This is a genomic window from Micromonospora sp. NPDC005710 (genome assembly GCF_040630995.1).
Lineage (GTDB): Bacteria > Actinomycetota > Actinomycetes > Mycobacteriales > Micromonosporaceae > Micromonospora.
In genome coordinates, this window is the sequence record NZ_JBEXYP010000023.1 from 1 (window position 1) to 102,829 (window position 102,829).

95 protein-coding genes, 3 tRNA genes and 1 pseudogene are annotated in these 102,829 nt (G+C 71.4%); 48 read left to right on the forward strand and 51 right to left on the reverse strand.

Annotated elements, in window-relative coordinates; translation table 11 throughout:
• The 7 genes from crtI to ABZ406_RS25520 form a co-directional block, all read left to right on the forward strand.
• Window positions 1-1,132 (forward strand): phytoene desaturase family protein (gene crtI, locus ABZ406_RS25490; RefSeq protein WP_357766425.1); only part of this gene is annotated, 1,132 nt, incomplete at its 5' end.
• Window positions 1,129-1,749 (forward strand): isopentenyl-diphosphate Delta-isomerase, encoded by a 621-nt coding sequence (gene idi, locus ABZ406_RS25495; RefSeq protein WP_357766428.1) that lies wholly within the window; start codon window positions 1,129-1,131, stop codon window positions 1,747-1,749. The genes crtI and idi, both read left to right, overlap by 4 nt.
• Entirely contained in the window at window positions 1,739-2,689 is a 951-nt protein-coding gene (locus tag ABZ406_RS25500) for a MerR family transcriptional regulator (RefSeq protein ID WP_357766663.1), read from the forward strand. The genes idi and ABZ406_RS25500 overlap by 11 nt, the downstream gene beginning before the upstream one ends.
• Before the next feature lie 75 nt (window positions 2,690-2,764).
• Window positions 2,765-3,544: a polysaccharide deacetylase family protein gene (locus tag ABZ406_RS25505; protein WP_357766431.1), complete on the forward strand. Its 780-nt coding sequence runs from the start codon at window positions 2,765-2,767 to the stop codon at window positions 3,542-3,544.
• Between the two features lie 154 nt (window positions 3,545-3,698).
• Window positions 3,699-3,771: transfer RNA gene (locus ABZ406_RS25510), tRNA-Glu, on the forward strand.
• A gap of 31 nt (window positions 3,772-3,802) precedes the next feature.
• Window positions 3,803-3,876: transfer RNA gene (locus ABZ406_RS25515), tRNA-Asp, on the forward strand.
• Between the two features lie 99 nt (window positions 3,877-3,975).
• A tRNA-Phe gene (locus ABZ406_RS25520) sits at window positions 3,976-4,049 on the forward strand.
• 391 nt (window positions 4,050-4,440) lie between these two features.
• Here ABZ406_RS25520 and ABZ406_RS25525 read toward each other — a convergent pair.
• Entirely contained in the window at window positions 4,441-5,736 is a 1,296-nt protein-coding gene (locus ABZ406_RS25525; protein WP_357766434.1) for a hypothetical protein, read from the reverse strand.
• A gap of 164 nt (window positions 5,737-5,900) precedes the next feature.
• Here ABZ406_RS25525 and ABZ406_RS25530 point away from each other — a divergent pair, with 164 nt between their 5' ends.
• Window positions 5,901-6,428 carry an SRPBCC family protein gene (locus tag ABZ406_RS25530; protein ID WP_357766437.1) on the forward strand — a complete coding sequence of 176 codons (528 nt, stop codon included), beginning with the start codon at window positions 5,901-5,903 and terminating at the stop codon, window positions 6,426-6,428.
• Window positions 6,429-6,492: 64 nt separating this feature from the next.
• Here the strand turns inward: ABZ406_RS25530 and ABZ406_RS25535 are convergent, their stop codons facing one another.
• Window positions 6,493-7,197 carry a DUF2786 domain-containing protein gene (locus ABZ406_RS25535; protein WP_357766440.1) on the reverse strand — a complete coding sequence of 235 codons (705 nt, stop codon included), beginning with the start codon at window positions 7,195-7,197 and terminating at the stop codon, window positions 6,493-6,495.
• A 130-nt stretch (window positions 7,198-7,327) separates the two neighbouring features.
• Between ABZ406_RS25535 and ABZ406_RS25540 the strand changes: the two genes are divergently transcribed.
• Window positions 7,328-7,768 carry a hypothetical protein gene (locus tag ABZ406_RS25540; RefSeq protein ID WP_357766443.1) on the forward strand — a complete coding sequence of 147 codons (441 nt, stop codon included), beginning with the start codon at window positions 7,328-7,330 and terminating at the stop codon, window positions 7,766-7,768.
• A gap of 55 nt (window positions 7,769-7,823) precedes the next feature.
• Here the strand turns inward: ABZ406_RS25540 and ABZ406_RS25545 are convergent, their stop codons facing one another.
• Window positions 7,824-8,213, reverse strand: coding sequence for a hypothetical protein (locus ABZ406_RS25545; RefSeq protein WP_210784162.1), 390 nt, complete (start codon window positions 8,211-8,213; stop codon window positions 7,824-7,826).
• A gap of 155 nt (window positions 8,214-8,368) precedes the next feature.
• Between ABZ406_RS25545 and ABZ406_RS25550 the strand changes: the two genes are divergently transcribed.
• The gene (locus ABZ406_RS25550) at window positions 8,369-9,712 is read left to right on the forward strand and encodes an ABC transporter substrate-binding protein (protein WP_357766447.1); all 1,344 of its coding nucleotides are present in this window, start codon (window positions 8,369-8,371) and stop codon (window positions 9,710-9,712) included.
• A 68-nt stretch (window positions 9,713-9,780) separates the two neighbouring features.
• Here ABZ406_RS25550 and ABZ406_RS25555 read toward each other — a convergent pair whose 3' ends face one another.
• Window positions 9,781-10,524, reverse strand: coding sequence for an enoyl-CoA hydratase/isomerase family protein (locus ABZ406_RS25555; protein ID WP_357766451.1), 744 nt, complete (start codon window positions 10,522-10,524; stop codon window positions 9,781-9,783).
• Window positions 10,521-11,378: a 3-hydroxyacyl-CoA dehydrogenase family protein gene (locus tag ABZ406_RS25560; RefSeq protein ID WP_357766454.1), complete on the reverse strand. Its 858-nt coding sequence runs from the start codon at window positions 11,376-11,378 to the stop codon at window positions 10,521-10,523. The genes ABZ406_RS25555 and ABZ406_RS25560 overlap by 4 nt, the downstream gene beginning before the upstream one ends.
• Before the next feature lie 177 nt (window positions 11,379-11,555).
• Here ABZ406_RS25560 and ABZ406_RS25565 point away from each other — a divergent pair, with 177 nt between their 5' ends.
• Complete coding sequence (locus ABZ406_RS25565) at window positions 11,556-11,843, forward strand: hypothetical protein (protein WP_357766457.1); 288 nt, start codon at window positions 11,556-11,558, stop codon at window positions 11,841-11,843.
• 52 nt (window positions 11,844-11,895) lie between these two features.
• Here the strand turns inward: ABZ406_RS25565 and ABZ406_RS25570 are convergent, their stop codons facing one another.
• Window positions 11,896-12,675: a methyltransferase domain-containing protein gene (locus ABZ406_RS25570; RefSeq protein WP_357766462.1), complete on the reverse strand. Its 780-nt coding sequence runs from the start codon at window positions 12,673-12,675 to the stop codon at window positions 11,896-11,898.
• A 53-nt stretch (window positions 12,676-12,728) separates the two neighbouring features.
• Here ABZ406_RS25570 and ABZ406_RS25575 point away from each other — a divergent pair, with 53 nt between their 5' ends.
• Entirely contained in the window at window positions 12,729-13,118 is a 390-nt protein-coding gene (locus ABZ406_RS25575) for a PPOX class F420-dependent oxidoreductase (RefSeq protein ID WP_357766465.1), read from the forward strand.
• An 86-nt stretch (window positions 13,119-13,204) separates the two neighbouring features.
• Here ABZ406_RS25575 and ABZ406_RS25580 read toward each other — a convergent pair whose 3' ends face one another.
• Together ABZ406_RS25580 and ABZ406_RS25585 are read right to left on the reverse strand one after the other, a co-directional pair.
• Complete coding sequence (locus ABZ406_RS25580; protein WP_007073996.1) at window positions 13,205-13,414, reverse strand: BldC family transcriptional regulator; 210 nt, start codon at window positions 13,412-13,414, stop codon at window positions 13,205-13,207.
• A 250-nt stretch (window positions 13,415-13,664) separates the two neighbouring features.
• Window positions 13,665-14,504 carry a hypothetical protein gene (locus tag ABZ406_RS25585; protein WP_357766665.1) on the reverse strand — a complete coding sequence of 280 codons (840 nt, stop codon included), beginning with the start codon at window positions 14,502-14,504 and terminating at the stop codon, window positions 13,665-13,667.
• Between the two features lie 193 nt (window positions 14,505-14,697).
• On the opposite strand from ABZ406_RS25585, the gene ABZ406_RS25590 reads away from it, so the two are divergent.
• Together ABZ406_RS25590 and ABZ406_RS25595 are read left to right on the forward strand one after the other, a co-directional pair.
• Window positions 14,698-15,780, forward strand: coding sequence for a Glu/Leu/Phe/Val dehydrogenase dimerization domain-containing protein (locus tag ABZ406_RS25590; RefSeq protein ID WP_357766468.1), 1,083 nt, complete (start codon window positions 14,698-14,700; stop codon window positions 15,778-15,780).
• A gap of 300 nt (window positions 15,781-16,080) precedes the next feature.
• Entirely contained in the window at window positions 16,081-16,296 is a 216-nt protein-coding gene (locus ABZ406_RS25595) for a DUF3073 domain-containing protein (protein ID WP_357766471.1), read from the forward strand.
• Between the two features lie 136 nt (window positions 16,297-16,432).
• Here ABZ406_RS25595 and amcA read toward each other — a convergent pair whose 3' ends face one another.
• From amcA to ABZ406_RS25620, 5 genes are all read right to left on the reverse strand, one after another.
• On the reverse strand, window positions 16,433-16,660 hold the full coding sequence (gene amcA / locus ABZ406_RS25600; RefSeq protein ID WP_124821604.1) for a multiple cyclophane-containing RiPP AmcA: 228 nt from the start codon (window positions 16,658-16,660) through the stop codon (window positions 16,433-16,435).
• Window positions 16,629-17,732, reverse strand: coding sequence for a cyclophane-forming radical SAM peptide maturase AmcB (amcB, locus tag ABZ406_RS25605; RefSeq protein WP_357766668.1), 1,104 nt, complete (start codon window positions 17,730-17,732; stop codon window positions 16,629-16,631). Before amcB ends, amcA begins: the two co-directional genes overlap by 32 nt.
• A gap of 127 nt (window positions 17,733-17,859) precedes the next feature.
• A complete protein-coding gene (gene purM, locus ABZ406_RS25610; protein WP_357766475.1) occupies window positions 17,860-19,014 on the reverse strand; it encodes a phosphoribosylformylglycinamidine cyclo-ligase in 1,155 nt (384 codons plus the stop codon).
• Between the two features lie 57 nt (window positions 19,015-19,071).
• Complete coding sequence (purF, locus tag ABZ406_RS25615; protein ID WP_357766477.1) at window positions 19,072-20,610, reverse strand: amidophosphoribosyltransferase; 1,539 nt, start codon at window positions 20,608-20,610, stop codon at window positions 19,072-19,074.
• 168 nt (window positions 20,611-20,778) lie between these two features.
• The gene (locus ABZ406_RS25620) at window positions 20,779-21,132 is read right to left on the reverse strand and encodes a sterol carrier family protein (protein ID WP_357766480.1); all 354 of its coding nucleotides are present in this window, start codon (window positions 21,130-21,132) and stop codon (window positions 20,779-20,781) included.
• 102 nt (window positions 21,133-21,234) lie between these two features.
• Between ABZ406_RS25620 and ABZ406_RS25625 the strand changes: the two are divergent.
• Window positions 21,235-23,387 (forward strand): annotated as a pseudogene (locus tag ABZ406_RS25625) (hypothetical protein).
• A 205-nt stretch (window positions 23,388-23,592) separates the two neighbouring features.
• Here ABZ406_RS25625 and ABZ406_RS25630 read toward each other — a convergent pair.
• Genes ABZ406_RS25630 through purS form a run of 4 tightly spaced genes read right to left on the reverse strand, consistent with a single transcriptional unit; the run spans window position 23,593 to window position 28,012 of the window.
• Complete coding sequence (locus ABZ406_RS25630; RefSeq protein ID WP_357766483.1) at window positions 23,593-24,348, reverse strand: 2-phosphosulfolactate phosphatase; 756 nt, start codon at window positions 24,346-24,348, stop codon at window positions 23,593-23,595.
• Between the two features lie 4 nt (window positions 24,349-24,352).
• Complete coding sequence (gene purL, locus ABZ406_RS25635) at window positions 24,353-27,022, reverse strand: phosphoribosylformylglycinamidine synthase subunit PurL (protein ID WP_357766485.1); 2,670 nt, start codon at window positions 27,020-27,022, stop codon at window positions 24,353-24,355.
• Window positions 27,023-27,068: 46 nt separating this feature from the next.
• A complete protein-coding gene (gene purQ, locus ABZ406_RS25640) occupies window positions 27,069-27,752 on the reverse strand; it encodes a phosphoribosylformylglycinamidine synthase subunit PurQ (protein ID WP_357766488.1) in 684 nt (227 codons plus the stop codon).
• A complete protein-coding gene (gene purS / locus ABZ406_RS25645; protein WP_350854676.1) occupies window positions 27,749-28,012 on the reverse strand; it encodes a phosphoribosylformylglycinamidine synthase subunit PurS in 264 nt (87 codons plus the stop codon). The genes purQ and purS overlap by 4 nt, the downstream gene beginning before the upstream one ends.
• A 355-nt stretch (window positions 28,013-28,367) precedes the next feature.
• On the opposite strand from purS, the gene ABZ406_RS25650 reads away from it, so the two are divergent.
• Both ABZ406_RS25650 and ABZ406_RS25655 read left to right on the forward strand, forming a co-directional pair.
• On the forward strand, window positions 28,368-29,051 hold the full coding sequence (locus tag ABZ406_RS25650) for a trypsin-like serine protease (protein WP_357766491.1): 684 nt from the start codon (window positions 28,368-28,370) through the stop codon (window positions 29,049-29,051).
• Between the two features lie 24 nt (window positions 29,052-29,075).
• The gene (locus tag ABZ406_RS25655; protein ID WP_357766493.1) at window positions 29,076-29,639 is read left to right on the forward strand and encodes a YbjQ family protein; all 564 of its coding nucleotides are present in this window, start codon (window positions 29,076-29,078) and stop codon (window positions 29,637-29,639) included.
• Window positions 29,640-29,791: 152 nt separating this feature from the next.
• On the opposite strand, the gene purB is transcribed toward ABZ406_RS25655, so the two are convergent.
• From purB to ABZ406_RS25675, 4 genes are all read right to left on the reverse strand, one after another.
• Entirely contained in the window at window positions 29,792-31,216 is a 1,425-nt protein-coding gene (gene purB / locus ABZ406_RS25660; RefSeq protein ID WP_357766496.1) for an adenylosuccinate lyase, read from the reverse strand.
• Window positions 31,217-31,324: 108 nt separating this feature from the next.
• Window positions 31,325-33,712 carry a hypothetical protein gene (locus tag ABZ406_RS25665; protein ID WP_357766499.1) on the reverse strand — a complete coding sequence of 796 codons (2,388 nt, stop codon included), beginning with the start codon at window positions 33,710-33,712 and terminating at the stop codon, window positions 31,325-31,327.
• Window positions 33,705-34,715 (reverse strand): glycosyltransferase family 2 protein, encoded by a 1,011-nt coding sequence (locus ABZ406_RS25670; protein WP_357766502.1) that lies wholly within the window; start codon window positions 34,713-34,715, stop codon window positions 33,705-33,707. Before ABZ406_RS25670 ends, ABZ406_RS25665 begins: the two co-directional genes overlap by 8 nt.
• Window positions 34,716-35,131: 416 nt before the next feature.
• Window positions 35,132-36,424 carry an acetyl-CoA C-acetyltransferase gene (locus ABZ406_RS25675; protein WP_357766505.1) on the reverse strand — a complete coding sequence of 431 codons (1,293 nt, stop codon included), beginning with the start codon at window positions 36,422-36,424 and terminating at the stop codon, window positions 35,132-35,134.
• A gap of 53 nt (window positions 36,425-36,477) precedes the next feature.
• On the opposite strand from ABZ406_RS25675, the gene ABZ406_RS25680 reads away from it, so the two are divergent.
• From ABZ406_RS25680 to ABZ406_RS25710, 7 genes are all read left to right on the forward strand, one after another.
• Window positions 36,478-37,869, forward strand: coding sequence for a 3-oxoacyl-ACP reductase (locus ABZ406_RS25680; RefSeq protein ID WP_357766508.1), 1,392 nt, complete (start codon window positions 36,478-36,480; stop codon window positions 37,867-37,869).
• The gene (locus ABZ406_RS25685; protein WP_357766511.1) at window positions 37,869-38,735 is read left to right on the forward strand and encodes a MaoC/PaaZ C-terminal domain-containing protein; all 867 of its coding nucleotides are present in this window, start codon (window positions 37,869-37,871) and stop codon (window positions 38,733-38,735) included. The genes ABZ406_RS25680 and ABZ406_RS25685 overlap by 1 nt, the downstream gene beginning before the upstream one ends.
• Window positions 38,736-38,814: 79 nt before the next feature.
• A complete protein-coding gene (locus tag ABZ406_RS25690; protein ID WP_357766514.1) occupies window positions 38,815-39,567 on the forward strand; it encodes an NUDIX domain-containing protein in 753 nt (250 codons plus the stop codon).
• Window positions 39,564-40,532 carry a serine/threonine protein kinase gene (locus ABZ406_RS25695; RefSeq protein WP_357766517.1) on the forward strand — a complete coding sequence of 323 codons (969 nt, stop codon included), beginning with the start codon at window positions 39,564-39,566 and terminating at the stop codon, window positions 40,530-40,532. The genes ABZ406_RS25690 and ABZ406_RS25695 overlap by 4 nt, the downstream gene beginning before the upstream one ends.
• 9 nt (window positions 40,533-40,541) lie before the next feature.
• Window positions 40,542-41,501 carry a hypothetical protein gene (locus ABZ406_RS25700; protein ID WP_357766519.1) on the forward strand — a complete coding sequence of 320 codons (960 nt, stop codon included), beginning with the start codon at window positions 40,542-40,544 and terminating at the stop codon, window positions 41,499-41,501.
• Window positions 41,498-42,760: an adenylosuccinate synthetase gene (locus tag ABZ406_RS25705; RefSeq protein ID WP_357766521.1), complete on the forward strand. Its 1,263-nt coding sequence runs from the start codon at window positions 41,498-41,500 to the stop codon at window positions 42,758-42,760. Before ABZ406_RS25700 ends, ABZ406_RS25705 begins: the two co-directional genes overlap by 4 nt.
• A gap of 62 nt (window positions 42,761-42,822) precedes the next feature.
• Window positions 42,823-43,440 (forward strand): DedA family protein, encoded by a 618-nt coding sequence (locus tag ABZ406_RS25710; RefSeq protein ID WP_357766524.1) that lies wholly within the window; start codon window positions 42,823-42,825, stop codon window positions 43,438-43,440.
• Window positions 43,441-43,452: 12 nt separating this feature from the next.
• On the opposite strand, the gene ABZ406_RS25715 is transcribed toward ABZ406_RS25710, so the two are convergent.
• A complete protein-coding gene (locus tag ABZ406_RS25715) occupies window positions 43,453-44,094 on the reverse strand; it encodes a response regulator transcription factor (RefSeq protein ID WP_357766527.1) in 642 nt (213 codons plus the stop codon).
• Entirely contained in the window at window positions 44,091-45,242 is a 1,152-nt protein-coding gene (locus tag ABZ406_RS25720) for a histidine kinase (protein ID WP_357766530.1), read from the reverse strand. The genes ABZ406_RS25715 and ABZ406_RS25720 overlap by 4 nt, the downstream gene beginning before the upstream one ends.
• Window positions 45,243-45,410: 168 nt before the next feature.
• On the opposite strand from ABZ406_RS25720, the gene ABZ406_RS25725 reads away from it, so the two are divergent.
• Window positions 45,411-46,079: a DedA family protein gene (locus ABZ406_RS25725; protein ID WP_357766670.1), complete on the forward strand. Its 669-nt coding sequence runs from the start codon at window positions 45,411-45,413 to the stop codon at window positions 46,077-46,079.
• On the opposite strand, the gene ABZ406_RS25730 is transcribed toward ABZ406_RS25725, so the two are convergent.
• The gene (locus tag ABZ406_RS25730; RefSeq protein WP_357766532.1) at window positions 46,054-46,692 is read right to left on the reverse strand and encodes a TetR/AcrR family transcriptional regulator; all 639 of its coding nucleotides are present in this window, start codon (window positions 46,690-46,692) and stop codon (window positions 46,054-46,056) included. The two genes, ABZ406_RS25725 and ABZ406_RS25730, sit on opposite strands and share 26 nt — an antisense overlap.
• A 67-nt stretch (window positions 46,693-46,759) precedes the next feature.
• Here ABZ406_RS25730 and ABZ406_RS25735 point away from each other — a divergent pair, with 67 nt between their 5' ends.
• The 3 genes from ABZ406_RS25735 to ABZ406_RS25745 all read left to right on the forward strand — a co-directional run bounded on the left by ABZ406_RS25735 (window position 46,760) and on the right by ABZ406_RS25745 (window position 50,185).
• Entirely contained in the window at window positions 46,760-47,212 is a 453-nt protein-coding gene (locus tag ABZ406_RS25735) for an SCP2 sterol-binding domain-containing protein (protein WP_357766535.1), read from the forward strand.
• A gap of 1 nt (window position 47,213) precedes the next feature.
• Complete coding sequence (locus ABZ406_RS25740; protein WP_357766539.1) at window positions 47,214-48,428, forward strand: acyl-CoA dehydrogenase family protein; 1,215 nt, start codon at window positions 47,214-47,216, stop codon at window positions 48,426-48,428.
• Window positions 48,429-48,622: 194 nt separating this feature from the next.
• A complete protein-coding gene (locus ABZ406_RS25745; protein WP_357766542.1) occupies window positions 48,623-50,185 on the forward strand; it encodes an AMP-binding protein in 1,563 nt (520 codons plus the stop codon).
• A gap of 39 nt (window positions 50,186-50,224) precedes the next feature.
• On the opposite strand, the gene purD is transcribed toward ABZ406_RS25745, so the two are convergent.
• The 3 genes from purD to ABZ406_RS25760 form a co-directional block, all read right to left on the reverse strand.
• Window positions 50,225-51,475, reverse strand: coding sequence for a phosphoribosylamine--glycine ligase (purD, locus tag ABZ406_RS25750; RefSeq protein ID WP_357766545.1), 1,251 nt, complete (start codon window positions 51,473-51,475; stop codon window positions 50,225-50,227).
• A gap of 90 nt (window positions 51,476-51,565) precedes the next feature.
• Window positions 51,566-52,495, reverse strand: a complete 930-nt coding sequence (locus tag ABZ406_RS25755) for a type IV toxin-antitoxin system AbiEi family antitoxin domain-containing protein (protein ID WP_357766548.1) — start codon at window positions 52,493-52,495, stop codon at window positions 51,566-51,568.
• 165 nt (window positions 52,496-52,660) lie between these two features.
• Window positions 52,661-53,950 carry an adenylosuccinate synthase gene (locus ABZ406_RS25760; protein WP_357766552.1) on the reverse strand — a complete coding sequence of 430 codons (1,290 nt, stop codon included), beginning with the start codon at window positions 53,948-53,950 and terminating at the stop codon, window positions 52,661-52,663.
• Window positions 53,951-54,074: 124 nt separating this feature from the next.
• Here ABZ406_RS25760 and ABZ406_RS25765 point away from each other — a divergent pair, with 124 nt between their 5' ends.
• Entirely contained in the window at window positions 54,075-55,148 is a 1,074-nt protein-coding gene (locus ABZ406_RS25765; protein ID WP_357766555.1) for a hypothetical protein, read from the forward strand.
• 655 nt (window positions 55,149-55,803) lie between these two features.
• Entirely contained in the window at window positions 55,804-57,564 is a 1,761-nt protein-coding gene (locus ABZ406_RS25770) for a chromosome partitioning protein (RefSeq protein ID WP_357766673.1), read from the forward strand.
• Between the two features lie 46 nt (window positions 57,565-57,610).
• Here the strand turns inward: ABZ406_RS25770 and ABZ406_RS25775 are convergent, their stop codons facing one another.
• Window positions 57,611-58,039: a DUF3151 domain-containing protein gene (locus ABZ406_RS25775; protein ID WP_357766558.1), complete on the reverse strand. Its 429-nt coding sequence runs from the start codon at window positions 58,037-58,039 to the stop codon at window positions 57,611-57,613.
• 248 nt (window positions 58,040-58,287) lie between these two features.
• Between ABZ406_RS25775 and ABZ406_RS25780 the strand changes: the two genes are divergently transcribed.
• Window positions 58,288-59,481 (forward strand): hypothetical protein, encoded by a 1,194-nt coding sequence (locus ABZ406_RS25780; protein ID WP_357766676.1) that lies wholly within the window; start codon window positions 58,288-58,290, stop codon window positions 59,479-59,481.
• A gap of 51 nt (window positions 59,482-59,532) precedes the next feature.
• Here the strand turns inward: ABZ406_RS25780 and fbaA are convergent, their stop codons facing one another.
• Window positions 59,533-60,558, reverse strand: coding sequence for a class II fructose-bisphosphate aldolase (fbaA, locus tag ABZ406_RS25785; protein WP_357766561.1), 1,026 nt, complete (start codon window positions 60,556-60,558; stop codon window positions 59,533-59,535).
• 135 nt (window positions 60,559-60,693) lie between these two features.
• The gene (locus ABZ406_RS25790) at window positions 60,694-61,077 is read right to left on the reverse strand and encodes a phage holin family protein (RefSeq protein ID WP_030491363.1); all 384 of its coding nucleotides are present in this window, start codon (window positions 61,075-61,077) and stop codon (window positions 60,694-60,696) included.
• Between the two features lie 123 nt (window positions 61,078-61,200).
• Here ABZ406_RS25790 and ABZ406_RS25795 point away from each other — a divergent pair, with 123 nt between their 5' ends.
• From ABZ406_RS25795 to ABZ406_RS25810, 4 genes are all read left to right on the forward strand, one after another.
• Complete coding sequence (locus tag ABZ406_RS25795) at window positions 61,201-61,413, forward strand: hypothetical protein (protein WP_357766565.1); 213 nt, start codon at window positions 61,201-61,203, stop codon at window positions 61,411-61,413.
• 146 nt (window positions 61,414-61,559) lie between these two features.
• On the forward strand, window positions 61,560-63,119 hold the full coding sequence (locus tag ABZ406_RS25800) for an LPXTG cell wall anchor domain-containing protein (protein ID WP_357766568.1): 1,560 nt from the start codon (window positions 61,560-61,562) through the stop codon (window positions 63,117-63,119).
• 279 nt (window positions 63,120-63,398) lie between these two features.
• On the forward strand, window positions 63,399-64,946 hold the full coding sequence (locus tag ABZ406_RS25805) for an LPXTG cell wall anchor domain-containing protein (RefSeq protein WP_357766571.1): 1,548 nt from the start codon (window positions 63,399-63,401) through the stop codon (window positions 64,944-64,946).
• A gap of 129 nt (window positions 64,947-65,075) precedes the next feature.
• The gene (locus tag ABZ406_RS25810; protein WP_357766574.1) at window positions 65,076-65,897 is read left to right on the forward strand and encodes a DedA family protein; all 822 of its coding nucleotides are present in this window, start codon (window positions 65,076-65,078) and stop codon (window positions 65,895-65,897) included.
• A 165-nt stretch (window positions 65,898-66,062) separates the two neighbouring features.
• Here the strand turns inward: ABZ406_RS25810 and ABZ406_RS25815 are convergent, their stop codons facing one another.
• The 10 genes from ABZ406_RS25815 to ABZ406_RS25860 all read right to left on the reverse strand — a co-directional run bounded on the left by ABZ406_RS25815 (window position 66,063) and on the right by ABZ406_RS25860 (window position 75,020).
• Entirely contained in the window at window positions 66,063-66,440 is a 378-nt protein-coding gene (locus ABZ406_RS25815; RefSeq protein WP_030332125.1) for a metalloregulator ArsR/SmtB family transcription factor, read from the reverse strand.
• Window positions 66,441-66,497: 57 nt separating this feature from the next.
• Entirely contained in the window at window positions 66,498-67,037 is a 540-nt protein-coding gene (pyrE, locus tag ABZ406_RS25820; protein WP_357766576.1) for an orotate phosphoribosyltransferase, read from the reverse strand.
• Window positions 67,038-67,206: 169 nt separating this feature from the next.
• Window positions 67,207-68,016 carry an SDR family oxidoreductase gene (locus ABZ406_RS25825; protein WP_357766580.1) on the reverse strand — a complete coding sequence of 270 codons (810 nt, stop codon included), beginning with the start codon at window positions 68,014-68,016 and terminating at the stop codon, window positions 67,207-67,209.
• 10 nt (window positions 68,017-68,026) lie between these two features.
• Entirely contained in the window at window positions 68,027-68,701 is a 675-nt protein-coding gene (locus ABZ406_RS25830) for a hypothetical protein (protein ID WP_357766583.1), read from the reverse strand.
• A gap of 73 nt (window positions 68,702-68,774) precedes the next feature.
• Window positions 68,775-69,533 carry a hypothetical protein gene (locus tag ABZ406_RS25835; RefSeq protein WP_357766586.1) on the reverse strand — a complete coding sequence of 253 codons (759 nt, stop codon included), beginning with the start codon at window positions 69,531-69,533 and terminating at the stop codon, window positions 68,775-68,777.
• A 98-nt stretch (window positions 69,534-69,631) separates the two neighbouring features.
• Window positions 69,632-70,192 (reverse strand): DUF4178 domain-containing protein, encoded by a 561-nt coding sequence (locus tag ABZ406_RS25840; protein ID WP_357766678.1) that lies wholly within the window; start codon window positions 70,190-70,192, stop codon window positions 69,632-69,634.
• Window positions 70,193-70,289: 97 nt separating this feature from the next.
• Entirely contained in the window at window positions 70,290-71,144 is an 855-nt protein-coding gene (locus ABZ406_RS25845) for a hypothetical protein (RefSeq protein WP_357766589.1), read from the reverse strand.
• A 69-nt stretch (window positions 71,145-71,213) separates the two neighbouring features.
• Window positions 71,214-71,585 carry a hypothetical protein gene (locus ABZ406_RS25850; RefSeq protein WP_357766592.1) on the reverse strand — a complete coding sequence of 124 codons (372 nt, stop codon included), beginning with the start codon at window positions 71,583-71,585 and terminating at the stop codon, window positions 71,214-71,216.
• 116 nt (window positions 71,586-71,701) lie between these two features.
• A complete protein-coding gene (gene clpB, locus ABZ406_RS25855) occupies window positions 71,702-74,293 on the reverse strand; it encodes an ATP-dependent chaperone ClpB (protein WP_357766596.1) in 2,592 nt (863 codons plus the stop codon).
• An 85-nt stretch (window positions 74,294-74,378) separates the two neighbouring features.
• Window positions 74,379-75,020, reverse strand: coding sequence for a helix-turn-helix domain-containing protein (locus ABZ406_RS25860; RefSeq protein ID WP_357766599.1), 642 nt, complete (start codon window positions 75,018-75,020; stop codon window positions 74,379-74,381).
• A gap of 151 nt (window positions 75,021-75,171) precedes the next feature.
• Between ABZ406_RS25860 and ABZ406_RS25865 the strand changes: the two genes are divergently transcribed.
• Together ABZ406_RS25865 and ABZ406_RS25870 are read left to right on the forward strand one after the other, a co-directional pair.
• Complete coding sequence (locus tag ABZ406_RS25865) at window positions 75,172-75,672, forward strand: TrkA C-terminal domain-containing protein (protein ID WP_030332098.1); 501 nt, start codon at window positions 75,172-75,174, stop codon at window positions 75,670-75,672.
• 5 nt (window positions 75,673-75,677) lie between these two features.
• Window positions 75,678-76,892: a cation:proton antiporter gene (locus ABZ406_RS25870; RefSeq protein ID WP_357766602.1), complete on the forward strand. Its 1,215-nt coding sequence runs from the start codon at window positions 75,678-75,680 to the stop codon at window positions 76,890-76,892.
• An 11-nt stretch (window positions 76,893-76,903) separates the two neighbouring features.
• Here the strand turns inward: ABZ406_RS25870 and ABZ406_RS25875 are convergent, their stop codons facing one another.
• Window positions 76,904-77,368 carry a GNAT family N-acetyltransferase gene (locus ABZ406_RS25875; protein ID WP_357766605.1) on the reverse strand — a complete coding sequence of 155 codons (465 nt, stop codon included), beginning with the start codon at window positions 77,366-77,368 and terminating at the stop codon, window positions 76,904-76,906.
• A 171-nt stretch (window positions 77,369-77,539) separates the two neighbouring features.
• On the opposite strand from ABZ406_RS25875, the gene ABZ406_RS25880 reads away from it, so the two are divergent.
• Complete coding sequence (locus ABZ406_RS25880) at window positions 77,540-77,971, forward strand: hypothetical protein (RefSeq protein ID WP_357766608.1); 432 nt, start codon at window positions 77,540-77,542, stop codon at window positions 77,969-77,971.
• Window positions 77,972-78,231: 260 nt separating this feature from the next.
• On the opposite strand, the gene ABZ406_RS25885 is transcribed toward ABZ406_RS25880, so the two are convergent.
• From ABZ406_RS25885 to dnaK, 5 genes are all read right to left on the reverse strand, one after another.
• Window positions 78,232-78,426, reverse strand: coding sequence for a hypothetical protein (locus ABZ406_RS25885; protein WP_357766611.1), 195 nt, complete (start codon window positions 78,424-78,426; stop codon window positions 78,232-78,234).
• Window positions 78,427-78,562: 136 nt separating this feature from the next.
• On the reverse strand, window positions 78,563-79,003 hold the full coding sequence (locus ABZ406_RS25890; RefSeq protein ID WP_030332087.1) for a helix-turn-helix transcriptional regulator: 441 nt from the start codon (window positions 79,001-79,003) through the stop codon (window positions 78,563-78,565).
• A gap of 30 nt (window positions 79,004-79,033) precedes the next feature.
• On the reverse strand, window positions 79,034-80,215 hold the full coding sequence (dnaJ, locus tag ABZ406_RS25895; RefSeq protein WP_357766614.1) for a molecular chaperone DnaJ: 1,182 nt from the start codon (window positions 80,213-80,215) through the stop codon (window positions 79,034-79,036).
• A gap of 85 nt (window positions 80,216-80,300) precedes the next feature.
• Window positions 80,301-81,059 carry a nucleotide exchange factor GrpE gene (gene grpE / locus ABZ406_RS25900; protein WP_357766617.1) on the reverse strand — a complete coding sequence of 253 codons (759 nt, stop codon included), beginning with the start codon at window positions 81,057-81,059 and terminating at the stop codon, window positions 80,301-80,303.
• A gap of 48 nt (window positions 81,060-81,107) precedes the next feature.
• On the reverse strand, window positions 81,108-82,982 hold the full coding sequence (gene dnaK / locus ABZ406_RS25905) for a molecular chaperone DnaK (protein ID WP_357766620.1): 1,875 nt from the start codon (window positions 82,980-82,982) through the stop codon (window positions 81,108-81,110).
• 220 nt (window positions 82,983-83,202) lie between these two features.
• Between dnaK and ABZ406_RS25910 the strand changes: the two genes are divergently transcribed.
• From ABZ406_RS25910 to ABZ406_RS25920, 3 genes are read left to right on the forward strand one after another with little or no spacing between them, the layout of a single operon-like run.
• Entirely contained in the window at window positions 83,203-85,023 is a 1,821-nt protein-coding gene (locus ABZ406_RS25910) for an ABC transporter (protein WP_357766623.1), read from the forward strand.
• Window positions 85,020-86,705, forward strand: a complete 1,686-nt coding sequence (locus tag ABZ406_RS25915) for a GTPase (RefSeq protein WP_357766626.1) — start codon at window positions 85,020-85,022, stop codon at window positions 86,703-86,705. The genes ABZ406_RS25910 and ABZ406_RS25915 overlap by 4 nt, the downstream gene beginning before the upstream one ends.
• 57 nt (window positions 86,706-86,762) lie before the next feature.
• Entirely contained in the window at window positions 86,763-87,986 is a 1,224-nt protein-coding gene (locus ABZ406_RS25920) for a hypothetical protein (protein WP_357766628.1), read from the forward strand.
• Window positions 87,987-88,097: 111 nt separating this feature from the next.
• Here ABZ406_RS25920 and ABZ406_RS25925 read toward each other — a convergent pair whose 3' ends face one another.
• Together ABZ406_RS25925 and ABZ406_RS25930 are read right to left on the reverse strand one after the other, a co-directional pair.
• Window positions 88,098-88,721, reverse strand: a complete 624-nt coding sequence (locus tag ABZ406_RS25925; protein ID WP_357766631.1) for a phosphatase PAP2 family protein — start codon at window positions 88,719-88,721, stop codon at window positions 88,098-88,100.
• Window positions 88,722-88,786: 65 nt separating this feature from the next.
• Complete coding sequence (locus ABZ406_RS25930; protein WP_357766634.1) at window positions 88,787-89,683, reverse strand: hypothetical protein; 897 nt, start codon at window positions 89,681-89,683, stop codon at window positions 88,787-88,789.
• A gap of 527 nt (window positions 89,684-90,210) precedes the next feature.
• Here ABZ406_RS25930 and pdhA point away from each other — a divergent pair.
• The 6 genes from pdhA (at window position 90,211) to ABZ406_RS25960 (ending at window position 99,278) form a co-directional block, all read left to right on the forward strand.
• On the forward strand, window positions 90,211-91,386 hold the full coding sequence (gene pdhA / locus ABZ406_RS25935; RefSeq protein ID WP_357766637.1) for a pyruvate dehydrogenase (acetyl-transferring) E1 component subunit alpha: 1,176 nt from the start codon (window positions 90,211-90,213) through the stop codon (window positions 91,384-91,386).
• A complete protein-coding gene (locus tag ABZ406_RS25940) occupies window positions 91,386-92,375 on the forward strand; it encodes an alpha-ketoacid dehydrogenase subunit beta (RefSeq protein WP_357766640.1) in 990 nt (329 codons plus the stop codon). Before pdhA ends, ABZ406_RS25940 begins: the two co-directional genes overlap by 1 nt.
• Window positions 92,372-93,823 (forward strand): dihydrolipoamide acetyltransferase family protein, encoded by a 1,452-nt coding sequence (locus tag ABZ406_RS25945; protein ID WP_357766642.1) that lies wholly within the window; start codon window positions 92,372-92,374, stop codon window positions 93,821-93,823. Before ABZ406_RS25940 ends, ABZ406_RS25945 begins: the two co-directional genes overlap by 4 nt.
• A 218-nt stretch (window positions 93,824-94,041) precedes the next feature.
• Window positions 94,042-94,179 carry a hypothetical protein gene (locus tag ABZ406_RS25950; protein ID WP_167493808.1) on the forward strand — a complete coding sequence of 46 codons (138 nt, stop codon included), beginning with the start codon at window positions 94,042-94,044 and terminating at the stop codon, window positions 94,177-94,179.
• A 343-nt stretch (window positions 94,180-94,522) separates the two neighbouring features.
• Entirely contained in the window at window positions 94,523-97,204 is a 2,682-nt protein-coding gene (locus ABZ406_RS25955; RefSeq protein WP_357766645.1) for a hypothetical protein, read from the forward strand.
• Window positions 97,205-97,439: 235 nt separating this feature from the next.
• Complete coding sequence (locus ABZ406_RS25960; RefSeq protein WP_357766648.1) at window positions 97,440-99,278, forward strand: NHL domain-containing thioredoxin family protein; 1,839 nt, start codon at window positions 97,440-97,442, stop codon at window positions 99,276-99,278.
• 34 nt (window positions 99,279-99,312) lie between these two features.
• Here ABZ406_RS25960 and ABZ406_RS25965 read toward each other — a convergent pair whose 3' ends face one another.
• The 3 genes from ABZ406_RS25965 to ABZ406_RS25975 are packed head-to-tail and all read right to left on the reverse strand — an operon-like array spanning window position 99,313 to window position 101,682.
• Window positions 99,313-100,062 (reverse strand): 5-oxoprolinase subunit PxpA, encoded by a 750-nt coding sequence (locus tag ABZ406_RS25965; protein ID WP_357766650.1) that lies wholly within the window; start codon window positions 100,060-100,062, stop codon window positions 99,313-99,315.
• The gene (locus ABZ406_RS25970; RefSeq protein WP_357766653.1) at window positions 100,046-100,909 is read right to left on the reverse strand and encodes a biotin-dependent carboxyltransferase family protein; all 864 of its coding nucleotides are present in this window, start codon (window positions 100,907-100,909) and stop codon (window positions 100,046-100,048) included. Before ABZ406_RS25970 ends, ABZ406_RS25965 begins: the two co-directional genes overlap by 17 nt.
• Window positions 100,906-101,682 (reverse strand): allophanate hydrolase subunit 1, encoded by a 777-nt coding sequence (locus tag ABZ406_RS25975; protein ID WP_357766656.1) that lies wholly within the window; start codon window positions 101,680-101,682, stop codon window positions 100,906-100,908. Before ABZ406_RS25975 ends, ABZ406_RS25970 begins: the two co-directional genes overlap by 4 nt.
• 107 nt (window positions 101,683-101,789) lie before the next feature.
• Here ABZ406_RS25975 and ABZ406_RS25980 point away from each other — a divergent pair, with 107 nt between their 5' ends.
• On the forward strand, window positions 101,790-102,467 hold the full coding sequence (locus ABZ406_RS25980) for a hemolysin III family protein (protein WP_357766660.1): 678 nt from the start codon (window positions 101,790-101,792) through the stop codon (window positions 102,465-102,467).
• Window positions 102,468-102,829: the final 362 nt, after the last annotated feature.

Sequence of the window (102,829 nt, forward strand, 5' to 3'; positions counted from 1 at the left end):
CTCCCGGGTCTGCGGCCCTCGGGAGGGCGACGGCTACCTGCGCTTCGTCGAGTACGCGCGGGAGCTGTGGCGGCTCGAACGCACCGACTTCATCGAGCGCAACCTGGACGCGCCCACCGATCTGATCACCGGCAACCTGCTCAAGCTGCTCACCGGCGGGGCGTTCCGGCGCCTCCAAACAAAGATCAACCAGTTCTTCCGGGACCCCCGTACCCAGCGGATCTTCTCCTTCCAGGCGATGTACGCGGGCCTCGCGCCGCACGACGCGCTGGCCATCTACGCGGTCATCGCGTACCTCGACTCGGTGGCCGGTGTCTACTTCCCGCGCGGTGGCATCCACGCGGTCTCCAGGGCGATGGCCGGCGCCGCCGAGAAGCACGGCGTGCAGATCCGGTACGACACCACGGTGACCCGGGTCGAGACGGTGAACGGCCGCGCCACCGGCGTGCTCACCGCGGACGGCGACCTGGTGCCGGCGGACGTCGTGGTGCTCAACCCCGACCTGCCGGTCGCCTACCGGGACCTGCTCCCCGCCGCGCCGAAGCGCCGGCTCACCTACTCACCGTCCTGCGTCGTTCTGCACGTCGGCTCCCGACAGGGCTATGCGAAGATCGCCCATCACAACATCCACTTCGGGCGCGCGTGGAAGGGCACCTTCGATGAGGTCATCCGGCGGGGTGAGCTGATGACCGATCCGTCGCTCCTGGTGACCAACCCGAGCCGGACCGATCCCGCGGTGGCCCCACCGGACCGGCACACCTACTACGTGCTCGCCCCGGTGCCCAACCTGCATCGGGCGCCGTTCGAGTGGCGCGGCGACCTGACCCAGCGCTACACCGACCAGCTGATCGGCACCCTCGAGGAACGCGGCTACGTCGGCTTCGGCGCCGGGGTCGAGGTGCTCCGGGCGATCACGCCCGCTGAGTGGGAGGAGCAGGGCATGGCCGCGGGAACCCCGTTCGCCGCCGCGCACACGCTGTTCCAGACCGGCCCGTTCCGCCCGTCCAACCTGCACCGTGACCTGCCGAACGTGGTCTTCGTCGGCTCCGGAACCCAACCCGGCGTCGGCGTGCCGATGGTGCTCATCTCCGGCAAGCTCGCCGCCGGCCGGATCACCGGGGAAGGCCGATGAGCAGCCGTGAGAAGCACCTCGTCGAACTCGTCGACGAGACTGGCAAGGCCCACGGCGAGACGACAGTCGCGTCCGCGCACCAGCCCCCGGGGCAGTTGCACCGGGCCTTCTCGGTGGTGCTCGTGGACCCGGACGGCCAGGTGCTGCTCCAGCGCCGGGCCGCCGCCAAGACCCGCTTCCCGCTGCGCTGGGCCAACTCCTGCTGCGGCCACCCCCAACCCGGTGAGTCGCTCACCGAGGCCGCCAACCGACGGCTGGGCGAAGAGTTGGGAGCGGGCCCGGTCGAGCTGACCGAGGTCGGCGTCTACGTCTACTACGCCGAGGACCCGGCGACCGGCCGGGTCGAGTTCGAGTACGACCACGTACTGCGAGGCGAGTTCCTGCCCAACGCCCCGCTCCTGCCCGACCCGGACGAGGTGGCCGAGCTGCGGTGGGCCGACCCCATCGCTCTCGAGGCCGATCTGCAACTCGACCCCCGGTCGTACGCGCCGTGGCTGGGCGGGGTGGTGAACCGGCTGCTCCGCCCCTCGGGGTCCCGGTCGGGTGCAACCAGCCCGGCAATGACCCCGCCCGCATCGTCGGCGGATGACACGGCGGAGCGGTCGGGTGGTCGATGAGGCACTGAGCGCTGGCGCAGTCGCACGCCGGCTCGGGGTCGCCGTGACGACTCTCCGCACCTGGCACCAGCGCTACGGGCTCGGGCCCAGCGAACACATCCCCGGCCACCATCGCCGGTACACACCGAGCGACCTGGCCCGCCTGGACATCATGCGACGTCTCACCGCCGAGGGGGTGAGCCCCGCCGAGGCGGCCCGCTGGGCCCGCCAGGCCCCCGAACCGACGCCCAACGGCAACGGCGTCGTCACCCCCACCCGTACCCACCCGGCCAGCCGTGACGGCGGCGGCTCCATCCCGGTCGGCCGTGCCGGCCCCGCGGCCCGCGGACTGGCCCGCGCCGCCATGCGGCTGGACGCGGCGGCGATCAGCGAGACCATCGCGCACGCGCTGGCCGCCGGTGGGGTGGTCGCCACCTGGGAGGGCCTCGTCCGCCCGGTGCTCGCCGGCATCGGCGAACGGCACGCCGCCACCGCCGGGCTGATCGATGTGGAACACCTGGTGTCCCGCTGCGTCTCGGAGGCACTCGCAACGGCCAGTCGCGCCAACGTCCCCACCGGGCCGGCCCGGATCCTGCTCTCCTGCGCCGACGAAGAGCAGCACACCCTGCCGCTGGAGGCGTTGGCGGCAGCTCTCGCCGAAGCCGGGGTCAGCTACCGCATGCTCGGCGCCCGGGTGCCGGTGGCCGCTCTCGTCGAGGCCGTCAACCGGACCGGACCGGCCGCCGTGGTGCTCTGGTCGCACACCCGGGCCACCGCCGACCCGACCCAGCTCAGCGCACTGCTCGCCGCACCCCGACGCCCGCTGCTGGTGCTGGCCGCCGGACCCGGCTGGCGAGCCGACACGCTGCCCGCCGGCGTGGTGCGGCCCGTCGACCTGGCCGAGGCGGTCTCGCTCTCCGCCGCCGTCCGCGACTCCCTGGACCAGTCGAGGCGTGACTGATCGCACTGTCGCCGAAAGGCGGCGTGAACTACCGTCGGGCGGGTCCGCCTACCCCGACCCTCCGGGAGCTAGCAGATGCAAGCCCGCGCCGTCCTGGCGTCAGTCCTCGCCGTGGCGCTCCTCCTGTCCGGCTGCGCCCAGCCGGACCGCACCCTCGTCGCCGCCGGCCCGCACAAGCCAGCGGCGTCCACACCACCCACCCCGAAGCCGCGTCCCAGCGTCACCAAACCGGCGAAGCCGCCACTGCGGCCGCTGCCAGCCAAACTCCCCGCCGGCCTGGGTCGCAACACCGGCGTACGCCCGGTGGCCCTGACGTTCGACGACGGGCCCAGCCCCGCCTGGACGCCCAAGGTGCTCGACCAGCTCAAGGCCGCCAAGGTGACAGCGACCTTCTGCGTCGTCGGTCGCGAGGTGCAGCGCCACCCGGAACTGGTCCGACGGATCGTCCGCGAGGGACACCAGCTCTGCAACCACAGTTGGCGACACGACCTCGACCTTGCCCGGCGACCGGTCGGCGAGATCCGCGCCGACCTGGACCGCACCAACAAGGCCATCCAGAAGGCCTCCCCCGGCGCCAAGGTGTCGTTCTACCGGCAGCCCGGCGGCCGATGGACGTCGGAGGTGCTCGGGGTGGCCAAGAACCTCGGCATGCGTCCGCTGCACTGGTCGGTCGACCCCCAGGACTGGGACAAGCCCACCGCGGCCACCATCGGCAAGCGTGTGCACACCGCCACCCGCCCCGGTGCCATCGTTCTCCTGCACGACGGGGGCGGAAATCGGGCCGAGACACTCGCCGCCTGCCCCAAGCTGATCGCCGACCTGAAGAAGCGCTTCGGCATCACCCGACTCCGCTAGAACTGCTCTGACCTGCGGTTATGCCGCGCCCCAAACCCTTGCGGATACCGATTTTGTCGACCGACCGGGCATCACGTATGCTTTCGGAGCCTCCGGCGGGGCCGGATGGGAGCAAGTCCGCTAGAAGTTGCGAATGTGCAATGATGGCGGGGCCGCCCTCATCGTCTAGCGGCCCAGGACGCCGCCCTTTCAAGGCGGTAGCACGGGTTCGAATCCCGTTGGGGGCACGACCGGCGCAAGCCGGAGCAACACAAGCTAGGTCCTGTGGAGCAGTTGGAGTGCTCGCCGCCCTGTCAAGGCGGAGGTCGCGGGTTCAAGTCCCGTCAGGACCGCAGCGCTGACGCCGCGCCCCGCGCGGCGTTCTGCGTATCGGAGCAGGTCGCCTTGCCACCGGTTCGTCCGGTTGCCGGGTAACATGAGCCGAGCGCTTCGGCCAGGTAGCTCAGTTGGTACGAGCGTCCGACTGAAAATCGGAAGGTCGGCGGTTCGACCCCGCCCCTGGCCACATAGCCTTTCGCCGGGCTACAGAGGTCCCCACCAGCGGAAACGCAGGTGGGGATCTTGCTTTTTGCGGTCGCCGCCGGTGCCGGCCATGACCACCACCCTCCGCGTGGGCTACTCCTTGGGCACCGCCGACACCTCCCGCCTGCCCGCGTGATCACCCGTACCCGCGCCGGCCTGTGTGATCAACACGACTTCCTTGAAGTCGGGGTGTCCCGGCGCGCGAGACACCGCGTTTTCAAGGAAACCAAGTCGATCATGGCCGAGGTTGCCTCGGCTCGGGCTGTGCGGCGGACGTGACGCACCGCCCGACCGTGACGCACCGCCCGACGGACGTGACGCCCGGCCGACAGCGGGACTGACGTCCGACGGACGTGACACCCAGCCGCTCGCCGTCAGCGGTCGCGGCGACCCTGCGGGCGATGCTGGGACACGCCGCCCTGGATCGCTTCCCACACACTGCGGCCGGCCTCTCGCAACGTCTCCCCCGCCTGCCCGGCGAACTGGGCCGCGCTCTGGGCCGCAGCTTGCGCCGCGCCCGGCAGGCCACCGTCGCCACCCCCGGACGGACCCGGGCGGGAGTCGGCCGACCGGTCGGACTCGTTGCCGTTCTCCCCGGCCGCCGGCCCCGCCGAACCGTCGGGAGGCCGCTTGTCCGCCGCCGACCCGTCGGGAGGCCGTTTGTCCGCCGCCGACCCGTCGGGACGCCGCTTGCCCGCCGCCGATCCGTCGGGACGCCGCTGCTCCCGGCCCACCGCCACCGACCCGTCGGAATGCTGCTGGCCCCGGCCCGGCGCCGACCCGTCGGGACGCGACCGATCCCGGCCCGCCGCCTGGTTCCCTGCGTCATCCGCGCCTTCGGGGCGCTCTCCATCGGCGTGACGCGACTTCTCGTGGCGCTGGTCTTCCGGGCGGTTGCCGCGCGGCGCGCCGGCCTCCGGCTCACGGTCCTGCGGATGCGGTCGCTCCGGATGCTCGTCCTGTTGATGTGCCTGGTCAGCCGACCCCGGGCCGCCGGCTCGCGGCCCGGGTCCGCCGGCACCCGGTCCCGAGCCGACCGGCCCCGCCCCGGACCCATCAGTCCTCGGCCGCCCAGCATCCGACCCACCAGCACCCGGCCGACCACGCCCGGGCTGATAAGCACCCGGACGATCGAGGACCGGCCGGCCGGAACCCGAAGGCCGACCCGGACGATCGGAAGGCGGCCGGTCGCTGTCGACCGGGGGACCCGTCGGACCGACGTGTCGACCAGGCTCGTCGCGTACGCCGTTCACGCGCCGACTCGACGTCTGGATCTCCGCTGCGTCCACGGCCAACTGCTGGGCGCTGCGGTTCACGTCGTCGAGGGCGGAGGCGGCTGTGCGGGCCAGCGCCTCAATGATGTGTGGGTTGTTGTCGATCGTGTCGAGGGCTCGGGCCAGGATGCCCGTCAGCTGCTCCAGCCGTACCCGCAGCTGTGCCTCGGCGTTCACTCCGTTGACCGCCAGCTCACCGCTGTTGATGTGCACCCGTACGCCGGCGTCGACCTGGAGCAGGTTGGCCACCCGGGCCCGCAGCGAGAGGTCCGCCTCCAGTCCGTCGACCGCCAGCCGGATGGAGTCGACGGCGACCTTCGGGATGTCGAGCAGCACGTCCGGGTCGGTGTCCCGATCCGGTTCGCGCTGGTCCCGCTGCTGCCCGCTGTCGCTCATGCTCTCCCGCCCTGCCTGCACCGGCTCGGTCGTCCGGGCCGTTGGACGCGGTTACCCGCTTTCCGGCGGGGCATCCCGTCCGTGACGGCCCGGCGACCCTCTGTCTGGAACCGGGCACCGTGGGAAGCTGCACACCGAGGCATCAGCCGGTATGGTCCGGGCCTATGGGACAGGAATTGACTGATCCGGCCGACATCCGGCAGGACGTCGGCCAGTTCTCTCTCCGGTGCAGCCTTCTCGTCCCGGGCTCCGCCGAGCAGGCGTTCGCTGTCTTCACCGACGAGCTGACTGAGTGGTGGGTCACCGAATACACCTGGTCCGGCCCGGACGCGCTTGCCGAGTTGGGCATGGAACCGCGGGCCGGCGGCATGCTCTACGAGTTGGGCCCGTACGGTTTCCGCGCCGACTGGGGCCGGGTGCTCACCTGGGATCCGCCCCGCCGGCTCGTCTTCGTCTGGCAGATCGGCCCTGACCGGGCGCCGGTGCCGGACCCGGCCCGCGCGAGCGAGGTCGAGGTGCTGTTTCATCCCGTGGGGCCGGAGCGCACCCGGGTCGAGCTGGAGCACCGGCATTTCGACAGACACGGCGAGGCTGCCGAGGGTTACCGCAAGGCCCTCACCGCCGGCTGGCACGAGCTGCTCACCCGTTACGTCGCCACGGTCTCCCGCCACCGCCCCACCACGGCGGCCTGACAACCCACCGGGTCACCGCCCGAGCCGCCCCAGCGGCGGGCCCACCAGCGGCGAGCCCATCTCGTCAGCGCCCGAGCCGCCGGTCGGTGGCGGGTCCGCCGAGGTCTCGACCACCGAGGTTCGCGCGGTGGCCGGCTTGCGCTCCGGAGCCGAAGCCGGTGCCGCCCAGCCGGCGCGGCGGTGCGGTGCGCAGCCGTGGGTATTCCTCGGTGAGCCGGCGCTGCACGCGGTCGGACCGGTCGGCCAGCACCAACGCCATCGACGGTGCGCCCGACTCGCTTGCCGCCGCGGTCTCGGCCGCCCAGAGTCGACCGCCGACCACCTCGGCGAAGCCGGCCAGCCAGGAGCGGCGGAACGCGGCGGGGTGGTCGTCGGCGGGCACCTCGGTGGCGGCCAGGCCGTGCGCCGCCTGTACGAGCAGTGAGGTGAAGAGCAGGTCGACCCGTTCCAGGTCGCTGGCGAAGCCGAAGAGGTGCAGGACGAAGCCGTTGCCCTGCCGACGGCGTACGCAGCGGCAGCGCAGGGGCTCGGCCACCGCGGCGAGCAGGCCGACCTTGTCGCGGGCGTACGGGGCGACGACGTCCAGTACTCGATCGCCGACCGGGTCGGTGGTCGGGTCCCGGGCGGCGAGCAGTGCCCGGTCCACGCCGTAGCGGGCGATCAGTTCGGTCGCCTTGGCGGTGAACGCGGACGACTCGGCCGGCGTGCAGGCCGGGTCCTCGGCCTGGGCCAGCAACTTGCGCACCTTGCTCAGCATCGCCTCGGACATGCCTACAGAGCTACCACACGAGCCGGACTTCATCGGGGCCGCGCCGGGATCAATCGATACGTATCATCGTCACGGTCAGATGATCAGTCCGATACGGACGGTCAGTCACCTGTTTGGGAGGAACGAACGGATGCCATCCCCGACCGCTCGCCTGCTCGCCGTCGCCACGGCCACCGCACTGCTCTTCGCCGGCACGCCCGCGCAGGCCGAGCCGATCACCCCGACCGCACCGGTCAGCTCCGGCCCGAACGCGTTCGCCCCGCTCGCCACCTGTTACGGCGGGGCGGTCCGGTCGTACTTCGAGACCGGTCGCTACGGTGGCTCGGCCGGCCAGTACCGCACCACCAGCCGCTGTCGCGACATCAACGTCCGCAATGCGAGCGTGTACGCCACCGAAGCGTGCGTGATCTTCGTGGACAAGACGAGCGCCTGCAACTACTGGACCTACCTGCCGGCCAACTCGGGCTGGATCACGGTGGCGACCGACGTCCGGGACGGCGTCAACTTCCGGGTCCGCTTCGAGAACCTGCGGTACGAGTACGAGCCGCTCATCGCGTACCACGCGTTCTGACCTGCCCGCGGTCGCGGCGTCCGCCCCCCGACGGACGCCGCGACCCGACTGGGCGTCACCCGGCGCGGCTGCGCAGGGTGGCGATCGTCGAGCCGGCGAGGGTGAGCAGGCAGTCGGGGAGCAGCCCGTCGGCCGCCGCCGCACCGAACAGTGCCTCACCAGTGGGCTCGTCCCGATTCGCGTACGCGCTGACGAAGCGGGCCACCCAGCGGGTGTCGTACCCGGCCTGGTCGATCCCCGGGAAGTCGAGTGCCGCCCCACTGGCCGCCGGCGCGTCGCCGAGCATCGTCGCGGCCAGGCACCAGGCCACCCCGTACGCGCCGTTCAGGCCGGCCCGGTCGACGACCGCGTCGAACGCTCCCACCACCGCGTCTCCATCGCCGGTCAGCGCCGAACGGAGAACGGCGGCCGCGTCATCGAACGTCTGCTGTGGTAGGTCGGTCACTCAGCGCACAGTAGGACGGCCGGTCAAGCCTCCCCACAACCGTCACTGTCCGTGTTCAACGCGAGCTACCTACGCATTACGCCACCTCCACGGTCCCGCCGCCAGCCTCGGCACGCTAATGTGCGCAGCGGACCTTCGCCGGAGGAAGGACGACCATGTTCGTATCACGCCGTTCGCGGGTAGCCACACTGGCTGCCTGCGCGACGATCCTGCTCGCCACAAGCGCTTGCGGGGATGACAAGCCCGAAGAGGCGAGCGCCCAACAGGTGCGCCTCTACGGCACGGACGGCAACATGCTCAACTCCTATCCCGCGGAGTTGAAGGATCGGGCCAGCCTCGTCGACGGGATGAAGGGCACCACGCCCCTCGTTCCGCTGCCTGACGACTTCAAGGGCCGGCTCAAGGGCATCAATCCGGCGCTGACGGACTACGTGTACTCCGCCGAGACGTACGACGCGGTGGTCATCGCCGTGCTCGCCGCCCAGTTGGCCGGGAGCACCGACCCGGCGGCCATCACCAAGCAGATCGTCGCCGTGACGAACGACGGGCAGCGCTGCGAGGACCCGGCGAGTTGTCTCGCGCTGGCGCGCAACGGGCAGGACATCGAGTACCGCGGTGTGTCGCTGACCCGCGCCGGCTTCACCGACAAGGGTGAGCCGGCCACCGCGAGCTACGCCACGCTGACCTTCGACGGGCAGCAGATCAACGACGGCAAGACCGAGTTCGTCGGCGCGGGCATCGAGTCGGCGGCGAGCACCAAGACGCCGCCGAAGCCGAAGAAGCAGCGGCCGGGTGGCGCCGCCGACCAGGAGCCACTGATCCTGGGTGGCCTTCTGCCGAAGACCGGTGACCTCGCGATCGCCTACCCGCCGATGGCTGCCGGCGCCGCGCTTGCGATCAAGGAGATCAACGCCGCTGGCGGCGCCCTTGGCAAGCCGGTGACGTGGCTCGACGGCGACGACGGCACCAACCCGGCGGTGGCCAAGGCCACCGTGGCCAAGCACGTGACGGACGGCGTCAGCGTGATCATCGGCGCGGGTGGTTCGGGTATCTCCCGGGCGGTGCTGCCGGACGTGGTGCAGGCCGGGAAGATCCTCTTTTCCCCGTCGAACACCGACAGCAGCCTGACCGACGTGGACGACCAGGGCCTGTACTTCCGCACCGCACCGCCGGACAGCCTCCAGGGCCGGGCGCTCGCCGACGTGATCCTCCGCGACGGGTCACAGAAGATCGTCATCGTCGCCCGCAAGGACTCCTACGGTGAGGGCCTGCAGGGCACCGTCCGTGACGAGCTGGAGAAGGCTGGTATCGCCAACGACCGGCTCAAGCTGATGACCTACGAGCCGCCGGCCGACGCGAAGGCAGCGCCTGTCGACTTCAGCAGCGGCGCGAAGCAGATCAAGGAGTTCGGCGCGGACGCCGTACTGATCATCGGTTTCGGTGAGTCCGCCCAGGTGATCCGCGGTCTGGCCGACGCCGGGGTGCAGATCCGGCAGTAGGCAGGACCCAGGTTTCACGACGGCCGCACCGGCTTCCCGCCGGTGCGGCCGTTTCGGGTACGTGGGAGTCACCGCGGCCGGCGGCGCTCCAGGAACTCGGTCATCCGACGGTGCTTCTCGTCGTCCTCGAAGAGCACCGCCTGGCTGACCAGGTCCAGATGCGGGTGCGCGGCGGCCGGCGCGTCCACCGCCAGCTTGGTCAGCCGCACCGCCAACGGTGAGCCCAGGGCGATCTCGTCCAGCAACGCGTGCGCGGCCGTCAGCAGCTCCCCGGGCTCGTCCACCACCCGGTTCACCAGACCGATCCGCAGCGCCTCGGTGGCATCCACCCGCCGGCCGGTGAAGAGCAGCTCCTTGGCCCGCCCCTCGCCGATCAACGCGGGCAGCCGGTGGGTCGCGCCGGCGCCGGCCAGGATGCCCAACCGCACCTCCGGCTGGCCGAAGACCGCCCGCGCCGTGCACACCCGAAGATCGCAGGCGTACGCCAGCTCCGCGCCACCGCCCAGCGCCGGGCCGTCGACCGCCGCCACTGTCGGCATCGGCAGCGCCCGGATGCGGGCGAAGGCGGCCGAGTTGATGGCGGCGAGGGCATCCGTGCGACCCCGTTCACGGAGCTGACCGATGTCGGCGCCACCGGCGAAGATGCCCGCCGCTCCGCCGGTGAGCAGCAGCAGGCGCGGGCGGGCCTCCAACTCGGCGCAGACCTGGTGCAGTTCGGCGATCAGGTCGGCGTCGATGGCGTTGCGCTTCTCGGGCCGGTCCAGGGTCACCACCAATCGGTCCGGCCGCTCCTCGATCCGTAACCCCGTCATTGCTTGACGCCGCCTTCCCAGCGGTAGAAGCCGTGCCCCGACTTCTTGCCCAGCCGCCCGGCGGCCACCATCTCCACCAGCAGCGGCGGCGGCGCGAAGCGGTCCCCGTACGCGGCCTGGAGGGTGCGGGCGATGTCCAGCCGCACGTCGAGGCCCACCAGGTCGGTGAGCTCCAACGGCCCGATCGGGTGCCGGTAGCCGAGCACCATTGCCTTGTCGATGTCCGCCGCAGCGGCCACCTCGTCGGCGACCATCCGGATCGCCTCCAGCCCGAGGGTGACCCCGAGCCGGGACGTGGCGAAGCCGGGCATGTCGCGTACGACGACGGGGTCCTTGCCCAGCCGGCCGGCGAGCGCGACGGCCGCGGTGGTGGTCTCCTCGGCGGTGGCCGGGCCGACCACGATCTCCAGCAGCGTCATCGCCCAGACCGGGTTGAAGAAGTGCAGGCCGAGGAAGCGCTCGGGTGCGTCCAGCTCGGCGGCCAGCGCACCGATGGCGATGCTGGAGGTGTTGCTGCCCAGCAGATCCGGGTGCAGAGCGGCGGCGTCCCGCAGGACGGCCCGCTTCAGGTCCAGGCGCTCCGGCACCGCCTCCACGATCACCTGGGGGGCGGGAGCGACGTCGGCGAGGGTCGGACGCAGCGTCACCCGCTGCCGGTTGGTGGCGGCCTCGTCGGCGCTCAGCCTCCCGCGCTGCACCGCACGCTCCCACAGCTCGGCGAGCCGGTTCAGCGCTGCCGCACCCCGCTCGGGGTCCACCTCGACCACCTCGACGGCGTGGCCGGCGCCGGCCGCCACGTACGCGATGCCGAGCCCCATCGTGCCGGCACCGACGACCACGAAACGATCGCTCATCACGCCTCCCTGTCCCGCCCGCCGACGCGCGGGGTCCCCGCCGCGCCGGCCCGGGTGCCCCGCCAGCTCCGCTCGCTCATGGTGCGACAGTAGACAGCGCGACGACCCGGCCCATGCGTGGGGGAGCGCCGGATCGGGTAATGATCGCCCGTCAACCGAGGGAAGGACCGCATCGACATGAGCCAGGCACCGGAGAGCGTCACCGACGGGGGAGTCGTGGAGACCCGAGGCGACGAGCGGGTCGAACTGCTGCGCGCCGACACCAACAACGACGGCAAGACCGACGTGTGGGTGGTGGACACCGACGGCGACGGCAAGGCGGACCTGTTCCAGTTCGACACCGACGGTGACGGCAAGGTGGACATCACCATGGTCGACCTCGACGAGGACGGCCAACCGGACGAGGTCGTCGACGGCGACGGCGGCCTGCCGCCGGAGCAGCTTCCCCCGACCGTCCAGGTCTGAGGCGTACGACGACGGCCTCCGCGTCCGCCCGGCGGATCGCGGGGGCCGTCGCTCAGTCGCCGAGGCGCAGGGTGGCCAGGTAGTAGGGGGCGTCGCGGTCGTCCACATCGGTGAGCCGCCAACCGGTGCCGTGCACCAGTGCGGCGAACTCGTCCGCCGAGCACACCAGGTAGTCGAACCATTCGGTGCTGACCTCGCGGTAGCGCAGCCGCAGCCTCAGCTGGCCACCGAGCCGGCCGCGTTGCCGGTTGCGCTCGTGGTAGCCGGTGTGCACCGGGTCGCGGGTGCCGTACGGGTCGGTGCCCTGCGCGATGATCTGCGCTCCCGGTCGGGCCAGCGCGGCGAGCGCGGCCAGGAACCCGGGGGCGCGCTCCCGCCCTTCGAACAGCCCGAGGTTGTTGCCGAGAAGCAGGAATGTGTCGTACCGCGAACCGTCGGTGACGTGCGTGTCGACGGTGCCGTGCACCAGCCGCCGGACCCCACGACGCCGGCTGACCTCCAGCGCACCGGCGGAGGTGTCCAGCCCGGTGACCGGTACGCCGCGTTCCTGGAGCAGCAGCGCGATCCTGCCGGCGCCGGTGCCGATGTCCAGCGTCTCGCCGCGGGCACGCTCGACCGCGCGGTGGTCGTACGGCTGCCAGTCGGCCGGGCCGTCCAGGTAGTGGGCGGCCGGTGCGCCGTTGATCAGGCCGTCGTCCCGTTCGATGATCTCGATGACCGGTCGGGGCAGTCGACCGCCGACCAGGGGCCGGGGGCCCACCCCGGTGGCCACGGCGAGGGTGTCTCGCAGCAGTTCGCCGACCACGTCACCGATTAGAGGCTCAACCGTCACGGCGTTCACGCTATCCGGCCACTCAGCGGGCACGCCGGTCATATCCTGGCGGCGTGACCATGCTGGACAAACTGTCGGCCGAGAAGTACATCCTGCTCACGACCTTCCGCAAGGATGGTCGGGCGGTGCCGACCCCGGTCTGGGCGGTGCGCGACGGCGAGGCGTTGGCGGTCTGGACCCGGGCTGACTCGGGGAAGGTGAAGCGGATCCGCCGCAACGGCGAGGTGACTGTCGCCCCGTGTGACGTGCGGGGTCGACCCCATGGGGCGGAGGTGCCCGCTCACGCGACGATCTACGGGGGCGGTGACACCGGTCGGGTCCGTGACCTGCTCAAGCACAAGTACCGCCTGATCGGTCGACTGAGCCTGCTGGGCAGCCGTTTACGTAATGGCGAGGGTGGGACGGTGGGCATTCGGGTGACGGTGGACGAGCCGCAGGGTTGACCGACGGCCGGCGTCGTGCCCGGCCGGGCACACGAAGGGGGCGGTGGATCGAGATCCACCGCCCCTTTCGCCTAACTATCGCCTACTCAGTCGCCCTGCCGCTGCTGCGGGATCTGGCCCTGCAGTAGCGCCCTGACCTCCGACTCACGGTACCGACGGTGGCCACCCAGGGTGCGGATGGCACTGAGCTTGCCAGCCTTGGCCCACCGGGTCACCGTCTTCGGGTCGACCCGGAACATCGACGCCACCTCGGCCGGCGTGAGTAGCGGCTCTGGTTCGTGCGTTCGCGATGCCATCGGTCACTCCTCCACATGTATAGACATCGGCCGGGGTCCCGCCGGCCGACGCGTCTCCCATGGTCCGGCTAGTCCCCGATGTCCGACATGGGCCGAACGGATGAAGGTCCCTAGACGGACGGATGAACCATGCCCGATTTTTACGACTTTTACACGGCAGAAACTACCTTATTCGGACTCATGATCACGGTTCGTGATGCGTCAACTACGAGCACCACTCACCTTGGGAGCGCTCCTAGGGTGATATGCCCTAGTTGCACCGCTCCAGCAGCTGCACTGCGCGCCACCGGGCCACCAACTTGTCGTACGCGGCCGACGCCTCCTCGGCCTCGCCGCGGGACAGCCCCGCAAGGCCGGCAGCGACCAACTCGGGCGAGTCGTCAGCGGCGAGGGTCTCGTCGGACAGCAGGTCGACCAGACCGCCGTAGTCCAACTCGACGACCGACCGCGGATGGAACTCCTCCAGCCACCGAGCCGCCTCCTCGACCGCCTCGGTGATCGGCGCGTCACCCACCGACTTGCGCAGCACCGACAGCGCCCGCGACGATCGACGTCGGGCCTTGGAGATCTCGGTGCGAAAGCGCAACGACCGCCGGCCCGGCTCGGTGACCAGGTCCCGCTCCGTCGGGTCAAAGAGCACGAACCACCGCAGCGGTACGCCCCAGGTGGCGATCTGCTCGTGCACCCGGGGCACCCCGTGCTCCAGCACCCGGGCGCCGCTGCGCCAGTCGTCCACCACCGCCCTGGCCTGCCCGGCGAGCACCGGCGGCACGAAGGCGTCGGCGAGCACCGAGGGCACCCCGTCCCGCGCGCTGAGTGCCGCCTCAGCGACCCGGATGCGCAGGTTCCACGGACAGACCAGCAGGCTGTCGTCCGTCTCCAGGACGTACGCCTCCTCCGGGAGGTCCGGCAGCCGGGTCCAGCCGGCGCCCAGCGCCTCGATCACCGCCGTCCGCTGCCGACCGGGCCCCTCGACCGGGGCGACCGCGCGCCCCTCCGAGACATAACGGCGCCAGTAGCTCTGCCGGTCCCGATCAAAGGCGGCCAACGGCTCGTACACGCGCAGGTAAGAAGCGAAGAGCGACGGCACCGCGCGATCCTCCCACGAACCATGCCCGTACGCGGTCAGCGGCCGGAGCACGCGCGCCGCAGCGTGGGACGGCGGTGGCGTGTCGAGCGGCTGCCCGGCGGCCGATACTAGGCTCGATCACACCGGCAGCATCCCCGCCGGGGTCCACCAGGTCCGCGTCCCACAAGGACGCACACCACAGTAGGAGCCAACAATGGGCGTATTCGCGAGCACCGACGACCCGGTGTCGACAGGTCACGAACAGGTCGTGTTCTGCCAGGACAAGCAGAGCGGCCTGAAGGCGATCATCGGGATCTACTCCACCGCGCTGGGCCCGGCGCTCGGCGGCACCCGCTTCTACGCGTACGCGAGCGAGGACGACGCCCTCGCCGACGTGCTGGACCTGTCCCGTGGGATGGCGTACAAGAACGCGCTCGCCGGGCTGGACCTGGGCGGCGGCAAGGCCGTCATCTGGGGCGACCCGGAGCAGATCAAGAGCGAGGCGCTGCTGCGCGCGTACGGCCGCTTCGTGGAGTCGCTGGGCGGCCGCTACTACACCGCCTGCGACGTCGGCACCTACGTGGCGGACATGGACGTCGTGGCCCGGGAGACCCGCTACGTGACCGGGCGCAGCGTGGAGCACGGCGGCGCCGGCGACTCGTCGATCCTCACCGCCTGGGGTGTCTTTCAGGGGATGCGGGCCGCGGCCGAGCACGTGTGGGGCACCCCCAGCCTGCGGGGCCGCCGGGTCGGCGTGGCCGGCCTGGGCAAGGTCGGCAAGTACCTGACCGGGCACCTGCTCGAGGACGGCGCCGAGGTGGTCGCCACCGACGTGAACCCCAAGGCGCTTGCCTGGGTACGCACCAACCACCCGCAGGTCACCCTCGTCGACGACTCGAGCGCGCTCGTCGCCGCCGACCTCGACGTGTACGCGCCGTGCGCCCTGGGCGGGGCCCTGAACGACGACACGGTGCCGGCGTTGCGGGCCAAGGTGGTGACCGGTGCGGCGAACAACCAGCTCGCCCACCCGGGCATCGAGAAGCTGCTTGCCGACCGGGGCATCCTCTACACGCCGGACTACGTGGTGAACGCGGGCGGTGTGATCCAGGTGGCCGACGAGATCGAGGGCTTCAACTTCGACCGGGCGAAGCTGCGGGCGACCCGGATCTACGACACCACCCGCGAGATCCTGCACCTGGCCGACGCGGAGGGCGTGCCGCCGGCAGTGGCCGCCGACCGGTTGGCGGAGCGTCGGATGGCCGACGTCGGCCGGCTGCGCGCGATCCACCTGCGCTGAGCGTCCCCGGGGGCGGATCGACGAGATCCGCCTCCGGGCCCCCGCCATCGGGCCTGGCTGGGTAAGCTGAGCCGGGGTCAAATTGATGCGGTTTGTCCGGTGTCACGGGCGCTAACCGTTCCGCTCCTTACCCGGTACACTGGGTGACGGCCGGATCGACGCGACGCGCAGAGCCGGCTGACGGTAACCCGAGGTGCCGAACGGTGGCATCCCCATGTACCGTAAGAGCCACGAGAGATGCCTGACGTCATCGGGGCCCGCCTTCGGGCTGCCCCGCATTCTGTGCGAGGGGGTCGAGCCATGGGGCGCGGCCGTGCTAAGGCCAAGCAGACTAAGGTGGCGCGGGAGTTGAAGTACCACTCCCCGAACACCGACCTCACCGCCTTGCAGCGCGAGTTGGCGGGTGCTGGGAAGTCTGAGCACCACTTCGACGACGACTCTAAAGAGTCCGTCGGCGATGATGATGAGGATCACGCTGACGACGACCCAGATCCCTGGGCCCGTCCGACCCGCTGACCTTTCGACGCAGCTGAGCACGCGGTAACCCCCGCGTGCTCACGCACGTCCTGTGCAGGTGCAGTCGCCGACGATCAGGGGCCTGGCCCGACCGGAGCTATCCGGCCGCTCGACAGGCCCCTGACAACGGCTCCCCTCAGCGCGGGCGATTGTTCCAGTTGTAGAACGTCGGGATGTTCTCGAAGTGGTTCCAGGCACAGACCGCGCTGGAGCCGTCTCCGCCCGACACCTCCGAGCGCAGCCGCCTCGCGTCCTCGGCCTCCTGGAGCAGCGCGACGAGCGCGGGAGCCGCGTCTCGCACCCGTTCGGTGACTCCGTCGTCCGCTTCGCGCTCAGGCCGCCGGTGACTCGTGGTCTCGGGCATGCTCCAACACTCCCTCCAATAGGCGGATCTTGCTGTTGCGGCAGTGCTCGGTCTCCGTACCGTCAAAACGCCCCAGCTCGAAGTAACGGTTGGCGGCATGGCCACCACCGCAGAAGCCGAAGTACGGGCAGGACGCCCGACACGCCTCCACCCCGGCCAGGAACTCCCCCACCCAGGGTGTCGCCGCCGCGCTGCCGAGAATCTGCGCCAGCGGGGTCGTCAGCACGTTGCCGCTGCTGAAGTCGCCGTAGCGGGGGTCGGTGAAACCGGCCAACTCCGGGGACAGCACGACCACCGAGCCGTCGTGACCGATCGTCGGGATCGGATCCAGGTGGCGGGGCAGCACCTCGTCCGCCGAGTTGTCGAGCACCGCGGCGGCGTACCGCAACGACCACTCGATCTCGCGGAGGTGGATCCGGGGTTCCCGGCGCCACGCCCCGACCAACTCCGCCCAGAACGCGGACACCGCCGACGGGTCGTGGCGGTTGTCGCGCGTGTTGACCCCCTCGGTCTCCTCGATGTTGATGCCCAACACGTCGCAGCCCAGCTCGAGGAAGTAGTCGTACAACTCGGTGGCGAGCCCCGGCTCCGGCCGGGACACCACTGCCAACGCCGAGAAAGGCAGACCGTGCCGACGCAGCGCCGAGACACCGTGCAGGATCCGGTCGTACGCCGGCTGGCCGCCCCGGTTGACCCGGTCACCGTTGCGCGCCCGGGGCCCGTCGACGCTCACACTGACCCGCATCTCGTGCCGGACGAAGAAATCGCACCAGTCGTCGTCGATGAGTGTGGCGTTGGTCTGCACGTGGTGCTCGACCTCGGGCCCGAACGGCGCGATCAGCTCGGCCAGATGCTCGCGGCCGGCGGCCAGGGGCTCACCGCCGTGCCACACCACGGAGAACCGACCGTTCGCCGCCCAGGGGTTGACCCCGGCCGCGACCGCCTCGGCCACCGCCACCGGCATCCGCCGGTCAGCGGCCCGAAACGGCAGGTAGCAGTACGTGCAGTCGAGATTGCAGAGGGTGGTGGGCTGCATGACGACGTACGACGGGACAGCGGCCAGACCGCGCATCCCGCTGAACGAGCGTCCCTGCGCAGCCATCACCCTCCTCCGCCTAAGCCTGAGCCCTTCAGGCTAGGCGGCATTGGCCACTCGGGTGAAGCCCTGATCAGGTGCCCGTACGATCACCGGAGCGTGATCATCCTCGGGTGTGCTGACCGACCATCTGCACGTTGCCGGTGCCCTCGATGATCTCGCCGGCCTGCCACGCCTCGACTCCACGGCCGGTCAGGGTGGCCAGCGCCCGGTCGGCGTCCTCGGCCGAGACGATCGCGAACATGCCGACGCCCATGTTGAAGGTCGACTCCATGTCGTGGTCGTCGATCCGACCCTTGGTCTGGATCAGGTCGAAGATCGGCTGCGGCTTCCAGGTGGACCGGTTGACCACCGCGTCGACGTGCTCGGGCAGCACCCGGACCAGGTTGCCGGGGATGCCGCCACCGGTGATGTGGGACAGCGCCCGCACCTCGGCCTCGGCGATCAGCTTGAGGCAGTCCTTGGCGTAGATCTTCGTCGGGGTGAGCAGCTCCTCACCGAGGGTCCGCTGCCGACCGAAGTCGTCGATCACGATGTCCAGACGCATCCGGGCCGCGCCGAGCAGCACGTGCCGGACCAGCGAGTAGCCGTTGGAGTGCAGGCCGGACGACCGCATGGCGATCACCGCGTCACCCACCTCGACCCGCTCCGGGCTGAGGATGTCGGCTTCCTCGACCACGCCCACGCCGGTCGCGGAGATGTCGTACTCGTCCGGGCGCAGGACGCCGGGGTGCTCGGCGGTCTCCCCACCGAGCAGCGCGCAGCCGGCGTAGCGGCAGCCGTCGGCGATGCCCGCGCCGATCTCGGCGACCTTGTCCGGAACGACCTCGCCGGTGGCGATGTAGTCGAGCAGGAACAGCGGCTCGGCTCCGCAGGCCACCAGGTCGTCCACGACCATGGCGACGAGGTCGATGCCGACCGTGTCGTGGATGTCCATCTGCTGGGCGATCACCAGCTTGGTGCCCACCCCGTCGGTGGAGGACGCCAGGATCGGGCTCTTGTACTTCTTCGTGTCGAGCCGGAACAGGCCGGCGAAGCCACCGAGGTCACCGAGCACCTCGGGGCGGCGGGTCTGCCGCACCTTCGACTTGAGCAGCTCCACCGCGCGGTCGCCCGCGTCGATGGAGACGCCGGCGTCGGCGTACGAGACCGAGCGTTTGCGCGCCTGGCGGCCAGCACCGCCCGTCCACGGCTGGCGGTCGCCGCCGGCGCCGGTCGGGCTGCTTCCTGCGCCGTTGCGCTCGGACACGTGCGTCACGGTTCTCCCCTTTGGTTCTCGGTGCCGCCGGCGGTAGCCGAGCCGCGCCGGTTGGTGCTACGGGCGGTTTGCGGTAACGCCACCCGGAGTGGCGACGGACGAGCCGTTTGTGGGCGGAGTCTCCGACGCCGAGTTGGCGACGCGTCGACCCACCCCTTCGAGGACGTGCTTGCCGATCAGGTTGCCGGCCGGCAACTCGATCGGATACTCCCCATCGAAACACGCCCGACACAACCGGGTCTTCGGCTGCTCGGTCGCGGCGATCAGACCAGGAAGGGAAACGAAGCCCAGCGTGTCGGCGCCGATGGAGCGCCGGATGCCTTCGTTGTCCAACCCGTTGGCCAGCAGCTCCGCCCGGGTGGCGAAGTCGATGCCGTAGAAGCACGGCCAGCTGACCGGCGGCGAGGAGATCCGGACGTGCACCTCGAGGGCCCCCGCCTCCCGCAACATCCGGACGATGGCGCGCTGGGTGTTGCCGCGCACGATCGAGTCGTCCACGACCACCAACCGCTTGCCGCGGACGTTCTCCCGCAACGGGTTGAGCTTGAGCCGGATGCCGAGCTGACGGAGGGTCTGCGACGGCTGGATGAAGGTGCGACCCACGTACGGGTTCTTCATCAGGCCGGCGCCGTACGTGATGCCGGACGCCTCCGCGTAGCCGATCGCGGCGGGAGTGCCGGACTCGGGAACCGGGATCACCAGGTCGGCCTCGACCGGGTGCTCCTTGGCCAACTGCCGGCCGATCTGCACCCGCGCCGAGTGGACGTTACGCCCGGCGATGGTGGCATCCGGGCGGGCGATGTAGACGTACTCGAAGAGACAGCCCTTCGGCTCCGGCGAGGCGAACCGGGTGGAGCGCAGCCCGTTCTCGTCGATCGCGATCAGCTCGCCCGGCTCGACCTCGCGCACCACGCTGGCACCGACGATGTCCAGTGCCGCCGTCTCGCTGGCGACCACCCAGCCGCGCTCCAGGCGGCCGAGCACCAGCGGGCGGACGCCGTGCGGGTCGCGGGCCGCGTAGAGGGTCGACTCGTCCATGAAGACGAAGCTGAACGCGCCCCGCAGTTGCGGCAGCACCTCCATCGCGGCCGCCTCGACCGACAGATCCGGTCGGCTGGCGAGCAGCATCGTCACCAACGAGGTGTCGTTCGTCGAACCGTCCGCGATGAGGCCGCGCTCGGCGACCTCCTTCTCCAGCTCGGCGGTGTTGACCAGGTTGCCGTTGTGGGCCAACGCGATGGTCGTGCCGGAGGTGGTCGACCGGATCGTCGGCTGGGCGTTCTCCCAGTTCGACGCGCCGGTGGTGGAGTATCGGGCGTGCCCGATCGCCAGGTGACCGCGCAGGCTCGCCAGAGTGGGCTCGTCGAAGACCTGCGCCACCAGGCCGAGGTCCTTGTAGACCACCACGCCGGAGCCATCGCTCACCGCGATGCCCGCCGCCTCCTGGCCGCGGTGCTGTAGGGCGTAGAGGCCGAAGTAGGTCAGATTGGCAACCTCTTCGCCGGGGGCCCAGACACCGAAGACGCCACAGGCATCCTGGGGGCCAGGTCGTTGGGGATCAAGGTCGTGGCTCAGCCGGCCGTCGCCTCGGGGCACCTACCGCTCCCTCATGCTGGTCTGGACCGGCCGGGCGGGGATCACTGGCGGATCCACTCTCCCCTGCCGGGACCACTGTCGTCGCCTGACAGTGTACGCGAATCAACGTCAATACAGAAAGTCACGGTCTCCCTGCTCAGCGTCACAGCAAGTGGGGCGCTGGGACAACTAGAGGGGCAGAAACGCCGAGAGGTCCGCCCGGTTGCCACTCATCTGGACGCGACCGTCGGTGACCGCCGACGCCCAGTCGACCCGCCCGGTTGCCAGCTCCAACCAGGTGTTCGGCGCCATCTCGACCACGTTTGGTGGATTTCCTCTGGTGTGTCGAGGCCCCGGAACGCACTGGATCGCCCCGTATGGTGGGACGCGCACCTCCACCGATCGGCCGGGGGCGCGCTCCGCGAGGACGGCCAACAACGACCGGACCGCCTCCCGGAACACCGGCCGTTCGGGTGTACGCCCCTCGTCGAGCGCCGACAACGCGGCCGCAACGGCGGCGGACTTACTGTGCGGAGAGGACACGACGGGACGATACGACCCCCAGGCCAGACACGCGACGCTGGCCCTGGGTCGCGCTCATGCAGTCGGACAAGGCATAGTTGCCGACGGCGTATTCGTACCGTGATGATCCCCGGCCCGGCGCCCCGCCGGTCAGAGGGACTTCAGCCCGGAAGGCGGTGGACGTGTCAACACACCGACGTGCCTGGAAGCAGCGGGCCGGTGTGGTCGTAGCGCTGGTTGCCGGCGCTCTGCTCGCCGTCCCCGCCACACCAGCCCTGGCCGCTCCCAACGTTACAGATGTCTCGGCTTCGCCGGGCAGCGTTGAGGCCGGCAAGACCACGAAGATCAGCTATCGGCTCGACTTCGGCATCGGCGCGCCGCCAGCCGACATCAGCGTCAGCTCGAGCAATTCGAAGCTGACCTGCGTTGACGGGTGTTCCCGTGGCCAGGTGACCTCGAGTGACACCTTCAGCGCCACCTTCCGGCTCGCTGATGACGCAGCCAACGGCAGCGCCACGATCACCGTGAAGGCCACGGACTCGGCGGGAAGCAAGGACGCGTCGACCAGCGTCACGTTGGTCGGCAAAGCCGCTCCGCCGCCGCCGCCGCAGAACCAGACCGTGCGGTCGGTCGCCGGCAAGGTTGTCGCACAGGCGGACGGCAAGGCAGTGCCGAACGCTTTCGTGGTTCTCCAGGACACCGCCGGTCACCGCTACGACGCCACGAGCAACGGCACCGGCGACTTCCGGTTCACCGGCACCACCGAGAAGCCGATCGCACCCGGCCGGATCGACCTGGGCGCGTCGTTCGACAACATCAAGGCGTTCAAGTCCGTGAACGCCGCCGCCGGGCAGGCAGTCACCGGGCAGCGACTCAGCCTCGCGATCAAGGTCGAGGTGACGCCCAGCGCCACCCCGTCCGCCACTCCCGAGGCCACGCCCACCGACGAGGCGACCGAGGAGGGCACCGACGAGGAGCAGCCCACCGAGGAGGCCAGTCAGGGTGCCCCGGCGAACGCCTCGAACAACGAGGACAGCGGTGGCCTCGGCTCGTACATGATCATTTTGCTCGGTGGTCTCCTGGTCGCCGCCGGTGTCGGCACGATCGTGCTGCTCTGGATGAAGCGCAAGGAGAACGGCGACGACGACGCTCCGGCAGCCGCCGGGGGCGGCGGTGTGGTGCCTCCCTCGCGGGGCGGGTTCCGTGGCCCCGACGACCACACCCGGGTGGTCGGTGGGCGTCCCGGCGGCGGCCCGGACCCGACGATGGTCGGTGGCGCGGCGCTGAGCGAAGCGCCGACGATGATGCACCGCCCGGTGGTCGACGACGTTCCACCGGACCCGTACGGCGCGCCTGCCCAGCCGTACGGCGGCGCAGGCCAGCAGGGCTGGGGCGGCGCCGGCTACGGCGACGAGCCGGCACCCTACGGTGCTGGCGGGTACGGAAACGCTCCCGCCTCCGGTGGCGGGTACGGCAACGCGCCAGCTTCGGGTGGCGGCTACGGCGGCGCACCAGCTTCAGGTGGTGGCTACGGCACCGCTCCCGCCTCCGGTGGTGGCTACGGCACTCCGGGCGCCTCGGACGGCGGCTACGGTGCCGGTGCGGCCGGCGACGGTTACGGTGCCGGCTACGGCGGCGCACCGGCCTCCGGTGGCGGGTACGGCAACGCTCCTGCCTCCGGTGGCGGGTACGGCAGCCGTGATTACGACGCCCCGGGCGGCACCACCGCCTATCCGGCGGCTCCCGCTGGCGGAGCGGCCTACGGCGAGCGGTTCGACGAGCCGACCGGCCGGTACACCGGCGACAGCACCCAGTACCCGGCTCCGGCCGACCCGTACGCCACCGGCGTGTACCAGCCGGAGCAGGGTCAGGGTTACGGCCAGCCCGAGGCCGCCCCGTACGGCGGTCGCGCTGCCGAACCGACCGCAGGGTACGGCGCTCCGGAGGCTGGCGGGTACGACCAGGGCGGCTACGGCCAGCCCGCCGGCGGGTACGACCAGGGCGGCAACTACGGCCAGGAGCCGCCACCGCAGCAGCGCGGCGGCTACGACGACCGAGGCTACGACCAGGGCGGCTACGCCCAGCCCGCCGGTGGATACGACCAGGGCGGCAACTACGGCCAGGAACCGCCACCGCAGCAGCGCGGCGGCTACGACGACCGAGGCTACGACCAGGGCGGCTACGGCCAGCCCGCCGGGCGGAGCCGACCGGAGACCCCGCCGCCGCCGCCGCCGACCGAGCGGGGCGGACGCCGCCTCGACTGGCTCGACGACTGACCCCACCACAGCAACAGCGAAACGGCCACCCGGAGATCCGGGTGGCCGTTTCGCTGCAAGAACCACTCGCGATCAATGAAGTCGGGCCATCCCGGAGACCCGGACACCGCGACTTCCGGAAAGCCGAGTCGATCACGGGGCGCCGACGCAGGCCAGGCACGGACCGGGCACGGTCAGGCACGGACCGCGCGCAGCCAGGCGGCGGTCAGGCGGCGGAGAAGACGCCGTGGTGGAGCACCGGCACGATGTCCGACACCCCGATTCGAACGGCGACGTCCACGTCCGCGGCGAAGCCGCTCTCGGTCAACTCCCGGCCGGAGACGCTGCCCCGCACGGCGGCGGGCACGTCCGGGGTGCTCGCCAGCGCGGCGAGTGCCATCGCCGCTTCCACCGAGAGTCCACCCGGTACGCCGGAGAGGGCGTCCAGCACCGACGCGGCGCCGAGTTGGTCCTCCACCGACGGACGCAGTGACCCGTCCGGCCAGTGCTCCCCGGAGGCGATCACGCCGATCGGGGCATCCACTGTGCCGTACCCCTGGCGGCGCAGCCAACGCCCGACGGCGCGTGCGTTGCGCAGGCACGCCGCGACCACCGGCAGGCCGGTGGCGCTGGCGGCGGCGCTGATAGCGGAGCCGTTCGGGGAGGGCAGCACCAGGTCCGCCACCACTGGTGCGCTGCTCAGCGCGGCGGGCGAGAGTGACCACGGGTGGTCCGCTGTCGTCTGCCGCCGCCCGACAGCGGCTGTCGCGCCGACCCGGACGGCGTACTCGGCGGCCTGTTCACCCCAGGGGAACGGGTGCACCCGCATGCCCCGGGCGACCGCCACCTCGACGGCGGTGGTGAACGAGAGGACGTCCACCACCACCAGCGCCGCGCAGACCCGACCGAGCTCGGCCGCCCCGGTCAGCCCCCAGTCGAACCGGGCACCAGATCCGGGTTGGCCGTAGACAGCGGCCCTCAACGCCTCAGCGCTCGTCAGGCGACGGTTCGGTGTCACCGGTGTCGGAATCGGACGCCCCTCCGGGCTGCTCCGACCCGATCGGCTCGACCGCGCCGGTCTCCGGGGAAGGCCCCGAGGAGGCGATCGGCTCGGAGACCACCTCGGCCGCGTCGACCGGCTCGGCCGGCTCGCCCGGCAGCGGAACGGCCTCGACCGCACCCGCCACACCGGCTGCCGGCGCGGGCACCTCGACGGCAGCCGAGCCTCCGAAGAGGCGCGGCAACGTCTCGGTGTGCGCGGTGCGCAGCTCGTCCAGGCCGATCCGGAACTGGCCGTGCACCTCGAGCGCCCCGCCGGTCGGGTCGGTGACACCGATCAGCTCGAACGGCACGCCGCGCTCGGCGCAGAGCGCCGCGAACGCCTTGTCGTGGCCACGCGGCACCGACACCAGCGCCCGTGTCGCGGACTCACTGAACAGGTAGACGAATGGCATGGAACCCTCGCCGAACTGCTCCGGCACCGCCACTCGGGCACCGACGCCACGCCGCAGGCAGGACTCGACCAGGCTCTGCGCGAGACCACCGTCGGAGAGGTCGTGTGCCGAGCTGAGGTGGCCGACGCGGGCGGCCTCGGCCAGCAGCTCGGCCAGCGCCTTCTCGCGGAGAAGGTCGACCTGCGGCGGGATACCGCCGAGGTGCTCGTGCGTCACCCAGGCCCACTCCGAGCCGGACAGCTCCACGTTCGTCTCGCCGAGCAGGTAGAGCTGGTCGTGGTCGCCACCTGCACGGGGCACGAAGCCCATCGGCACCCGGTCGGCCACGTTGTCGAGGACACCCAGCACACCGACCACCGGGGTCGGGTGGATGGCAGCAGCGCCGGTCTGGTTGTAGAAGCTGACGTTGCCGCCGGTCACCGGGATGCCCAGCTCCAGGCAGCCGTCCGCGAGGCCGCGGACGGCTTCGGCGAACTGCCACATGACGCCCGGGTCCTCCGGCGAGCCGAAGTTGAGGCAGTTGGTCACGGCGATCGGCTTCGCGCCGGTCACCGCCACGTTCCGGTACGCCTCGGCCAGGGCCAGCTTGGTGCCGTTGTACGGGTCCAGTCGGGTGTACCGGCCGTTGCCGTCGACCGACAGCGCCACGCCGAGGCCGGTCCGCTCGTCGATCCGGATCACGCCGCCGTCCTCCGGCTGGGCGAGAACGGTGTTGCCCAGCACGTAGCGGTCGTACTGCTCGGTGACCCAGGTCTTGTCGGCCAGGTTCGGCGACGCGATCATGCGCAGCACGGTTTCCCGCAACGCGTCCGGGTCGGCCGGGCGGGGCAGCGTCTCGGCGCGGTCAGCCTGGAGCAGGATGAGGTCGGCCGGCTCCCGCATCGGCCGGGCGTAGACCGGGCCGTCGTCGACGAGCGAACCCGGCGGTACGTCGACGACCAGGTGGTCCTGCCAGGTGATCAGCAGTCGACCGGGGCTGCCGTCCGGCTCCGGTGCGGTGACCTCACCGATGGCGGTGGCGAGCACGCCCCACTTTTCGCAGGTCTTGAGCACCGCGTCGAGCTTGTCCGGCTCGACGACGAGAAGCATCCGCTCCTGCGACTCGCTGGCCAGGATCTCGTGCGGGTCCATCGAGGGCTCGCGCAGCGGCACCCGCTCCAGCCAGACCCGCATGCCGGTGCCGGCCGCGGCGGCGGTCTCGGTGAGCGCGCAGGTCAGGCCGGCGCCACCGAGGTCCTGGATGCCGACGACCAGTTGGCCGTCGTACAGCTCGAGGCACGCCTCGATGAGCAGCTTCTCGGTGAACGGGTCGCCAACCTGCACGGCCGGTCGGCGGGCCTCGCTGCCCTCGTCGAAGGTGGCGCTGGCCAGCACCGACACGCCGCCGATGCCGTCGCGGCCGGTCTTGGCGCCCATCAGCACGACAACGTTGCCCGGCCCGGCGGCGGCCTTGTTCTGTAGCCGGCCGACTGGGAGCACGCCCAGGCACAGCGCGTTGAGCAGCGGGTTGCCCTGATAGGAGGGGTCGAAGACCAGCTCACCACCGATGTTGGGCAGACCCAGGCAGTTGCCGTAGCCGCCCACGCCGGCGACGACGCCGGTGAGCACCCGGGCGGTGTCCGGGTGGTCCGCGGCGCCGAAGCGCAGCGGGTCCATCACCGCGATCGGGCGGGCACCCATGGCGAGGATGTCCCGGACGATGCCGCCGACACCCGTCGCCGCGCCCTGGTACGGCTCGACGAAGCTCGGGTGGTTGTGCGACTCGACCTTGAAGGTCACCGCCAGCTCGTCGGAGATCTGCACGACACCGGCGTTCTCACCGATGCCGGCGAGCAGCCGGTCGCTGTGCGGGGCCTTCTCGCCGAACTGGCGCAGGTGCACCTTGCTCGACTTGTAGGAGCAGTGCTCGCTCCACATGATCGAGTACATCGCCAGCTCGGACTGCGTGGGCCGGCGGCCGAGGATCTGCCGGATCCGGTCGTACTCGTCGTCACGCAGGCCCAGCTCGGTGTACGGCTGAAGCTCACCGGGGGTGCCACCGGCACGCGGCACGGTGTCCACCCCCTCGGTCCAGACGGCGGCGGCCGGCTGGGTGGGCGCGGTCGCCGGTGCGACCGGCTGCGCCGGGCTCGGATCGGCCGGCTGCGCCGGGGCGGAGTACGCCTCCGGTGTGTCCCGTACCGGGTCCGGATGGGTGGTCATGACCTCTCCTCGCTGCGCTGGTGCCCGCCGGAGCCGCTCGTCGCACTCATGCCGGCGCCCCGACCAGGTGCTTGAGGACCGACGTGAAGAAGCCGAGGCCGTCCAGGGAGGGGCCGGTGAGCGCCTCCACCGCGTGCTCGGGGTGCGGCATGATGCCGACCACGTTGCCGGCGGCGTTGGTGATCGCGGCGATGTCGCGCTGGGATCCGTTGGGGTTGCCGCCGACGTAGCGGGCGACGACCCGGCCCTCGCCCTCGAGCTGGTCCAGCGTCGCGGTGTCCGCGACGTAGCAGCCCTCGCCGTTCTTGACCGGGATGAGCACTTCCTGGCCGGCCTGGAACGTGTTGGTCCACGCCGTCCCGGCCGACTCGATGCGCAGGACCTGGTCCCGGTTGCGGAAGTGCAGGTGCTGGTTGCGGGTGAGCGCGCCGGGCAGCAGGTGCGCCTCGCAGAGGATCTGGAAGCCGTTGCAGATGCCGAGCACCGGCAGACCACCCCGGGCGGCGTCCACGATCGTCTCCATCACCGGGGCGAACCGGGCGATGGCACCGCACCGCAGGTAGTCACCGTAGGAGAACCCGCCGGGCAGGACGACAGCGTCGACGCCGTGCAGATCCGGGTCGCCGTGCCAGAGCCGGACCGGCTCCGCGCCGGCGATCCGGACAGCCCGGGCCGCGTCCCCGTCGTCGAGCGAGCCGGGGAAGGTGACGACACCGACCCGGGCGGTCACGAGCGGGCGTCCGCGGTCTCGTCGGCCTCGACCACGCGGACGGTGAAGTCCTCGATGACGGGGTTGGCGAGCAGTTTGTCGGCAATCTCCCGAGCGCGGTCCAGGTCTGGTTCACCTGTGAACTCGATCTCGATCCGCCTGCCGATCCGAACCGAGGCGACATCACCGACGCCGAGCCGGGGCAGCGCGTTTGCGACGGCCTGGCCCTGCGGATCAAGGATCTCGGGCTTGAGCATGACGTCGACGACGACGCGAGGCACTGGGCACTCCTGACTGTGTACGCAGTTGGGTGCCGACCCACAACGGGCGAGCGCAGCCAGCGTACCTGGCAGATATCGCCGCGGACGCACCGGCCGGGTGCAGTTCAGGCAGTGATCGACATTACCGACGCTCATGGTGACCCGTCAGGCGCGACAGGTGGCCTCAGCAGGACATATGCGGCGCAATGGGTGGCCAAATCGTTACATCGGCGATCCTCGATCAAGGTCTTGATAACGACCGTGTCGGGCCCTACTGTACATCGACGTAAGTCGATTCAGGCGTCGGCGGGAACCACCCGCCGCCGCCCCGCCGCACCCGGCGATCCCGGGCCGCCCCGTCCAAGGAGTCCACCCGATGCGCATCCGCCCCCTGCTCGCCGTACTCAGCACCGCACTGGTCGGCGCCCTCGGCGTCGCGTCCGCCGCGTCCGCCGCCCCGGCCGGCCCGCAACCCATCATCGGCGGCGGCACCGTCTCGTCCGCGCCCTGGGCCGCCGCAGTGCTCAGCAACGGCTCGTTCACCTGCTCCGGCAGCGTCATCGCCGCCCAGTGGGTGCTCACCGCCCGGCACTGCATCAACGGCACCATGTCGGTGCGCGTCGGCAGCGTGAACCGCACCTCCGGCGGGGTCACCCGCACGGTCAGCGCCACCTACACCCGCAACGACCTCGCGCTCATGCGGCTCTCCAGCACCGTCAGCACCTCCACTGTGAGTTTGGCCAGCAGCAACCCGCCGATCAACTCGACGAACTCGATCTACGGCTGGGGCATGACCTGCTACAGCGGCTGCTCGGCGTCCACCCAGCTCAAGACCGCCACCGTCCGGGTGACCAGCAACAGCGCCAGCGACGCGTACGGCGGCCAGGCGATCCGCAGCAGCCGGATCAACGGCAACGCCTGGCGCGGCGACTCCGGCGGCCCGCAGTTCTACAACGGCCAGCAGGTCGGCGTCGCCTCCACCGCCGACGGGTCGAGCATCCAGAACTACGGCAGCGTTGCGTACAACCGGGCCTGGATCACCTCGGTGGCCGGTGTCTGACGGTTAGCGCCCCGCACGGCGCGGATGGTCGGCCACGTGCCGGCCGTCCGCGCCGCGTCGTTTTGCAGCATCCGATCAGGTGAACAATGCACACGATCGGGTCGCGCCACTCCTGACAGCATCGGAACCGTGCTGGTCGTGACGACAGAGCAACTGCCCGGGTACGAGATCCGCCAGATTCTCGGTGAGGTGGTGTCATCGATGGCCAGGACGCGCAACCCGTACCGCGAGGGTGTGAAGAACCTGCGCGGTGGCGCGTACGACCCGATGGCCCCGGACAACCTGACCCGGTGGCGCACCGACTCGGTGACCCGCCTCGGCGAGGAGGCCCTGCGGCTCGGCGCCAACGCCGTCATCGGCATGCGGTTCGACAGCCGGGACTGCGGCGAGATGTGGATGGAGATCTGCGCGTACGGAACGGCAGTGGTCGCCGTACCCAAGATGCCCGAGGTCATGCCGGCCGACCAGCCGGCGGTCGCCGCAGGAACCGCGGAGGTCGCGGGCTTCGCGGAGTCGCTCGGCGGCATCGCCGAACCAGCCAGCGCCCCCACCCTGAAAACCGCCGCCGAAACCGCCACCGGCGACTAACCGCCCCCCTCCCTTCCCCCACCCCCTCCCACCCACCCGTCTCCCGGCGTGATCAAGACGTTTCGGTCACCACGGAGATCGAACCTGACGCAAACCTCTTGATCACCCGGGGAGGGTGGGGGTGGGGAGGGGTGGGGGGCGGGAGGCGGGGGTTAGAGGATGGGGGGTGGGGAGTAGGTGGCGGCGTTCGGGTGGGCCGTCACCACTGTGGTGATGCGGCTCGTCACTGCTGCCACCTGGGCCTGGGCGGCGCCGACGAAGGCGTTGCGGTCGGCGACCAGGGTGTCGATGTCGGCGCGGGACAGGCCGAGTCGGCCGTCCGTCGCCAGCCGGTCGAAGAGATCGTTCTCCGGTGAGCCCTTCTCGCGCATGGCCAGCGCCACCGCTACCGCGTGCTCCTTGATCACCTCGTGGGCGACCTCCCGGCCGACGCCCCGCCGGACCGCCGCGACCAGGATCTTCGTGGTGGCCAGGAACGGCAGGAACCGCTCCAGCTCACGGTTGATCACTGCCGGGTACGCGCCGAACTCGTCGAGCACGGTGAGGAACGTCTGGAACAACCCGTCCGCGGCGAAGAACGCGTCCGGCAGTGCCACCCGCCGCACGACCGAGCAGGAGACGTCTCCCTCGTTCCACTGGTCACCGGCCAACTCGCCGACCATCGACAGGTAACCCCGGATGATCACGGCGAAGCCGTTCACCCGCTCCGAGGAACGGGTGTTCATCTTGTGCGGCATGGCGCTGGAACCGACCTGGCCCGGCTTGAAGCCCTCGGTCGCCAACTCCTGACCGACCATCAACCGGATCGTGGTGGCCAGCGACGACGGTGCCGCCGCGGTCTGAGCCAGCGCCGCCAACACGTCGAAGTCGAGCGAACGCGGGTAGACCTGCCCGACACTGTCCAGCACCCGGGAGAAGCCCAGGTGCTGGGCGACCCGCCGCTCCAACTCGGCCACCTTGTCGGCGTCGCCGTCGAACAGGTCGAGCTGGTCGGCGGCCGTGCCGACCGGTCCCTTGATCCCCCGCAGCGGGTAACGGGCGATCAACTCCTCCAACCGCTCGTACGCGATCAGCAGTTCCTCCGCCGCCGACGCGAAGCGCTTACCCAGCGTGGTGGCCTGCGCCGCCACATTGTGTGAACGACCGGTCATGACCAGCTCGGAGTGCTCGTGAGCCAGCCAGGCCAGCCGGGCGAGGGTGGCCACCACCCGGTCCCGGATCAGCTCCAGCGAGGCACGCACCTGAAGCTGCTCGACGTTCTCGGTGAGGTCCCGGGAGGTCATCCCCTTGTGCACGTGCTCGTACCCGGCGAGCGCGCTGAACTCCTCGATCCGGGCCTTCACGTCGTGCCTGGTGACCCGCTCCCGCTCGGCGATCGAGGCGAGGTCAACCTGGTCGAGCACCCGCTCGTACGCCTCGACCACACCGTCCGGCACCGGCACGCCCAGGTCGCGCTGGGCACGGAGCACGGCGAGCCAGAGCCGCCGTTCCATCCGGACCTTCTCCTCCGGGGACCAGAGGGCTACCAGTTCGGGCGAGGCGTACCGGTTGGCCAGCACGTTGGGGATCGTCGTCACGTACCTCATTGTCCCGCACCCGCTGGTCGGGAGCGGGACCGGGCCGGGGTCGGACGCCCGGCCCGGTCCGGGGTCGGACGCCCGGCCCGGTCCGGGGTGCGCAGGCGGTCACTGCCGGTTCAGCTCGTACACGGTGACCGGGCCGGCGACCAACCGGACCTGGGCGAGCCCGGCCAACTCCGCCGACACCACACCCGCCCTGGCGTCGGCGAACAGCCACCGGACCCCGTGCTCGGTGCGGAGCCGGTCCAGGTCGGCCCGGGTCGGCGTGCTGAACACCCCGTCGTTGAGTGCGAGCAGCGCCGGGTCGGGGAAGCTCTGTCGGGGGTACCCCAGGCCCTCGACGCCGTGCGCGGCCACCACCGCGTCGGTGTAGCCCCAGCTCTCCACCACAGCGCGATGCCCGCCCAGGCCGGTCACCCAGAACGCGCGGGCGTCGCAGTGCGGGGTGGTCCGCACCGGCCGGCAGTGCACGTTCGTGGCGACCACGTCGTCGTCGTCGGCGTTGTCGTTTAGCCACAGCGCCGCGCGCATCTCGTCCAGGGTCAGCGCGTACGGCTGCGGCCCGGTCACCGGCACCGGCTCGGTCAGCACCGAACGGACGGTCCCGCCCACGATGACCGCGGTGCTGGCACCGAGCATCGCCGCTGTGACACCGGCCAGGGCGATCGCCGCCGTCCGCCGACGAGGTGTCGGGCCGACCGCCGGCACCGGGACGCGGCGGCGCCACAGGGCGGCCACCCCGACGGCGATTACGGCAGCCACCACCACGAACAGCACGTACCGGGACGCCGACAGACCCAGCACCCGCAGCCACCCCTCGATCGTCGAGGTGGTGGGGGTGCCCGGGCGGCTGATCCTCGGTACGGCGAAACCCACCAGCGTGCCGGCCGTGGCGAGCCCTGCCAGCGCGCCGCCCACGGCGGGCACCACGAGCACCGGCCAGGGCACCCGGGCCTGGGCGAGGGACCAGGTGGTCAGCACGACGCCGACCGGGACGACACCCATCCAGAAGTAGATCTGACTGATCGACGGGTGCTGGAACACCCAGGTGGTGGCCGCTCCGGCCAGGACCGTGCCGGCGAGCAGCCAGACGGCCGGGTCGGCCCGGTGCGCACCGTCGACGAGCAGGCTCATGCCCACCCACCGGGGTGCCTGACCCAGCACCCACCAGGCGACCACGGCGAACGCCAGCAGCCACCCGAGAACACCGCCGTCGTTGATGCCCGGCGGCAGCGGGGCACTCGGCCAGATGCCGTCGCCCGGCCCGAGGGTCTCGGCGTACGGGGCGATGAAGTGCAGCATCGCCAACGCCTGCACCCGCAGCGTGGAGGCCCCGCCGCCGGCGAACAGCCGGAAGCCGAGCGCCATCGCCGCCACGAGGCAGGCCAACGCCGTCAGGGCCGGTATCGGGAGCTGGCGCTTCCGCCACCAGAACACCACTGCGGTGACACCCAGGCCGGCGATCAACGGCGGCAACGCACTGGACTTCGCCCCCGCACAGACCAGCCCGAGCGCCGGAACGAGTGGCCAGGCCGGGCCGAGGTTACGGCCCCGGGCCACGTCGACGACGAGCCCGACGAGCAGCAGCAACGGCACCAGCACGTACGTCTGGGAGGGGCTGGCGTACGACAGCGGCATCTCGCCGGTGGCGGACACCGGCGAACCGAGCGTGACCCCCGCGCCGACGAAAGCGGCGAGGGCTGCCACCGGGCCGGCCCAGACGGCACCACTCAGGTCGCGGGCGAGCCCGGCCGCGAGCAGCACCGCCGTACCGACCACCGGCACCAGCCAGAGTCGCAGCAGCACCACAGCCGGGGAGATCCCGCTGATCATGCTGCCGCTGGCGATGTGCGCGTCGGACAGGTAGTGGTAGCGCAGCGCCTCCCCCGCGACGTGCGGCAACTCGAACGGCATCGCCCGGGTCAACTCCTGCACCAGACCCAGGTGGTAGAGCACGTCCTGGTAGTAGCCGCCGGACACCGGCGGCAGTGGGACCGTCCGCCACTGGGTGTATCCCCAGGCCAGCACCACGAGCAGCGTCGCGCCCACCCCCCAGTGCCAGGCCAGCGGCAGCGGACGGCGCTCGCCGACCCGCCAGTGCCGGCGCAGCCCGGGAACGGCGGCGAACGCGACGAGGACGGGCAGCGGCCACCAGCGCAGCACTGACTGCTGACCGGTCGCCGCGGCCAACGCCCAGGCGGCGATCTCCAGGAGCAGGCCGGTGGCCGCGCCGAAGCCGAGGTCCTCGGGGAGGTTGCCCCGGCTGCCGCGCAACGCCCGGTGCACGAGGGTTCCGGGGAGCACCAGCGCGAAGGCCCAGTAGGCGGAGAACCGTGCGATATCCGGTGCGGGCACGGTGCCGCGCGACCAGACCACGAGCAGCGCGCCGATCACGAGCAGCCACGGGAGCGCGCTGAGGACCGGCCGGAGCACGTTCCGGCGCGACGCCAGCGCCGGGGTGTCGACCCGCTCGGCCAGGAGAACGTCAGCCACGGACGCCGACCGCCGAATCGAAGCTCGCGGTACGGGAGACGTCATCGACCCGGGCCTCGTCCCGCGAGTCGAACCCGACGTGGAACGCGGGCCGGTTCTGCACTGTGGCGTAGATCCGGCCGACGTACTCGCCGAGCAGGCCGAGGCAGACCAACTGCACCCCGCTGAGCAGCAGCACCGCGACGAACATCGAGGTCCAGCCGGGAATCGTGGTGCCGGAGACGTGGGCGATCATGCCGAACACGATCAGGCCGAGGCAGAGCAGGAAGCTCGACATCCCCAGCCACGTGGCCAGTCGCAGCGGCGCGGCGGAGAAGTTCGCAGTGCTCTCCCAGGCCAGGGCCACCATCCGGCGCAGCGGATACTTCGTCTCGCCGGCGGCGCGGGCCTCGCGGTCGTACCGCACCTCCGCGCTGGGGAAGCCCAGCGTCGGCACCAGCAGCCGGTAGACCGGGGCGCGCTCGGGCAGCCGGCGCAGCACCTCGATCACGTCCCGGCTGAGCAACCGGAAGTCGCCAGCCTGCGCGGGCAGGTCGACACCCACGAGCCGGCGCATCGCCCAGTAGTAGCCCCGGGCGGTGTTGCGCTTGAAGACCGTGTCGGTGCTGCGATCGGCGCGTACGCCGTAGACGACGTCCACCCCGTCCTCGCGGGCCACCCGGAGCATCTCCGCGATGGTCTCCGGCGGATCCTGAAGATCGGCGTCGAGGCTGACCACCCACTGGCCGACGGCCCGGTGCAAGCCAGCGGTCAACGCCGCCTGGTGGCCACTGTTGCGCCGCAGCCGTAGCACCCGCAACTGCGGCCAGTCCCGGCCGTGGTCGAACAGCACCGACACTGTGTCGTCCCGGCTGCCGTCGTCGACGGCGACCACCTCGTAGTCGACGCCGAGCGCGTCGAGCACCGGCCGCAGCCGGGCGACCAGCGCCGGAATGACAGCGGTCTCATTGAACATCGGGATGACCACCGAGAGGGTGGTCGTCCGTGGGAGGGCGGACTCCATGGTGACAACGGCCCCGTTCCGCACGCAGGAGTGATCGAACCGCACCTCGAGGCGCGGCACCGATCACCATCGCGTGGTAAACCCTCCGCCAGCGGGCCACCTTCTGAACGGTCAGTTAACGCCCGTTGGCGGGTCACCCCGATTAGGGACGATCGCGCGTTGCACCATCTCGTCGATCATGGAGTTGTGGTGCCTGACTTGGCGTGAGATCGGCGCTTTGTCACCCACCACAACTCCATGATCGACGAGGCAGTGCGGGTCGACAAACAGCCTCCGCCCAACGCACCGGCGCTGGGTGGACATCAACACCCCACCCCCGCGCCGATCTTGCACTTGCGGTGGCCGAGATGCCCGGAATGCCCCTGAAGGCCGCGACAGAAAGTGCAAGATCGGCGCAAGAGGGCGGGGCGGACCGGTCAGCGTTCCAGGATTGCCGTCACGCCCTGGCCGCCGGCCGCGCAGATGGAGATCAACCCGCGTCCGCTGCCCTTCTCGGCGAGCAGCTTGGCCAGGGTCGCCACGATCCGTCCGCCGGTGGCGGCGAACGGGTGCCCTGCGGCGAGCGACGAGCCGTTGACGTTGAGCCGGTCGGTGTCGATCGCGCCGAGCGGCGCGTCGAGGCCGAGCCGGTCCTTGCCGAACTCCGGTGACTCCCAGGCCGCCAGGGTGGCCAGCACCTGCGACGCGAACGCCTCGTGGATCTCGTAGTAGTCGAAATCCTGCAACGTCAGCCCGGCACGGGCCAGCATTCGGGGCACCGCGTACGCGGGTGCCATCAACAGCCCCTCGTCGCCGTGCACGAAGTCCACCGCCGCCGTCTCCGACCAGCTGAACCAGGCCAGCACGGGCAGGTGGTGCGCCGCCGCCCACTCCTCGCTGGCCAGCAGCACGGTGGACGCACCGTCGGTGAGGGGCGACGAGTTGCCGGCGGTCATGGTGGCCTGGTCGGCGTCCGGGCCGCGGGTGCCGAAGACCGGCTTCAGCGAGCCGAGCTTCTCCAGGCTGGTGTCCGGGCGGAGGTTCGCATCCCGGGTGAGCCCGAGGTACGGAGTCATCAGGTCGTCGAAGAAGCCCCTGTCGTACGCGGCGGCGAGGCGCTGGTGTGAACGCAGTGCCAGCTCGTCCTGGGCGCGCCTGTCGATCTGCCAGCGCACGGCGGTGCGGGCGGCGTGGTCGCCCATGGACAGACCGGTCCGCGGTTCGGCGTTTCGCGGGATCTCCGGCTTGAACGGCTGGAGTGGGCGCAGCTTCGCCGCGATCCTGAGCCGTTCGCCGAGCGTACGGGCGGAGTTGAGCTTGAGCAGCGTGCGGCGCATCTCCTCGTTGACGGCGAGGGGGGCGTCGGAGGTGGTGTCGACGCCGCCGGCGATGCCCACGTCGAGCTGACCGAGTGCGATCTTGTTGGCGACCAGGATCGTCGCCTCCAGGCCGGTGCCGCAGGCCTGCTGGATGTCGTACGCCGGGGTGTGCGGGTCGAGTCGGGAGCCGAGGACCACCTCGCGGGTGAGGTTGAAGTCCCGGGAGTGCTTGAGCACCGCGCCGGTCACCACCTCGCCGACCCGCTGACCGGCCAGCCCGTAGCGGGCGATCAGACCGTCGAGCGCCGCACCGAGCAGGTCCGCGTTCGACGCGTCCGCGTAGCGGGAGTTGGAACGGGCGAAGGGGATGCGGTTGCCCCCGATGACCGCGACGCGCCGGATGTTCTGCACGATCCGCCTCCTCGAAGTAGTGCTTGAACCCTACTCGTCAGTAGGCTACGCGTATGACGGACAGGTACGCGAGCTTCGTCCAATCGACCGCCGGCCGCGCGCTGGTGAAGCGTCTCGGGCTGCCCGACCCGCCCCGACTGCGCCGACACCGCCCCGGCGACCCTCTGCTGCCTGGGCCGGCCCTGCTCGGCGCGGCCACCGGCAGCCGGTACGCCCAGCCGGTGGCCGCCAGACTCACCGCCGCCGGGGTCGAGCTGATCGAATGGGCCGGGGGCGCCCCGGCACAGAATCCGCCGTCGGCCGGTCCGCACGGCGACAACCCGCAGCGGTACGCGGCGCTCCTGTTCGACGCCACCGGGATCAGCGACTCGACCGACCTGCGTCAGCTGTGGGACTTCTTCCACCCGCAGGCCCGCTCCGTGCTGCCCAGCGGCCGGGTGATCGTGCTGGGCAAGGTGGCACGCGAGTGCCCGACGCCCCGCGAGGCGACCGCCCAGCGCGCCCTGGAAGGGCTGGTCCGCAGCATCGGCAAGGAGTTCGGCAGGGGCATCACCGCTCAACTCGTCCAGGTGGCCCATGCCCAGGGCGACCCCAGCATCGGCCTCGAATCGACCCTCCGGTTCCTGCTCTCCGGCCGGTCCGCGTACGTGTCGGGGCAGGTCATCCGGGTTGCCGGCGGCAAGGCGAGCATCCCGGCCGACTGGGCCCGCCCGCTGGACGGGCAGGTAGTGCTCGTCACCGGCGCGGCGCGTGGCATCGGTGCGGCGCTGGCGAAGGTGCTGGCCCGCGACGGCGCGCAGGTGGTGGCCCTGGACATCCCGGCCGCCGGCGACGCGCTCGCCGCGGTGGCGAACGAGATCGGCGGCACCGCCGTCCAACTGGACCTGACCGCGCCGGACGCGCCGACCCGACTCGCCGAGCACCTGGCCAGCCGGCACGGCCGGGTCGACGTGGTGGTGCACAACGCCGGCATCACCAGGGACAAGACGCTGGGTCGGATGGACGCCGACCGGTGGGACCAGGTCATCGACGTCAACCTCTCCAGCCAGGAGCGGATCAACGACGTGCTGCTGGAGCGGGAGCTGATCCCGGTCGGCGGGCGGATCATCTCGGTCTCCTCGATCGCCGGGATCGCCGGCAACCGGGGGCAGACCAACTACGCCACCAGCAAGGCCGGTGTGATCGGGCTCGTCGACTCGCTCGCGCCGGCCCTGCGGGACCGCGGGATCAGCGTCAACGCGGTGGCCCCGGGCTTCATCGAGACCCGGCTGACCGCGCGTATCCCGCTCGTGGTCCGCGAGGCGGGCCGGCGGATGAACAGCCTGGCCCAGGGCGGGTTGCCGGTGGACGTGGCCGAGACGATCGGTTGGCTGGCCTGGCCTTCCAGCGGTGCGATCAGCGGAAACGTGGTCCGGGTCTGCGGCCAGAGCCTGCTGGGGGCGTGATGGGCGCGCGGCCGGAGCCGGGCGACCGCGCCCCCGTCGAGCTGGCCCGGATGCCGGTGGCCGGGGCGCTGCACCGGCGGGCGTTGCTCGGCGCGCTACCGGGCCTCGGCGGTGGGCGGCGCGGGCCCGACCTGCCGGCGGTCGAGTTGACGGTGCGCGGGGTGACTGTCGACCGGGCGCGGCTCGCCGACTACGACAGGATCTGCGGCTTCCGGCTCAGCGACCGGCTGCCGGCGACGTTTCCGCACGTCATGGGCTTCCCACTGGCCCTGCGCCTGATGACCGCGCCGGATTTCCCCCTCCCGCTCGTCGGCCTGGTGCACGTCGGCAACCGGATCACCATGCACCGCCCGGTCACCGCCGACGAGACGATCGACTTCACCACGTACGCGGAGGATCTGCGTCCGCACGACCGGGGGCGGCAGGTGGACGTGGTGCTGGTCGGCTCGGTCGGCGGGGCGGAGGTGTGGCGGGGTGTCTCGACGTACCTCGGTCGGGAGCGCACGTCGGGCGGGCGTGAGCCGGGCGAACGTCCGGCGGCGCCGACGGCGACCGCCCATTGGCGGGTGGAACCGCGCGTCGGTACGGAGTACGCACGGATCTCTGGCGACCACAACCCGATCCACACCTCCCGGCTCGGGGCACGGCTGTTCGGCTTCCGCCGGCCGATCGCGCACGGCATGTGGAGCAAGGCGCGCTGCCTGGCCGCGCTGGAGGCCCGTCTTCCGGACGCGTACACCGTCGAGGTCGCCTTCAAACTGCCTGTTCCGCTGCCGAGCACTGTGAGCTTCGCGCGCCTGCCGGACGGCGGGTTCGCCCTGCACGACCCGCGCGGCCGACCACACCTGGCGGGTCACCTGCGCTGAGGATTCCCCGCTTGGCAGAAGCTCCCTCGTGCGCTAGGTTGTTCTCACAGCGAGATGTTCTCAGATTGAGAGAGACGTGATGAACGAGCAGGAGTTCCTGGCCGCGTACGACCCCCGGGCCTACCCGTCGGTCGCCGTGACAGTCGACGTGGTGGCGCTGACCATCCGCGACGACGCGCTGCACCTGCTGCTGATCCGGCGCGGCGAGGCACCGTTCGCGGGGCACTGGGCGCTGCCCGGTGGCTTCATCCGCCCCGACGAGGACCTGACCGCAGGCGCCCGACGGGAGCTGGCCGAGGAGACCGGGCTCGGCGGCGAGGCGCTGCGGCGCGTACACCTGGAGCAGTTGGGCAGCTACGGCGCTCCCGACCGTGACCCGCGGATGCGGGTCGTCTCCATCGCCCACCTCGCGTTCGCCCCCGACCTGCCGGACCCGGCCGCCGGCAGCGACGCCGACGAGGCGATCTGGCTGCCGGTGACCGCGTTGAGCAGCCGACAGCTCGCCTTCGACCACGGCCGGATCATCGACGACGCGTGGGAACGGGCCCGGTCCAAGCTGGAGTACACACCGCTCGCCACCCGCTTCCTCGCCGCCGAGTTCACGATCAGCGAGCTGCGGGCCGTCTACGAGACGGTCTGGGGGCATCCGCTGCACGCCGGCAACTTCCACCGCAAGGTGCTCTCCGTGCCGGGCTTCGTGGAGAGCACCGGGGCCAGCACCGAGCGCGGTGGCGCCCGGGGCGGCCCACGCGCCCGGCTCTACCGGGCCGGCGACGCCCGCCTGCTGCACCCGGCGCTGCTGCGCCCCGCCCGCGAGGAGACGGTGCGGTGAGGGCCACCGAGGCCATCCGGCTGGTCGCCGCCGCCCGCACCGACGCCGAGCTGTTCGGCGCCGAGAAGTCGGCCCGTCGCTACCGCGAGCTGGTCGCGGCCCTGCACCCCGACCGCCTGCCGACCGACAGTGGGGTACGCGCCGAAGCCATCGACGCGTTCATCCACGTCACGACCCGCTGGCGGGCCCGGCAGACCACTGTCCTCGGCGACTACCGGCTCGGCGCACCGGCCCACGCTGGTGACCTGGCGGACCTCTACGACGTCGGCGACGACCGGCTGCTCAAGCTCCCCCGACGACCCGCCGACAACGACCTGATGGCCCGCGAGGCGCACGCCCTGCGCACCATCGCCGAGCGCGGCGACCCCCGCTACCTGCCGTACGTGCCCCGGCTCGTCGACGAGTTCCGGCACCGGGACACCGCCACCGGCGCGGAACGGCGGATCACAGTGCTCGCCACCGCACCCGGCCTGCACGACCTGGACGAGGTGCGGCGCGCGTACCCCGACGGGTTGGACGCCCGGGACGTGGCCTGGATGTGGCGGCGGCTGCTCGTCGTGCTCGGCCTGGCCCACCGGGCGGGCGTGGTGCACGGCGCGGTCCTGCCGCGACACGTGCTGATCGAACCGGACGCCCACGGCGTGGTGCTTGTCGACTGGTGCTTCTCCGCAGCCGTCGGGGGCACGATCCCGGCTGTCGTACCCGGGGACGGTTGGAACCCGGAGGAGGTCCTCCGGAAGCGGCCGTGCGGGCCGGGCACCGATATCGCGATGGCCAGCCACTGCATGAGCTGGCTGATGGGGCCGCGCGCCCCCCGCGAGCTGGACGCCTTCGCGCGTGGCTGCCGGCAGCGGTCGCTGAGCGAACGGCCGGACGACGCCTGGCGGCTGCTGCGCGAACTCGACCAGGTGCTGGACCGGCTCTACGGGCCACGCACCTTCCGACCCTTCACCCTCACCCCCTAAGGAGCTGTCATGGGCAGTGGAATCTGGTCCACCGACGTGTACGACGCCGCCGACCGCTACCGCCGGTCCACCGGCAAGAGCGCCTTCTCCTACAGCGACAGCGGGGCGCGCACCGTGCACCCCGCGCTCGACCCCAGGGACGCGAGCAGGGAGAGCCGCGACTCCGACGAGCACCCGCTGTCGACGCCCGTCGCTGTGCTCTTCGACGTGACCGGTTCGATGCGCACCGTGCCGCGGGTCCTGCAGACCAAGCTGCCGCAGTTGCTCGGGCTGCTGCAACGGCAGGGCTACGCCAGCGACCCGCAGATCATGTTCGGTGCCATCGGAGACGCCACCTGCGACCGGGTGCCGTTGCAGGTGGGCCAGTTCGAGTCGGACAACCGGATGGACGACGACCTCGGCCGGATCGTGCTGGAGGGCGGTGGCGGCGGGCAGATGAGCGAGTCGTACGAGCTGGCCATGTACTTCATGGCCCGGCACACGGTCACCGACAACTGGGAGAAGCGCGGCCGTCGCGGCTACCTGTTCATCATCGGCGACGAGTTGGCGTACCCGCTGGTCAAGGCCCGGGAGGTGGCCCGCCTGATCGGGGACGACCTCCCCGAGGACGTGCCGCTGCGGCAGGTCGTCGACGAGGTGACCCGTCGCTGGGACACCTACTACCTGCTCCCCGCCGGCAGCCACTACGCCGGCAACGCGAAGGTGCTCGACTTCTGGCGGGACCTGCTCGGGCAGAACGCCGTGGTGCTCGACGACCTCGACGCGGTCTGCGAGACCATCGCGCTCACCATCGGCCTCGGCGAACAGGCCATCGACCTGGACGAGGGCCTGCGCGACCTGGACCGCGCCGGTTCCGGCGCCACCGGCACCGTGTCGAAGGCGCTGGCCCGCCTCGGCCGGAACCGGCGGGCCGAGGTGTCGACGCTGCCCGCCTTCACCGACACCGCCGGCGGGGTGACGCGGCTGTGAAGCACGTGGCGGTGGTCGACCTCGGCTACGGCGACGCCGGCAAGGGCACGGTGGTGGACTGGCTCTGCGCCACCCGTCAGGTGCACACCGTGGTCCGCTTCAACGGGGGCGCGCAGGCGGCACACAACGTGGTGCTGCGCGACGGGCGGCACCACACGTTCGCGCAGTTCGGCGCCGGCACGTTCCACAGCGGTGTCGGTACGCACCTGTCCCGGCACGTGGTGGTGGACCCGTTGGCACTTGCCGCCGAGGCCGACCACCTCGCCACCCTCGGAGTGTCCGACGCGCTCGACCGGTTGACCGTCGACGGGGACGCGCTGCTCGCCACCCCGTACCACCGGGCCGCCAACCGGGCTCGGGAAACCGCCCGCGGTGCCGACCGGCACGGCTCCTGCGGGCTGGGGGTGGGCGAGGCCGTCGCGTACGGTCTCGCCCACCCCGACGACGCACCCCGGGTCGCCGACTGTCACCACCCGGCGCTGCTCCGCCGGAAGCTGGCCACAGTGCGGGACCGGTTGGCCGCCGAGCTTGGCCCACTGGACGCGCCACCGATCGAGGACTGCCTGGCCGCGTTCACCGGGTTCGCCGGGCGGGTCGCCATCGTCGACGGCAGGTGGCTCGCCGCGGCGCTGCGCACCGGCACCTGCGTCTTCGAGGGCGCGCAGGGGGTGCTGCTCGACGAGTGGCACGGCTTCCACCCGTACACCACCTGGAGCACCACCACCTTCGCGAACGTCGACGGCCTGCTCACCGAGGCGGGCCGGCCCGGCGACGTGACCCGGATCGGGGTGCTCCGCGTGGTCACCACCCGGCACGGGCACGGTCCGCTGGTGACCGAGGACCCGAGCCTGCCGTTCACCGACGCGCACAACGCCACGAACCAGTGGCAGGGCCGGTTCCGGTTCGGCCACTTCGACGCGGTCGCCCACCGGTACGCCCTCGCCGCTGCCGGCGGCGTCGACGGCCTGGCCCTGACCCACCTCGACCTGGCCAGCCCCGACCTGCGGATCTGCCGCCGCTACGACAACGCCGACCGGCTCACTGCGGGCCCGCCCGGCGACCTGGACCGGCAGGCCACGCTCACCGCCCGCCTGCTGCGCTCCCGCCCGGTGTACGACGAGCCGCCGACGGACTGGGCCGAGGCGGTGAGCGCCGAACTGGGGGCGCCAGTGGTGCTGACCTCGCACGGCCCCACCGCCGACGACAAGACCCCGTGCGGCCCGCTGCTCGCCCCGCCGGCTCTGGTGCACGCCGACTGACAACTCCCGGGGGATCTGGCGACTCGCCCACCGGGCCGGTCGCGCCCGGCAAGCATGGGGGCATGGACGCCCTGCTCGACCTCCTCCGTGGGACGGTCACGTCGCCGTGGGTCTACCTGGTGATCTTCGGGCTGACCGCTGTCGACGCGTTCTTCCCCGCCGTGCCGGGCGAGGCGGCCGTGATCACCGCCGGGGTGCTCTCGGCGAGTGGGGGGCACCCCAGCCTGACGCTGGTGATCGTCAGCGCCGCCATCGGCGCGCTCGTCGGCGACCACGTCTCGTACGCCATCGGGCAGGGCGGGGGTGCCCGCAAGCTGGCCCGACTCCCCGACGGCAGCCGTCGCCGAGCCAGCTCGGAGTGGGCCCGCCGGGCCGTCGACCGGCGCGGCGGAATGATCCTGACCACCAGCCGGTACGTGCCGGGCGGCCGGACCGCCGTCACCCTCACCATGGGCGCGGTGCGCTATCCCCGCCGGGCGTTCCTGCTGTACGACAGCATCGGCGCCAGCACCTGGGCGCTGTACTGCGGGTTGCTCGGCTACTTCGGCGGGCTGGCGTTCGAACGTGACCCGGTCAAGGGCGTGCTGGTGGGCGTGGGGGTCTCGGTGATCGTCACGTTCGGTCTGGAGGGAATCCGGTGGCTACGCCGCCAGGCACACCGCCGCGCCGCCCGACGCTGACGCCCGGACCTGTCACAACAGGTCGGCGTCGTGCACCAGGATGGCCACCTGCACCCGGTTGCCAACGTGGAGTTTCGCCAGTGCCCTGCTGACGTGGGCCTTGACGGTGGCCTCGCTCATCGTCAGCCGCCGGCCGATCTCCGCGTTGCCGTGCCCGCGCGCCACCTCCCGGACGATCGCCAACTCCCGCTCGGTGAGCGGTGCGAGCCGTTCCCGGGCCGCGTCCCGGCGGGCCGGGCCACGCTCGGCGAACGAGCTGATCAGGCGGCGGGTCACCGTCGGAGCGAGCATCGCGTTTCCGGCGGCCACCGTCCGCACGGCGGCGGCCAACTCGCGGGGCGGGGTGTCCTTGAGCAGGAAACCGACAGCGCCGCCCCGCAGCGCCCGGTGCACGTACTCGTCCAGGTCGAAGGTGGTCAACATGATCACTTTTGGGCCGGCGGCGACCACATCGGGCGCGACGGTCAGCCCGTCGACGCCCGGCATCCGCACGTCGAGCAGCACCACGTCGGGGCGTAACCGCTGGGCCTGCTCCAACGCGCCGACGCCGTCCGCCGCCTCACCCACGACGGCGATGTCGTCCGCCGCCTCGAGGATCAGCCGCAGCCCGGCCCGGACCAACTGCTCGTCGTCGACCACCACCACCCTGATCACGCCGTACCCACCAGCGGGATCAGCGCCCGGACCAGGAAGCCGCCGTCCACCGGGGTCGCCTCCAACCGGCCGCCCAGCAGTTCCACCCGCTCCCGCAGCCCGAGCAGCCCCTGCCCGGCACCGGGCAGCGCCGACCCGGCAGCGGACGGGCCGTTGCGGACCAGCACCTCCACCCCGTCGGGCAGGTAGCGCAGGCAGACAGTCGTCTCGGCGTCGGCAGCGTGCTTGCGCACGTTCGTCAGCGCCTCCCGAACAACCCGGTACGCGGTCCGCCCCACCGTCGCCGGTAGTACCGTCGGCACGCCCTCGTCCTGCCGGGACACCCGCAGCCCGGCGGCGCGGGACTCCCCGATCAACTCGTCCAACGTGTCGACCCCTCGCTCCGGCGTCCGAGTCGCGCCGGACTGACGCAGCACACCCAGGACCTCGCGTAGATCGGTGAGCGCCTGCCGACCGGTCGTCCGGATCAGCGCGGCGGCCTCGACTGTCGCCGGGTCCTCGGCGGTCACCTCCAGCGCCCCGGCGTGCACCACCATCAGCGAGACCCGGTGCGCCACCACGTCGTGCATCTCCCGGGCGATCCGGGTCCGCTCCTCGGCGCGGACCCGGTCGGCGCGGGCCTCCTGCTCGCGTTCCAGCCGCTCAGCCCGGTCTCGCAGCGCGGCCAGCGTGTCCTGGCGGGCCCGCACCCACAGGCCGAGGACCAACGGGAGCCCCACCAGACAGGCGGCGAGCAGCAACACGTTGCCGGTGGTGGCGGTGGTGATCCGGCGTACGCCACCCACGGCCAGCCCGACCAGCACGCCGCCGGTGAGCACCAGGGCGGCCCCGGCGAGGAAACCGGCCAGTTGGCGACCACGCAGCCGCAGACCCGCCTGGTACGAGGCAAGCACGCCGGCAGCCGCCGCGGCGAGCACCAACCAGCCGACCGTCGCGGCCAGGAACAACGGCCAGCGACGGGTACGAACGGTGCCGGCGGCCCACGCCGAGCCCAGCGCAATCGGCAGGACCACAGCGCCCGACAGCGGCGAGCGGACCCCGATGTCACCCGTCGCGCTGGCCAAGACGGCAGCGGCGACGACGGCGGCGAGCAGCAGCGGGGCGTACCGCTTGACGACCCGCCGCAGGACGGCGGCGCTGGAGGCCACTCAGCGAGCCTAGGGCTTCACGCACGGATCGGGCCGCCCGCGCGCCGCCGGACCGGGGCGCAGTGGGGGAAGACCCCTAGCTGGCCTCGGGGACGGTCGCTACCTAAGTAGCGGCGCCCACCTGACCACTGGCCGATGTCCTCCGCGCCCGGCCCGACCAGCATCGGGATCATGGATCTGCTCGACCTGCTGCACGACACGATGTCCTCACCCTGGGTGTACCTGGCGATCTTCGCGATCGCCGTGCTCGACGGCTTCTTCCCGGTGGTGCCGAGCGAGACGGCGGTGATCACCGCAGGGGTGTTCGCGGCATCCGGAGCGCCGTACCTGCCGGCGGTGATCCTGGTGGCCGCCGCCGGGGCGCTTGTCGGTGACCACATCTCGTACGCCTTTGGGCGGGGCGGCGGCACCCGGCTTCTGGACCGGCTGCCGCCGGACGGTCGACGGCGAGCCGCCATCGACCGGGCCCGCCGGGGGATCGCCACCCGGGGCGGTCTGATCCTCACCGTGGCCCGCTATGTTCCGGGCGGCCGGACCGCTGTCACGCTCACCATGGGCGCGGTGCGCTATCCCCGGCGACGGTTCCTGGTTTTCGACGCGTTGGCAGCCAGTTCGTGGGGGCTCTACTCGGCGCTCGTCGGCTACCTCGGTGGGTTGGCCTTCGAGCAGGACCCCCTGCGTGGTCTCCTGCTCGGTCTGGGCCTCGCCCTGACGGTGACAGTTGTTGTCGAGGTGGTCCGGTGGCTTCGCCACCGCCGTCGTGCGGTACGAGCCGGCGAGCCGGGCAGGGATGCCATCGCCGGCCAGGCGGTCAGTCGACCGGTGGACGCCAGGTGACGCCGTGCAGCAGTTGGGCGGCACCGAGCCAGGCCACGTTCATCATCCGGGTGGCAGTCTTCTCCGGGTCGGCGTCCGGGTGGTCGGCGAGCCAGTCGGCAAGTGACTCGGTCGCGCCGACCAGGGCGTACGCGACGACCTCCAGGTCGACGGCGGCGATCTCCCGGCCTTCGGCGCGCAGGGCGTGGTCGAGCATCCCGGCCACCACCTCGACCAGCCGGGCCCGCATGGTGGCCAGTTCCCCGGCGAACGGCTGCTCTCCCCGGGCCTGCCGGTAGAGCACCGCCCAGCCGTCCCGGTAGGCGCCCACGAAGCCGAAGAACGCCCGCAACCCGCGCCAGAGCCGCTCGTCGGCCGGCAGGTCGGGGGCCGCAGCCCCGGCGATGGCCTGCATCATCCGGGTGCCCTCCCGGTGCAGGCAGGCGACGAAAAGCTCCTCCTTGGTGCCGAGGTAGGCGTACACCATTGGTTTGGAGATGCCGGCGTCCTCGGCGATCTCGTCCATGCTGGCGGCGTGGAAGCCACGTCGGGAGAAGACCTTGACGGCCGCGTCGAGCATCTGCTGCTCGCGGACGGCACGCGGCAGGCGCTTGAAGGCGGGGACGCTGGACACCTTGCGAGCATACCTACTCGTGCGTAGGGTTACGCGCGAGTAGCCAATCTTCCGGAAGGCGCACCTGATGACTGAATTCGACCCGGCCACCTTCGCCAACGTGGGTCCCAAGGAGTTCGCCCAGCTGGTCAAGTCCACTCCGGACGACAAGATCGCCCAGGTGATGTCCGGCGACCTGCGCGGCAAGGTCCTGGGCGAGGTGTTCGGTCGGATGCCGTCGCTGTTCCGCGCGGACCGGGCCGGTTCCACGAACGCGGTCATCCACTGGATCATCACCGGTCGCCCCGACGGCGGCAGCGACACCTACGAGGTGGCCATCGCCGACGGCACCTGCGTCGTCAACGAGACCCCGCAGCACGACCCGAAGCTGAGCCTCACCATGGGCCCGGTCGAGTTCCTGAAGATCGTGTCCGGTGGCGCCAACCCGGTGATGATGTTCATGACCGGCAAGCTGAAGGCGAAGGGTGACCTCGGGCTCGCCGCCAACATCGCCAACCTGTTCGACATCCCCAAGGCCTGACATGGCCGAGTTCTCGCTCGACCTGAACGAGGAACAGCGGGATCTACGCGACTGGGTGCACGGCTTCGCCGCCGAGGTCGTGCGCCCAGCCGCCGCCGAGTGGGACGAACGCGAGGACACCCCCTGGCCGGTGATCCAGGAAGCCGCCAAGGTCGGCCTCTACGGCTTCGAATTCCTCGCCACCTGCTGGGCCGACCCGACCGGCCTCTCCCTGCCGATCGCCAGCGAAGAACTCTTCTGGGGTGACGCCGGCATCGGCCTGAGCATCTTCGGCACCGCCCTCGCCGTCGCCGCCATCTACGGCGCCGGCACCCCCGACCAGATGGTCGAGTGGGTCCCCCAGTGCTTCGGCGACGTCGACTCGCCGGCCGTCGCCGCCTTCTGCACCAGCGAGCCGGAAGCCGGCTCCGACGTCGGCGCGATGCGCACCCGGGCCGTCTACGACGAGGCCACCGACGAATGGGTGCTCACCGGCCAGAAGGCGTACGCCACGAACGGCGGCATCGCCGGAGTGCACGTGGTCACCGCGTCCGTCGACCCCACCCTCGGCTCCCGTGGTCAGGCCGCGTTCGTCGTACCGCCGGGCACGCCCGGCCTGGTCGCCACCCGCAAGCTGCGCAAACTCGGCCTCCGCGCGTCCCACACCGCCGACGTCTTCCTCGACGGGGTACGCGTACCAGGCCGCTGCCTGCTCGGCGGACGGGACGCCCTGCAGGAACGCCTCGACCGGGCCCGCTCCGGTCAGCGGGCCACCGGACAGGCCGCCATGCGCACCTTCGAACTGTCCCGGCCCACCGTCGGCGCCCAGGCGCTCGGCGTGGCCCGGGCCGCCTACGAGTACGCGCTGGACTACGCGAAGGACCGGGTCCAGTTCGGCCGTCCGATCATCGAGAACCAGGCTGTCGCGTTCGCGCTTGCCGACATGCGGATGGAGATCGACGCCGCGCGGCTGCTCGTCTGGCGCGCCTCGTGGATGGGTCGCAACAACCGCCCGTTCACCGCCGGCGAAGGGTCGATGTCCAAGCTCAAGGCCGGCGAGGTGGCGGTGTCGGTCACCGAGAAGGCAGTGCAGCTGCTCGGCGGGGCCGGCTTCCTACGTGACCACCCGGTCGAGCGCTGGTACCGGGACGCCAAGATCTACACCATCTTCGAGGGCACCTCGGAGATCCAACGACTGGTCATCTCCCGGGCGATCTCCGGGATGCAGATCCGCTGACCGCCGTCGGCCCGACCCCGTCGTGACGGGTCGGGCCGACGGCGGCCCGGATTCCACGATCTGTGCCGTCTTCGTCACCCCACGCCGACGCCAACTGGGCCTCCAGCCGCACCCAGTGCATGATCAAGGAAGGAAGCCCTGATGGGCGGGGATCCGGTCGCCCCGTCCGCGCACCACCCGAGGAGGTCTGCGGCATGGACCTGCCGTTCGTCGTCACCACGCTGACCCGTCGCGGGCTGCTCACCCCCGGCAGCCCGATCCGGGTCGCCTCGCAGCTCAACGCGTTGCGAACGTGGGGGTGGAGCCTGGCAGGCGAGCTACGCCAGGCAGCCGCCCGGGACCCGGGCCGCCCCGCCGTCATCGACGAGAACGGCGTCGAACTGACCTACCACGACCTGCTCGACCGGGCCGAACGGATGGCCCGCTCCATGCGGGCCGGGCTCGGCGTACAGGCAGGTGACCGGATCGGCGTGCTCTGCCGCAACCACCACGGGCTGATCGAGACGATCGTCGCCGCCACCCTGCTCGGCGTCGACGCGGTCCTCGTCAACACCGGGCTCAGCGCCGCCCAACTGGGCACCGTCGCCGAGGAACAGCGGCTACGGCTCCTGGTGCACGACGACGAATTCGCCGAACGGGTCCTCGGCCTCCCCGCCGAACTGCCCCGACTAGACGAACGCGCCCGCGAGGAACTGGTGGCCGGGGCGCTGCCAGGTGACCTGCACCCGCCGGAGCGCGACAGCCGCATCATCGTGCTCACCTCCGGCACCACAGGTACGCCGAAAGGCGCCCGCCGGCCAACGCCAGGCGGCTTCGGCCCACTGGTGTCCATCATCGACCGGATCCCCCTGCACGCCCGGGACCGGGTGATGATCGCCGCACCGATCTTCCACACCTGGGGTCTCGCCGCCCTCCAGGTCTGCCTGGCGCTACGAGCCACAGTCGTGCTGCACCGCCGCTTCGACCCGACCGCAACCCTCGCCGCCCTGACCGCGCACCGATGCGACGCGCTCTTCGCCGTACCGGTGATGCTGCAACGACTGCTGGAGGTGCCCCCGCCCGACCCGCGCCCCTCGCTGAAGGTCGTCGCGGTCAGCGGCTCCGCCCTGCCCGGCGGGCTGGCTCCCACGTTCATGGACGTCTACGGCGACGTCCTCTACAACCTCTACGGGTCCACCGAGGTGTCCTGGGCCTCCATCGCCGGCCCACCAGAGCTGCGGCAGGCACCCACCACCGCTGGGCGTGCACCACACGGCACCCGGCTGGAACTCCTCGACGACGATGGCCAGCCCGTACCCGACGGACGGGTCGGGCGGATCTTCGTCGGCAACGAGATGCTCTTCGAGGGCTACACCTCAGGTGCCAGCCGGGAAACCCGCGACGGCCTGCTCGACACCGGCGACCTCGGCCGGCTCAACGCCGACGGCCTGCTGTTCGTCGACGGCCGAGCCGACGACATGATCGTCTCCGGTGGCGAGAACGTCTTCCCGTCCGAGGTGGAAGACCTCCTCGCGCAACTGCCACAGGTACGCGAGGCCGCCGTGATCGGCGTACCCGACCCCGAGTACGGCCAGCGCCTGTCCGCGTTCCTCGCCCTGCACCCCGGCGAGACACTCGACCCCGAGGCGGTCCGCGAGTACGTCCGGCACTTCCTGGCCAGGTTCAGCGTCCCCCGGGACGTGATCTTCGTGAAGTACCTGCCCCGCAACGCCACCGGCAAGGTGCTCGCCCGCGAACTCCGCCGCTACTACGGCTGACGGTGGCGAGGCCCGCGGTTGCGCTGCCCGCCGCCGAGTTCAGCCGGGGATCGTGATGCGATCCTCGATCGCGGCGGCGGCGATGTCGGTACGGTGCTGCGAGCCGGCCAACTCCACCCCGTCCACCAGCGCGTACGCGGCGTCCCGCGCGGCGGCCAAATCGGCGCCGGTCGCCGTACCGCAGAGGACCCGGCCACCGGCGGAGAGCAACGCGCCGTCGCCGGCCCGGCGGGCGGTGCCCGCGTGGATGATGCCCGGGCCCTCCGCGCCGGTGATCACGTCGCCGGTACGCGGCGCGGCCGGGTAACCAGCGGAGGCGAGCACCACAGTCACGGCACTGCCGTCCCGCCACCGCAGCGGCGGGTGCTCGGCCAACGATCCGGTGGCCGCCGCGTGCAGCAACCCACCCAGCGGAGTCTCCAGCAGCGCCAGCACCACCTGCGTCTCCGGGTCACCGAAGCGCGCGTTGAACTCGATCACCCGAGGGCCGGCCGCCGTGATCGCGAGCCCGACGTAGAGCAGCCCGGCGAACGGGGTACCCCGACGACGCATCTCCGCGAGCGTCGGGTGCACCACGTCGCGCATCACATCGTCGACCAGGCCGGACGGGGTCCAGGCCAGCGGCGCGTACGCCCCCATGCCACCGGTGTTCGGCCCGGTGTCGCCGTCACCGAGCCGCTTGAAATCCTGCGCCGGCACCAACGGCAACGCCGCCTCGCCATCGGTGACCACGAAGAGACTGACCTCCGGGCCGTCGAGGAACTCCTCGACCACCACCCGTCCACACTCGGCGGCGTGCGCCAACGCGGCGGCCCGGTCGTCGGTCACCACCACGCCCTTACCGGCGGCCAGACCGTCGTCCTTCACCACGTACGGCGCGCCGAACTCGTCAAGCGCGCGACCGGTGCTCTCCTCGTCCGTGCAGACGTACGCCCTGGCGGTCGGCACACCGGCGGCGGTCATCACGTCCTTGGCGAACGCCTTGGAGCCCTCCAACTGGGCGGCCGCTCCGGACGGGCCGAACACGGCGATGCCCTTGGCCCGCACCGCGTCCGCGACCCCGGCGACGAGCGGCGCCTCGGGCCCGACCACCACCAGGTCGGCAGCCAACTCCACTGCCAACGCCGCCACCGCGGCCGGGTCCGTCGGACTCACTGTCCGCAGCTCAGCCAGCGACGCGATCCCCGGATTACCCGGCGCGGCAACAAGCGCGGAAACCCGCGAATCTGCCACCAACCCGAGCGCGAGCGCATGCTCCCGCCCGCCACCACCCACCAAAAGAACCCGCACAACCCGAGATCCTACTGTCCCCCCGCCACCCCCCGTTGATCATGAGGTTGACGAGCCCGTGGATCACTGAATGACCCGCCAACCTCATGATCAACGGGATTGAAGGGCTGTGATCGCCTGGCGGACCGTTTCGGGGATGTAGTTCGGGTGGAGGGTGTCCTGCCAGGTGAAGCGGAGGATGGTCCAGCCGGCGTTCACCAGGCGATTTTGGCGACGGCGGTCGGCGAACACGGCTTCCGGGGTGCCGTGTGGGTCCCGGCCGTCCGCCTCGGCGATCAGTCGTGGGCCGCGCCAGCCCAGGTCGCCGATGCCCAGCAAATAGCCGTCGTCGTCGCGTACTTCCAGCTGCAACGCATCGGGCGGGACTCCCCCGTCAACGCATCGCAGCCGAGTGCGGGTCTCCAGAGGAGACTGGGCCCGACCATCCGCCTCAGCAAGGTAACCCCGTGCTGCGACCGCCCCGCGTCGACCGCGGATCAGCGCCGGAATGGTGGCGAGGCATTCAGGCGCGAGCAGCTTCCGATTGAGGGCCGAATCGAGCAACGAAACCGCCGGGTACCGGCGCTCCCGCAGGATGACCTCGGAGACGGTCACTAGTGGGTCGGTAGCCCTGATCCCGTTCACCTGGACCACAGTGCCCACCGGGTGTTCGAGCTGATGCAGCACGATTGCGGAATCCGATACCCGCGCCAGCCTTGCCGCCCTGCCCGGCAGCGCCACGTGTATCTCGTCCCGACGCGGCAGTCCGGCGATGCCGTACAGCTCAGCCGCAGTGCCGAACACCGCGTGAGCCGCCGGGCCCAACGAGAGCACCGCAGCACGAATGCGACACCGACGAGCGGCTGGTTCGCCGTCCGGACCGCGCGTCAGATAGACCGCTCGAGCGAGTGGCCGCCAACGGCCCACGGCCACCAGGTAATCGATGTCGTGCCGGCTGAAGCCGGCCTTCAGCGCCTGCGCTCGGGTGATCAGGTCATCCTGGGCGGCAGCAATCGAGCGAACAAGCTCTGCGCGATCCACAGAGCCCACGCTTGCCGCTCCACCAACCAATCACCAGCCCTGTGGATAACCCTGTGGACGACGACATCCACCACCTCAGTGATCATGAGGTTGACAGGCTTCTGAAGATCGAATACCACGCCAACCTCATGATCAACCGAGGCTGGGCTGGGGGTGGGGTGGGTTTTAGGGGAGGAGGGGGTGGAGGTGGACGTTTTCTTCTCGGCCTGGGCCTACGCCTACGACGCTCACCCTCGTGTTGCAGAGTTCTTCGACCCGCGCGATGTAGCGGCGGGCGTTTTCCGGGAGGTCGTCGATGCTGCGGGCCTTCGTGATGTCCTCCCACCAGCCGTCGAGTTCCTCGAAGACCGGCGTGGCGTGGTGGAAGTCCGTCTGGCTCATCGGCATGTCGTCGACCCGGACGCCGTTGATCTCGTAGCCGACGCAGATCGGCACCTTGGGCAGGCCCGTGAGGACGTCCAGCTTGGTGATGACCAGGTCGGTGACACCGTTGAGGCGGCAGGCGTACCGGGCGACCACCGCGTCGAACCAGCCGCACCGGCGCTCCCGCCCGGTGGTGGTGCCGTACTCCGCACCGATCTTGCGCAGGTGGTCACCGTTGGCGTCGAACAGTTCGGTCGGGAACGGCCCGGCGCCGACCCGGGTGGTGTACGCCTTGCTCACCGCGATGACCTTGTTGATCGCGGTCGGCGGGATGCCCGCGCCCACGCAGGCACCACCGGCGGTCGGGTTGGACGAGGTCACGAACGGGTAGGTGCCGTGGTCCATGTCGAGCATGGTGGCCTGGGCGCCTTCCAGCAGCACCGTCTCGCCACGGTCCAGCGCGTCCCAGAGCATCGCCCGGGTCTCCGCGATGTACGGCTTGAGCCGCTCCGCGTACGCCAGGTACTCCTCGACTGTCGCCTCGAGGTCGATCGCCTTGCGGTTGTAGACCTTGAACAGGATCTGGTTCTTTTCGCGCAGCGCGAGTTCCAGCTTCTTGCGCAGGATGCCCGGGTCCAGCAGGTCCTGGAGTCGGATGCCGATGCGGGCGACCTTGTCCCCGTACGCCGGGCCGATGCCTCGGCCGGTGGTGCCGATCCGGGACGAGCCGAGGTAGCGCTCGATGACCCGGTCCAGCGCCCGGTGGTGCGGCATGATCAGGTGCGCGTCACCGGAGATCCGCAGCCGGGAGACGTCCACGCCCCGCTCGGCCAGTCCGTCGATCTCGGCGAGCAGCACCTTCGGGTCGACCACCACACCGTTGCCGATGACGATCATCGCGTTCGGTGAGAGCGCGCCGGACGGCATCAGGTGCAGCGCGTATTTCTGGCCGTCCGGGGTGATCACCGTGTGTCCGGCGTTGTTGCCGCCGGAGTAGCGCACGACGTAGTCGACCCGCTCACCCAGCAGGTCGGTAACCTTGCCCTTGCCCTCGTCGCCCCACTGAGCGCCGAGGAGCACGATCGCTGGCATCTTTTCCGCCTCCAGAAGGCTCGGGTGCCAGGTGGCGACCGCTCGGCGAGCCCGGGGTGTCAGGTTAACAAGTAATGACGGCGTGGCCGGCAGGGGTCGCGTCGAGAGGCAGGAGGCTCCTTCCGTGTACGACGTGGTGCTGCTCACCCTCGGCTCGGAGCGGGACGCTTCCGGGGGCTGTGGCAGCGGCGGGGCCTGCTGCGGCGGCGCGACCGGGGCCGACGCCGCCCCGACGAACCAGACCGACACCGACCAGGTCGGCACGGGTCAGACCGACACCGACCAGGTCAGCGGTCGCCAGGCCGAGACCGAGCAGTGCGCGACGGAGCGTCCACGGGTGCCGGTGCTGGCCTGCGCCGACGCGTTGATCGCCCGGGGGGCCCGGGTGGAGACGGTCACCGCCCGTTCCGACGCGGAGATCGACGCGGTGTTGGCCCGGCTCGACGGCCCGGCCCGCCCGGACGGCCTCACCTGGCCGGACCCGGACAGCAAGACCCGGCTGGTCGTCGCGACCGCCAGCGACGGGCAGTTGCGCGCCGTGCTGCGCCGGCTGGTCAAGCGGTACGCCCCGGCGCCGAGCAAGCGCCCGGACGATCTGGCCGGCGACCGGACGCTGCCCGACCTGCCGCCGGTGGCCGTACTCCCGCTCGATCCGGCTCGTGGTGGCCCCCACCGAGACCTGGCCGCGCAGCTCGGGTTGCCCCGCGACCCGGTGGCGGTGGCCACCGCAGTGCTCGACGGCACTCCGCGCCGGCTGGACCTGCTGCGCAACGACGGCGGGTCGGTGACTCTGGACGGCGCGCTCCTCGGCGCTGCCGACGACGCCGGCCGGCCGTTGCACTGGCGCGCCCGGGTGGAGGTCGACGACACGATCCTCACCGACGGTGCGGAACTGCTGCTGGCCTGCGCGGTCGGCAACGCCGGCGGGTACGCCACGCTCGACGACGTGGCGCTGCTGACCGCGCCCGACCCGACCGACGGCCAGGTCGAGGTGGCGGTGGCAGTGCCGGTGGTGGTCCGTTCGGCATGGGGGCGTAAGCGGGTACGCCTCGAAGTTCGGCGGGCCCGTGGGCGGGCGGTGTCGGTGCTGCCCAGGGAGGGCAAGGTGCCGTACCTCGACGATGGTGTCGAGGGCCAACTGACCCGCAAGCGTTCGTGGTGGATCGAGCCGGGCGCGTGGGCGGTCTGGTCGATCTGACGTCGCCGCACGGATCGGCCAACCTGCCTGCGCCGATCGGCCCTGCTGGGCGATTGGGCCTATCCTCGCAGGAGGACTGGGGAGGGCCGTAATGGACGAGAACGCCGACCGGGCGCAGGTGCCCGGCCAGCAGCCGGTGCCGGAGCGGGACGTCGAACCACTCTGGCCACCAGATCCGGGCGACCGGGGGGCGGTGCCGCCCTGGGCCGCGGTCGCCGAGCAGCGGGGTGGGCCGTCGCCGGTGACCCCGCCGGTCACGCCACCGGTGGCCGCGCCGCCGATCGGTCGACCGCCGGTTCCCGGTCAGCCCGGCGCTCCGGCCCTGTCGCCGCCCTCGCCGTCGGACTACCCGTCGCTCACCGGCGCCGTCCCGGCGCCCGGGGGTTGGGGGGCGGGCGGCCCGTCCGGCTCGGGTTGGGCGCCGGCGCAGCCGAGTTGGCCACCACCGTCCGATCCGGCCGCCGGGTCACCACCGCCCGCGCCGCCCGCGACAGCTGCTCAGCCGGCGAGTGGCCCTGGGAGCAACGGCGGGCCGGGCGTCGCCGCTGCCCCACCGCACACCACCGTCACGCCGCAGGGCGGGCGGCCCGCCGCGGGTGACGCGGCCAGCCAGGTCGGCGACGCGACGCGGGTCCAGCCCGTCGGCAGGGGCCCGATCGCACCGCCGATCACCCCGGGCGGCGTGGACCTGGATCTGCCGTTCACCCTGGATCAGGCCACCGCGGCCGCCGATCGCCCCACCGCAGCGGCAGCCACCGACCGGCCCACGACGCCCGCAGCCACCGACCGGGCCGCAGCCGTCGACCGGTCCACCCCGGCCGCCACGGCGTCCGCCGTCAGCCCGAGCGCCACCGACAACCCGACGGCCGCCGGCCCCGCGCCAACGGATTCCGCGGCGACCGGCCCTGCGGTGACCGTTCCCGCGCCGCAGCCTGGTGGTGCGGCCCAGCAGGCCGAAGGGCCGACACCGCCGGTCGAGGGATCAGCGCCGCAGGCTGGTGGGCCCGGTGAGGACGGGCCGGCGCGGCCGATCGCCGAGTCGCCGTGGGCATACCCGCCGCAACGTCCGGCCGGAGCGGCCGCACCCGCTCAGGACGAGGCCGCCGTGACGCCTCCGATCCCGCCGCCGCCAGTCGTTCCGCACGTCGGTCCCGCGCAGGCGCACCCCGGGCAGCCGTTCACCCCGGCCGTCCCCGGCCAGGCCGGTCCGGCACAGATTCCGCCGCCGCCCGACCTGACGCAGTTCAGTCCGCCGCCGCCCGTCCCACCCGCACCGCAGCAGACTCCTCAGCAGACTGGGTCGGCGACCCCGCCTCCCGGGCCGTTCCCGCCCTCGCCGGGTTGGTACCCGCCGCCCTGGCAGCAGGGTTCTCCCGGTGGCACGCCTGGTCAGCCGTACCAGGAGGCCGCCGGGGTCACCCGGGTGCCGGCCCCCGCCTATCCGGACGCGACCGCGTACCCGGACGCGAGTTGGGCACCGGACGAGACCGTCGCGCCGACCGCCGAGGACTTCGCCCGACGCCGTCAGGTTCGGCCCGCGGACCCGGTGGCGACGATGGGCGTCCGCGCGGTGGTCAACAAGATGGGTCTGCTCCGGCTCTCGCCGGGGCGGCACGAGCAGGAGCTCAAGCGGGACATCGAGATGGTGCGCCGCAACTTCGGCGGTCTGCGGCAGGTGACTGTCGTCAACCCGAAGGGTGGTGCCGGCAAGACGGTGGCCATCCTGCTGCTCGCCATGACGTTCGGCCAGAAGCGTGGCGGCTACGTGCTGGCCTGGGACAACAACGAAACCCAGGGCACCCTCGGGATGCGCGCCCAACAGGACTTCCACTCCCGCACCGTGCGGGACATGCTTCGTGACCTGGGGCAGTTCCAGGGCGCGCACGGGCGGGTCGGCGACCTGTCGCAGTACGTCCGCTCGCAGGGCGAGGGGATGTTCGACGTCCTGGCGTCGGACGAGTCGGCCACCGGTGGCGAGATGTTGACCGCTGCCGCGTTCGCCGAGATTCGCGAGGTGGTCAGCCGGTTCTACAAGTTGATCTTCGTGGACACCGGGAACAACGTCCGGGCGCAGAACTGGCAGGCGTCGATGGACGCCACCGACCAGTTGGTGGTCACCATGTCGGCCCGTAACGACTCCGCCGAGACCGCCGCCCGGATGCTCGACCACCTGGAGCAGAGCGGCCGGCAACGGCTGGTCCGGCAGGCCGTGACAGTGGTGTCGATGCCGCCGTCCCGCAAGGAGATCGACCTACCGGCCATCCAGGAGCACTTCGCGGCCCGCACCCGGGCGGTGCTGCTGGCCCCGTACGAGCGGCTCATCGACAGTGGTGAGCCGATCCGGTACGGCGGGCTCTCCTCGGCCACCCGGGATGCCTGGCTGAAGATCGCCGCCGCGGTCGCCGAAGGCCTGTAACCCGCCGGCGGCCGGCCCGGTGTCGGGCCGGCCGCCGGGGGCGGGGTCAGTTGCTGGCCAGCGCATCCGCCGCTGCCGGGTCGCAGTCGCGCAGGAACTGGGCGCAGCGGGCCGCCTCGTCGGCCTCGCCGATCTCGCCGGCGGCGCGGGACAGCACGTACAGGCAGCGGAGGAAGCCCTGGTTGGGCTCGTGTGACCACGGCACCGGGCCGTGCCCCTTCCACCCACTGCGGCGCAGCTGGTCGAGGCCCCGGTGGTAGCCGGTGCGGGCGTACGCGTACGCCGTCACCACCTGGCCCTGCGCGAACGCCCGCGCCGCGAGCTCCGCCCAGGCGGCACTGTAGGTCGGGAAGCCGGCCGCCACATTGGCGTACGCCTCGTCGGTGCCGGCCTCGTCGGCGGCGGCCAGGGCGGCGTCGGCCTCGTCGTTCACGGGCAGGCGGGTGGCCGGTGGCTCTGGCAAAAGGTTCTGCATCGCCCCATTCAACCCGCTGGACGGGGTGAGACGCGAGCGGGTCGGCCGACGTGTCCCGCTGAACGGCTGAGGAGTTGGTCACGCCTGCGGCCTATGCCGCCGCCAGGTGTTTTCCACTACAACTGATAGTCCGGAGCCTCCCCAGGAACCGGTTAAGCAGGAGCCCGGTGGCCACGACCACCGGGCTCCTGCCGGTTCCGGCCCGGCCCGAGGTTTGGCCGGCCCGGGCGGACGGGCAGGATGGCCGGGTGCCGACCCCACCTCCCGCGGACGTCATCGAGCCGCACCTGCACGCCGGTGAGATCCAGACCCGGGCCGAATTCGATCGACAGCTGACCACCGGTCGGCTGACCGGCCTGACAGTGCAGGGCCTGCGGCTCGACCTGGCGCCGGTGCCCGACCTGACCGACGTCGACGTCGTCGGCACCCTCTTCGTCGGTTGCCGGTTCGCGTCCCGGGACGTGGGCGCCGACCTGGTCCGGCGCGGCGCGAACGTGGTGCCGCCGTTCTCGGGACTGCCGTACCCGACCCAGCCGACGCACCTTTACACGCCGGAGGACCTGGCCGCCGGGTTCGTCGAGGGCGGGTTCACCGGGATGTACGACACCCGGGTGTACGACCACTACCGGGCGCACGGCGGCGCGTTGCCGGACGTCAAGGAGGCGCTGGGTCAGCGGCTGCACGACCACGGCGTGGACAACGCGCTGGCCGACGCCACCCGGGTCTGGCTGGCGGCGTACGGGCCGCAGTCGGTGGTGGGCATCATGGGCGGGCACGCCGTGCGGCGCGGCAGTCCCGCGTACCGGATGGCGGCCGTGCTGGGGTGGGAGCTGGCGCGGGCCGACCGGCTGGTGGTGACCGGCGGCGGGCCCGGGGTGATGGAGGCCGCGAACCTCGGCGCCTACCTGGCGGACCGTCCGGCGACGGATGTGACGGCGGCGATCGACCTGCTGGCCACCGCCCCCGACTTCACCGACCACCACAGGTACACGGCCGCGGCACTGACGGTGCGGCAGCGGTACGCGGGGGTGCCCCGGCAACGCGGCGACGATCTGGGTTGGGCGCGTGCTGGTGGCCTGGCCATTCCGACCTGGTTGTACGGGCACGAGCCGGCGAACCTGTTCGCCGGGCGGATCGCGAAGTACTTCTCGAACGCGATCCGGGAGGACACCATCCTGCGTCTCGCCCGGGGCGGCATCGTCTTCGCGCCGGGACGGGCGGGCACTGTGCAGGAGGTGTTCCAGGCGGCCACCAAGACCTACTACGGCACGGACGGCGCCAGTGGGGCGTACATCTTCCTGGACCGCGCCTACTGGACCGAGGAGTTGCCGGTGGAGGCGCTGTTGCGCCCGCTGCTGGCCGCGTCCCCGTTCGGTGACCTGGCGTCGACGATCCATCTCACCGACGACGTGCGCGAGGCCGTCCGCCTGCTGACGGCCTGACGACGACGGCCGGCTCCCCGTGCGGGAAGCCGGCCGTTGCTGAGTACGTCGTTACTTGGTCATCGTGGTGCCGGTGGAGCGCAGGTCCTCGCAGGCCTGGACGACACGGGCGGCCAGGCCGGCCTCGGCGGCCTTGCCCCAGGCGCGCGGGTCGTACTGCTTCTTGTTGCCGACCTCGCCGTCGATCTTCAGCACGCCGTCGTAGTTGCGGAGCATGTGCTCCACGACGGGGCGGGTGAAGGCGTACTGGGTGTCGGTGTCGATGTTCATCTTCACCACGCCGTAGTCGAGCGCCTCACGGATCTCGCTCAGCAGGGAGCCCGAACCGCCGTGGAAGACCAGGCTGAGCGGCTTGTCCTTGCCGTACTTGGCGCCGACGGCGTCCTGGATCTGCTTGAGGATCTCCGGACGCAGCTTGACGTTGCCCGGCTTGTAGACGCCGTGCACGTTGCCGAAGGTGAGCGCCGCCATGTAGCGGCCCTTCTCGCCGAGGCCGAGCGCCTCGACCATGGCCAGACCGTCATCGGTGGTGGTGTAGAGCTTGTCGTTGATGGCGTTCTCGACGCCGTCCTCCTCGCCACCGACGACGCCGACCTCGATCTCAAGGACGATCTTGGCCTTGGCGGCCTGGTCGAGCAGCTGCGCGGCGATCTCGAGGTTCTCCGCGACCGGCACGGCCGAGCCGTCCCACATGTGCGACTGGTAGAGCGGCTCCTCGCCGCGCTTCACCCGCTCCTGCGAGATGGCCATCAGCGGACGCACGAACCCGTCCAGCTTGTCCTTCGGGCAGTGGTCGGTGTGCAGGGCGATGTTCACCGAGTACTTCTTGGCCACCTCGTGCGCGTACGCGGCGAACGCCACCGCGCCGGTGACCATGTCCTTGATCGACGGGCCGGAGAGGTATTCGGCACCACCGGTGGAGACCTGGACGATGCCGTCGCTCTCCGCGTCGGCGAAGCCCTTGAGCGCCGCGTTGAGCGTCTGGGAGGAGGTCACGTTGATCGCGGGGTACGCGTACCGGCCATCCTTGGCGCGGTCCAGCATCTCCGCGTAGGCCTCGGGGGAAGCGATGGGCATGTGATGTGCTCCTTACTTACCACTCTCGGCCGTGCTGGCCGCTGCTCTTCATGTGTGCGCCGGACCGCGCTGTCCTCCGCCGGAAGTATCCCGTAGGTGAGGTGCGCCGGAACAACCGACCCGGGTGCCGGCCGTTCACCGACGGTCCAGGTTGTCCGGCACGATGACGCTTATCAACCAGGTCACCACGGTCATCACGATGGCTCCCCAGAACGCCGGCCAGAATCCGTCCACCTGGAACGGCAGATCGAGGCCGCGGGCGATCCGGTCGGTGAGCAGGAACAGCAACGCGTTGACCACGAGCGCGAACAGGCCCAGGGTCAGCAGGTAGAACACGCAGCCGACGACTCGGATCACCGGCTTGAGCACCGCGTTGATCACACCGAAGATCAGTGCCACCACGATCAGGGTGAGCACCGTGTTGCCACCCGAGCGGCCGTGCACGTCCACCCCGGGCACGATCAGCGTGGTTATCCACAACGCGACGGCGGTGATCGCCAGTCTGATGAGGAAGCCCACGGCACCATCCTGGCACCGGGTCGCGTCGCCGAGGGCTGATTCGGCCTACTCCGCTTCCGGGCGGCGCGCCCGCCCGACCCGTACGGTGGGTGGGACCGTGCCCCGAGACCCCCGGGAGGAACCATGGGTCAGCCCGACGAGGACTTCACCCCCGGCGACCACCTCACGCCCGACGAACGCGACAGCGAGGCGAACCCGGCGGACGCTGTCGAGCAGGCCACCGTCGCCGCCCCCGCCGATGTCGACAGTGAGCCGCACCGTGGCCTGGAGGTCGGCGACTGGGACGCGATGGAGCAGGCCCGGGTGGTCACCGGGGACGAGGACGAGTACCGCTGATCCCGCTGCCGGGCCGGCTGCCCGTTGCGTCAGAGGTGTTCAGCCGTTCGGGTCATTGGACAGATATCGATCCGTAGGGGTTACCGGAGACCTCGTGGCCTCCCTAGGTTGGACGAGCGCCACAGGTACCCCCACCGGAGGAACCCATGTTCAAGCACTCGCTCCGCTGGCTGACCGGGCTCGGCGCGGTAGGCGCGCTGGTCGCCCTCTCCGCCGGGCCCGCTGTCGCCGCGACCACTGTCGAGCCCTACTTCCAGAACGCCACACTGGCCGTCGGTGGCACGCCGACCACCCGCGCTCTGTTCCTGTACGCCGACGAGCCGACGGTCCTCACCGACGTCTCCGTGCGGTACGACTACCGCTCCCTGGCCAGCAAGATCACCGTGGCCCCCGCCGACGGCCAGCAGTGCTCCGCACCGGAGCCGGGCGTCCTCGTCTGTGCGGAGCCCAAGGACGTCGTCCTGCAGGAGGTGCCGCCGGTCGGCAGCGGCACCTACCGCAACGCGACCGGGCAGGTGCGCCTCGGCCTCACCGACGACGCGCAGCTCGGTGACTCCGGGGACATCGCCGTCAGCTTCCAGGCGGCTGGCGGTCGGCGCGGCGACTACACCTCGCACGTCCGGGTCGGCGAGGGGGTCGACCTGGCCGGCGGCCCGTTCACGAACCTGTCCGCGAAGCCTGGTGGAAAGTTCACGGTGCCGCTGGCCGTGGCCAACGCCGGCGACACGGCGGTCAACGGGTTCGTCGCGGTCTTCGATCTCAGCTACTCGATCCGCGCCACGGACCGGTTCAGCAACTGCCTCTACGCCGACGACCACCTGGTCTCCTGCCAGTTCGACGAGGACATCCCGGTGGGCACCGGGCTGGTCGCCGCGCTGAACCTCGAACTCGCCACTGACACCTACGCGCCGACGAACCAGTCCGGCTACGCCCAGTTCATGACCGTTGCCGACTTCGAGGACCTGACCCGGGTACGGGCCGCCGTCGGCACCCGGGCGGCCACCCCCGGCAGCGGTCCGAAACTGACTCTGACCCAGGCACCCGGCCGGATGCGGAAGGCCGCCCAGACCGACGTCAACCCGGGCAACGATCACACCGGATGGATCGTCAAGACCACCGGTACGAACGGCACCGACCTCGCGGCGATCGGCGCCACGCTCAAGGGCAGGACCGGCGCCGTCGTCACGGCGACCGTCGGTTTCCGGAACAACGGCCCGGCGACGCTCGACCGGACGAACGGGGACTTCGAGGCCGCCACCCACACCGACGTCGAGCTGCCGCCGGGCACCACCGCCGTCGAGGTCCCCGACACCTGCCAGTTGCGGCAGGGCACCCGCACCTACCTGTGCGCCTCGGGGATGCTGCTGGTGGCCGGGCAGAGCTACACCTCGACGTTCCGGCTCCGCATCGACAAGGTCATCCCCAACGCCCGAGGTGCGGTGCGGGTCAACGCGCCGTGCGAGTGCCCGGCCGGCGGCAGCTTCCGCGACGACATCAAACCGGCCAACGACAAGGCCACCATCGTGGTCAACTCGGCCCAGAGCGGCGGTGGCCAGGATGACGGTGAGGGTGGCGGTGGCGGCGGTTCGCTGCCCATCACCGGCGCTCCCACCACAGCGATCGCCGGCATCGGCGCCCTGCTGCTCGTCACCGGTGCGGGCTGCTACCTGTTCGCCCGACGCCCGAGCAGCCGGACCGTCGCCTGACCCGTCCCGGCCCGACCGATGCCCCGCCGACCCGTACCTGGCCGGCGGGGCATCGTCGTCATGTGCACCAGCAGGACGGTGTCCGCCAACAGGTACGACAGTTTCTTGGCCGAAGCCGTCCACACCCGTGCGGGAGCGGACCGGCTGAACGTTGCGGTGACTCTGATCAACCTTTCGGCTGGTCTTGATCGATGAGGGGCGGCGGGGGCGGCGGGCAACCTTAGTGATTCCTTAAGATCCGCAGGCTCCACCTGATTCCCCAACTGGAGGAACCTCCTCATGCTCACCCACTCCGCCCGGCGGTGGCTCGCCGGCCTGGGCGTTGCAGGCGCGTTCGTCGCCGCCTCCGCCAGCCCGGCCGTCGCCGCCGAGGCCCCATTCGAGATCGCCACGCACGATCTGCTGCTCGCACCCGGCCACATTGGCTACGGCTGGCTCTACGCCCAGCCCACCGACACCGAGTCCGAGCCGAAGTTCGGCCAAACCTCAATCGACATCGACCTGTCGGCGGTCGCGGCGTTCGCCACCGTTGAGCCGATGTGGGGCTGGACGTGCGAGGCGACGCCGGCCAAGCTGCACTGCGAAGCTGACATCGAGGACGGCCAATCGCCCGACTTCGATTACCAGGTCTATGGCAAGGAGGACGCGAAGCCGGGGCAGAAGGGCGCTCTCGCGATCAGCATGACCTCCGGCGGCAAGACGGCCAAGGCGACGGCCGACATCACCGTCGCCGAGGGCGTTGACCTCGTGAGCGACCCGACCGTCGAGGCCGATGGCGCTCCAGGTGGCAACGCGCTCCTGCCGGGCGTGGTGCGCAACGCCGGTGAGACTCCCGTCGAGGGTGCCGTCCTCGTCGTCCAGGCCCAGTACCTGACCCCCTACGGCGGAAACTTCTCCAACTGCAAGACCGACGACTGGGGCTCGGTCGCCTTCTGCACATTCGACACGAAGATCGAGCCGGGCAAGTCGTACAAGCTCTCCGAGAATCTGCCGATCAAGGTGACCTCCGAGGCACGCACCGGCGCCGAACTCCCGGTCGCGCTCGACTGGTGGACCATTGACGACTGGGACCTGGCGTTCAAGGACTGGTTCCTGGACGACGTCAAGCCCGGCACGGGCGAGAAGCTGCGGCTGGTTGAGTCCGCCTCTGCGGCCCGGGTGCCGCAGACCGAGCTGGACCACATGAATAACACCACCATCGGGACCGTCCGGGTGACCGGTGACAACCACGCCGACCTGGCCACAAAGGCCACCGCCACGAGTGGCAAGAAGGGCGATGTGGTCACCGTCGCGCCGGGCTTCACAAATCTTGGGCCGGCTGTGCTCGAGTACCTGGGCCAGGGCACGCCGGGTATCCGCCTCGAGGACCTGCCGGTCCGGGTGTCCATCCCGGCCGACACGACTGTGGTCGAGGCTCCCTTCGACTGCGTGCCGTTCACCCCGGAGAAGGAGTGGGACCCGTGGAACGCTGGCTGGGGTGAGCCGGGTGCCAAGGAATACGCCTGCCAGGTCCTCGAGACCCCGAACGACAAGGACTACGAGTCCCTATACGAGTTCGCGCTCCGCATCGATAAGGTCGTCCCAGACACGGCGGGTGCCTTCACCACCGCGCTGATCGGTGACCCGAACAAGAGCAACGACACCGCGAAGATCGTCATCAACCCGACCTCCCCGGACGGCGGTAACGGCGGTGGCGGTGACGGCGGCTCGCTGCCGATCACCGGTCAGTCCACCGGCCTGATCGCCGGCCTCGGCGCGCTGCTGCTCGCCGCGGGTGTCGGCGGCTACCTGGTGGCCAAGCGCCGCCGGACCCGCTTCGTCGCCTGACCCACCCCGCACCACCGGTGCCCCGTCGACCACCACGGTCGGCGGGGCACCGTCGTTGGGCCCCACGGCGCGGGCGGGTGGTGACGGGCCGGTCCGGCGCGGCCGGGGCCTCGGGCTTCGGTACCCTTTGTGGCCGTGGACACAGCTGAGAAGACCCGCGCCCTCCTGGAGAGCGTCGCTTTGAACCCGCTCGATCCCAAGGATCTGTTGCAGACCTTCGGGCTGATCGGCGTGTGGGTGATCCTCTTCGCCGAGACCGGCCTGCTGGTGGGGTTCTTCTTCCCCGGTGACTCGCTGCTGTTCCTCGCCGGGGTCGCCTCGTCACCGGTCGCGGACGCGATCTTCGGTGACGGCACCCGCCTCTCCCTCGCCGGCCTGCTGATCGGTGGGCCGATCTGCGCGATCCTCGGCGCCCAACTGGGGCACTGGCTGGGCGCGCGGTACGGCCGGCCGATGTTCGAGCGGCCGAACTCGCGGCTCTTCAAGAAGGAGTACGTCGAGAAGGCCGAGTACTACTTCCAGAAGTTCGGCCCGGCGAAGGCAGTCGTGCTGGCGCGCTTCATTCCGATCGTCCGGACGTTCCTCAACCCGGTCGCGGGTGCGCTCGGCATGCCGGCCCGGAAGTTCCTGCTCTGGAACATCGTCGGCGCGGTGCTCTGGGTGGACGGCATCCTGCTGATCGGCTACCTGCTGGCCGAGCAGATCTACCAGGCCATCGGCGACAAGATCGACCACTACATCCTGCCGGTGGTGGCCCTGATCATCCTGATCTCGGTGCTGCCGATCTTCGTCGAGTTCCTGCGCGACAGGCGGGCTCGTAAGCGCGGCGAGGCGGTAGCGGTGGTCGCGGCGGCCAGTGCCGCCGGCGCGGTGGAGGCCGCCCGCGAGGCGTTCGACCACGACCGCCACGAGCACGGCCGTCAGCGTCCGGAGCACGGTCAGGACCGTTGAGGGGTACGACGACGGCCGGCCCCCTGGTGAGGGGGTCGGCCGTCGGCATGTCGAACCCGGCCTCCGGTGGTGCGACCGGGGACGAGCAGGTGTCAACCACCGGTGGCGCCACCCCTGGCTCGCCACCGGACGTCGCCCCGGCTCGGGACGACGTGTGTGCCTACGTCAGCGGGCCTTCTTGGTGGCTCGCTTACGCGGCGGGGTCAGCAGGTCAGCGATCGTCGCGATCGCACTCGGGACCAGGCTGTAGTACGCCCAGACACCGCGCTTCTCCCGCTGCAACAAGCCGGCCTCGGTGAGGATACGCAGGTGATGACTGACCGTCGGCTGAGAGAGGCCGAGCGGCGCCGTCAGGTCACAGACGCACGCCTCGCCCTCGGGGGCCGACTGGATCAGGCTGAGCAGCCGCAACCGAGCAGGATCAGCAAGGGCCTTGAGGACCCCGGCGAGACGCTCGGCATCGGCACGTTCGATCGGCTCGCCGTTTAGCGGCGAGATCTGAGGCATAGTCATTTCGGCCAACGCAGTTCCCACGTATTCCATCCTTCCACCAGCAGCATCGATCCGCCTGCATATCAGCAGATCCGAATCGGCAGACTTTTACGCCACAAGGCCGAGGTCAGCCAACGTATAGGCCGCCCGGTACGGCAATCCGGCGGCTCGCACCGCGTCGCCGGCGCCTCGATCAACAATAACCACCACGCCCACGACTTCCGCCCCGGCCTCGCGAAGCGCCTCGACAGCTGTCAAAACACTTCCGCCAGTCGTGGACGTGTCCTCCACCGCCACTACTCGGCGGCCGGCCACCTCCGGTCCCTCGATCCGCCGCTGAAGACCGTGGGCCTTGCCCGCCTTGCGCACCACGAAGGCGTCCAGGGCCCGGCCGGTCGGAGCGGCGGCGTGCAGCATCGAGAGCGCGACAGGGTCCGCTCCCAGAGTGAGGCCCCCGACGGCGTCGAACTCCCAGTCGGCGGTGAGGTCGAGCAACACCCGGCCGACCAGAGGAGCGGCCTGGTGATGGAGCGTGACGCGACGCAGATCCACGTACCAGTCTGCCTCGCGCCCCGACGAGAGCACGACCCGTCCGTGGACCACAGCCAGGTCGGTAATGAATTTACGCAGGTCGTCGTGGTCCCCCATGGCGATAGAGGTTACTGCGCAAGTCTGAACGCCGTGTGTGGGGTCCACCCTGATCAGCCCGCGGGGGAACCGATGAGTGGCGATGTTCGACTACGCTCAGCGACCGGGCCCACAGCGGCGCGCCAATGTCGTCCGGCTGCTCGCCGGGCGGCGACAGGCTGGTTGGCGCTCAGCGCTCGTCGCGACCGATCCGGCCGCGGGTGTCCCGCGCGACTGCCTGGAGCAACCGCCGCGGCGCGTGTCGCATGCCGGCGACGACCACCTTGTACTTCCACGCCGGGACACTGACCATCTTGCCTTTGCGCAGGTCACGCAGGGCTTCGTCCACCACATCCTCGGCCCGCAGCCAGAGCCACTCCGGCGTCTTGGACATGTTGATGCCTGCTCGCTGGTGGAATTCGGTGCGGGTGTAGCCGGGGCAGAGGGCCATCACCTGGACGTCGAACGGCCGCGCGGACTGGCCGACGGACTCACTGAAGTTGGTGACCCACGCCTTGCTGGCGGAGTAGGTCGAGCCGGGCATCGCCGTGCCGAATCCGGCGACTGAAGAGACATTTATCACTGCCCCATTTCGCCGTTCGGTCATCGGTCGGAGCGCAGCCAGGGTCAGCCGCATGACGGCGTGCACGTTGAGCCGCAACAGTCGCGCCTCGTCCTCCGCCGTCGAACGTAGGAACGGTTTGTTGAGGCTGATCCCCGCATTGTTGACCAACAGGTGAACGGGACTGCCGTCGGCGAGGCGCTGTTCCACTGTGGCGCAGCCGTCGTCGGTGGACAGATCGGCCGGAATCGTCTCCACCTCGCGCCCGTACGCGGAACCCAACTCGGTGGCCAACTCGGTCAACCGTGTCGCGTCGCGGGCAACGAGCACAAGGTGCCAGCCGTCGGCGGCCAGCCGCCGGGTGAACGCCGCACCGATGCCTGCGGTGGCCCCGGTGATGAGGGCTCGGCGCTCGGCAGTGGTGGGATCGAGCGTCACGGGGTGGTCCTCACCTGGGCGGGTACGGGGGCGCGGGCGGCGCCGGCGGGGGCTGGTGCGGTGCTGGTGTGAAGCCGGGCGGTGCGGGCGTGAAGCCGGGCGGTGCGGTGGGTGTGGAGCGGTGGCGGCCGAACCAGCTGTTCGCCGCCGGCAGCGCCAGCAGCGTAGCTACTACAAGGTAACCGAGCCCCTGGGCGACGGAAAGCCCGGCATTGAGCGGGATCCACCAGGACGGGTACGCGTCGCCGATCAGGCCCAGCAACTCGGCGAGAGCCTGCTCGCCAGAGCCCAGTTGCAGCGGCGCGGCCCGTTCGCCGACGACGACCGCCACGCTGCAACAGCCGCCGAGCAGGCCGAGCCCGCTGACCACCCAGGTCGCCACCCGGACCCCGTTGCGGCCGGCCAGCAGCCCGAGAGCGAGGCCGGCGAGCAGCGGCACGGAGAGCACCGCCACGACCGCCGACAGCACCGCGGACGCGCGGAGCAGGGTCACCACGTCGTTGATCTGCTCCGGGCTGGCCGAGGTGTCGCGCGCGGCGGAGCGGAACGCGTCGACGGTCCCGCCCAGCACCACCAGGTCGACCACGGCGTACGCGAGCGCGGCGACCGCCATCACCGACAGCACTGTCGCGCCCGACACGACGGCTGCGGGCCGACGGGCCGGCGTGGTTTCCGGGTACGACACGACGGATCCCTCCGGTAGGTGTTCGGGTTGCAACCTACTCGGAGGGATCGTCGGCGTCGTGCTTATCGAGCCGTCAGCTCGTCGACGGCGGGGTCGACCCGGGCCGATCCGTGGGTGGTGTGTCGTCCGGCCGGTTCACCGGCGGCGGGTAGCTCGGTTCCCCACTCGACGGGTAGCCCGGCTCAGCGGGCGCCTGCGGGTAGCCCGGCTGACCGGGCGCCTGCGGGTGGCCCGGGTAGCTGGCGCCCGGGGTCGGCGGCTCCCAGGCTGCGGTGGCCTTGCGGAAGAACGGGTTCGCCTTCGGCAGCGCCAGCAGCACCAGTGCCGCGATTAGCGCGATCAGGCTGAGCACGCCGAGCAGAAGGCTGACCGGGGTGACCCAGGTGGGCAGGGCCTCGTCCAGGCGACGCTGGATCTCCTCCGGGCTCGGTCCGTCGCCAGTCCCGCCACCGGCGTTGAAGCCGCCGGCCGCGTTGCTGAGCAGGCCACCGCCGACGCAGCAGACCATGACGCCGCCGACGATCCAGGTGGTGATGCGAGCACCGTTGCGGCCCTGGTTGTTGAAGAGGGCCAGCACGCCCAGCACGATCGCGAGCAGCAGCAGGACGATGCTGCCACCGATGCCGACGACGGCGAAGACGTCCGCCACCTGCTCACCGTCGGTGGCGCTGTTGGCGTACGCGTCGCGGAGCGCGTCCCGCGTCTTGCCGAAGGTGCTCAGCGTGATGATCAGACTGATCACCTGGAGCGCCAGGAACAGGAAGAGCAGATAACTGGAAATCGACACGATGGATGGCCGCTGGCGGGCCGGCGTGCTCTGGGAATCGACCACGATTCTCCTTCCCTAAGATCGCCCACACCGTATCGACAACCGGCCAGTTCGGCATGCCGTGACGGGCCCGACGCCCGGCCGGGCCGGTTCGGCGCGCCTCAGGCGTGGGGGCGGATCGTCAGGTCGGCGGGGTCGAGAAGGTCACCGCGGGCCACTCTCCAGCCCTCTTCGCCGTACGCCTCGAAGGAGAGCCGCGCGCCGCCACCGGCCTGGTAGTCGTGGTAGCGCATCGTTCCGGTCGACGGCAGTTCGGTTTCGCCGGTGGCGGTGTAGCGCGCCTGCCCGGTCTCGGCCCAGGTGTAGCGCCGCCCGCCGAGTTCGATGGTCGGGGCACCCGGGGTGACTGTCGCGCCCGGTTCGGCGGTCCAGAGCACCAGTTCGAGTTCGAGGCCGTTCTCCACGGACAGCCGGTGGCGGGTGCCAGAGTCGTCGTCGAGGAGATGCTGCACCCAGCTCCAGTCGCCCTCGACCAGGCGGATGGTGGCGCTCACCGCGTACTCCCGATTGCGGATCCGCACGCGGTCGCCAAGGGTCAGGCGGAGCGGGCCGCCGCGCGGCGCCTCCGCCGGCTGGCCGGCGGCCCGGCTCGTCGCCCGCCGGCGGGCCCGCACGACGATCACGACCAGCGCGAGTACGACAACAGCCGCCACCAGGCACATCACCAGCGCGTCCACCCGACCACCTCCCCAGGTACGTCGGCGCAGACGGTAACAACCCTCGGCACCACGAAGGCTGGCGCTGTGGCCGACAGCTCAGCTAGCGGACGCCGTCCGGTGCGTCCTCCGGAGGCGCTGCCGGCGGTCCGGTCGGCGCTGGTGGGGTGCCCGGCGCGCCCGGAATCAGGTGCACGGCCGGGTCGGGGCAGATCAGGTAGCCGGGTGGGAGCGGCTGGTTCGGCGGCAGGAAGCCCGGCATGAACGGAGCTGTCGGGTATCCGTAACCGGTCGGGGCGTAGGTGGGCACGGCCATCGCCCAGGCCGGGCCGGGCAGTGCCTCGTTCGCGGTACGCGGCACGAACCAGCGGTTCGCCGGCGGCAGCGCCAGCAGCAGGACCACCGCCACGGAGAGGGTCAGAACGGTGAGCACGCCCAGCCCGGCCGCGGGGAACGACAGATCGTCCCAGGGATCGGTGCCGGAGTAGAGCGTGTCGAAGAACGTCGAGGTCTCCCACTCCTCGTCCCACTCCGTCGGCGGCTCCGCCGAGACCTCCGGCATGGTCAACAGGGGCACGATGAACCCCCCGGAGCAGCACTGCGCGACGCAGACGAGCAGTTGCGCGCCACTGGCGACGAAGACCAGGATCCGCGCGACGTTGCCACCCTGCCGGGTCAGGACGGCGGTGACCGCCAGCCATATCGCGAGCAACACCGCCGGTACGCCGAGGATCAACGCCATCGCCACGTTGCCCTGCCGCTCGCCCGCCACCTCGTCCGGGTCGGCGTCCGGCACCAGCCGCACCGCAGTGTCGATCCGGCCGTCGAAGTGCACCGCCTCGGCCACCGCCAGCGCGGCCAGACCGACCAGGACCAGCACCACTGCCAGTTGCAGCCAGAAGGCGCTGGTCACGGTGACCGGGCGGGGCGGACGCGGCGCGGTCGCGGGCGGGCTCATGGCTCGCAACGTACGGCGCGTCGTCGGCGACCGGCAGAACCGATCGGGCAGCACCGACCGGCAAATGGATCATGCTGCGGCGAGCCGCCGACTGGCGTACGTGCCGAGGACTTCACGGTCCATCACGCAGCCCACGAATGTGGTGAACTCGCTCGGATCGTCCCGCAGCGACGTCCAGGCCGCTCGGGCCGCCTCCGGGTCGACGCGCTCCAGCAGCGTGGCCGCGTACGCCCGCCCGGCGGGTGTGCCGTCGGCCAGCACCCGGTCGAGCTGGCGGCGTACCTCCTCGGGGTGGTCGTCGAGAGCGGCCGAGACCCGCTCGTACGCCTCGGTCACCGGCAGCAGTGTCCCGGCGAAGCCCACCACCCCGAACGCGAGGGTGTCAGCTGCCACCAACTCGTCGACGGCCGCGCCCAATTCGCGCTCCCAAGCCTTCCGCATCCCAAACATGACTCCACCCTTTCCCCGTCCACCCCAACTCCACCCCGTTGATCAAGAGGTTTGCGCCATGAGAAGACGCCAGATTGACGCAAACCTCTTGATCAACACGTTCAGGTTCAGGCGGGGGTGACGGAGAGGGCGTTGGTTTCGGTGATGCGGTCCACCTCTACCGTTTCGCCGTCGCGGATCGTCCCGGAGAGCAGGGCCTTGGCCAGTTGGTCTCCGATCGCCGTCTGGACCAGGCGGCGGAGCGGGCGGGCACCGTAGATCGGGTCGTAGCCGTGCTCGGCCAGCCAGTCCCGGGCGGCGTCGGTGACGTCCAGGGCCAGTCGACGGTCCGCAAGACGGTGTCGCATCCGGTTCAGTTGGATGTCGACGATGGAGCGCAGGTCGTCCCCGCGCAGCGAGGCGAAGACCACGATGTCGTCCAGCCGGTTGAGGAACTCCGGCTTGAAGTGCGACCGGACCACTGCCAGCACACCCTCCCGGCGTTGCTCGTCAGCGAGCGTGAGGTCACTGATCACCGACGACCCGAGGTTGGAGGTGAGGATGAGGATCGCGTTCCGGAAGTCCACGGTACGGCCCTGACCGTCGGTGAGCCGACCGTCGTCGAGCACCTGGAGCAGCACGTCGAAGACGTCCGGGTGGGCCTTCTCCACCTCGTCGAGCAGCACCACCGAGTACGGCCGGCGGCGCACCGCCTCGGTGAGCTGACCACCCTCGTTGTAGCCGACGTAGCCGGGCGGGGCGCCCACCAGGCGAGCGACCGAGTGCTTCTCGCCGTACTCGCTCATGTCGATCCGGACCATCGCCCGCTCGTCGTCGAAGAGGAACTCGGCGAGGGCCTTGGCCAGCTCGGTCTTGCCGACGCCGGTGGGGCCGAGGAAGAGGAAGCTGCCGGTCGGGCGATCCGGGTCGGCGATACCGGCCCGGGCACGGCGTACCGCGTCGGAGACCGCGCCGACCGCCTCGGCCTGGCCGACCACCCGGCCGCCCAGCGACTCCTCCATCCGCAGCAGCTTGGCCGTCTCACCCTCCAGCAGACGGCCGGCGGGAATGCCCGTCCAGGAGGCCACGACGGAGGCGATGTCGTCCGCGCCGACCTCCTCCTTGAGCATCGCGCCGTCGGCCTGGAGCTGGGCCAACTCCTCCGCGGCCTGCTTCAGCTCGACCTTGAGGGCGGGGATCCGGCCGTAGCGCAGCTCGGCGGCGCGTTCCAGCTCGCCGTCCCGCTCGGCCCGCTCCGCCTCGCCGCCGAGGCGTTCCAACTCCTCCTTGGCGGTGGACAGCTTGGTGATGTGGCTCTTCTCCGTCTGCCAGCGCTCGGAGAGCACTGTGAGTTGTTCGCGCTTGTCGGCCAACTCCTTGCGGAGCCGCTCCAGCCGCTCAGCCGAGGCGGCGTCCGGCTCCTTGGCCAGCGCCATCTCCTCGATCTCCAATCGGCGGACCGCCCGCTCGATCTCGTCCACCTCGACCGGACGGGAGTCGATCTCCATCCGGAGCCGGGACGCCGACTCGTCGACCAGGTCGATCGCCTTGTCCGGCAGGAACCGGTCGGTGATGTAACGGTCGGACAGGGTCGCGGCGGCGACGAGCGCGGCGTCGGTGATCCGTACCCCGTGGTGCACCTCGTAGCGTTCCTTGAGCCCACGCAGGATGCCGATGGTGTCCTCGATGGTCGGCTCACCGACGAGCACTGGCTGGAACCGACGCTCCAGCGCCGGGTCCTTCTCGATGTGCTCGCGGTACTCGTCGAGCGTGGTGGCACCCACCATCCGCAGCTCACCGCGGGCCAGCATCGGCTTGAGCATGTTGCCAGCGTCCATCGAGCCCTCGCCCTTGCCGGCACCGACAACCGTGTGCAGCTCGTCGAGGAACGTGATGACCTGCCCGTTGGAGTTCTTGATCTCCTCCAGGACGGACTTCAGCCGCTCCTCGAACTGGCCGCGGTACTGCGCGCCGGCGACCATCGCGCCGAGGTCCAGCGAGATCAGCTTCTTGTCGCGCAGGGACTCGGGCACGTCGCCGGTGACGATCCGCTGGGCCAGGCCCTCGACGATCGCGGTCTTGCCGACGCCGGGCTCGCCGATCAGCACCGGGTTGTTCTTGGTACGCCGGGAGAGCACCTGGATGACCCGGCGGATCTCGGAGTCCCGGCCGATGACCGGGTCGATCTTGCCGTCCCGGGCGCTCGAGGTCAGGTCCACGCCGTACTTGGTCAGGGCCTGGTAGGTCTGCTCCGGGTCGGCGGTGGTGACCCGGCGATCCCCACCGCGAACGGTCGGGAAGGCGGCGACCAGGGCCTCCTCGGTGGCACCGGCGGACTTCAGTGCGCCGGACACCGCCCCGCCCACCCGGGCCAGGCCGGCGAGCAGGTGCTCGGTGGAGGTGTACTCGTCGCCCAGGGGCCGGGCGATCTGCTCGGCGGCGCCGATGGCGTTGACGAACTCCCGCGCCAACGTCGGCTCGGCGATGCTGGAACCGCGGGCGGCCGGCAGGTTGTCGACAGCACGCTGGGCGGCCTGGCGCAGCTCGGTCGGGTCGGCCCCGACGGCGCGCAGCAGACCGGTCGCGGTCGAGCCATCGGTGTCCAGGAGTGACAAAAGCAGGTGCCAGGGCTCCACGGTGGCGTGACCACGCTGGTTGGCCAGCGCGACAGCGCCCGTGATGGTTTCGCGGCTCTTGGTGGTGAGTCTTTCGGTGTTCATGGGCTCCCCCGGATCGGCGTTGTCCACTGGGTTGGACACAACCAGAGTTGAGCGTATTCCGCTCAACCTTAGCGCGTGACGCCCATCACTCCCGCCGCCACCGCCAGTCGAACTCGCCGGCCGCCGGGGGCGGGCCGGGCAGCGGGTCGGCGTCCGGCACCGACGACAGACCAGCCAGGAGGACCGCGAGCTGCCGGCGGCGCAGTTGGCGGGTCCGCTCCGGATCGGGTACGCGGACCGCGGCGCACGCCTCCAACAACAACCCCAGATCGTGTACGACCGCGTCGGGGCGCAGCCGACCGCTGGCGTGGGCCCGGTCGACCAGCGCGGTGGCCAACTCGCCGGCCCGCACCGCGTCCCGACCCATCTCCTCGGTCGGCGTGAAGGTGCCGGCCAGGTGAACGGTGAGCGAGTGCACGTCGGCGTCGACCACCCGGGTCAGGAAATCGGTGAACGAGGCCCAGTCGTCCGGCTCGGCGAGGGCGGCCTCGGCCTCCGCCACGTACCGGCGCAGCCCGTCGTGGCAGAGCTGACGCAGCAGGTCCTCCTTGCCCGCGTACCGCCGATAGAGCGCACTGATGCCGACGCCGGCGCGTTCGGCGACGGCGGCGATCGGGGCCTTCGGGTCGTCCAGGAAGACGGCGCGGGCGGCTTCGAGGATCACCTCGTCGTTGCGGGCGGCCTGGGCGCGGCGGCCGCCGAGCGTCTTGCCGGAAGTCGGTGACATGCCGCCAGGCTATCAGCGGAACGGATCGTTCCACTCCGCCGTTGCCGCCGACCTTCCCCCGATCACGGCCGTTGAGCTGCGCGGGGCCTGGTTCGACGACCGCCGTCCGTCCAAGATCTGCGGATTGTTCATCAAGCGGTAGCCTTGGAGAGTGCGAGTACGTGTCGAGCAGACCGCCCTACCCGGGATCGGGGTACGTCACGATCTGGTGACGGAGTCCGGACGCCGCCTGGGCGTCGTTTCCCACCGCAACGGCCGCCGGGATCTTGTTCTCTACGATCCCGATGATCCCGACGCCTGCCAGTCGGACATCCCGCTCACCGACGACGAGGCCGAGGCTCTGGCCGACATTCTCGGCGCGTCGCTGATGCTCGGTCAGCTCTCCGGTCTCCGGGAGCAGGCCGCCGGTCTGCTCACCGAACAGATCGCCATCACTGCCGGTTCGCCGTACGTGAACCGGAAGCTCGGCGACACCAAGGCGCGTACCCGCACCAGCGCCTCCATCGTGGCTGTTCTGCGTGAAGGCGAAGTGATCGTTTCGCCACTCCCCTCCTTCCGCTTCGCGGCCGGTGACGTGGTGGTCGTTGTCGGGACCCGTAGAGGTCTCGACGGCGTGTCCGCCATCCTCGCCGACAGTGACCCGGACGGCTGAGGCGGATGCACGATTTCACCACGCTGCTCATCGAAGTCGGTGCGCTGCTGCTGCTGCTCGGGCTCCTCAGCCGGCTCAGCCGGCGATTCGGCCTCTCTCCCATTCCTCTCTACCTGTTGGCCGGGCTCGCGTTCGGGCACGGTGGGCTGTTGCCGCTGGACGCCAGCGAGGAGTTCTTCGCAGTCGGCGCCGAGATCGGCGTCATCCTTCTGCTGGTGATGCTCGGCCTGGAGTACTCGGCCAACGAACTCGTCGGCAACCTTCGCTCGGCGGCACCGGCAGGGCTGATCGACGGCGTCCTCAACGCGCTACCCGGCGCGGGGTTCGCCCTGCTGCTCGGCTGGGACTGGGTAGCCGCCCTGGTGCTCGGCGGCATCACCTGGGTCTCCTCGTCCGGGGTGATCGCGAAGGTCCTCGCCGACCTGGGCCGGCTCGGTAACCGGGAAACCCCGGTGATCCTCTCGGTGCTGGTCATCGAGGACCTGGCCATGGCCCTCTACCTGCCGCTGGTCACCGCCGTACTGGCCGGTACCGGCCTGCTCGGCGGCGGGATCGCGCTCACCGTCGCGGTGGGTACGGTGCTGATCGTGCTGGTGGTCGCCATCCGGTACGGCCACCTGATCTCGTCCGCGCTGTCGGCGAAGGACCCGGAGGCGCTGCTCCTCGGCGTACTCGGTCTGACGTTGCTGATCGCCGGCATCGCCGCGTCGCTCCAGGTGTCGGCGGCGGTCGGCGCGTTCCTGGTCGGCATCGCCCTGTCCGGCCCGGTGGCGCACCACGCCACTGAGTTGCTCTCGCCCCTGCGGGACCTGTTCGCCGCGGTGTTCTTCGTCTTCTTCGGCCTGACCACCGACCCGCAGGACATTCCGCCGGTGCTGCTGCCGGCACTCGCCCTGGCCGTGGTCACCATGGCGACGAAGACACTCACCGGCTACCTCGCCGCCCGCCGGGTCGGCATCGCGGAACCTGGCCGATGGCGGGCCGGGTTGGCGCTCGTACCCCGAGGTGAGTTCTCCATCGTCATCGCCGGGCTCGCGGTGGCCGCCGGGAGCGTCGAGCCGCGGTTGGCTGCGCTGGCCGCGACGTACGTCCTGATCACGGTGGTGACCGGGCCGATCCTGGCCCGGCTGCCGGACTTCCCGTGGTTCAAGCGGTGGCTGCGCAACCGCGCGGCGGCCCAGCGGCAGGAGCGGATTCCGGTCACCGACTCAGTTCACTGACCGGGACGGCGTCAGCGGGTGGGCCGTCCGGTCCACCTGAACGCCGCGGCCGCCTGGGTCGCACCCTCGCGAAGGTAGAAGCGGTGCGCCTCGGTGCGGGCCAGCCCGGACTCCAGGAAGACGTAGTCGGCGCCCTGTTCGTACGCCCATGCCCTGGCCGCCGCGAGGAGGTTCGAGCCGACACCCCGGGAGCGCCATTCGGGGTGCACGGCGAGGTCCTCGATCGAAGCCCGACGACCGAAGCGCACCGAGAGGATGTCCAGGTAGACGCTCGCCACGCCGACCACCTGGTCCTCATCCGATCGCGCTTCGAAGAGTGCGACATCTTCGCGGGTGAGCAATTCCGCGGTCCGCTCGACGGCGCGGTCGCGGTCCCAATCCACGGGACGGCTACCGGGAGGGGCGAAAAGCCACTCCAGCCCGATGACGAACTGCGCCTCGGCTCCGGGCTGGGACCGTCGAACGTGTGTGGTCATAGGAGCATCATCGACGGCGCTGTCGATCTCGTGGACCCGCCGTGCCAACGGTTGCGGAATTGCTCCCCACGGGGGCTACCGCAGCACCCGACGGCGGGTTACCGTTTCGCCCCAGCAGCCACGGTCCGCAGGCAGCGTTGCCAGACGCGGGCGAGAGCGGAAGGTTGGCCGGTGAGCGTGCAGGAGTCGACTTTCCACGGCTTCGCCAACCCCGTCGATCCGACTCCGGCGGAGTTGCGGGCCTGGGCGTACCAGCCTGATTCGGTGCCGTTGGCCTCGATGCCACCCGACTGGGACCTGCTGGTCTCGGGCGACCGACTGGTGGTGACGCTCTTCGAGTTGGCGATGGACCCGACCTGCCCGGCGCGGCGTTTCGCGTTGCACTGCCTCTACATCTACGCGGCTGACGGCATCCGGACGAACTTCCGCGCCCACCCCAAACGCCGCTTCCGCAAGCTCGTCGAACAGGCCGAGCGGGACGGCGACGAACTGATGAGGATCTGGGCGCACAACGGCCGCGTGCTGTTGGCCCGACCGGATCTCTTCGTCTACCGGGACTGGTGCGAGGGCGGCCTGGTCCGCGAAAACCGCCGCCTCGGCTGAACGCCGGATTCGCCGAACCGTCGGCGAGGGCTTGGTGCGAGTACGCCCCTTTGGAGCTGATGTCGTAAACGATTCGTGCCCGACATGTACGGGTCGTTCCGCTGGCCGGGGCGGGCGGGGGCAGAGCCACCGCGTGATGTCGTAGACGATTCAGTTCCAAAGGACCTGCGAGTCGATCGGCGGACCCTCGCTGCGGCCCGCACCCGACGACGAACGGGCCGGGACCCCCCGTGGGTCCCGGCCCGCACGTCGGTCACCGGTCAGTCCTGCTTGCGTACCGTCTCGGCTCGGCCCTGTTCGCCGGCGTGGTCGCCGTCCTCGGCGAACCGGCCTGCGATGATCCGGTCCCGGTAGGTCCCCTCGGTCACCTTGTCGAACTTCTTGCGAACGGTTTCGGCCAGGCTCTCCAACCGGTCTTCCGTCTGCTGGGCCACCTTCTTCGCCGGTTCCGCCATCGCTCCCCCTCGCCATGCCGGTAGGTCCGTATTAACACGATTGGACCCGTATCGACAGGCTAACCGAAGCGGCCCGGACCGCGCCGGGAATCCAGCGTGGTCCGGGCCGATGAGACAGATCCGGGTGAGCGAATGGTCAGCGATCGGGCGTGCGGCGGGGACGCCACACCACCAGGGCGGTGGACGTGCGGTTGGTCGGCACCAGATCCCGGCCCGGGAAGCGGGCCAGCGACTCCAACTCGGCCACCCGGCGGTACGCGGCGTCCAGCTCCGCCTCCAGCCGGGCAACCCGCTGCTGCGCCTGCTCCAGCAGCCGTTCCAGCCCGATGATCCGCTTGACGCCGGCCAGGTTGATCCCGTCGTCCTGGCTGAGCCGCTGCACCTCGCGCAGCAGCACCACGTCGCGGACGCTGTAGCGACGCCCGCCGCCAGCGGCCCGGCCGGGCTGCACCAGCCCCAGCCGGTCGTACTGGCGCAGGGTCTGCGGGTGCATTCCCGCCATCCGCGCCGCTACCGAGATCATCAGCACCTTGGCCTCGTAGGCAGGGTCACCCGAACCAAGGAACTCGCCCGACATCCCGCTCACCTCCGCGTCCATTCCACCGGACTAACTGACTCTGCGCACCCGTGCGTCGAGATGTTCCCGGGCCGCCGGCGGGCTCTGCTCCGCGAACGACTCCAGCGCCGTGCGTGCCTCGTCCGACAACCGGGCCGGCACCACCACGTCCAGCGTGACAAGCAGGTCACCGGCCTGACCGTCACGGCGGACCACACCCTTGCCGCGGGCCCGCAGCACCCGCCCGCTCGGCGTCCCCGGCGGCACCCGCAGGGTCACCGCACCGTCGAGTGTGGGCACCCGCAGGTCCGTGCCGAGCACGGCCTCCGCGAAGGTGACCGGCACGGCAAGCGTCAGGTCGTCGCCGGTACGCCCGAACAGTTCGTCCGGCCGAACCTTGACGTGCACGAAGAGATCGCCGGCCGGGCCGCCGCGCTCACCCGGCTCCCCGCGGCCGGCAAGCCGGATGCGTTGACCGTCGGCCACCCCGGCCGGGAAGCGCACGTTCATGGTGCGGGTCTTGGTGACCCCGCCGCTGCCGTGGCACTCCGGGCACTTCTCCTCGACCACGGTGCCGACGCCCTGGCAGTTGCGGCACGGCTCGGAGAAGCTGAACGACCCCTGGTTGCGAGTCGTCACACCGGCACCGTGACAGACCTGGCAGGTACGCGGCTGGGTGCCGGGCTTCGCCCCGTTGCCGTTGCAGGTGTCACAGACCCCCGGCGCGCGCAGCGTCAGGGGCAGCGTCACCCCACGCACCGCGTCGCCGAAGTCCAGTGCCACCTCGGTCTCCACGTCCCGACCACGGGCCGGACCGCGTGGGGCGGCCTGCCCACCGGCCTGCCCACCGCTGAAGATCGAGCTGAACAGGTCCTGGAAGCCGGCGCCTCCGAAGCGGCGATCACCGGCGCCGCCGCCGCCGAACATGTCGGAGACGTCGAACGGCATGCCGCCCGGCTGAGCCCCACCCCGGGCGTTGCGTCGGAACGCGCCCGAGCCGAACAGGGACCGCATCTCGTCGTACTCGCGACGGCGACCGCTGTCCGACAGCACGTTGTACGCCTCGGACGCGGCCTTGAACCGCTCCTCGGCCTTCGGATCTCCGGGGTTGTGGTCCGGGTGCGACTCCCGGGCCAGCTTGCGGTACGCCTTCTTGACGTCATCAGCGGAGGCGGCCTTGTCCACGCCGAGCACGGCGTAGAAGTCCTTCTCGATCCAGTCCTTGGAACTCACCGGTCCACCTCCTTCCGACCCTGGTGGCCCGGTCGTCCCGCCCACCGCTGTGCGGTGGGCGGGACGACCCGGTCACTGTCTGGCACTATTCCGGATCCGCGACCGCGACGAGCGCGGGGCGCAGCAGCCGCTCACCGAGCTGGTAGCCGCGTCGCATGACCTGTACGCAGGTCGGCTCGCTGACGTCGGCCGAGGTCTGGTGCGCGACCGCCTCGTGCCGGGTCGGGTCGAACGGGTCGCCCTGCTCGCCGAAGGCGTTCAGGCCGAACTTGCCCAGCGCGGTGGTGAGCTGTTCCGCCACCGTGCCGAACGGCCCGACCAGGTCGCCATGTTCCCGGGCCCGGTCCAGGTCGTCGAGGATCGGCAGCAGCGCGGCCAGCACCGAGCCGGTCGCCTGCTCCTGCACCAGGCTGCGGTCCCGGTCGACCCGCTTGCGGTAGTTGGCGTACTCCGCCGACACCCGCTGCAGATCCCTGGTGCGCTCGTCGAGCTCGGCCCGCAGCGCCTCCAACTCGGCGCCGAGCGAGGTGCCCGGGCCGCCACCGTCGACCGGCTGCGCCGGGGCGTCCACCACCGGCGGACCGGACGGTTCCGGCCCGTCGGTGGCGTTGACCTCGACCTCGATCTCGTCGACCACGACCTCGGCGTCCTCGACCAGCCCTTCGGCCGGCACACCGGTCTCCGCGTCGGCGGCGGTGCCCTCCGGCTCGGTGGTGTCGATGAGCTTTCGGTTGTTGCGGATGACGACCCGCTCCCCGTCACCGGTGGTCGGCTCCGTGGGCGCGGAGCCACCCGGCGTCGACCCGGTGTCGGCCGGGTCGGCGGCTCGTGGCTTCTGCGTCATGCGGCTACCTCATCCCCTTGGCGGTGGATACGTGTCGGAGGCCGACGGTCACTTCTTGCCGTCCTCGTCCACGATTTCCGCGTCGACCACGTCGTCGGCGCCGCCGGCCTGCGCGCCACCCGTACCGGTCGCGCCGGTGGCGCCGGTCGCACCCGGGCCGGGCTCGCCACCCGGCTGCCCCTGCTCGGCCTGCTGTGAGTAGAGCAGCGAACCGGCCTGCTGGGAGACCTGCGCCAGCTTCTCGTGCGCGGACTTGATCTTCTCGATGTCCTGACCGCCGAGGGCGCCACGCAGCTCGCCGAGCGCCTCGTTGAGCTGCTCGCGGTTCTCGCCGGGCAGCTTGTCGCCGCTCTCGGCGAGGAACTTCTCGGTCTGCCACTGGAGCGCCTCGGCCACGTTGCGGGTCTCGGCGTCGTCGCGGCGACGCTTGTCCTCCTCCGCGTGCTCCTCGGCGTCCCGGCGCATCCGCTCGATGTCGTCCTTCGGCAGCGAGGAGCCGCCGGTGATCGTCATCTTCTGTTCCTTGCCGGTGCCCAGGTCCTTGGCGTGCACGTTGACGATGCCGTTGGCGTCGATGTCGAAGGCGACCTCGATCTGGGGCACGCCGCGCGGCGCGGGCGGGAGGCCGGTCAGCTCGAAGGTGCCGAGCTTCTTGTTGTAGGCCGCGATCTCCCGCTCACCCTGGAACACCTGGATCAGCACCGACGGCTGGTTGTCGTCGGCAGTGGTGAAGACCTCGGAGCGCTTGGTCGGGATCGTGGTGTTGCGCTCGATCAGCTTGGTGAAGATGCCGCCCTTGGTCTCGATGCCCAGGCTCAGCGGGGTCACGTCGAGCAGCAGAACGTCCTTGACCTCACCCTTGAGCACACCGGCCTGGAGGGCTGCGCCGACGGCGACGACCTCGTCCGGGTTGACGCCCTTGTTCGGGTCGCGGCCGGTGAGCTGCTTGACCAGGTCGGTCACGGCGGGCATCCGGGTCGAACCGCCGACCAGGATGACGTGCTCGACGTCCGAGATCTTGATCCCGGCGTCCTTCACGGCCTGCTCGAACGGGCCCTTGCAGCGGTCCAGCAGATCCTGCGTCATCCGCTGGAACTCGGCGCGGCTCAGCGTCACGTCGAGGTGCAGCGGGCCGGCGGCGCCGGCGGTGATGTACGGCAGGTTGATGTTGGTGGTGGTGGCGGCGGACAGCTCGATCTTGGCCTTCTCGGCGGCCTCACGAAGCCGCTGGAGGGCCATCTTGTCCTGACCGAGGTCGATGCCGTGCTCACCACGGAACGTCTTGACCAGGTGGTCGATGATCCGCTGGTCCCAGTCGTCGCCACCGAGCTGGTTGTCACCGCTCGTCGACTTGACCTCGACGACGCCCTCGGCAAGCTCCAGCAGCGACACGTCGAAGGTGCCACCGCCGAGGTCGAAGACCAGGACGGTCTGCTCCTTGGAGCCCTTGTCCAGCCCGTACGCCAGGGCGGCCGCGGTCGGCTCGTTGACGATCCGCAGCACGTTGAAGCCGGCGATCTCACCGGCCTCCTTGGTGGCCTGGCGCTGGCTGTCGTTGAAGTAGGCCGGAACGGTGATCACCGCGTCGGTGATCTGCTCGCCCAGGTACGCCTCGGCGTCCCGCTTGAGCTTCATCAGCGTCCGGGCCGAGATCTCCTGCGGGGTGTACTTCTTGCCGTCGATGTCGACGGACCAGTTCGTGCCGACCTCGCGCTTGACCGACCGGATCGTCCGGTCCGGGTTGGTGACCGCTTGGCGCTTGGCGACCTCACCGACGAGCACCTCGCCGTTGCGGGCGAACGCGACGATCGACGGAGTCGTCCGTGACCCCTCAGCGTTGGCGATGACGGTGGGCTCACCGCCCTCGAGAACGCTGACGCAGGAGTTCGTCGTGCCGAGGTCGATACCGACCGCACGTGCCATGTTCGCTTCCTCGCTTCGTAAGGTTGTGCAGGTGACGGGCGTCGCCCGTGGGCTGCTGGCGAGCACCGCCCGCAGCGGGCCCCACCACAAGTTGAGTGAACTTGACTCAATAGTGCCACGCGTTGGCCAATCGTCAAGTTGACTTGAGTCACCTCGACGCAACCCAGCCGTTATTACCGTCCGGTTGTCTTCCCTTGCATCGGTCGGGCACGCTTTAGCGGTGACGACGCACGGCGATCCCGCCACCCGTTCCGGTGCGCCCGCCGTCGCAGCCCGCACCGCCCCGCCGGACGCCGCGGAGGAGCCGCCCGCCACCACCGGGGACGACGGCCTCCCCGGTGCCCTGTCGGGCCTCCGGGAGGCGATCGGCGCGACCCGGTATCCCCTCGCGCTGCCCTCTGCCGGCTCCGCCCGGCAGACCGCCACCGCCCTCACCGACCAGCTCGACGACTATCTGCTGCCCCGGCTCGCCCGGTTGGACGCACCGCTGCTCGTGGTGGTCGGCGGTTCCACCGGCGCCGGCAAGTCGACCCTGGTCAACAGCCTCGTCAAGGCCCGGGTCAGCGCGGCCGGCGTCCTCCGGCCGACCACCCGCTCGCCGGTGCTGGTCTGCAACCCGTCCGACGCGGCCTGGTTCCGGCAGGGTGACCTCCTGCCCGGGCTGACCCGCACCACCGAGCCGAGCGACGATCCGCGGGCCCTGCACCTCGTCACCGCCCCGGCCCTGCCCGCCGGGCTGGCCTTCCTCGACGCGCCCGACATCGACTCGGTCGTCGACGCCAACCGGGCGCTCGCCACCCAACTGCTGGCCGCCGCTGATTTGTGGCTCTTCGTCACCACCGCCGCCCGGTACGCCGACGCGGTGCCCTGGGAGCTGCTGCGCAGCGCCCGGACGCGCGGCGCGGTGATCGCCATGGTGCTGGACCGGGTGCCCGCCGAGGCCACCGACGAGATCGCCGCGCACCTGACCGAGATGCTCGCCGAGCAGGACCTCGGCCGGGCACCGCTGTTCGTGTTGCCCGAGACGTGGGTCGACGGTCAGGGGCTCCTGCCCGAGGGGGTGACAGCGCCCCTGGCCGACTGGTTCGCCAGGTTGGCCGCCGACGTCGACGCGCGGGCCGCGGTGGTCCGCCAGACGCTCGACGGGGCGCTCGCCGCACTCCACCCCGCGGTGGAGGATCTGGCCGACGCCGCCGACGAGCAGCTCGCCGCCGCCGACGGGCTGGACGAGCGGGTCCAGGCCGCGTACCGGGGTGCCGAGCGCACCGTCGAGCAGGGGCTCCAGGACGGCCGGCTGCTCCGCGGCGAGGTGCTCGCCCGCTGGCAGGAGTTCGTCGGCACCGGCGAACTGTTCCGCACGCTGGAGGCACGGATCGGCCGGCTACGGGACCGGGTCGTGGCCGCCGTCACCGGTCGGCCGGCACCCTCCGTCGAGCTGCGCAACGCCATCGAGTCCCAGCTGGTGACATTGCTGCGGGGGGTGGCCTCGGAGGCCGCCGAGTCCGCGTACACCGGGTGGAAGGCACACCCGGCCGGCGCCGGGCTGCTCGATCCGGCGCTCGCCCACCCGAGCGAGGAGCTGCCCGAGCGGGCCGAGCGCCTGGTCCGGGACTGGCAGCGCGGCGTGCTGGAACTGGTCCGGGTCGAGGGTGGCGACAAGCGGTTCGTGGCCCGCACCGCCGCCTACGCGGTGAACGCCACCGGGTTGGCCGTGATGATCGCCGTCTTCGCCTCCACCGCGTTCATCCCGACCGGGTTGGAGTTGGCCACCGGGGCCGGCACCACCGTCGCCGCGCAGGCCGTCCTCCAGGCGATCTTCGGCGACCAGGCGGTGCGTACCCTCGCCGCCAAGGCCCGCACCGACCTGCTGGTCCGGGTGCGGACGCTGCTCGGCGCGGAGGCCGACCGCTTCCTGAGCCGCACCGCCGACGCCCGGCCCGCGGCGGACGCCGGCGACGGGCTGCGCCGGGCCGCCGGCCGGGTCGAGCTGGCCCGGCATCGCAGCGGCCTGTCCGCCCGCGACGAGGAGGGTTTGCGGTGAGCAACATCGCCGGCCGGGTCCGCGAGGCGTTCCGTGGGGACCAGCGGGTCGACGCCGACGCGCTCATCTCCCGACTGGACGCGGTACGCCGGTTCCTGACCGCCGTGGACGGCCTGCTGCCGGATTCCGACCTGGTGCCCGCGCACACTCTCGTCGAGCGGGCCGGCACCCGGCTCGCGCTGTCCCGGGACCACACGGTGGTCGCCCTGGCCGGTGCCACCGGCAGCGGCAAGTCGAGCCTCTTCAACGCGTTGGCCCAACTGGCACTCTCACCGGTCGGGGTCCGCCGGCCGACCACCGGCGTCACCCACGCCTGCGTGTGGGGGCCGTTGGAGGGCGCCAGCCACCTGCTCGACTGGATCGGCGTACTGCCCCGCCACCGTTTCGTCCGGGAGAGCGCCCTGGACGCTGACGACGAGACCGCCCTGCACGGGCTGATCCTGCTCGACCTGCCCGACTTCGACTCGGTGCAGCGATCCCACCGGCTCGAGGTGGACCGGCTCCTCGGCCTTGTCGACCAGGTGGTCTGGGTGGTCGACCCGCAGAAGTACGCCGACCGGGTCATCCACGACAGCTACCTGCGCGAGTTCCACAGGCACCGCGACGTCACAGTCGTCGTGCTCAACCAGGCCGACCGGCTGCCCCTGGCCGAGGTGCCCCGGGTCCTGGACGACCTGCGTCGGCTGCTCGACACGGACGGGCTGACCGGGGTGCCCCTGCTGGCCACCACCGCCATCGACCCGGCCGGGATGGTCGGGCTGCGCAACGCCCTGGAACGCACTGTCGCCGAGCGGCAGGCCGCGTTGCGTCGACTCGCTGGTGACGTCGACAGCGTCGTCGCCGGCCTGGACGAACTGGTCGGCTCGGCCCGGCCGGCGGGTGGGCCGGACGACGCCGCCGTCGATGGGCTGAACCGGGCGTTGGCCGGGGCGGCCGGGGTGCCCGCGGTGACCGAGGCCGTCGAGCGGGCGTACCGGCACCGGGCCGGCGCGGCCACCGGCTGGCCGGTGGTCCGGGGCTGGCGGCGGTTGCGACCCGACCCGCTGCGTCGGCTGCACCTGCCCGGCCCGGCCGGCGACCAGACCGACCCGGCGGAAAGCCTGGTCGCGGCCACCTCGGTACCGGACCCGACGGCCGCCCAGCGCTCGGCGCTCGGCCTCGCCATCCGCGCGGTGGCCGACCGGGCCGGCGCCGACCTGCCGGCCGACTGGCCCGGCGCGGTCACCTCCGCCGCCCGGTCCCGCCTCGGCGACCTGCCGGACGCCCTGGACCGCTCGATCGCCGGCACCGACCTCGGCCTCGACCGGCGGCCGCTGTGGTGGCGGATCGTCGGCGGTGTGCAGTGGTTCGTCACCCTCGCCGCCGTGGTCGGGCTGGGCTGGCTGGTGCTCGGCTACGCGCTGCGAGCGCTCGGCCTGCCCGCGCTCGACAACCCGATGGTCGGCCAGGTGCCGCTGCCGACGGTGCTGCTGCTCGGCGGTCTGCTGGCCGGGCTGCTGGTGGCGGCGCTGACCCGTCCGGTGGTGCGCTGGGCCGCCCGGCGCGCCCGGGCCCGCGCCGATCAGCGACTGACGGCGCGGGTCGCCCAGGTGGGCAACGAGTACGTGCTGACACCGGTACGGATCGTGCTCGGGTCGTACGCGCAGGCACGCGACGCGCTGCGGGACGCCGCACGCCGCTGACGCTCCGCACGGCTCGCTACCGCTCTGCGTACGCCTCGAGCGGCGTAGGGTCGGAGCATGGCCACGCCTCAGACCCCCTACGACGCGGTGCTGCACGCCGCACGCGACGTGACCAAGCTGGAGTCCGCCCTCGACGCCGAGATGCTCGGCAGTGCCCTGCTGGGCAGTGTCTACGCGATCGCGGAGACCGACCGCGACGCCGCCGTACGGGAGTTCGTCACCGGCTTCCTCGCCGCCACCGCCCGCCGCAGGGTGGCGGCGGCGACCACCATCCGGCAGGTCTTCGCCACGCTCGTCCCGACCGCCGAGGGCAGCGAGCGGGTGCGTCCGGGCAGCCAGGCGCCCACCTGGACGGCCCAGCTCGGCCGGGTGCACCTCACCGGCACCTGGGCGTACGGCGACGTGTACGGCGATCAGACCTCCTACCTCGCGACCTTTGCCTACGACGACGATTCCGGCGGCTCGGAGCACGCGCTGGTGGCCCTGGTGGACCACAACATCGGGATCACCAAGGACATCTTCGTGGGCGGGCCGGCCGAACGGATCCTGGACCAGGTCCGACAGATGTGCGCCGACGACGAGTTGACCTGGTTCCGGACCGAAGACCCGGCCCGGTTCCGCGGTGAGGTGGCACGCCACCTGGCCGTCACCGACGATCTCGGCGAGTTGCCCGGCGAGGGGTCGCTCGCCACCGACCGGGCGTTGGTAGGTGCCCGGCTGGCGGTGCTGCCCACCGCCGCCGACCCGACCGGTCCGGCGGAGGTCGAACCACTCTCCGCGGCCGAGCGCACCGATCTGGTCCGGCGGTTCCTCGCCTCGCCGGAGGCCGCCCGCTTCGGGCTGGACGCCGTCGACGGCCCCGAGCTGGCTTCCCTGCACTTCTGCCTGAGCCTGCTGCTGGACCACTCGGCGAGCTTCCCGGACGCCGACCCGATGCGCTGGAGCCCTGCGGTGTCCGGGCTCTTCCTGCTCGACTGGGTGCACCGCCGGGCCGTGCTGGACATGGACGACGCGGCGATGCTGCCCCGGGTGCTCCGGGCCTGGGCGCGGTACGCGTCGCGCCAGCGCGGGCTGCCCGAGGCGGCGACGACGCGCACCGACGAGGCGATCGAGGAGATGGTGCCGGAGTTCGCCCGCCTCTACTCGACTGGTGAGCGGCGCAGCGCGGCCACCGCAGCGGTGGCGCAGTTGATGGCCGACGGGGTGGACCCGGACGACCCGGCCGCACTGGACGCGTGGATCGAGGCGAACCGGCACCGCCTCGCCGACGACGGCGCCTGACGACGTGTGAGGGTGGGCGGCACCGCGCCGCCCACCCTCCGAACCAGCCCGCCCGAGGCCGGCTGGCGCAGCGGGCCGAGGCGAGGCCGGCCGCCTGGCGCAACGGGCCGGCTAGCGCAGCGGGCCGAAGACCACGGTGGCGATCAGGGCGCCGAGCGCGCCTCCGGCCACCACCTGCGCCACCGTGTGGTCCCTCAGCCGGACCCGGGACCAGCCGACCACCGCCAGCAGCGGGGCGGCGACGACCAGCCAGGTCCCGAAGGTCAGCATCAGGATGACGAGCGTGCCGGCGGCCACCGCCGAGTGGATCGACATCTTCCACCAGTGGCTCACCGACACCGCGACGACGAGGCCGACGAGGCCGGCCAGCGCCAGCGCCAACACCGGGCGGGGCGCGCCGACCACCGCCAGCAGGGCGAGCCCTGCCGCTACCGAACCGAGGCCGACGAGCAGCGGAGCCCGGCGCTGCTCGCGGCGGCCGACGTGGTGGTCGGTCAGCCGGCCACGCCGTACTCCGCCGACGATGTAGGCGAACGGGATGCCGGTGACGAAGAGAGTGGCGAGCAGACCCCAGACGAGGCCCTGACCCGGGCGGCTCGCGCTGTGCCAGCTCACCGTGAGGATCAGCAGCGACACGAGCACCGCCGGTGCCGTGACCTCGGTGACCAGCCGGGCGATCCGCAGCCCGGGGCCGGGCCGGGTGGTGACCGGGCGGGGTTCCGCACCGCCGCCCACGTCACCCCCTCCGGTACGCGTCTACCGCCGAACACCGCCGACGCCGGACGGGCCGCGCCTGATCGTCACCGTACCGCCGGTGACACCGCCGGGTACGTCGGTCCGGCCAGCGGCGACGGGCCGACGGCCGACGGCGACGGGATCGCCGGGCTGGGCCGGCGGGTCGGCTCCCCGGGCGGCGTACGGGTGGGGAACGGGACGGTCCGGGTGCTGGTCGGCACGGCGGTCGCTGTCGTGTCGCCGGTCGGTGTGGGGCCCGGGACGCTCTGAGTGCTGGTCGGCACGGCGGTCGCTGTCGTGTCGCCGGTCGGTGTGGGTGTCGGTGCCAGCGTCGGGTCCAGTGTGGGTGTCGGGTCCATCGTCGGGGTCGGCTCCGGGTCGGCCGAGCCGGTGGGCTCCGGGTCGGTGGGCTCCGGGTCCGGCGGATCGGTGGGATCGGTCGGATCGGTCGGCTCCGGGTCCGGGGGGTCGGTCGGGTCCGGGTCGTTCGGCGGGGGCGCGACGGGCGGCGAACTGCTCCGGGTGGGTTTCGGTGCCACCGGTGGGGCGGTCGTCCGCAGGGCCGGCCCGGGATCGGCCGCGACGGGCCCCTCCTGCGGACGCCGGGGGGCGGCGGGCAGCCAGCCACTGGTCGGGCCGACGCTCGGTGTGCCGAGCGGTGACAGCGGCGGTTGGCTGGTCATCGGCAGCGGGATCACCACCGGCCCGACGGACGGGGTCGGCAGGAACGGGGTGCTGCTGTCCGGCAGGGCGGTGCTGCCCGGGGTGGCCGAGCCGGCGCTGATCGCGGCGAGGATGGGCATCGACGCGGTGCCGGCCAGCAGCGCGACGGTGAGCAGGTAACCCCGGGTGGGGCCACCGGCGCCGGGGGCACGATGAACGCCCACCATCCGGCGATAGCCGCCCGCCGACCGGTGCCGACCAAGCCCTGGTGTGCCGGGACCGTCACCTGGCTCGTACACCGCACACACCCCTTGCCGTCGACCGCCGAATGACATGAATGGACACCGCCCGACGGCAGAAAGCCGACAATTAACCCGATAGGCGCGATCCTGCGGGAACCAGCCTGGCGTAGTCACAGTGGGTCAGCCAACCTCCACTGCGTGTCGACACGCTGTGCTGTCCGAACGGTGACGAATCGTGCCGCATCGCATGGGAAACGCAGGCCGGCATGATGGCGACAAACAGCGGCAAAGCATGGGCGGTCGACGTGCTGGGGCAGGCGTACTGTGGGCGCGCTCACCTGCTCTGCGAATATGGACCACGACGGCAACGCAGCCGTGACCTCCGCGCACCCTCGCGGCAGGCGCGGTTGAGCGCCGGCGCTCCCGATCCGGGCTCGGCCAGAACCCGGATCACGCCGTGCGGCAACCCCCACCGGGGCTAGGCGCGGCCGCCAGGAACCGGTCCGGCAGCAGCCGGGCAGGCGCACGAGTTGCGCGGCCGGGTGACCCCCCGGTGCCGACGCAGACACGACAGGGAGACACCGATGGCAAAGGGCGACCCCGGGGGCACCACCCGCAGCAGGCGGGCTGCACCCCGCTCCAAGAAGGGCGCGGCCGGCGACCCCGCGCTGGTGCAGCTGCTCACTCCCGAAGGCGAGCGGATCGACAGCGCCATCGGGCCGGACGGCACCGAGTACCGCGTCGACTTCACCGACGAGGAATACCGCGGCCTCTACCGCGACCTGGTGCTGGTCCGGAAGTTGGACGCCGAGGCGACAGCACTCCAGCGCCAGGGCGAGCTGGGCCTCTGGGCCAGCCTGCTCGGCCAGGAAGCCGCCCAGGTTGGCTCCGGTCGCGCGCTGCGTACCCAGGACATGGCCTTCCCGACCTATCGGGAGCACGGCGTCCTCTACTGCCGGGGCATCGACCCGATCATGCCGCTCGGCCTGTTCCGCGGTGTCGACCAGGGCGGCTGGGACCCGAACGAGTTCAAGTTCAACATGTACACGATCGTCATCGGCGCGCAGACCCTGCACGCAACCGGCTACGCGATGGGGATCACCATCGACGGCAAGACCGGCACCGACGACGGTGAGGCCGCGATCGCCTACTTCGGCGACGGCGCCACCAGCCAGGGTGACGTGAACGAGGCTTTCGTCTGGGCCAGCGTGTTCAACGCCCCGCTTGTCTTCTTCTGCCAGAACAACCAGTACGCGATCTCCGAGCCGCTGGAGCGGCAGACCCGCGTCCCGCTCTACCAGCGGGCCGCCGGCTTCGGCTTCCCCGGCGTACGGGTCGACGGCAACGACGTGCTCGCCACGTACGCGGTCACCCGCACCGCGCTGGACAACGCCCGTCTGGGGCAGGGTCCGAGCCTGATCGAGGCGTACACCTACCGGATGGGCGCGCACACCACCTCCGACGACCCGACCCGCTACCGGATCGCCAGCGAGGTCGAGGCGTGGCAGGCCAAGGACCCGATCGCCCGGGTCAAGGCGTTTCTGGAGAAGCAGCAGATCGCCGACGCGGGCTTCTTCGCCGAGGTCGACGAGCAGGCCCGCCGCGAGTCGGTGCACCTGCGTGAGCGGGTGCTCGAGATGCCCGACCCGGAGCCGGTGACGATGTTCGACAACGTCTACCCCAACGGGTCTCCGCTGCTCGACGAGCAGCGTGCGACGTTCAGCCGCTACATGGAGTCGTTCGAGGGGAGCGCCCACTGATGGCCACGGAGACGCTCACCATCGGCAAGGCCCTCAACACCGGTCTGCGCCGCGCCCTGGAGAACGACAGCAAGGTCGTCATCATGGGCGAGGACGTCGGCAAGCTCGGCGGCGTCTTCCGGATCACCGACGGTCTCCAGAAGGACTTCGGCGACCAGCGGGTGATCGACACCCCGTTGGCCGAGTCCGGGATCATCGGCACCGCTGTCGGTCTGGCCATCCGTGGCTACCGACCGGTCTGCGAGATCCAGTTCGACGGCTTCGTCTACCCCGCGTACGACCAGATCGTGTCGCAGGTGGCGAAGATGCACTACCGCTCGGGCGGCAAGCTCACCATCCCCATGGTGATCCGGATCCCGTTCGGCGGCGGCATCGGCGCGGTCGAGCACCACTCCGAGTCGCCGGAGGCGTACTTCGCGCACACCGCCGGCCTGAAGGTGGTGACCTGCTCCAACCCGCAGGACGCGTACGTGATGATCCAGCAGGCCATCACCTCGGACGACCCGATCGTGTTCCTGGAGCCCAAGCGGCGCTACTGGGAGAAGGGCCAGGTGGACCTGGACGCGCCGCTGTCCGACGCGTACCCCCTGCACTCGGCCCGGGTGGTGCGGCCCGGCACCGACGTCACCGTGCTGGCCTACGGCCCGATGGTGCGGACCTGCCTGGAGGCGGCGACCGCCGCCGCCGAGGACGGCCGGGAGTTGGAGGTCATCGACCTGCGTTCGCTCTCGCCGCTGGACCTGAGCGCGGCGTACGAGTCGGTGAAGCGCACCGGCCGCGTGGTCGTGGTGCACGAGGCGCCGTCGAACATCGGCCTCGGCGCCGAGTTGGCCGCCCGGATCACCGAGGAGTGCTTCTACTCCCTGGAGTCGCCAGTGCTGCGGGTGACCGGCTTCGACACCCCCTACCCGGCCTCCCGGGTGGAGGAGGAGTACCTGCCCGACCTCGATCGGGTGCTCGACGCTGTCGACCGCACCTTCGGCTGGTGAGTGAGATGTCCCGGATCAAGACGTTCAACCTGCCCGACCTGGGCGAGGGCCTGACCGAGGGCGAGATCCTGGCCTGGCTGGTCAAGGTCGGCGACACCATTGAGCTGAACCAGCCGATCGTCGAGGTGGAGACGGCGAAGGCAGCCGTGGAGATCCCGGCGAAGTGGGCCGGCCAGGTGCAGGCGATCCACCACCCGGAGGGCACCACCGTCGAGGTCGGTACGCCGATCATCGCGATCGACACCGACCCGGGCGCCGGGCCGCTGGAGGCGCTGTCGACCACTGCCACGCCCAGCAGTGATCTGCCCACCCCGTCGGCGGCCTCGCTGGCGGCGGTGGAGGTGGCACCGGCCGAGGGCATGATCGAGCCCGGCCTGATCGGCGGTGCGGCCCCGGGTGGGCGGACGGCGGTGCTTGTCGGCTACGGCCCGCGGACCACCGCGGCGAAGCGTCGCCCACGCAAGAGCGGCGTTCCGGCGCAGGCTCCCGCTGGGGTCGATCATGGAGTTGTGGTGGTTGACAAACCAGCCACGACCTCCACGATTCCGGCAGCACAAGTCCATGATCGACGGGGTGGGGCGGTTCTCGCCAAGCCTCCGGTGCGCAAGCTTGCCAAGGATCTCGGGGTCGACCTCGGCGCGTTGACCGGGTCGGGGCCACTGGGCTCGATCACTCGGGAGGACGTGCAGCAGGCGGCGAACGGTGCGAGCGTGGTGGTTGCCGAGCCGACCGCACCCAGCTTCGGCGCGGACCGGGAGCAGCGCATCCCGGTCAAGGGCGTCCGCAAGCTCACCGCCGAGAACATGTCCCGCTCGGCGTTCACCGCCCCGCACGTGACGGAGTTCCTGACCGTCGACGTGACCCGGGCGATGAAGGCCCTGGACCGGCTGCGCGGTCGGCGCGAGTGGCGCGACGTACGGGTCTCGCCGCTGCTGCTGGTGGCGAAGGCGGTGCTGCTGGCCGTGCAACGGCACCCGATGGTCAACTCGACCTGGGCGGGCGACGAGATCGTGGTCAAGGAGTACGTCAACCTCGGCATCGCGGCAGCCACCGAACGCGGCCTGATCGTGCCCAACGTCAAGGACGCCGGCCGACTCTCGCTGCGGGAGTTGGCGGACGCGCTGACCGACCTGGTGCAGACGGCGAAGTCCGGCCGCACCTCTCCGGCGGCGATGTCCGGCGGCACCCTGACCATCACCAACGTCGGCGTGTTCGGGGTGGACACCGGCACACCGATCCTGCCGCCGGGTGAGTCGGCGATCCTGGCCTTCGGCGCGGTGCGGGAGATGCCCTGGGTGCACAAGGGCAAGGTCAAGGTTCGCCAGGTCACGACGTTGGGGCTGAGCTTCGATCACCGGATCGTCGATGGTGAGTTGGGCTCGAAGTTCCTGCGGGACATCGGTGACTTCCTCGCGGATCCGGAAGCGGCCCTGCTCGCCTGGACCTGATCGTTCGAGACGCCAGCCACGGCCGGTGTGCCACGGGTTAACTCCCGGCACACCGGCCGTGTCCGTTGGGCGACGGAACCGTCGGTCAGAGAGCCTGTTGACCTTTGATTGTTAGGCAAGTGTCCCAGCTCACCTAATAATCGATGGAATTTTGCCGCCTTGTGCTGTTGAATAGAGGCATCAGGGGCTGACAACCGAATAGCTAGGGGGACCCACCAATGAGCATGATCGAGCGAATCCGCAACCACCGCGACGCCACTCGCCGCGCCCGTGCCATCGAGCACGCGCTGCGCTCGGCGAACTCGCCGGCAGTTCGCGAGGAGATCCTCGTCATCGCCCAGCGTCACGTGAGCTGACGCTCCACGACTTTCCTCACCTCCTCCAGATCGATGGCCCACCCGGCCCACCGGGTGGGCCATCGGCGTTTCCCAGCCACCCACCACCGGGATTCCGCAGTGCCGCAGCGCCCGGTACGGTGGGCTTCGGTCGCCGCCCGCCGACCGGCAGAGGCCGAGCCAACAGAAGCTGCTCGACATCAACCGGCCACGGTGAGTGACGACCGGTGCTCCTTGGACGGGTCGTGCCACCACCCGATACCGTGCGGGGAGCCGGCACAGCGGTACGCCGGTGACGCCGGCAGCCACGCCGAGGAGACCGATCGGCACCGGCGAGCCGACATGTGATGGAGGAGGCGCACCCATGACGTCCGAGGGCCCGCACCGCCCCGGCCAGGAGCCGGACGAGGTGTCACAGGGCGCCGGCGGACCGGCGCCGTACGGCGACCGCCCGGCGCAGCCGGACAACGGCCAGAACGCCGCCGGCCCCGACCTGGGCTGGGCACCCCCGCCCCCGACACGGTCCCACCCGTCGACGCCGGCCTGGGCGACCCAGTCCGAGCAGCCGCAGGCGCCCGCCTGGGGTGCCGCCGCCGCACCACAGCCCAACGACCCGGCGCAGCCCGCCTGGGCCGCGGGCGGTGGCGCGAGCGAGCCGCCGCAGCAGCAGCCCGGCACCTGGCCCGGCAACGACGGCACGCCGGCTCCGGCGCAGCCCGACCCCTGGGCCGCCCAGCAGCAGGGCTGGACGCCCGGCGAGCCGAGCCAGCCCTCACCGACCTGGAGCTCGAACGCCCCCGCCGAGCAGCCGGACTGGGTGCAGGCCCAGCCGGCAGCGCGGGGCGCCGCGCAGGTTCCCCCGGCCACCGCCACCTGGCCAGCCCAGGAAGACCCGGCCAACAGTTGGGGCGGCGCGGCGCAGGCCAACCCTCCCGCCGCCGACTGGCGCGGGGCCGAGTCTCCGCAGTCCGACGCACCGCAGGCCGCCGGCTGGGCCGGCGGCGCACAGCAGGACCAGGCCGCCGGCAACGGCGGCTGGCCCGCCAATGGCGCCAACCAGGACGACCAGCCGGTGTGGACGCCCGCTGAGCAGTCGCCGCCGGCGTGGGGACAACCCGCCGACTCGACCGAGCAGCCCGCCCCCGGGTGGGGTCAGGCCACCCCGCCGAGCGCGGCCCGTGGCGCCGCCCAGGTCCCGGCCCCCACGACGAACTGGCCCGCGCAGGACGACCCGGCCCAGTCCGGCGGGTGGGCCGCGCAGCAGCAGGCGCAACCCGCAATGTGGAACGACGGCGGCGAGGCGCGGCAGGACCAGCCCGCGCAGCCGGCCGCATGGGGTGGCGCCGAAGGGCGTCCACAGCAGCCCGACTGGGTGCTCTCCCAACCGGAGCAGCAGACCGACCGCCCGGAACAGGCGGCGTGGACCCCCGCCGAGCCGAGCAACCTCCCCGCCCGGGCCAGTGCCAGCGTGCCCACCAGCGGTGGCGCGCCCAACTGGGCCGCCAGCCCGGACAATGCCGCGCAGGGCAACTCCGGCAGCGCGTCGGAGATCGAGCCGTGGGCGCCCGGCGAGGTGTGGGGTCGCGCCGAGGCCGAAGCTTCCGCCCAGTCCCGTGGGGGCTGGGAGGCGGACCGGGACGACGAGGCACCGGCCTACCAGCCCGCACCCGCACCCGGCATCTCTCCGGCGAACGCGGTGCCGCTGCCCCCGCAGGAGCAGCGCGTCCCGGGTGCCAGTCTGGCGGCCGCCCCGCCGGCCGACTACGCACCCCACGCAAAGTTCGCACCGATCCCCGAGCAGCCCGCATACGCCGAGCGGGAGACCCCGGACGCCGCCGCGCAGTACGGTGGCCGCTCCGAGGACGTCTCCACGAGCGGTGCCGTGGTGCCCGCCCCGCGTACCTCTCCGGAGTCCGGAGCGGGTCGCGCGGTCGTACCGGTGTCGGACGCCGAATCGGCAGCCGGCGCGGCGGCCCGGGCCACGGCGAGCGCTTCGGTGCCGCTGGCCAGCCGGGTGATGCCCCCTACCGACCAGGCGATCCGACCGGCCAGCACGGCCACCCCGCAACCCCGGGTGTACGGCCGCCCGGCCCGACCGGAGCCGGAGGCCGAGCCGGAGCCGGAGGCGTTCAAGGGCGACCCGGACGCCGACCGTCAGGGTGCTCCGGACTGGCAGAACGCGGGCCAGCGGCAGGCCGCACCGGACTGGCAGAACGAGGGCCAGCGGCAGATCGCTCCCGACTGGCAGAACGACGCGCAGCGGCAGGTCGGGCCCGGCTGGGGCGGCGAGTCTCCGGCCGATTCGCGCTTCGACGACCGGCAGCCCGCACCGAACGCGTTCAACGAGGCCCCGTCGGCGCCGCCGGCGTTCCCACCCGGAGTGCCGTCCTTCGTCGACGCCCCGAGCAACAACAGGCCGGTGAACGGCACCCGCCCGCACGCCGGTGCCGAGCCGCCCGCTGACCAGTTCGGCGGCCCCGGGTCCTCTGCCGCAGGTTCCGCCACCGTGAACGGGGCGGCGACCTTCGGAGCGCCGAACTTTGGCGGCCGGGGCTCCGGCGGGCCGGGCTTCGGCGAGCCGGTGCAGGGCGGTGGTTTCCCGCCGTCCTTCCCGCCGTCGTCGCACCCCACGCCGTCCTGGGGCCAGGACTCCGGCCCGACGGACCAGGGCCGGTTCGACGCGTACAAGCCGGACGCCGAGGAGCCCAAGGTGGAGGCGCCGCCGCCGAAGGTACGCAACGGCCGGGTGCTGGCCGCTGTGCTGATCGCGGCGGTGCTGATCCTGGCGGTGCCGCTCGGCCTGCTGCTGCTGCTGGGCAAGGTCGGCAATGACGACGCACCGTCCTTCAACCCGGCGGTCGGCACCTGTGTGAAGCAGTCCGGGCAGGGCGGCGCCTCGGCGGCGGACTGCGGCGAGGCGGGCGCGTTCACGATCGTCTCGAAGGTCGACGTCAAGGAGAAGTGCGCCGACACGACGCAGCCCCACGTGGTGCTGCCGGGTGACGGCACCAACCGGGTGCTCTGCCTGAAGCCGGCCACGAAGTAGCTCCACCGTCGGCGGGGTCACTGGCAACCGTGGCCCCGCCGACGTCGTACCGGGCTGGCTAGGGGTACCGCCTCGCCCCCTGATCGTTGGCACCTGCGCAACTCGACACGCCGAGCATCGCACTGCTGATCTGCCAACGATCGTCACGACGACCCCGAGCAAGGTCAACCAGGCTCCGCCTCGTGTCGTCCGGGTCACGGCGGCCGGAACGACGAAGCGTGGCAGTCTGACAGGCATGGGAACGACAGCGCGTGTACGTGCACCTGAACTGCGCGGCCGACAGTGGCTCAACACCGGCGGGCAGAATCTGACCTTGCAGGATCTTCGCGGCAAGATCGTCATCGCGGATTTCTGGACGTTCTGCTGCATCAACTGCCTGCACGTGCTCGATGAGCTGCGCCCGCTGGAGGACAAGTACGGCGACGTGCTCGTGGTGATCGGTGTCCACTCGCCGAAGTTCGAACACGAGAAGGACGCCGACGCGCTCGCCGCCGCCGTGGAGCGCTACGGGGTGCACCACCCCGTACTCGACGATCCTGAGCTGGACATGTGGCAGCAGTACGCGGCCCGCGCCTGGCCGACCCTGTCGGTGATCGACCCCGAGGGTTACGTGGTGGCGACGATGGCCGGCGAGGGGCACGCCGAGGGGCTGGCCCGGCTCATCGACGAGTTGGTCACCACCCACGAGGCCAAGGGCACCCTGCACCGGGGTGACGGCCCGTACGTCCCTCCGCCGCCGCCGGAGACCGCGCTGCGTTTCCCGGGTAAGGCGGTGCTGCTGCCCAACGGCAACCTGCTGGTCTCGGACTCGGCGCGGCACTCACTCGTCGAGGTCGACCCGGACGGTGAGACGCCGGTGCGTCGGATCGGCTCAGGTGAGCGGGGCCGGGCGGACGGGCTGGCCGCCACGGCGACGTTCTCCGAGCCGCAGGGGGTGTGCCTGCTGCCCACGCACGTGGCCGAGGTGGCCGGCTACGACCTGGTGGTGGCCGACACTGTCAACCACCTGCTACGCGGCGTACGGCTGGACTCCGGCGAGGTGGTCACCGTGGCCGGCAGCGGGCGGCAGTGGCGCGCGTCGGTCGACGACCACGCCCACGACGCGCTCGCCGTCGACCTCTCGTCCCCGTGGGACCTGGCCTGGTACGACGACAAGCTGATCGTCGCGATGGCCGGCATCCACCAGCTCTGGTGGTTCGACCCGATCAAGCGGACCGCCGGCATGTACGCCGGCACCACTGTGGAGGCGCTGCGCGACGGCCCACTGGCCGAGGCGTGGATGGCCCAACCGTCGGGACTTTCCACCTCCGCCGACGGCACCCGGCTCTGGGTGGCCGACAGCGAGACCAGTTCGGTCCGGTACGTCGAGAACGGGGTGATGGGCACCGCCGTCGGGCAGGGCCTGTTCGACTTCGGGCACGTGGACGGCCCGGCGGAGACGGCGCTGCTCCAACACCCGCTGGGTGTGTGCGCGCTGCCGGACGGCTCGGTGTTGATTGCGGACACCTACAACGGTGCGGTGCGCCGCTTCGACCCGGCCAGCAACCAGGTCTCCACTGTCGCCGACGGGTTGGCGGAGCCGAGCGACCTGGTGCTCACCCCGTCCGGCGAGGTGCTGGTGGTGGAGTCCGCCGCCCACCGGTTGACCCGGCTCGCACCCGGCGCCCTGTCTGCGGCGGGTGCCAGCACCGTGGACGGGCCCCGGCACCGCACCGAGCGCAAGCCGACGGACGTCGCGGCCGGCGAGGTCACCCTGGACATCGTCTTCACCCCGGCGCCGGGGCAGAAGCTGGATGAGACGTACGGGCCGTCGACCCGGTTGGTGGTCTCCGCGTCCCCGCCCGAGCTGCTGGTGGACGGCGCCGGCACGGGCACCGAACTGTCCCGCCGGCTGGTGCTCAACGGCGAGGTCACCGCGGGGGTGCTTCAGGTGACCGCCCAGGCGGCCACCTGCGACGCGGATGTCGAGCACGCGGCGTGCCACCTGACCCGACAGGACTGGGGCGTACCGGTCCGGGTGGTCGACGGCGCCGTGACCCGGCTTCCGCTGGTGCTTCGCGGCCTGGACGCGTGATCTGCTCGGAGGGGCCCGGCCAGGGCTCCTCCGATCAGGCGAACGGCGCCAGGGTGATGTTGGCGTCGATCAGGGTGGCGCGGACGAGTTCGGTGGCGGAGACCGCCCCCGGGGTGTCGCCGTGCAGACAGATCGAGTCGACCGAGCACGGGATGACGGTGCCGTCGACAGCTACCACGCTGCGTTCGGTGGCCATCCGCGCCGCCCGTTCGGCCACCTGCTCGGGGTCGGTGATCACCGCGCCGGGGGTGCCGCGCGGCACCAGCGCCCCGTTGGGCAGGTAGGCGCGGTCGGCGAAGGCCTCGGCCACCACCGGCAGACCCGCGCCGACGGCGAGTTGGGCGAGCGTCGAGCCGGGCAGGCAGAGCACGGGCAGCTCGGCGTCGTAACCGCTGACCGCGGCGACGATCGCCGCGGCCTGGGACTCGTCGATGCTGGCCGCGTGGTAGAGCGCCCCGTGCGGCTTCAGGTAGCGGACCCGGGTGCGGAACAGCCGGCAGAACGCGTCCAACGCCCCCAACTGGTAGGTCACCTCGTCGCGTAGTTCGGCGAAGTCGTACGCGATGTGCCGTCGCCCGAAGCCGGCCAGGTCGCGGTAGCCGACCTGCGCGCCCACTGCGACGCCGCGTCGCGCGGCGCCCTCGCAGACCCGCCGCATGGTGGACGGGTCGCCACCGTGAAAGCCGCAGGCGACGTTGGCGGAGGTGACAAGGCTCAGCAGCGCGTCGTCGTCGCCGAGCCGCCAGATGCCGAATCCTTCGCCCAGGTCAGCGTTGAGGTCCATGGAATCTGACGGTAGTACCTGGCCGGGCCTGCGCGAGCGGTGTCACGTCGGTGACCACCCCGATGACTGGGTATCCACCGGTGGTCGGATGGTCGGCGAGGAAGATCAGGGGCTGTCCGTCCGCCGGCACCTGCACCGCGCCGAGCACGATGCCCTCGCTGGGAAGTTCGCCGGCCACCGCGCGGGGCAGAGCCGCGCCGGCGAGCCGCGCGCCGACCCGGTTGCTCACCGGGCTGACGGTGTACGCGTTGCCGAAGAGCCTGTCGAACGCGAGCGGCGTGAACCAGTCCTCGCGAGGACCGGGGCCCACCGTCAGGTGCAGTTCGTCGGGCGGCGCGGGACACACGGTCAGGTCCACCGGTGCGGGAGCGTGAACAGTTTCGCCGAGCGGCAGCCGGTCGCCGTCGCGCAACGGAGCCGGGCCGAGCCCGGACAGGGTGTCGGTGGACCGGCTACCGAGCACCCGTGACACGTCGACGCCGCCCGCCACCGCCAGCCAACTCCGTACGCCCCGCCGGGCCGGACCGATCCGCAGCACCGTCCCTGCCGGCACACTGAGCGGACGCCCGACGTCACCGGGCCGCTGGCCTACCCGCACCGCAACCTCGGCACCGGTGACCGCCACCGTGGTGGCGCGCGTCAGCCGCAGCGTGCAACCGGTCAGGGTGATCTCCAGGCCGGCCGCCTGCTCCGGATTGCCGACCAGTCGGTTCGCCAGTCGCAGGGCGGCCGGGTCGAGGGCACCGGACCGGGGTACGCCCAGGTGCGCCCAACCGGGCCGGCCCAGGTCCTGCACTGTGGTGAGCGCTCCGGCGCGCAGCACCTCGATGGTCGCCGGTTGGGTCACGCCGCCACCATCCGAACCGTGCTGCCCGGCCCGAGCCGGGCCGGCGGGTCGGCGGCCACGTCGAACAGCACCAGATCGGTCCGACCGACCAACTGCCAGCCGCCCGGCGACGCGCCCGGATAGATCCCGGCATACGGACCGGCCAGCGCTACCGAACCGGCTGGCACCCGGGGACGGGGTGTGGCCAGCCGGGGCAACGCCAACTCGGCGGGCAACCCGGTCAGGTAGGGGAACCCCGGGGCGAAGCCGCAGAAGGCGACCCGGAACCGGGTGCTTGTCATCCGGTCGAGCACTGCCGCCACGTCCACACCCCAGTGCTCCGCCACCGCCGGCAGGTCCGGCCCGTCGAAGATCACCGGCACGACCACGTCCGCCCCGTCGTCAGCTTGGCTTTGGGCTTGAGCTCTGGTCTTCGTTCTGGCTCTGGCTGGCGGTTCGTCGTTGATGTTGGTGCCGTCGTTGATGTTGGCGCCAGCGGCGATGTCGGCGTCGGCGTCGATGAGGCGGGTGATGGCGGCGGTGACGGCGGACGCCCACCGGTTCAGCTGTTGGGCGGTGGTGGACGGGTCGGGCAGGCCGTCGAGCAGCACGGTCCTGGCCGCCGGCACGATCTCGACGGCGACCAGGTCGCCCAGCTCGCGACGCCGCCACAGCTCGGCCCGCCACGCTTCGACCAGCTCGGCCTCGGGGGTGTCGGCAGCCGCCTCGTGAGCATCGGCGGGGGCCGTGCAGTCGAGGAGCAGGGCGTGCGCCCCGACGGGTCGGATCCGCATCCGCTCATCCTCGCCGATGCCGTCGCGATCCGGTGTTCACGACGACGGTGCCAGGTGTCACCAACACCACTACTTACAAGTAACCTACGGTGCCGTAACCTGACTGGGTGACTACCTCCGCCCCGCTTCGCCTGAAGCCGGTCGACATCGGTAAGCCCCGGATGCGCGGCTGGCTGCACACGTACGCCTTCTTCGTCGCCCTGGTCTGCGGCATCGTGCTCTGCTCGATCGCTGCCACCCGACCGGGGTGGGCGCCCCTGGTGAGCTGCCTCATCTACAGCCTGACGGTCTGCGGGCTCTTCGGCACGAGCGCCCTGTACCACCGTCGGGTGTGGTCAGAGCGCGGCTACCAGGTGATGCGCCGCATGGACCATTCGATGATCTTCGTGTTCATCGCCGGCACGTACACACCGCTCTGCGTGATGCTGCTCGCGCCCCGGCCGGCCACAGTGATGCTGGCCCTGGTGTGGGGCGGCGCGCTGGCCGGCGTGGCGGTCAAGGTGGTCTGGCCGCACGCGCCGCGCTGGGTGTCCGCCCCGCTCTACCTGGCGCTGGGCTGGGTGGCGGTGGCCATGCTGCCGGAGATCCTGCACGGAGGCGGTGTCGCGGCGCTGGTGCTCCTGATCGTCGGCGGCGCGATCTACAGCATCGGTGCGGTCTTCTACGCGTTGCGCCGGCCCAATCCGTGGCCGACGGTCTTCGGCCACCACGAGTTCTTCCACGCCTGCACGCTGCTGGCGGCGCTCTGCCATCACATCGCGATCTACTTCGCGCTGTTTGCCTGACCCGGCTAGCCAGAGCGGAACCCAGCGCGAACGCCCCCCAGTTCACCCCGCCCGACGAGGGCACCCGACAAGGCCACCTCAACAAGGGCACCTGGCGAGGCCCGATCTTGGCGTCAGCCCGTCATGATCGTGCTAAATCCAAGATGTACTGGCCTCGATCTCCCTCTTTCCTGGATCGAGCACGATCCTCCGTCGGCTGGAACGCCCAGGCATAGAGCCCTCGACCCGGACCAGCGCAAGTTCGGTGAAACTGCTGCCTCAGCGTGCCCTGAGGCAGCCGCTACCTTCCCGACAACATCTTCGTCGAATACAGCCGCGAGTTTATTCAGGACGATCAGCGATACCTCGGCGTAGCGCTTATA

What these genes read in the sequence shown, in the direction of transcription:
- ABZ406_RS25540 (WP_357766443.1), top strand. Translation starts at nt 7,328, where the DNA reads ATGCCATCCCCGACCGCTCGCCTGCTCGCCGTCGCCACGGCCACCGCA.
- ABZ406_RS25775 (WP_357766558.1), bottom strand. Translation starts at nt 58,039, where the DNA reads ATGCAGAACCTTTTGCCAGAGCCACCGGCCACCCGCCTGCCCGTGAAC.
- ABZ406_RS25920 (WP_357766628.1), top strand. Translation starts at nt 86,763, where the DNA reads ATGGCCACGCCTCAGACCCCCTACGACGCGGTGCTGCACGCCGCACGC.
- ABZ406_RS25975 (WP_357766656.1), bottom strand. Translation starts at nt 101,682, where the DNA reads ATGCGGATCCGACCCGTCGGGGCGCACGCCCTGCTCCTCGACTGCACG.
- ABZ406_RS25850 (WP_357766592.1), bottom strand. Translation starts at nt 71,585, where the DNA reads ATGCGGAAGGCTTGGGAGCGCGAATTGGGCGCGGCCGTCGACGAGTTG.
- amcB (WP_357766668.1), bottom strand. Translation starts at nt 17,732, where the DNA reads ATGCGCGGTCTGGCCGCTGTCCCGTCGTACGTCGTCATGCAGCCCACC.
- ABZ406_RS25800 (WP_357766568.1), top strand. Translation starts at nt 61,560, where the DNA reads ATGTTCAAGCACTCGCTCCGCTGGCTGACCGGGCTCGGCGCGGTAGGC.
- ABZ406_RS25710 (WP_357766524.1), top strand. Translation starts at nt 42,823, where the DNA reads ATGGACGCCCTGCTCGACCTCCTCCGTGGGACGGTCACGTCGCCGTGG.
- ABZ406_RS25700 (WP_357766519.1), top strand. Translation starts at nt 40,542, where the DNA reads ATGGGCAGTGGAATCTGGTCCACCGACGTGTACGACGCCGCCGACCGC.
- ABZ406_RS25885 (WP_357766611.1), bottom strand. Translation starts at nt 78,426, where the DNA reads ATGGCGGAACCGGCGAAGAAGGTGGCCCAGCAGACGGAAGACCGGTTG.
- purL (WP_357766485.1), bottom strand. Translation starts at nt 27,022, where the DNA reads ATGACCACCCATCCGGACCCGGTACGGGACACACCGGAGGCGTACTCC.
- ABZ406_RS25525 (WP_357766434.1), bottom strand. Translation starts at nt 5,736, where the DNA reads ATGAGCGACAGCGGGCAGCAGCGGGACCAGCGCGAACCGGATCGGGAC.
- grpE (WP_357766617.1), bottom strand. Translation starts at nt 81,059, where the DNA reads ATGACGCAGAAGCCACGAGCCGCCGACCCGGCCGACACCGGGTCGACG.
- ABZ406_RS25960 (WP_357766648.1), top strand. Translation starts at nt 97,440, where the DNA reads ATGGGAACGACAGCGCGTGTACGTGCACCTGAACTGCGCGGCCGACAG.
- ABZ406_RS25840 (WP_357766678.1), bottom strand. Translation starts at nt 70,192, where the DNA reads ATGTGCCTGGTGGCGGCTGTTGTCGTACTCGCGCTGGTCGTGATCGTC.
- fbaA (WP_357766561.1), bottom strand. Translation starts at nt 60,558, where the DNA reads ATGCCCATCGCTTCCCCCGAGGCCTACGCGGAGATGCTGGACCGCGCC.
- ABZ406_RS25650 (WP_357766491.1), top strand. Translation starts at nt 28,368, where the DNA reads ATGCGCATCCGCCCCCTGCTCGCCGTACTCAGCACCGCACTGGTCGGC.
- ABZ406_RS25580 (WP_007073996.1), bottom strand. Translation starts at nt 13,414, where the DNA reads ATGGCATCGCGAACGCACGAACCAGAGCCGCTACTCACGCCGGCCGAG.
- ABZ406_RS25685 (WP_357766511.1), top strand. Translation starts at nt 37,869, where the DNA reads ATGGGCGCGCGGCCGGAGCCGGGCGACCGCGCCCCCGTCGAGCTGGCC.
- ABZ406_RS25595 (WP_357766471.1), top strand. Translation starts at nt 16,081, where the DNA reads ATGGGGCGCGGCCGTGCTAAGGCCAAGCAGACTAAGGTGGCGCGGGAG.
- ABZ406_RS25890 (WP_030332087.1), bottom strand. Translation starts at nt 79,003, where the DNA reads ATGTCGGGCGAGTTCCTTGGTTCGGGTGACCCTGCCTACGAGGCCAAG.
- ABZ406_RS25530 (WP_357766437.1), top strand. Translation starts at nt 5,901, where the DNA reads ATGGGACAGGAATTGACTGATCCGGCCGACATCCGGCAGGACGTCGGC.
- ABZ406_RS25875 (WP_357766605.1), bottom strand. Translation starts at nt 77,368, where the DNA reads ATGACCACACACGTTCGACGGTCCCAGCCCGGAGCCGAGGCGCAGTTC.
- ABZ406_RS25760 (WP_357766552.1), bottom strand. Translation starts at nt 53,950, where the DNA reads ATGCCAGCGATCGTGCTCCTCGGCGCTCAGTGGGGCGACGAGGGCAAG.
- ABZ406_RS25550 (WP_357766447.1), top strand. Translation starts at nt 8,369, where the DNA reads ATGTTCGTATCACGCCGTTCGCGGGTAGCCACACTGGCTGCCTGCGCG.
- ABZ406_RS25505 (WP_357766431.1), top strand. Translation starts at nt 2,765, where the DNA reads ATGCAAGCCCGCGCCGTCCTGGCGTCAGTCCTCGCCGTGGCGCTCCTC.
- amcA (WP_124821604.1), bottom strand. Translation starts at nt 16,660, where the DNA reads ATGCCCGAGACCACGAGTCACCGGCGGCCTGAGCGCGAAGCGGACGAC.
- ABZ406_RS25690 (WP_357766514.1), top strand. Translation starts at nt 38,815, where the DNA reads ATGAACGAGCAGGAGTTCCTGGCCGCGTACGACCCCCGGGCCTACCCG.
- ABZ406_RS25680 (WP_357766508.1), top strand. Translation starts at nt 36,478, where the DNA reads ATGACGGACAGGTACGCGAGCTTCGTCCAATCGACCGCCGGCCGCGCG.
- ABZ406_RS25940 (WP_357766640.1), top strand. Translation starts at nt 91,386, where the DNA reads ATGGCCACGGAGACGCTCACCATCGGCAAGGCCCTCAACACCGGTCTG.
- ABZ406_RS25590 (WP_357766468.1), top strand. Translation starts at nt 14,698, where the DNA reads ATGGGCGTATTCGCGAGCACCGACGACCCGGTGTCGACAGGTCACGAA.
- ABZ406_RS25795 (WP_357766565.1), top strand. Translation starts at nt 61,201, where the DNA reads ATGGGTCAGCCCGACGAGGACTTCACCCCCGGCGACCACCTCACGCCC.
- ABZ406_RS25670 (WP_357766502.1), bottom strand. Translation starts at nt 34,715, where the DNA reads ATGGAGTCCGCCCTCCCACGGACGACCACCCTCTCGGTGGTCATCCCG.
- ABZ406_RS25560 (WP_357766454.1), bottom strand. Translation starts at nt 11,378, where the DNA reads ATGAGCGATCGTTTCGTGGTCGTCGGTGCCGGCACGATGGGGCTCGGC.
- ABZ406_RS25805 (WP_357766571.1), top strand. Translation starts at nt 63,399, where the DNA reads ATGCTCACCCACTCCGCCCGGCGGTGGCTCGCCGGCCTGGGCGTTGCA.
- ABZ406_RS25955 (WP_357766645.1), top strand. Translation starts at nt 94,523, where the DNA reads ATGACGTCCGAGGGCCCGCACCGCCCCGGCCAGGAGCCGGACGAGGTG.
- ABZ406_RS25655 (WP_357766493.1), top strand. Translation starts at nt 29,076, where the DNA reads ATGGTCGGCCACGTGCCGGCCGTCCGCGCCGCGTCGTTTTGCAGCATC.
- ABZ406_RS25735 (WP_357766535.1), top strand. Translation starts at nt 46,760, where the DNA reads ATGACTGAATTCGACCCGGCCACCTTCGCCAACGTGGGTCCCAAGGAG.
- dnaK (WP_357766620.1), bottom strand. Translation starts at nt 82,982, where the DNA reads ATGGCACGTGCGGTCGGTATCGACCTCGGCACGACGAACTCCTGCGTC.
- ABZ406_RS25740 (WP_357766539.1), top strand. Translation starts at nt 47,214, where the DNA reads ATGGCCGAGTTCTCGCTCGACCTGAACGAGGAACAGCGGGATCTACGC.
- pdhA (WP_357766637.1), top strand. Translation starts at nt 90,211, where the DNA reads ATGGCAAAGGGCGACCCCGGGGGCACCACCCGCAGCAGGCGGGCTGCA.
- pyrE (WP_357766576.1), bottom strand. Translation starts at nt 67,037, where the DNA reads ATGGGGGACCACGACGACCTGCGTAAATTCATTACCGACCTGGCTGTG.
- ABZ406_RS25535 (WP_357766440.1), bottom strand. Translation starts at nt 7,197, where the DNA reads ATGTCCGAGGCGATGCTGAGCAAGGTGCGCAAGTTGCTGGCCCAGGCC.
- ABZ406_RS25860 (WP_357766599.1), bottom strand. Translation starts at nt 75,020, where the DNA reads ATGTCACCGACTTCCGGCAAGACGCTCGGCGGCCGCCGCGCCCAGGCC.
- idi (WP_357766428.1), top strand. Translation starts at nt 1,129, where the DNA reads ATGAGCAGCCGTGAGAAGCACCTCGTCGAACTCGTCGACGAGACTGGC.
- ABZ406_RS25950 (WP_167493808.1), top strand. Translation starts at nt 94,042, where the DNA reads ATGAGCATGATCGAGCGAATCCGCAACCACCGCGACGCCACTCGCCGC.
- ABZ406_RS25965 (WP_357766650.1), bottom strand. Translation starts at nt 100,062, where the DNA reads ATGGACCTCAACGCTGACCTGGGCGAAGGATTCGGCATCTGGCGGCTC.
- ABZ406_RS25845 (WP_357766589.1), bottom strand. Translation starts at nt 71,144, where the DNA reads ATGAGCCCGCCCGCGACCGCGCCGCGTCCGCCCCGCCCGGTCACCGTG.
- clpB (WP_357766596.1), bottom strand. Translation starts at nt 74,293, where the DNA reads ATGAACACCGAAAGACTCACCACCAAGAGCCGCGAAACCATCACGGGC.
- ABZ406_RS25565 (WP_357766457.1), top strand. Translation starts at nt 11,556, where the DNA reads ATGAGCCAGGCACCGGAGAGCGTCACCGACGGGGGAGTCGTGGAGACC.
- ABZ406_RS25745 (WP_357766542.1), top strand. Translation starts at nt 48,623, where the DNA reads ATGGACCTGCCGTTCGTCGTCACCACGCTGACCCGTCGCGGGCTGCTC.
- ABZ406_RS25870 (WP_357766602.1), top strand. Translation starts at nt 75,678, where the DNA reads ATGCACGATTTCACCACGCTGCTCATCGAAGTCGGTGCGCTGCTGCTG.
- ABZ406_RS25815 (WP_030332125.1), bottom strand. Translation starts at nt 66,440, where the DNA reads ATGGAATACGTGGGAACTGCGTTGGCCGAAATGACTATGCCTCAGATC.
- ABZ406_RS25555 (WP_357766451.1), bottom strand. Translation starts at nt 10,524, where the DNA reads ATGACGGGGTTACGGATCGAGGAGCGGCCGGACCGATTGGTGGTGACC.